The 113,179-nt window shown below is 65.3% G+C and carries 104 protein-coding genes, 1 tRNA gene, 2 other RNA genes and 1 pseudogene (2 of these 108 only partly in view); 47 read left to right on the top strand and 61 right to left on the bottom strand.

What is annotated here, in order from left to right:
- Positions 1-295 carry the final stretch of a TIGR02679 family protein gene (locus XARJCFBP2528_RS04425; protein WP_026064922.1) on the top strand. 1,004 nt of this gene lie to the left of the window's left edge, so 295 of the gene's 1,299 nt are visible here — the last part of the coding sequence; its start codon lies beyond the left edge, outside the window; the stop codon is at positions 293-295.
- Positions 296-611: 316 nt separating this feature from the next.
- On the opposite strand, the gene XARJCFBP2528_RS04420 is transcribed toward XARJCFBP2528_RS04425, so the two are convergent.
- Together XARJCFBP2528_RS04420 and XARJCFBP2528_RS04415 are read right to left on the bottom strand one after the other, a co-directional pair.
- The gene (locus XARJCFBP2528_RS04420; RefSeq protein ID WP_230673835.1) at positions 612-1,364 is read right to left on the bottom strand and encodes a hypothetical protein; all 753 of its coding nucleotides are present in this window, start codon (positions 1,362-1,364) and stop codon (positions 612-614) included.
- A gap of 261 nt (positions 1,365-1,625) precedes the next feature.
- Positions 1,626-2,713, bottom strand: a protein-coding gene (locus XARJCFBP2528_RS04415) for an IS3 family transposase (protein WP_232618404.1) whose coding sequence is annotated in 2 segments (ribosomal slippage) — positions 1,626-2,461 and positions 2,461-2,713 — 1,089 coding nt in all. Because the reading frame shifts where the segments join, the coding sequence is not laid out codon by codon here.
- A gap of 273 nt (positions 2,714-2,986) precedes the next feature.
- On the opposite strand from XARJCFBP2528_RS04415, the gene XARJCFBP2528_RS22045 reads away from it, so the two are divergent.
- Positions 2,987-3,349: a helix-turn-helix transcriptional regulator gene (locus tag XARJCFBP2528_RS22045; protein ID WP_016903535.1), complete on the top strand. Its 363-nt coding sequence runs from the start codon at positions 2,987-2,989 to the stop codon at positions 3,347-3,349.
- A gap of 25 nt (positions 3,350-3,374) precedes the next feature.
- On the opposite strand, the gene XARJCFBP2528_RS04400 is transcribed toward XARJCFBP2528_RS22045, so the two are convergent.
- From XARJCFBP2528_RS04400 to folD, 7 genes are all read right to left on the bottom strand, one after another.
- Positions 3,375-3,617: an autophagy-related protein 101 gene (locus tag XARJCFBP2528_RS04400; protein WP_016903536.1), complete on the bottom strand. Its 243-nt coding sequence runs from the start codon at positions 3,615-3,617 to the stop codon at positions 3,375-3,377.
- 36 nt (positions 3,618-3,653) lie between these two features.
- Entirely contained in the window at positions 3,654-4,598 is a 945-nt protein-coding gene (locus XARJCFBP2528_RS04395) for a nucleotidyl transferase AbiEii/AbiGii toxin family protein (protein ID WP_016903537.1), read from the bottom strand.
- Positions 4,582-5,403, bottom strand: a complete 822-nt coding sequence (locus tag XARJCFBP2528_RS04390) for a type IV toxin-antitoxin system AbiEi family antitoxin domain-containing protein (protein ID WP_026064585.1) — start codon at positions 5,401-5,403, stop codon at positions 4,582-4,584. Before XARJCFBP2528_RS04390 ends, XARJCFBP2528_RS04395 begins: the two co-directional genes overlap by 17 nt.
- 111 nt (positions 5,404-5,514) lie before the next feature.
- Entirely contained in the window at positions 5,515-6,678 is a 1,164-nt protein-coding gene (locus tag XARJCFBP2528_RS04385) for a tyrosine-type recombinase/integrase (RefSeq protein ID WP_016903539.1), read from the bottom strand.
- A 302-nt stretch (positions 6,679-6,980) separates the two neighbouring features.
- Complete coding sequence (gene guaA / locus XARJCFBP2528_RS04380) at positions 6,981-8,546, bottom strand: glutamine-hydrolyzing GMP synthase (protein ID WP_016903540.1); 1,566 nt, start codon at positions 8,544-8,546, stop codon at positions 6,981-6,983.
- A 99-nt stretch (positions 8,547-8,645) separates the two neighbouring features.
- The gene (gene guaB, locus XARJCFBP2528_RS04375; RefSeq protein ID WP_016903541.1) at positions 8,646-10,103 is read right to left on the bottom strand and encodes an IMP dehydrogenase; all 1,458 of its coding nucleotides are present in this window, start codon (positions 10,101-10,103) and stop codon (positions 8,646-8,648) included.
- A 90-nt stretch (positions 10,104-10,193) separates the two neighbouring features.
- Positions 10,194-11,078: a bifunctional methylenetetrahydrofolate dehydrogenase/methenyltetrahydrofolate cyclohydrolase FolD gene (gene folD / locus XARJCFBP2528_RS04370; protein WP_026064586.1), complete on the bottom strand. Its 885-nt coding sequence runs from the start codon at positions 11,076-11,078 to the stop codon at positions 10,194-10,196.
- 49 nt (positions 11,079-11,127) lie between these two features.
- Here folD and XARJCFBP2528_RS04365 point away from each other — a divergent pair, with 49 nt between their 5' ends.
- Positions 11,128-11,448, top strand: coding sequence for a DUF1244 domain-containing protein (locus XARJCFBP2528_RS04365; RefSeq protein WP_016903543.1), 321 nt, complete (start codon positions 11,128-11,130; stop codon positions 11,446-11,448).
- 127 nt (positions 11,449-11,575) lie between these two features.
- On the opposite strand, the pseudogene XARJCFBP2528_RS04360 reads toward XARJCFBP2528_RS04365, so the two are convergent.
- The 9 genes and pseudogenes from XARJCFBP2528_RS04360 to cmk all read right to left on the bottom strand — a co-directional run bounded on the left by XARJCFBP2528_RS04360 (position 11,576) and on the right by cmk (position 21,906).
- Positions 11,576-13,433 (bottom strand): annotated as a pseudogene (locus tag XARJCFBP2528_RS04360) (monovalent cation:proton antiporter-2 (CPA2) family protein).
- Positions 13,434-13,606: 173 nt separating this feature from the next.
- The gene (gene galU, locus XARJCFBP2528_RS04355; RefSeq protein WP_016903544.1) at positions 13,607-14,500 is read right to left on the bottom strand and encodes a UTP--glucose-1-phosphate uridylyltransferase GalU; all 894 of its coding nucleotides are present in this window, start codon (positions 14,498-14,500) and stop codon (positions 13,607-13,609) included.
- Positions 14,500-16,407, bottom strand: coding sequence for a polysaccharide biosynthesis protein (locus XARJCFBP2528_RS04350; RefSeq protein WP_016903545.1), 1,908 nt, complete (start codon positions 16,405-16,407; stop codon positions 14,500-14,502). The genes galU and XARJCFBP2528_RS04350 overlap by 1 nt, the downstream gene beginning before the upstream one ends.
- Positions 16,408-16,420: 13 nt before the next feature.
- Positions 16,421-17,398 (bottom strand): MraY family glycosyltransferase, encoded by a 978-nt coding sequence (locus XARJCFBP2528_RS04345; RefSeq protein WP_016903546.1) that lies wholly within the window; start codon positions 17,396-17,398, stop codon positions 16,421-16,423.
- Positions 17,398-18,576 carry a lipopolysaccharide assembly protein LapB gene (gene lapB / locus XARJCFBP2528_RS04340; RefSeq protein WP_016903547.1) on the bottom strand — a complete coding sequence of 393 codons (1,179 nt, stop codon included), beginning with the start codon at positions 18,574-18,576 and terminating at the stop codon, positions 17,398-17,400. The genes XARJCFBP2528_RS04345 and lapB overlap by 1 nt, the downstream gene beginning before the upstream one ends.
- 6 nt (positions 18,577-18,582) lie before the next feature.
- Positions 18,583-18,888: a lipopolysaccharide assembly protein LapA domain-containing protein gene (locus XARJCFBP2528_RS04335; RefSeq protein WP_016903548.1), complete on the bottom strand. Its 306-nt coding sequence runs from the start codon at positions 18,886-18,888 to the stop codon at positions 18,583-18,585.
- 65 nt (positions 18,889-18,953) lie between these two features.
- Positions 18,954-19,265 (bottom strand): integration host factor subunit beta, encoded by a 312-nt coding sequence (locus XARJCFBP2528_RS04330; RefSeq protein WP_016903549.1) that lies wholly within the window; start codon positions 19,263-19,265, stop codon positions 18,954-18,956.
- Between the two features lie 88 nt (positions 19,266-19,353).
- Entirely contained in the window at positions 19,354-21,039 is a 1,686-nt protein-coding gene (rpsA, locus tag XARJCFBP2528_RS04325; RefSeq protein ID WP_016903550.1) for a 30S ribosomal protein S1, read from the bottom strand.
- Positions 21,040-21,222: 183 nt separating this feature from the next.
- On the bottom strand, positions 21,223-21,906 hold the full coding sequence (gene cmk, locus XARJCFBP2528_RS04320; protein WP_016903551.1) for a (d)CMP kinase: 684 nt from the start codon (positions 21,904-21,906) through the stop codon (positions 21,223-21,225).
- Positions 21,907-22,078: 172 nt separating this feature from the next.
- Between cmk and ykgO the strand changes: the two genes are divergently transcribed.
- From ykgO to XARJCFBP2528_RS04290, 6 genes are all read left to right on the top strand, one after another.
- Complete coding sequence (gene ykgO, locus XARJCFBP2528_RS04315; RefSeq protein WP_005913193.1) at positions 22,079-22,204, top strand: type B 50S ribosomal protein L36; 126 nt, start codon at positions 22,079-22,081, stop codon at positions 22,202-22,204.
- 240 nt (positions 22,205-22,444) lie between these two features.
- The gene (locus XARJCFBP2528_RS04310) at positions 22,445-22,774 is read left to right on the top strand and encodes a hypothetical protein (RefSeq protein WP_016903552.1); all 330 of its coding nucleotides are present in this window, start codon (positions 22,445-22,447) and stop codon (positions 22,772-22,774) included.
- Between the two features lie 264 nt (positions 22,775-23,038).
- The gene (locus tag XARJCFBP2528_RS04305; protein ID WP_039515120.1) at positions 23,039-24,073 is read left to right on the top strand and encodes an agmatine deiminase family protein; all 1,035 of its coding nucleotides are present in this window, start codon (positions 23,039-23,041) and stop codon (positions 24,071-24,073) included.
- A gap of 80 nt (positions 24,074-24,153) precedes the next feature.
- Positions 24,154-25,038, top strand: coding sequence for a carbon-nitrogen hydrolase (locus XARJCFBP2528_RS04300; RefSeq protein WP_016904714.1), 885 nt, complete (start codon positions 24,154-24,156; stop codon positions 25,036-25,038).
- 4 nt (positions 25,039-25,042) lie between these two features.
- On the top strand, positions 25,043-25,570 hold the full coding sequence (locus XARJCFBP2528_RS04295) for a GNAT family N-acetyltransferase (RefSeq protein WP_026064864.1): 528 nt from the start codon (positions 25,043-25,045) through the stop codon (positions 25,568-25,570).
- Positions 25,563-26,795, top strand: coding sequence for a TraB/GumN family protein (locus XARJCFBP2528_RS04290; RefSeq protein ID WP_047124345.1), 1,233 nt, complete (start codon positions 25,563-25,565; stop codon positions 26,793-26,795). The genes XARJCFBP2528_RS04295 and XARJCFBP2528_RS04290 overlap by 8 nt, the downstream gene beginning before the upstream one ends.
- A 121-nt stretch (positions 26,796-26,916) precedes the next feature.
- Here the strand turns inward: XARJCFBP2528_RS04290 and XARJCFBP2528_RS04285 are convergent, their stop codons facing one another.
- From XARJCFBP2528_RS04285 to XARJCFBP2528_RS04240, 10 genes are all read right to left on the bottom strand, one after another.
- Positions 26,917-27,831 (bottom strand): endonuclease/exonuclease/phosphatase family protein, encoded by a 915-nt coding sequence (locus tag XARJCFBP2528_RS04285; RefSeq protein WP_016904717.1) that lies wholly within the window; start codon positions 27,829-27,831, stop codon positions 26,917-26,919.
- A 59-nt stretch (positions 27,832-27,890) separates the two neighbouring features.
- The gene (locus XARJCFBP2528_RS04280; RefSeq protein ID WP_047124476.1) at positions 27,891-31,028 is read right to left on the bottom strand and encodes a discoidin domain-containing protein; all 3,138 of its coding nucleotides are present in this window, start codon (positions 31,026-31,028) and stop codon (positions 27,891-27,893) included.
- 26 nt (positions 31,029-31,054) lie between these two features.
- On the bottom strand, positions 31,055-31,891 hold the full coding sequence (locus XARJCFBP2528_RS04275) for a carbohydrate ABC transporter permease (protein ID WP_016904891.1): 837 nt from the start codon (positions 31,889-31,891) through the stop codon (positions 31,055-31,057).
- The gene (locus tag XARJCFBP2528_RS04270) at positions 31,888-32,772 is read right to left on the bottom strand and encodes a carbohydrate ABC transporter permease (RefSeq protein WP_024940601.1); all 885 of its coding nucleotides are present in this window, start codon (positions 32,770-32,772) and stop codon (positions 31,888-31,890) included. Before XARJCFBP2528_RS04270 ends, XARJCFBP2528_RS04275 begins: the two co-directional genes overlap by 4 nt.
- Positions 32,769-34,127: a sugar ABC transporter substrate-binding protein gene (locus XARJCFBP2528_RS04265; protein ID WP_026064908.1), complete on the bottom strand. Its 1,359-nt coding sequence runs from the start codon at positions 34,125-34,127 to the stop codon at positions 32,769-32,771. The genes XARJCFBP2528_RS04270 and XARJCFBP2528_RS04265 overlap by 4 nt, the downstream gene beginning before the upstream one ends.
- A 3-nt stretch (positions 34,128-34,130) precedes the next feature.
- Entirely contained in the window at positions 34,131-35,750 is a 1,620-nt protein-coding gene (locus XARJCFBP2528_RS04260; RefSeq protein ID WP_039527041.1) for a glucoamylase family protein, read from the bottom strand.
- 101 nt (positions 35,751-35,851) lie between these two features.
- Positions 35,852-38,830 (bottom strand): TonB-dependent receptor, encoded by a 2,979-nt coding sequence (locus XARJCFBP2528_RS04255; RefSeq protein ID WP_026064828.1) that lies wholly within the window; start codon positions 38,828-38,830, stop codon positions 35,852-35,854.
- A gap of 121 nt (positions 38,831-38,951) precedes the next feature.
- Positions 38,952-39,974, bottom strand: coding sequence for a LacI family DNA-binding transcriptional regulator (locus XARJCFBP2528_RS04250; protein ID WP_016904539.1), 1,023 nt, complete (start codon positions 39,972-39,974; stop codon positions 38,952-38,954).
- Between the two features lie 330 nt (positions 39,975-40,304).
- The gene (locus tag XARJCFBP2528_RS04245; protein ID WP_016904540.1) at positions 40,305-40,574 is read right to left on the bottom strand and encodes a BolA family protein; all 270 of its coding nucleotides are present in this window, start codon (positions 40,572-40,574) and stop codon (positions 40,305-40,307) included.
- The gene (locus XARJCFBP2528_RS04240) at positions 40,571-40,870 is read right to left on the bottom strand and encodes a YciI family protein (RefSeq protein WP_016904541.1); all 300 of its coding nucleotides are present in this window, start codon (positions 40,868-40,870) and stop codon (positions 40,571-40,573) included. Before XARJCFBP2528_RS04240 ends, XARJCFBP2528_RS04245 begins: the two co-directional genes overlap by 4 nt.
- A gap of 350 nt (positions 40,871-41,220) precedes the next feature.
- Here XARJCFBP2528_RS04240 and XARJCFBP2528_RS04235 point away from each other — a divergent pair, with 350 nt between their 5' ends.
- From XARJCFBP2528_RS04235 to XARJCFBP2528_RS04225, 3 genes are read left to right on the top strand one after another with little or no spacing between them, the layout of a single operon-like run.
- On the top strand, positions 41,221-42,126 hold the full coding sequence (locus XARJCFBP2528_RS04235; protein ID WP_016904542.1) for a segregation and condensation protein A: 906 nt from the start codon (positions 41,221-41,223) through the stop codon (positions 42,124-42,126).
- On the top strand, positions 42,104-43,363 hold the full coding sequence (gene scpB / locus XARJCFBP2528_RS04230; RefSeq protein ID WP_386045748.1) for an SMC-Scp complex subunit ScpB: 1,260 nt from the start codon (positions 42,104-42,106) through the stop codon (positions 43,361-43,363). The genes XARJCFBP2528_RS04235 and scpB overlap by 23 nt, the downstream gene beginning before the upstream one ends.
- Positions 43,356-45,011: a pseudouridine synthase gene (locus tag XARJCFBP2528_RS04225; protein WP_026064829.1), complete on the top strand. Its 1,656-nt coding sequence runs from the start codon at positions 43,356-43,358 to the stop codon at positions 45,009-45,011. The genes scpB and XARJCFBP2528_RS04225 overlap by 8 nt, the downstream gene beginning before the upstream one ends.
- A 202-nt stretch (positions 45,012-45,213) precedes the next feature.
- On the opposite strand, the gene XARJCFBP2528_RS04220 is transcribed toward XARJCFBP2528_RS04225, so the two are convergent.
- A complete protein-coding gene (locus XARJCFBP2528_RS04220; RefSeq protein ID WP_016904973.1) occupies positions 45,214-45,651 on the bottom strand; it encodes a hypothetical protein in 438 nt (145 codons plus the stop codon).
- 165 nt (positions 45,652-45,816) lie between these two features.
- Between XARJCFBP2528_RS04220 and XARJCFBP2528_RS04215 the strand changes: the two genes are divergently transcribed.
- The gene (locus XARJCFBP2528_RS04215; protein WP_016904971.1) at positions 45,817-46,587 is read left to right on the top strand and encodes a glutaminyl-peptide cyclotransferase; all 771 of its coding nucleotides are present in this window, start codon (positions 45,817-45,819) and stop codon (positions 46,585-46,587) included.
- Positions 46,588-46,666: 79 nt separating this feature from the next.
- Here XARJCFBP2528_RS04215 and XARJCFBP2528_RS04210 read toward each other — a convergent pair whose 3' ends face one another.
- Both XARJCFBP2528_RS04210 and XARJCFBP2528_RS04205 read right to left on the bottom strand, forming a co-directional pair.
- On the bottom strand, positions 46,667-47,467 hold the full coding sequence (locus XARJCFBP2528_RS04210; protein ID WP_016904970.1) for an amidohydrolase: 801 nt from the start codon (positions 47,465-47,467) through the stop codon (positions 46,667-46,669).
- A 148-nt stretch (positions 47,468-47,615) separates the two neighbouring features.
- Positions 47,616-48,764 carry a pyridoxal phosphate-dependent aminotransferase gene (locus tag XARJCFBP2528_RS04205; protein ID WP_016904969.1) on the bottom strand — a complete coding sequence of 383 codons (1,149 nt, stop codon included), beginning with the start codon at positions 48,762-48,764 and terminating at the stop codon, positions 47,616-47,618.
- A gap of 198 nt (positions 48,765-48,962) precedes the next feature.
- Between XARJCFBP2528_RS04205 and ccmA the strand changes: the two genes are divergently transcribed.
- The 11 genes from ccmA to XARJCFBP2528_RS04150 all read left to right on the top strand — a co-directional run bounded on the left by ccmA (position 48,963) and on the right by XARJCFBP2528_RS04150 (position 58,076).
- Positions 48,963-49,607 (top strand): heme ABC exporter ATP-binding protein CcmA, encoded by a 645-nt coding sequence (gene ccmA / locus XARJCFBP2528_RS04200; protein ID WP_024939979.1) that lies wholly within the window; start codon positions 48,963-48,965, stop codon positions 49,605-49,607.
- Positions 49,604-50,299, top strand: coding sequence for a heme exporter protein CcmB (gene ccmB / locus XARJCFBP2528_RS04195; protein WP_016904031.1), 696 nt, complete (start codon positions 49,604-49,606; stop codon positions 50,297-50,299). Before ccmA ends, ccmB begins: the two co-directional genes overlap by 4 nt.
- 94 nt (positions 50,300-50,393) lie before the next feature.
- Entirely contained in the window at positions 50,394-51,146 is a 753-nt protein-coding gene (gene ccmC, locus XARJCFBP2528_RS04190; protein WP_016904032.1) for a heme ABC transporter permease CcmC, read from the top strand.
- Positions 51,143-51,313: a heme exporter protein CcmD gene (locus XARJCFBP2528_RS04185; protein ID WP_016904033.1), complete on the top strand. Its 171-nt coding sequence runs from the start codon at positions 51,143-51,145 to the stop codon at positions 51,311-51,313. Before ccmC ends, XARJCFBP2528_RS04185 begins: the two co-directional genes overlap by 4 nt.
- Positions 51,310-51,780, top strand: a complete 471-nt coding sequence (gene ccmE, locus XARJCFBP2528_RS04180) for a cytochrome c maturation protein CcmE (RefSeq protein WP_016904034.1) — start codon at positions 51,310-51,312, stop codon at positions 51,778-51,780. The genes XARJCFBP2528_RS04185 and ccmE overlap by 4 nt, the downstream gene beginning before the upstream one ends.
- Positions 51,781-51,939: 159 nt before the next feature.
- The gene (locus XARJCFBP2528_RS04175; protein WP_016904035.1) at positions 51,940-53,877 is read left to right on the top strand and encodes a heme lyase CcmF/NrfE family subunit; all 1,938 of its coding nucleotides are present in this window, start codon (positions 51,940-51,942) and stop codon (positions 53,875-53,877) included.
- A complete protein-coding gene (locus tag XARJCFBP2528_RS04170) occupies positions 53,870-54,472 on the top strand; it encodes a DsbE family thiol:disulfide interchange protein (protein ID WP_026064701.1) in 603 nt (200 codons plus the stop codon). The genes XARJCFBP2528_RS04175 and XARJCFBP2528_RS04170 overlap by 8 nt, the downstream gene beginning before the upstream one ends.
- Positions 54,469-54,903, top strand: a complete 435-nt coding sequence (locus XARJCFBP2528_RS04165) for a cytochrome c-type biogenesis protein (RefSeq protein ID WP_026064702.1) — start codon at positions 54,469-54,471, stop codon at positions 54,901-54,903. Before XARJCFBP2528_RS04170 ends, XARJCFBP2528_RS04165 begins: the two co-directional genes overlap by 4 nt.
- Positions 54,903-55,916 (top strand): tetratricopeptide repeat protein, encoded by a 1,014-nt coding sequence (locus XARJCFBP2528_RS04160; protein ID WP_047124344.1) that lies wholly within the window; start codon positions 54,903-54,905, stop codon positions 55,914-55,916. The genes XARJCFBP2528_RS04165 and XARJCFBP2528_RS04160 overlap by 1 nt, the downstream gene beginning before the upstream one ends.
- Positions 55,917-56,457: 541 nt before the next feature.
- Positions 56,458-57,660, top strand: coding sequence for a homoserine O-acetyltransferase MetX (gene metX / locus XARJCFBP2528_RS04155; RefSeq protein ID WP_016904039.1), 1,203 nt, complete (start codon positions 56,458-56,460; stop codon positions 57,658-57,660).
- A gap of 152 nt (positions 57,661-57,812) precedes the next feature.
- Positions 57,813-58,076 (top strand): DUF1294 domain-containing protein, encoded by a 264-nt coding sequence (locus tag XARJCFBP2528_RS04150; protein ID WP_230673829.1) that lies wholly within the window; start codon positions 57,813-57,815, stop codon positions 58,074-58,076.
- 57 nt (positions 58,077-58,133) lie between these two features.
- Here XARJCFBP2528_RS04150 and cydC read toward each other — a convergent pair whose 3' ends face one another.
- Together cydC and cydD are read right to left on the bottom strand one after the other, a co-directional pair.
- Positions 58,134-59,810: a thiol reductant ABC exporter subunit CydC gene (gene cydC / locus XARJCFBP2528_RS04145; protein WP_047124343.1), complete on the bottom strand. Its 1,677-nt coding sequence runs from the start codon at positions 59,808-59,810 to the stop codon at positions 58,134-58,136.
- Positions 59,807-61,552, bottom strand: coding sequence for a thiol reductant ABC exporter subunit CydD (gene cydD / locus XARJCFBP2528_RS04140; RefSeq protein WP_080959822.1), 1,746 nt, complete (start codon positions 61,550-61,552; stop codon positions 59,807-59,809). The genes cydC and cydD overlap by 4 nt, the downstream gene beginning before the upstream one ends.
- A 148-nt stretch (positions 61,553-61,700) precedes the next feature.
- Between cydD and XARJCFBP2528_RS04135 the strand changes: the two genes are divergently transcribed.
- From XARJCFBP2528_RS04135 to XARJCFBP2528_RS04115, 5 genes are all read left to right on the top strand, one after another.
- Positions 61,701-63,323 (top strand): cytochrome ubiquinol oxidase subunit I, encoded by a 1,623-nt coding sequence (locus XARJCFBP2528_RS04135; RefSeq protein ID WP_047124474.1) that lies wholly within the window; start codon positions 61,701-61,703, stop codon positions 63,321-63,323.
- Positions 63,324-63,338: 15 nt separating this feature from the next.
- Positions 63,339-64,490: a cytochrome d ubiquinol oxidase subunit II gene (gene cydB / locus XARJCFBP2528_RS04130; RefSeq protein ID WP_016903200.1), complete on the top strand. Its 1,152-nt coding sequence runs from the start codon at positions 63,339-63,341 to the stop codon at positions 64,488-64,490.
- Between the two features lie 86 nt (positions 64,491-64,576).
- Positions 64,577-64,687 (top strand): cytochrome bd-I oxidase subunit CydX, encoded by a 111-nt coding sequence (gene cydX, locus XARJCFBP2528_RS04125; protein ID WP_016903201.1) that lies wholly within the window; start codon positions 64,577-64,579, stop codon positions 64,685-64,687.
- A gap of 61 nt (positions 64,688-64,748) precedes the next feature.
- A tRNA-Pro gene (locus XARJCFBP2528_RS04120) sits at positions 64,749-64,825 on the top strand.
- 123 nt (positions 64,826-64,948) lie between these two features.
- The gene (locus XARJCFBP2528_RS04115) at positions 64,949-66,175 is read left to right on the top strand and encodes a CynX/NimT family MFS transporter (protein WP_047124341.1); all 1,227 of its coding nucleotides are present in this window, start codon (positions 64,949-64,951) and stop codon (positions 66,173-66,175) included.
- Here the strand turns inward: XARJCFBP2528_RS04115 and XARJCFBP2528_RS04110 are convergent.
- On the bottom strand, positions 66,156-68,069 hold the full coding sequence (locus XARJCFBP2528_RS04110; RefSeq protein ID WP_016903203.1) for a CocE/NonD family hydrolase: 1,914 nt from the start codon (positions 68,067-68,069) through the stop codon (positions 66,156-66,158). The two genes, XARJCFBP2528_RS04115 and XARJCFBP2528_RS04110, sit on opposite strands and share 20 nt — an antisense overlap.
- A 236-nt stretch (positions 68,070-68,305) precedes the next feature.
- Entirely contained in the window at positions 68,306-68,695 is a 390-nt protein-coding gene (locus XARJCFBP2528_RS23195) for a hypothetical protein (RefSeq protein WP_155410692.1), read from the bottom strand.
- A gap of 37 nt (positions 68,696-68,732) precedes the next feature.
- Here XARJCFBP2528_RS23195 and XARJCFBP2528_RS04105 point away from each other — a divergent pair, with 37 nt between their 5' ends.
- Positions 68,733-69,197 carry a hypothetical protein gene (locus XARJCFBP2528_RS04105; protein WP_155410691.1) on the top strand — a complete coding sequence of 155 codons (465 nt, stop codon included), beginning with the start codon at positions 68,733-68,735 and terminating at the stop codon, positions 69,195-69,197.
- Positions 69,198-69,302: 105 nt separating this feature from the next.
- Here XARJCFBP2528_RS04105 and XARJCFBP2528_RS04100 read toward each other — a convergent pair whose 3' ends face one another.
- The 12 genes from XARJCFBP2528_RS04100 to XARJCFBP2528_RS04045 form a co-directional block, all read right to left on the bottom strand.
- Positions 69,303-70,547, bottom strand: a complete 1,245-nt coding sequence (locus tag XARJCFBP2528_RS04100; protein WP_016903206.1) for a glutamate-5-semialdehyde dehydrogenase — start codon at positions 70,545-70,547, stop codon at positions 69,303-69,305.
- A gap of 160 nt (positions 70,548-70,707) precedes the next feature.
- Positions 70,708-71,862, bottom strand: coding sequence for a glutamate 5-kinase (proB, locus tag XARJCFBP2528_RS04095; protein ID WP_016903207.1), 1,155 nt, complete (start codon positions 71,860-71,862; stop codon positions 70,708-70,710).
- A 13-nt stretch (positions 71,863-71,875) separates the two neighbouring features.
- Positions 71,876-72,136 carry a YciI family protein gene (locus tag XARJCFBP2528_RS04090; protein ID WP_016903208.1) on the bottom strand — a complete coding sequence of 87 codons (261 nt, stop codon included), beginning with the start codon at positions 72,134-72,136 and terminating at the stop codon, positions 71,876-71,878.
- Positions 72,136-72,489 (bottom strand): cupin domain-containing protein, encoded by a 354-nt coding sequence (locus XARJCFBP2528_RS04085; protein WP_016903209.1) that lies wholly within the window; start codon positions 72,487-72,489, stop codon positions 72,136-72,138. Before XARJCFBP2528_RS04085 ends, XARJCFBP2528_RS04090 begins: the two co-directional genes overlap by 1 nt.
- Complete coding sequence (locus tag XARJCFBP2528_RS04080; protein ID WP_016903210.1) at positions 72,489-73,784, bottom strand: argininosuccinate lyase; 1,296 nt, start codon at positions 73,782-73,784, stop codon at positions 72,489-72,491. Before XARJCFBP2528_RS04080 ends, XARJCFBP2528_RS04085 begins: the two co-directional genes overlap by 1 nt.
- 127 nt (positions 73,785-73,911) lie before the next feature.
- Positions 73,912-74,862: an N-acetyl-gamma-glutamyl-phosphate reductase gene (gene argC, locus XARJCFBP2528_RS04075; protein WP_026064482.1), complete on the bottom strand. Its 951-nt coding sequence runs from the start codon at positions 74,860-74,862 to the stop codon at positions 73,912-73,914.
- A complete protein-coding gene (locus tag XARJCFBP2528_RS04070; protein WP_026064483.1) occupies positions 74,859-75,470 on the bottom strand; it encodes a GNAT family N-acetyltransferase in 612 nt (203 codons plus the stop codon). Before XARJCFBP2528_RS04070 ends, argC begins: the two co-directional genes overlap by 4 nt.
- Before the next feature lie 5 nt (positions 75,471-75,475).
- Positions 75,476-76,819 carry an acetylglutamate kinase gene (locus XARJCFBP2528_RS04065; protein WP_026064484.1) on the bottom strand — a complete coding sequence of 448 codons (1,344 nt, stop codon included), beginning with the start codon at positions 76,817-76,819 and terminating at the stop codon, positions 75,476-75,478.
- A gap of 48 nt (positions 76,820-76,867) precedes the next feature.
- Positions 76,868-77,968 carry an acetylornithine deacetylase gene (locus tag XARJCFBP2528_RS04060; RefSeq protein WP_016903214.1) on the bottom strand — a complete coding sequence of 367 codons (1,101 nt, stop codon included), beginning with the start codon at positions 77,966-77,968 and terminating at the stop codon, positions 76,868-76,870.
- Between the two features lie 325 nt (positions 77,969-78,293).
- Positions 78,294-79,535, bottom strand: a complete 1,242-nt coding sequence (locus XARJCFBP2528_RS04055; protein ID WP_196299007.1) for an argininosuccinate synthase — start codon at positions 79,533-79,535, stop codon at positions 78,294-78,296.
- Between the two features lie 52 nt (positions 79,536-79,587).
- Complete coding sequence (locus tag XARJCFBP2528_RS04050; RefSeq protein WP_016903216.1) at positions 79,588-80,619, bottom strand: N-acetylornithine carbamoyltransferase; 1,032 nt, start codon at positions 80,617-80,619, stop codon at positions 79,588-79,590.
- A gap of 312 nt (positions 80,620-80,931) precedes the next feature.
- Complete coding sequence (locus XARJCFBP2528_RS04045; protein WP_026064486.1) at positions 80,932-81,429, bottom strand: hypothetical protein; 498 nt, start codon at positions 81,427-81,429, stop codon at positions 80,932-80,934.
- Positions 81,430-81,615: 186 nt separating this feature from the next.
- Between XARJCFBP2528_RS04045 and cysS the strand changes: the two genes are divergently transcribed.
- The 3 genes from cysS to XARJCFBP2528_RS04030 all read left to right on the top strand — a co-directional run bounded on the left by cysS (position 81,616) and on the right by XARJCFBP2528_RS04030 (position 85,014).
- Positions 81,616-83,040 carry a cysteine--tRNA ligase gene (gene cysS, locus XARJCFBP2528_RS04040; protein ID WP_016903218.1) on the top strand — a complete coding sequence of 475 codons (1,425 nt, stop codon included), beginning with the start codon at positions 81,616-81,618 and terminating at the stop codon, positions 83,038-83,040.
- A gap of 289 nt (positions 83,041-83,329) precedes the next feature.
- Complete coding sequence (locus tag XARJCFBP2528_RS04035) at positions 83,330-83,767, top strand: SufE family protein (RefSeq protein WP_016903219.1); 438 nt, start codon at positions 83,330-83,332, stop codon at positions 83,765-83,767.
- Positions 83,764-85,014 (top strand): MFS transporter, encoded by a 1,251-nt coding sequence (locus XARJCFBP2528_RS04030; RefSeq protein WP_016903220.1) that lies wholly within the window; start codon positions 83,764-83,766, stop codon positions 85,012-85,014. Before XARJCFBP2528_RS04035 ends, XARJCFBP2528_RS04030 begins: the two co-directional genes overlap by 4 nt.
- Before the next feature lie 179 nt (positions 85,015-85,193).
- On the opposite strand, the gene dksA is transcribed toward XARJCFBP2528_RS04030, so the two are convergent.
- Positions 85,194-86,249 (bottom strand): RNA polymerase-binding protein DksA, encoded by a 1,056-nt coding sequence (gene dksA, locus XARJCFBP2528_RS22030; RefSeq protein ID WP_064506541.1) that lies wholly within the window; start codon positions 86,247-86,249, stop codon positions 85,194-85,196.
- A gap of 90 nt (positions 86,250-86,339) precedes the next feature.
- Between dksA and yidD the strand changes: the two genes are divergently transcribed.
- The 6 genes from yidD to eutC all read left to right on the top strand — a co-directional run bounded on the left by yidD (position 86,340) and on the right by eutC (position 92,631).
- A complete protein-coding gene (gene yidD / locus XARJCFBP2528_RS04015) occupies positions 86,340-86,633 on the top strand; it encodes a membrane protein insertion efficiency factor YidD (protein WP_039521874.1) in 294 nt (97 codons plus the stop codon).
- A complete protein-coding gene (locus XARJCFBP2528_RS04010) occupies positions 86,630-87,979 on the top strand; it encodes a dihydroorotase (RefSeq protein ID WP_047124340.1) in 1,350 nt (449 codons plus the stop codon). The genes yidD and XARJCFBP2528_RS04010 overlap by 4 nt, the downstream gene beginning before the upstream one ends.
- Positions 87,979-88,818: a M23 family metallopeptidase gene (locus XARJCFBP2528_RS04005; protein ID WP_016905050.1), complete on the top strand. Its 840-nt coding sequence runs from the start codon at positions 87,979-87,981 to the stop codon at positions 88,816-88,818. The genes XARJCFBP2528_RS04010 and XARJCFBP2528_RS04005 overlap by 1 nt, the downstream gene beginning before the upstream one ends.
- Before the next feature lie 209 nt (positions 88,819-89,027).
- Positions 89,028-90,392 (top strand): ethanolamine permease, encoded by a 1,365-nt coding sequence (gene eat / locus XARJCFBP2528_RS04000; RefSeq protein ID WP_047124339.1) that lies wholly within the window; start codon positions 89,028-89,030, stop codon positions 90,390-90,392.
- Positions 90,389-91,798 (top strand): ethanolamine ammonia-lyase subunit EutB, encoded by a 1,410-nt coding sequence (locus XARJCFBP2528_RS03995; protein WP_047124338.1) that lies wholly within the window; start codon positions 90,389-90,391, stop codon positions 91,796-91,798. Before eat ends, XARJCFBP2528_RS03995 begins: the two co-directional genes overlap by 4 nt.
- Complete coding sequence (eutC, locus tag XARJCFBP2528_RS03990) at positions 91,795-92,631, top strand: ethanolamine ammonia-lyase subunit EutC (RefSeq protein WP_016903770.1); 837 nt, start codon at positions 91,795-91,797, stop codon at positions 92,629-92,631. Before XARJCFBP2528_RS03995 ends, eutC begins: the two co-directional genes overlap by 4 nt.
- Positions 92,632-92,653: 22 nt before the next feature.
- Here the strand turns inward: eutC and XARJCFBP2528_RS03985 are convergent, their stop codons facing one another.
- Positions 92,654-92,944 carry a hypothetical protein gene (locus tag XARJCFBP2528_RS03985; RefSeq protein ID WP_016903771.1) on the bottom strand — a complete coding sequence of 97 codons (291 nt, stop codon included), beginning with the start codon at positions 92,942-92,944 and terminating at the stop codon, positions 92,654-92,656.
- Positions 92,945-93,120: 176 nt separating this feature from the next.
- Positions 93,121-93,609 carry a pyridoxamine 5'-phosphate oxidase family protein gene (locus XARJCFBP2528_RS03980; protein ID WP_016903772.1) on the bottom strand — a complete coding sequence of 163 codons (489 nt, stop codon included), beginning with the start codon at positions 93,607-93,609 and terminating at the stop codon, positions 93,121-93,123.
- Between the two features lie 434 nt (positions 93,610-94,043).
- On the opposite strand from XARJCFBP2528_RS03980, the gene XARJCFBP2528_RS03975 reads away from it, so the two are divergent.
- Both XARJCFBP2528_RS03975 and XARJCFBP2528_RS03970 read left to right on the top strand, forming a co-directional pair.
- Positions 94,044-95,069 (top strand): trypsin-like serine peptidase, encoded by a 1,026-nt coding sequence (locus XARJCFBP2528_RS03975; RefSeq protein ID WP_026064637.1) that lies wholly within the window; start codon positions 94,044-94,046, stop codon positions 95,067-95,069.
- 191 nt (positions 95,070-95,260) lie between these two features.
- A complete protein-coding gene (locus XARJCFBP2528_RS03970) occupies positions 95,261-96,394 on the top strand; it encodes a pectate lyase family protein (protein ID WP_016903775.1) in 1,134 nt (377 codons plus the stop codon).
- A gap of 200 nt (positions 96,395-96,594) precedes the next feature.
- On the opposite strand, the gene XARJCFBP2528_RS22025 is transcribed toward XARJCFBP2528_RS03970, so the two are convergent.
- A non-coding RNA gene (locus XARJCFBP2528_RS22025) (sX9 sRNA) lies at positions 96,595-96,670 on the bottom strand.
- Between the two features lie 606 nt (positions 96,671-97,276).
- Here XARJCFBP2528_RS22025 and XARJCFBP2528_RS03965 point away from each other — a divergent pair.
- A complete protein-coding gene (locus XARJCFBP2528_RS03965) occupies positions 97,277-98,947 on the top strand; it encodes a glycoside hydrolase family 28 protein (RefSeq protein WP_026064638.1) in 1,671 nt (556 codons plus the stop codon).
- Positions 98,948-100,150: 1,203 nt separating this feature from the next.
- Positions 100,151-100,226: non-coding RNA, sX9 sRNA (locus tag XARJCFBP2528_RS22010), on the top strand.
- 4 nt (positions 100,227-100,230) lie between these two features.
- Here XARJCFBP2528_RS22010 and XARJCFBP2528_RS03960 read toward each other — a convergent pair.
- The 6 genes from XARJCFBP2528_RS03960 to efp all read right to left on the bottom strand — a co-directional run bounded on the left by XARJCFBP2528_RS03960 (position 100,231) and on the right by efp (position 105,254).
- Entirely contained in the window at positions 100,231-100,920 is a 690-nt protein-coding gene (locus tag XARJCFBP2528_RS03960) for a squalene/phytoene synthase family protein (RefSeq protein ID WP_016903778.1), read from the bottom strand.
- 28 nt (positions 100,921-100,948) lie between these two features.
- Positions 100,949-101,614, bottom strand: a complete 666-nt coding sequence (locus XARJCFBP2528_RS03955) for a phosphoglycolate phosphatase (protein WP_026064639.1) — start codon at positions 101,612-101,614, stop codon at positions 100,949-100,951.
- 115 nt (positions 101,615-101,729) lie between these two features.
- Entirely contained in the window at positions 101,730-102,449 is a 720-nt protein-coding gene (gene ubiG / locus XARJCFBP2528_RS03950) for a bifunctional 2-polyprenyl-6-hydroxyphenol methylase/3-demethylubiquinol 3-O-methyltransferase UbiG (RefSeq protein ID WP_016903780.1), read from the bottom strand.
- Positions 102,450-102,478: 29 nt separating this feature from the next.
- Positions 102,479-103,816: a TRZ/ATZ family hydrolase gene (locus tag XARJCFBP2528_RS03945; protein ID WP_026064640.1), complete on the bottom strand. Its 1,338-nt coding sequence runs from the start codon at positions 103,814-103,816 to the stop codon at positions 102,479-102,481.
- Positions 103,817-103,834: 18 nt separating this feature from the next.
- Positions 103,835-104,635: a PA3715 family protein gene (locus XARJCFBP2528_RS03940; protein WP_459186510.1), complete on the bottom strand. Its 801-nt coding sequence runs from the start codon at positions 104,633-104,635 to the stop codon at positions 103,835-103,837.
- A gap of 52 nt (positions 104,636-104,687) precedes the next feature.
- Positions 104,688-105,254, bottom strand: a complete 567-nt coding sequence (gene efp, locus XARJCFBP2528_RS03935) for an elongation factor P (RefSeq protein WP_007962665.1) — start codon at positions 105,252-105,254, stop codon at positions 104,688-104,690.
- Between the two features lie 103 nt (positions 105,255-105,357).
- On the opposite strand from efp, the gene epmB reads away from it, so the two are divergent.
- Positions 105,358-106,386 (top strand): EF-P beta-lysylation protein EpmB, encoded by a 1,029-nt coding sequence (gene epmB / locus XARJCFBP2528_RS03930; RefSeq protein WP_026064641.1) that lies wholly within the window; start codon positions 105,358-105,360, stop codon positions 106,384-106,386.
- Positions 106,387-106,489: 103 nt separating this feature from the next.
- On the opposite strand, the gene XARJCFBP2528_RS03925 is transcribed toward epmB, so the two are convergent.
- Genes XARJCFBP2528_RS03925 through XARJCFBP2528_RS03915 form a run of 3 tightly spaced genes read right to left on the bottom strand, consistent with a single transcriptional unit; the run spans position 106,490 to position 110,352 of the window.
- Positions 106,490-108,607 (bottom strand): putative bifunctional diguanylate cyclase/phosphodiesterase, encoded by a 2,118-nt coding sequence (locus XARJCFBP2528_RS03925; protein ID WP_047124336.1) that lies wholly within the window; start codon positions 108,605-108,607, stop codon positions 106,490-106,492.
- On the bottom strand, positions 108,604-109,533 hold the full coding sequence (locus tag XARJCFBP2528_RS03920) for a phosphate/phosphite/phosphonate ABC transporter substrate-binding protein (protein WP_047124335.1): 930 nt from the start codon (positions 109,531-109,533) through the stop codon (positions 108,604-108,606). The genes XARJCFBP2528_RS03925 and XARJCFBP2528_RS03920 overlap by 4 nt, the downstream gene beginning before the upstream one ends.
- Positions 109,534-109,584: 51 nt before the next feature.
- A complete protein-coding gene (locus XARJCFBP2528_RS03915; RefSeq protein ID WP_016905057.1) occupies positions 109,585-110,352 on the bottom strand; it encodes an RNA methyltransferase in 768 nt (255 codons plus the stop codon).
- 116 nt (positions 110,353-110,468) lie between these two features.
- On the opposite strand from XARJCFBP2528_RS03915, the gene XARJCFBP2528_RS03910 reads away from it, so the two are divergent.
- On the top strand, positions 110,469-111,302 hold the full coding sequence (locus tag XARJCFBP2528_RS03910) for an inositol monophosphatase family protein (protein ID WP_016905058.1): 834 nt from the start codon (positions 110,469-110,471) through the stop codon (positions 111,300-111,302).
- A gap of 511 nt (positions 111,303-111,813) precedes the next feature.
- Here XARJCFBP2528_RS03910 and XARJCFBP2528_RS03905 read toward each other — a convergent pair.
- On the bottom strand, positions 111,814-112,425 hold the full coding sequence (locus XARJCFBP2528_RS03905) for a superoxide dismutase (RefSeq protein WP_016904847.1): 612 nt from the start codon (positions 112,423-112,425) through the stop codon (positions 111,814-111,816).
- Positions 112,426-112,682: 257 nt separating this feature from the next.
- Here XARJCFBP2528_RS03905 and XARJCFBP2528_RS03900 point away from each other — a divergent pair, with 257 nt between their 5' ends.
- Both XARJCFBP2528_RS03900 and XARJCFBP2528_RS03895 read left to right on the top strand, forming a co-directional pair.
- Positions 112,683-113,132, top strand: coding sequence for a guanyl-specific ribonuclease (locus XARJCFBP2528_RS03900; protein WP_016904848.1), 450 nt, complete (start codon positions 112,683-112,685; stop codon positions 113,130-113,132).
- Positions 113,129-113,179: the 5' end (the start) of a barstar family protein gene (locus tag XARJCFBP2528_RS03895; RefSeq protein WP_016904849.1), read on the top strand. 375 nt of this gene lie beyond the right edge of the window; 51 of the gene's 426 nt are visible here — the first part of the coding sequence; the start codon lies at positions 113,129-113,131; the stop codon falls past the right edge of the window. Before XARJCFBP2528_RS03900 ends, XARJCFBP2528_RS03895 begins: the two co-directional genes overlap by 4 nt.

The following is a 113,179-nucleotide window of genomic DNA, read 5'->3' as shown; positions in this document are numbered from 1 at the left end:
CGCCGGCGCAAAGCTGCTCTATCACGGAGACTTCGATTGGCCCGGCATCGGCATCGCGAACTTCGTGATCCGCACCTGGAATGCAAATCCTTGGCGAATGAGCACCCAAGATTACGAAGCTGCCGCTAGTTCCACCACACGCGTGAGGCATGAACTTGGTGCCATACCTGTCAACGCCGACTGGGATATTCATCTCGCAACCGCAATGCAGAACTGTGGCACTGCCATCGCAGAGGAAGCCGTAGCGACCATTCTGATTGAGGATCTACGCATACCGGGTCCGGCAGAAAACTGATTGACCTCCACCGGATTACTCCGATTCACCGATGATTTGCGCCAACCTGATGATCCACGCCATAGCGCGACGACTTACGCTGGGACCCTACCCGCCCACTCGATCATCAACAAGCCACGCAGACCCGCGTGGCTTAAGGGATTTTCAGTGATCGACAAGGGCCTCTACCGTCGCTCTTACCGTCAGAAACGCACACCTTTTGATGGCGCGGGAAATGGAGCGACTTGCGGGGCGACGACGTTGGCGACACCATCATCAATCAGCTCAAAGCATACCGCAAACCCTACGCTTGCCGCATCTACAACGAGCAAGCGATTCACTTACCTGGGTCGAAAAGAGTCTCGATTTCAGTGGCTACTTTCCCCAAGGCCGTGATGACGCCATCGATGACGAAATCGAGCGCTCGTCCATAGCCAGCGTTGACATTCGCTGTATCGAAACCAAGCTGCCGCAAGGTCGTCAGGCACTGTTCTACGGTTTCGTGCGCGTCGGCGATTCTGAGATCGTTGTTTAAGAACAAGGGAGCCATAGCTTCATTGTGATCTTTCCAACCTTCGGGTTCTCGATCTGAGGCAAAGGCATCGCTTGCCTCCTCATGAGTATTCAACCTTTCGTTAAGAAGCGCTTGCAGCAGCTTGATGCTCCCGACCTCCTTGACAGCCACTCTCGGACACCCAGCGCGCTCCAATAATGACTTGAGGTATCCGTTCGGAACACCCTGCCACAACTCGTGCAAGCTTTTGCAGCGTGCCAGGAACATCTGCTGCGTCATGTTCAATGGTGCAACCTGAGCCAACCGACCGAGAGCTGGATAGGCCAACCAACCATTGGCCGCTACCTCTGCACGATCAAAGCCAATCAGCTCTACCGGCGACTTGTTCAGTCCCACGATTGTGCCGAGTGCGGAAAGGCCGTCACCCAACCGTAGAAGCGCATCGAGCAGCCGCTGCACTTTGGCGACCACATGCTCTTCATCCAGATCCACATGCGCTAAGTCTGCCGGATCGACTGCAAATGATCTAGCGTGCACGATCTCGCGATCCGGCTTTGGCTTGTACAACTCACGCATCGGCACCTGAATTAGATTTCTTCCTACCCGCCTACATTCAGTAAAAGCCCACTGCCCTCTGTATGACGGACTACAGTACCACTGCTCCCAAACATAGGCCGGTGTCGAGTCGTAGAAAACGCTCTGTTCGTATTTCTGGAGAAACCGATCATCGAGATAGACCGGATCGTGTCCCACTAGGGCGTCCGCGCGCGCATGGGTCATTGGCTGAGCGTCGCCAGGCGGTAATCCCCCCGCTTTTAGCGGACTGCAGAAGTGGAGTTATGCAGCCATCGCCAGTTTCATCGCTGGCGTGATGCCGCCGAGCGCCATGTTGGGGCGCTCATGGTTGTAAGTCCATAGCCAGCGCGTGGCCTTGTCCTGCACTTGCTCGATGGTGTCGAACAAGGTTGTGGCCAGCCAGGCGTAGCGGACGGTGCGGTTGTAGCGTTCGACGTAGGCGTTCTGCTGCGGCTTGCCCGGCTGGATGTGCTCAATGCGAATGCCGTTGCGTTGCGCCCACGCCAGCAGTGCTGCGCTGATGTATTCGGGCCCGTTATCGCAGCGAATGACGCGCGGCGTGCCGCGCCACTCGATGACCTGCTCCAACGATCGGATCACCCGGGCCGATGGCAGCGACAGGTCCACCTCGATCGCCAGCCCCTCGCGATTGAAGTCATCCAGGACATTGAACAACCGGAAGCTGCGACCATCGGCCAACTGCTCGTGCATGAAGTCCATCGACCAGACCTTGTTGATCGATTCCGGTACCGCCAGCGGTTCGGGCTTCTGGCGTACCAGTCGCTTCTTCGGTTTGATCCGCAGGTTCAACTCCAACTCCCGGTAGATCCGGTACACCCGCTTGTGGTTCCAGCCAAAGGCCTTCACGTTGCGCAGGTACAGGAAGCAAAGGCCAAAGCCCCAATCGCGATACGTCGTCGTCAATCGCACCAGCCAGTCCGCGATCCGGGCGTTCTCGTCCCACGCCTTGGCCTGATACCGATAGCAGGTCTCGCTCACCTCGAAGGTCTGGCAGGCGTGCCGGATGTTCGTGCGTCCGACTTCGACCGCTGTTCGGGCCATCTCCCGACGTTGAGATGGCCTCACCATTTTTTTGCCATCGCCTCCTTCAGCAGGTCGGCACTGAGCTGGGCGTCGGCGTACATCTTCTTCAGGCGCCGGTTCTCGTCCTGCAGCTCCTTGAGCTGGGACATCAGCGACGCATCCATGCCGCCAAACTTGCTGCGCCACTTGTAAAACGTGGCCGAACTGATGCCGTGCTCGCGGCACAACTGCGGCACCGGCGTGCCAGCCTCGGACTGCTTGAGTACGGCGATGATCTGGCTGTCGGTGAAGCGGGATGTCTTCATGGAACCTCCTCGGAAAAGGATACGAGAAAATTCCACTTCTGGCGTCTGCTACTTCGCGGGGGGATTACCGGCCCGGATCAGCGATCCAGGCCGAAGGCATCAGGGATCAAAGCCGGATGGCCGCGACTCGCAGAGGCGCGGGGCGCAGCCTGCGAGCCCGACGGCGGAACGCCGGGATGCTCCTTTCCTACGCCCGGCCTTGCTTCAGCAGGTTGTCGCAATCGCCACCGATAGCCACCATGACGTTCATTGCGAACACATGGAATCTGGACGATGGCTGCCGACTCGGAACCAATCAGGACCTCTGCACAACACACAGCTTCCCTGGCCCATCCTGGGACTGAGCGGTACGCCGAGCTTCCGCAGTTCCCGCAGGGATCACCGCTCCCCTTTCGTCGCACGATCCGCCGCCGCGAACTGCATCAGATCGTGCCCTTGGCGGAAACCACCATCTACGAAATGGAGCAGCGCGGCGAGTTTCCCCGGCGCTTCCGGCTAACGCCGCGCTGCGTGGTCTGGGATCTGGAAGAAGTCGAAGCCTGGATAGAAAGCCGCAAGCAAGCCTCGCGATCAGCAGAGGCCGACACATCGGCCGGCCCGGACGTGAGGCTGCGTCGGCACCGCCCTGTTCGATGAAACCGCCATCTGGCGTCCACGGCGACTACCCGGCGTCCACCTTGACCAGTTCTGCCCCGGCCAGCACTTGTGCCATCTGAGCCGCAGCAAGCGTGACCGCCACATCTCGGTCCCGTGCCTCCCGGCTGAAGGCCAGCGCGATATGTCCAGGCCGCCCCCAGCCCACCGTGGCGTCGGCACAATCGCTGCCGGCCAGCCGGCGCAGGACCTCATCCTGCGAATCCAGCTCAGGATTCAGCGCATAGACCAATGTGAAATCGTGAGCCATCGCGATCACCCCATCGCCTTTGTATTACCCGCTGCGTCAGCGCGCCTTGATGCGCGCCAGCACGTCCGCCAACTGACCACGATCCGCCGCGCGTTTGGCGGCCGTGCGCTGTGCCAGGTTGTGCAGCTTGCGCCGCACCCCGGGCAGATCGGCCGCATGGCCAAGGCCGATCAACCCGAAATCCGGCTGCTCATCCTCGACCGATTGCAGAAAGGCGCTCGACGGCTCGTCCAGCCAATGCGCCACGCGCGACAACAGACGTTTGCGGCTCTCCAGCAAGGCCGCCGCTTCAATGGGCTCAGACGTCATGCCCTTGAAGTGAGCCTCGAAGGTGGCCTCGAAATCCGCAGGTACGCGAGGTGTCAGCATCTCCCACGCCGGCTTGGGGCTGCATGTCAGGTACACGAGAAAGGTCCGCCAGAGACCAGCATCCGCTCGTTCATCCTCCAGCAGCAGGCCCACGTCGAACAGATCACGCGGATGCTGCCGCGACAGTGCCGCTGCCAGCTTTCCGGCATACAGGTCGGCGAAATCCAGTACCTGCACTTCGGCGAAGCCGAACGCCTCCTCCACCTTCGGGCGCACGACCATGGCCCGCCCCGGATGCACCGTCCCGCGCATCACCGGCGTCGTCTCGATCTGCACGCGCGCGCGGCCGCGACTGGCCACCAGCCGGGTGACCGCCCCGCCTTCGCCCGCTGAAGCTTGCACCTGCAATTGCAAAGGCCGAGCGCGCATCGCGTCGGCCAGTCGTCCGAGTGCTTCGGCGATCAGCTTCGCATCCTCGGCGTAGTCGTGCACCGGCAGCCAGGCCAGGTCGATGTCCACCGACAGACGCGGCAGGTCATGCTCGAACAGGTTGATGGCGGTGCCGCCCTTGAGCGCGAAGCGCGGCTCCTGGGCCAGCACCGGCAGGATCTCGACCAGCAGCCGCACCCGGTCGGTGTAGCGCCGGTCCCACCGATCAAGCCAGGTGCTCATCGAGGTCTCCCGGCAAGGTGATCTGGTAGGTCGGATGCAGGCGCCCGCCGGGCACCAGCGCACGCTTGCCCCGGCCCAGATCGACGCCATCCAGCGGCACATGCGCCAGCCACGCATGCCGATGGCGATCGGCCAGTGCCAGGAACAGCCGCTTGGCCTTGATGCTGCGGCAGTGGCGCAGCAGCAGAGCGACGCGCTGTGGTCGCAGTGTGGTCATGGCCTGCATCAGCGCATCGGCCTCGTAGACTCCTGCCGCCTCCGATACGCCATCGCACAGCTCCAGCATGGCCCGCTCGGGCGTCGCGCACACCAGGGCATCGACACCAGGCGCAGCGGAATGCCAGGCCAAGCCCGCCTCGGACAGCGCCTTCTCGGAGACTTCCGCCGTGACGGGCACGGCCGACAGGTCGAACGGCCCCCTGCCCTGGTACTCGAAGCGCTGCTCCATGGACAGTTTGTCGACCCAGCCCGGCGGAGGCGCCGGCCCGTAAAGCGTGATCGTCCCGGCATCGCCCAAACGCAAGTAGTGCTCGTGCCCTTGCAAGGCCAGTGCGAAACGCCCTCCGACATGTAGCGGCACGCCCTCCCCGACCTGCAAGCTGCGGACCACCCCATCCCATTGCAGCCGCCCGCCGGCGCGCATGTACACGCCACGCGCCGGCGACACCAGCCAGCCGCTGCCCACATAGCGCGCAACCAGGCTGTTGGAGTAGTCATGCGCGCGCAGCCAGCGGCTGGACACAAGGCGCGTATCGCCCAGTTCGGCCAGCAATCGGTTCAGTTTTCCCGAATTTTGAGCATCCATAGTGCTCAAAATATCATATTTATAAACCGCCACAAGGACGATAAGTTTGGCGAAGGAAGGAAAAGATCATCCAGAGTGATCTTTTCAGGATAAATACAAACCTCTGGCAACCTACCAGAAGTGATCCCAGTCAAGGTCCCCGGCGTACTCGGCCTTGTTGTAGACCGAGCGCGAAGACCTGCTGCCCTCCTCGTGCGCCAGGCACTTCTCGATCCAGTCCCCGTTGAAACCCACCTCGTTGAGCAGCGTGGACGCGGTGCGTCGCAGGTCGTGCACCGTGAATGGCCCCAGCGGCAACCCGGCTTCCTTCGCGCGCGACCCAATGAGCTGCGTCACCCGGTTGAGCGTTGCATGCGACATGCACCGATCGGGGTCGTAGCGCGACGGCAGCACGAATCGCGAGCCCGCCGCGCAGGTGTGCAAAGCCACGAAAATGTCCATTGCCTGCCGCGACAGATAGACCACGTGCGGCTTGCGCCCTTTCATTCGTACTTTCGGGATCGTCCAGGTGGCGTTCTCGAAATCCACCTCGTTCCAGGTCGCCTCGACCAGTTCGCTCTTGCGCACCATCGTCAGCAGGATCAGGCGCAAGGCCAACCGGATGGTCGGATAAGACGCGATGGTCTCCAGTTGGTGGAAGGCCAGCCGGATCTCGGCTGGCGAGAGCGCCCGGTCCTTGGGAACGAAGGTCGCGATCGACGCCGCCTTTACGTCGTCGGCCGGGTTGGCGAGCCGCTCGCCATGCAGGATGGCGAAGGCATAGACCTGCTTCACGATGTCGCGGACATGGATGGCCGTGGCCGGCGCGCCGCGCGCCTTCACCTTGTTGCACAGCGCCCGGAGGTCGTCGGGGGTGACTTCCTTCAGCTTGCGATTCTCAAAGACCGGCAGGATGTCGCGGTCGATGATGTGCTTGCGCATCGCCCGCGTGCTGTCAGCCATGCGGGCATCGGCCAACCAGCGTGCCGTCATCTCGCCGAAGGTCCTGGCGGCCGTCAGTCGCCGCTTGGCCCGCTGCTTCTCCAGCGCCGGGGAAAGGCCCTGATCGACCGAGCGCTTGGCGTCCAGCAGCCGCTCGCGCGCCATGGCCAGCGACATGCCGGCCGGCCCGTACCGTCCGAGCGTGAGTGTCTCGCGGCGCCCGTTGAGACGGTAGTCGTAGCGGAAGGTGATGGTACCGGCGGTAGATACCGCCACGTACATGCCATCGCGGTCAAAAACCTTATAAATCTTGGACTTAGGCTTGAGATTGCGCAGTGCTGTGTCTGTGAGCATTGAGGGGGTTCCTCCTGTTCGTGACGGCTTTTACCGTCAGGGACCTGGAGACCCGTTGATGCTCGGAAAGCCGCATGAAACAAGCTTTCCTCAGGAGTTTTTTACCGTCAAAGACCGGTTCGGTCTCAATAGTAAACAGGAAGGTCTGGATCCGACCTCCGGGGGCTTACCGTCAGTTCTGTCGCCGACCCGTTCTGCTGGCCGGCGATAGCCACCGATAGAGAACTCAACTTATACATTTAAAATCAACAAGTTAAGTCACTTCTACCGATACCTGGCGATAGCCTCCGAAAGACGCTCCGTCACTCCCACTCAATGGTCGCCGGCGGCTTGCCGGAGATGTCGTAGACCACGCGCGAGACGCCGCGCAGTTCGTTGATGATGCGGTTGCTCACCGTGCCGAGGAAATCGTACGGCAGGTGCGCCCAGTGCGCGGTCATGAAGTCGATGGTCTCCACTGCGCGCAGTGCGATCACCCATTCGTAGGCGCGTGCATCGCCGACCACGCCGACCGACTTGACCGGCAGGAACACCGCAAACGCCTGGCTGGTGGTGTCGTACAGATCGGCCTTGCGCAGTTCATCGATGAAGATCGCATCGGCCTTGGCCAGCAATTCGGCGTATTCGCGCTTCACTTCGCCCAGGATGCGCACGCCCAGGCCCGGGCCCGGGAACGGATGGCGGTACACCATCGTGCGCGGCAGGCCGAGTTCGACACCGAGGCGGCGCACTTCGTCCTTGAACAATTCGCGCAACGGCTCGACCAGGCCCAGTTTCATGTGCTCGGGCAGGCCACCGACGTTGTGGTGACTCTTGATCACGTGGGCCTTGCCGGTCTTGCTGCCGGCCGACTCGATCACGTCCGGATAGATCGTGCCCTGCGCCAGCCACTTGGCATTGGCCAGCTTGTTGGATTCCTCGTCGAAGATATCCACGAACAGGTTGCCGATGATCTTGCGCTTGGCTTCCGGGTCGCTGACGCCTTCGAGCTTGGCGAAATAGCGGTCGGCCGCATTGACGCGGATCACCTTCACGCCCATGTGCTCGGCGAACATCGCCATCACCTGGTCGCCTTCCTGCCAGCGCAGCAGGCCGGTATCGACGAACACGCAGGTCAGCTTGTCGCCGATCGCCTTGTGCAACAGCGCGGCGACCACCGACGAATCGACGCCGCCGGACAGGCCCAGGATCACTTCGTCATCGCCCACCTGCTCGCGCACGCGCGCGATCTGGTCGTCGATGATGTTGGCCGCCGTCCACAGCGTCTGGCAGCCGCAGACATCGACCACGAAGCGGCGCAGCAAGGTCTGGCCCTGCAGCGTGTGGGTGACCTCGGGATGAAACTGCACGCCGTACCAGCGCTTGTCCTCGTTGGACATCGCCGCCACCGGAATGCGGTCGGTCACCGCGGTGACGGTGAAGCCCGGCGGCACCTGCGACACGTGGTCGCCGTGGCTCATCCACACATTGAGACGCGATGCGCCGGCATGATCGGTCAGCCCTGCGAACAAGGCATCGGCGGCCACCACATCGACTTCGGCATGACCGAATTCGCGCTGGTCCGCCGCCTCGGTCGCACCACCCAGCTGCGCAGCCAGCGTCTGCATGCCGTAGCAGATGCCGAACACCGGCAAGCCGCTGTCGAACACTTCCTGCGGCGCGACCGGCGCACCCGGCAAGGTGGTCGACTCCGGACCACCGGACAGGATGATGCCCTTGGCGCCGAAACCGGCGATCTCGGCCGGGTCATGATCCCAGGCCCAGATCTCGCAATACACCCCGATCTCGCGGATACGCCGCGCAATCAGCTGGGTGTACTGCGCGCCGAAATCGAGGATGAGGATCTTGTCGCTGTGGATGTTGGTCATTGGCGCCGGGAATCGGGAACGGGGAATCGGGAATGGGCAAAGCGGCGCAGACGCTGGTTCATCGATTCCGACTCCCGATTCCCCATTCACGCAGAGGCATCAGCCCATGCGGTAATTCGGCGGTTCCTTGGTGATCTGCACGTCGTGGACATGGCTCTCGCGCTGACCGGCACCGGTGATGGTGACGAACTTCGGCTTGGTGCGCATTTCCTCGATGGTCGCGCAGCCCACATAGCCCATCGTGGCGCGCAGGCCGCCGATCAGCTGATGGACGATGCCACCGACCGGGCCGCGATACGGCACGCGCCCTTCGATGCCTTCCGGCACCAGCTTGTCGGCATCGCTGGAATCCTGGAAATAGCGGTCCTTGGACCCCTTCTCCATCGCGCCCAGGCTGCCCATGCCGCGGTAGCTCTTGTAGCTGCGGCCCTGGAACAGCTCGACCTCGCCCGGGGCTTCCTCGGTGCCGGCGAACAGGCCGCCGACCATCACCGTGGAGGCGCCGGCGACCAGCGCCTTGCCGATGTCGCCCGAGTAGCGGATGCCGCCATCGGCGATCAGCGGAATGCGGTCCTGCAGCGCCTCGGCGACCATGTCCACCGCGGTGATCTGCGGCACGCCGACACCGGCGACCACGCGCGTGGTGCAGATCGACCCGGGGCCCACGCCGACCTTGACCGCATCGGCGCCGGCGTCCATCAATGCCAGCGCGGCATCGCCGGTGACGATGTTGCCGCCGATCACCTGCAGCTGCGGATACGCCTTCTTGACCCAGGCCACGCGATCGATCACGCCCTGCGAATGGCCGTGCGCGGTATCGACGATGACCACGTCCACGCCGGCCGCAGCCAGCAGTTCGATGCGCTGCTCGGTGTCGCCGCCCACGCCGACCGCCGCGCCGACCAGCAGGCGCGTGGACCCGTCCTTGGCCGCGTTGGGGTTGTCGGTCTTCTTCTGGATGTCCTTGACCGTGATCAGGCCGCGCAGCTCGAAGCTGTCGTTGACCACCAGGATCTTTTCGATGCGGTTGCGATGCAGCAGCTCCAGCACTTCCTCGTCACTGGCGCCTTCGCGCACGGTGATCAGGCGATCCTTCTTGGTCATGATATGGCGGACCGGATCGTCGAGCTTCTTCTCGAAGCGCATGTCGCGGCTGGTGACGATGCCGACCAGTTCGCTGCCATCCACCACCGGCACGCCGGAGATGTTGCGCGCGCGGGTCAGCTTGAGCACCTCGCCGATGGTCGTGTCCGGGCTCACCGTGAACGGCTCGGTGATCACGCCGGATTCGAATTTCTTGACCCGGGCGACTTCGCCGGCCTGCTGCGCAGGGGTCAGATTCTTGTGGATGATGCCGATGCCGCCCAGCTGGGCCATGGCCACCGCCAGGCGGTGCTCGGTCACTGTGTCCATCGCGGCCGAGAGAATCGGCAGCTTCAGGCGCAGATCGCGGGTCAGCCGGGTTTCCAGGCTGACGTCCTTGGGCAGGACGATCGAATGAGCGGGGACGAGGGAAACGTCGTCGTAGGTGAGAGCTTCAGCCTGGATGCGGAGCATCGGCGGACCCGAGTTTGGGGAAGCGCGGCATTTTACCCTGAAAGCCTTCACGAAGACACAACGCGACTGCAATGCAGCGTTACGCGCGCCTCAGCCGGCCGCGTCGGCCGCTTCCAGGGTGTTCTGCATCAGCGTGGCGACCGTCATCGGCCCGACTCCACCCGGCACCGGCGTGATCCAGGCCGCACGTTGCACCGCTGCGTCGAAACCGACATCGCCGACCAGGCGGCCGTCGTCCAGCCGATTGATGCCGACATCGATCACCACTGCGCCCGGCTTGATCCATTCGCCCGGAATCAGGCCCGGGCGACCGACCGCCACCACCAGGATGTCGGCATTGCGCACGCTGGCTTCCAGCACCTCGGGCGGGGTGAACTTGTGGCAGCTGGTGACCGTGCAACCGGCGATCAGCAGCTCCAGGCCCATCGGCCGGCCGACGTGATTGCTCACGCCCACGATGGTCGCGTTGCGGCCGCGCACCGGCTGATCGGTGTGGCCCAGCAAGGTCACGATGCCGCGCGGCGTGCACGGACGCAGGCCGAACTCGCGCAGCGCCAGGTGCCCGACATTCTGCGGATGGAAGCCGTCGACGTCCTTGCGCGGATCGATGCGCTGGATCAGGCGATTGGCATCGTGGATGCCCGGCAGCGGCAGCTGGATCAGGATGCCGTGGATCTTGGGATCGGCATTGAGCTGGTCGATCAGCCGCGCCAACTCCGCCTCGCTGGTGCCCTGCGGCAAGTCGTAATCGAAGGCCTCGATGCCGACCTTTTCCGCCGCACGCCGCTTGTTGCGCACATACACCGACGAGGCCGGGTCGCCACCCACCAGCACCACCGCCAGCCCGGGGCGCGTCTTGCCGGCAGCCAGGCGCGCATCCACGCGCAGCTTCAGCCCGTCGAGCAATTCCTCGGCGATGCGGCGACCATCGAGAAGGCGGGCCGGAGCAGAGGCAGCTGGCGCGGAAACGGTCATGGGGCGTCAGGTGTAGAGTCGAAGGCCGTCTATTGTCCCCGATTCCGTCATGACCGACACCACCTCGACACCCGATTCCATCACCACGTCCATCGAAGCGGCCGCATTTCGCCGTCTGTTGCAGCATCTCAACCAGCAGCGCCCGGATGTGCAGAACATCGATCTGATGATCCTGGCCGGCTTCTGCCGCAACTGCCTGGGCGACTGGTACCGCGAAGCCGCCGAAGCGCACGGCCAGCCGATGAGCAAGGAGCAGGCGCGCGAAGCGGTGTACGGCATGCCGTTTGCCGACTGGAAACAGCAGCACCAGAAAGACGCCACGCCCGAGCAACTGGAAGCCTTCGCGGCCGCTCAACGCCGGCACGGCTGAGCCGGCCGACTTGTCAGCTCAGGCCGGCAGCTTGGTGCCGGCCGTTCTATCACCCCAGGTTTTTTCTCGACCAGCCGAGGCAATCCCAGCGCCGAACCCGCTTCGGTGCTCGCCAGCCGCACACGACTCAGTCGCGGGTCACGGCTTCGGGCTGAGTGGCCTGCGGCACCGCATCGGGATTGAGCGTGCGGCTCTCCCGCCGCGGCGGGGTGAACGGCGTGGGCTTGGGCACGGTGGGCGTGAGATTGCCGTACATCAGCCCTGCCACCGCACCGGCACGCGTATTGCCGGCCGCAATCTCCAGTTCGAACCGCTCGGCATCGCGCCGCCGGATCTCGCGCGCGATGGTGACAGCCTCGTCCTCGTCCACGCCCAGCTCGACCAGGGCCGCCTGCCCGAACGCCACCGCCGACTCGAAGGTCTCGCGAATCTGGTAGTCCACCCCGGCAGCGACCAACTGCAATGAGTGCTCACGGTCGAACGAACGCACCAGCAACCTGGCGTGCGGGAACTCGCGCGTTGCCAGCTCGACGATGCGATTTGGCCGCCTCGCGGTTGTCGATGCACACCGCGATCGCGCGGGCGCTGTGCGCACCGGAGGCATGCAGCACATCGAGCCGGGTGCCGTCGCCGTAGTAGATCTTGAAACCGAACTGTTCTGCGCTCTGGATCATCTCGATGTCGTTATCGATGATGGTCACATCCACATCGCGCGCCAGCAGTGACTGGCTGGCAACCTGCCCGAAGCGCCCGAACCCGATGATCAGCACGCTGCCGGTCTGGCCACTGACGGCTTCCACGCCTTCCAGCGTCGGCTGGGCGGCCGGCGTCAGCCGTCGCTGCAACAGCACGAACAGCGGCGTCAGCGCCATCGACAACACCACGATCGCCGTCAGGCTGGCGTTGACCTGCGCGTCGATGACGCCGGAGGCCGATGCCGCCGCGAACAGCACGAAGGCGAACTCGCCGCCCTGCGCCATCAGCACGCCACGATCCATCGCCTGGCGATGGTCGCTGCGCATCAGCCGCGCCACGGCGTAGATGCACGCGCCCTTGCCGAGCATCAGGGCCAGCAGACCGGCTACGATCAGCCGCCAGTCGGCCGCAACCACATGCAGGTCCAGGCTCATGCCGACGCCCAGGAAGAACAGCCCCAGCAGGATGCCGCGGAACGGCTCGATATCCGCCTCGATCTGATGCCGGAAGGTGGATTCGGACAGCAGCACACCGGCCAGAAACGCGCCCATCGCCATCGACAGCCCGCCGACCTGCATCAGCAGCGCCGCGCCCAGCACCACCAGCAAGGCCGCCGCCGTCATCACCTCGCGCGCCTTAGACGCGGCCAGGATGCGGAACAAGGGATTGAGCAGCCAGCGCCCCGCCACCACCAGGCCAACGATGCAGGCCAGACCGATGCCGATGTCCTGCCAGCGCTGCGTGGCCGCCTGCGGGTCGCCGCTGGCGCCCATCCAGGCCACGATCGCCAGCAGCGGCACGATCAACAGGTCCTCGAACAACAGGATCGCCACGATCTTCTGGCCCGGCGGCAAGGCGACATCGCCCCGCTCTGCCAGCAACTGCATCACCACCGCCGTGGAGGTCAGCACGAAGCCGGATGCGGCCACGAATGCCACCGGCGGCGCGAAGCCGAGCAACAGGCCGATGCCGGTCAGCACCAGCGCGCACACTGCGATCTGCAGCGTCCCCAGGCCGAAGATCTCCTTGCGCAGGCTCCACAGGTGGGACGACCGCATTTCCAGCCCGATCACGAACAGGAACATCACCACGCCCAACTCAGCCACGTGCAGGATCGCCTGCGGGTCATCGAACAGGCCCAGGCCGAACGGACCGATCGCCAGACCCGCGGCCAGGTAACCCAGCACCGAGCCCAGGCCCAGACGTCGAAACACCGGGATGGCGACCACGGCAGCGCCCAGCAGGGCCACCACGTTGATCAGTTCGCTGGATTCGGCAGGCTGGCTCATGCCGAGGATTCTAGCGGCAGGCGCGCACCACTGGCCGGCACCAGAGTGCGCAGTTGGCAAAGCGGCCTGCCGTGTCGATCACCCCAACAGCACGGCGTTCTCGACCAGCGAGGCCGCAAACGACGAACGACGCCGGATGGCGTCGTTCGTAGATGCAGGTGATGGCCGGGCAATCAGCCGCGCGCGTCGGCCTCGGCCAATGCGGTGCGCAGGATTTCCTTGGCCGGCCCGCCATGCTTCTCGTGCTCGAGCGCGAAATGCACGGTGGCCTCGATCAGGCCGATATGCGCGCCGCAATCGAAGCGACGGCCTTCGAAGCGATAGGCGTCGACGGTTTCCTGCTGCAGCAGTCCGGCAATCGCATCGGTCAGCTGGATTTCGCCACCGGCACCGGCACCGGTCTCTTCGAGCAGCTCGAAGATCTTCGGGTTGAGCACATACCGGCCGACCACCGCCAGATTGCTCGGTGCCACTTCCGGCTTGGGCTTTTCGACGATGGCGTTGATGCGCCCCTTGCGACCATCGAACGCATCGGTGGCCACGATGCCGTAGCTGGCGGTCTTGTCGTGCGGCACATCCTCCACGGCGATGACGCTGCCACCCGAGGCTTCGGCCACATCGGCCATCTGGGTCAGCGCACCGGCACCCCGGTTCCAGATCAGGTCGTCCGGCAGCAACACCGCGAACGGCTCGTCGCCGACCACGGCCTTGGCACACAGCACGGCGTGACCCAGACCGAGCGCTTCGGCCTGCGTCACGAAAATGGCGCGCACGCCTTCCGGCAAGGCATGCCGCACCAGCTCCAGCTGTTCGAGCTTGCCGGCGCGCTCGAGCTTTTGCTCCAGTTCGTAGGCCTTGTCGAAGTAGTCGGCGATCGAGTGCTTGTAGCGATTGGTCACGAAGATCAGCGTGTCGCAACCGGCCTGGATGGCCTCGTCGACGGCGTACTGGATCAAAGGTTTGTCGATGATTGGCAGCATTTCCTTCGGCACCGTCTTGGTTGCCGGAAGAAAGCGGGTCCCAAGACCTGCGACGGGGAATACGGCCTTGCGAATACGCTTGCTCATTAAAGTCTTCTGACCTCACGTGCGGGGAATGGAACGACCGTATCAGATCGCGCGTCGACTTTCCGTCGAGCAGCCGCAAAATCCGGCATCAGACTGCCGAGCACAGTCTCCATCGCCTTGATGTCATAGCGGTTAACCGCCTCACGCAAGCGCGTCACCAGCTGCAACACCTGCTCGTGCGAGAACTCGCGCACACCGGCTTCCAGAATCTTTGGATGCGCGGTGGGGCGATAGTCTTCGTCGGAATAGAACAGGGTTTCGTGCAGCTTCTCGCCCGGACGCAGGCCGGTATAGAGGATCGCCACATCCTTGCCGGGCTGCTTGCCGGCAAGACGGATCATCTGCTCGGCGAGCAGGCGGATCGGCACCGGCTCGCCCATGTCCAGCGTATAGATCGCGCCATGCGAGGCGGAGGCCGCGGCCTGCACCACCAACTGGCAGGCTTCCGGAATGGTCATGAAGTAACGCGTCACATCCGGATGCGTCACCGTGACCGGGCCGCCCTGGCGGATCTGCTCACGGAACAACGGCACCACACTGCCGGCCGAATCCAGCACGTTGCCGAAACGCACGGTGATGAAGCGCGTTGGCGCATCGCGTGCGTCCAGGCTCTGGCAGATCATCTCCGCATAGCGCTTGCTCGCGCCCAGCACGTTGACCGGCTCGACCGCCTTGTCGGTGGAGATGAAGACAAAGGTCTCGATACGTGCACGCTGGCAGGCGCGCGCCACGTTTTCGGTGGCCAGCACGTTGTTGCGTACCGCCTCGCGCAACTGCTCTTCCAGCAGCGGCACCTGCTTGTAGGCGGCGGCATGAAAGACGGCATCCGGCAGCGCGGTGTTCAAGGCATGCGCGACCACCGCCGGGTCGCCGCAATCGCCCAGCACGCGCACCACCTCGATATCGGGGAACAACCGACGCAGGTCCGAATCGACGGTCAGCAACGCCAGCTCATCGATCTCCAGCAGCACGATGCGGCGCGCGCCGTGACGGGCGCACTGGCGGCAGACTTCCGAGCCGATCGAACCACCCGCACCAGTCACCATCACCGTCTTGTTGGTCAACCAGTCGCGAATCAGGCGCCAATCCGGGGTAACCGGCTTGCGGTTGAGCAGGTCCTCGATCGCGACTTCCTTCAACTCGCCAGGCAACGAGCGCCCTTCCAGCACGTTGATCAGCTTGGGCACCATGCGGAACGGCAGCCCAGTACTTTCGCAGATGGCCACCACGCGCTGCATGCCCGAGGCATCCAGCGACGGGATCGCGATGACCAGCAGTTTGGCCGCCGTCTCCTTGGCGATGGCTGCAGCCTGGTCCAGATTACCCAGCACATTCAGGCCCTGGATCTTGGCGCCATGCAGATTGTTGGCATCGTCCAGATAGCCGACCGGCACGAATGCGCCGGTGCGGCGCAGATCACGGACCAGACCCTCGGCGGCGCGACCTGCGCCAAGGATCAACACGCGCTGCGCGGCATCGCCGGAATGCGCAATCTGGTAATCCTTCCAGGCCCGATACAGCAGCCGCGGCGTACCCAGCAGCGCCGACAGAGCGAACGGATAGACGACCAGCACCGACAACGGCACCCCATCCAGGCGGTCATAGGACAGCGCCAGCACGATCGCGACCAAGCCGAGAAAACTCGACTTGAAGATGTTCCATAGGTCCGGCACCGAGGCGAACCGCCACAGCCCGCGATACAGGCCCATCTTCCAGAACACAAGGCCCTGCGCGACCAGGACCACGGCAGTGCGCCAATCCCACAACGGCAGATCGGGAGCCTCGCGCAGCATGGAGTAGCGGCCGGCGTGCAGCAGCTGCCAGCACACCCACACCATCAACAGGTCATGCAGCACCACCGCTGCTTGCGGCAGGGCTTTGGTCAAACGGTTACGCCAGGAAATCATAAAAGTCCATTACTCAGGAATTGCGCAGTCCATCGCGCAGAAAAAACCAGATTGCGGTGGAACCCAGGCCCCATACCAGGGCTCCGGACACTTGCAGCCAAGTTGCATCATGACGAACCAACACATACAAGCAGACGGCAGCGACGCTGAAAGCGAAATAAATACCGGTTACCGGAACGTGCGTCTCAAGCCTGCGTGCCAGCCGCTGATAGAGGTGTTGGGCATGCGGCTCCCACCACCTTTGCCCGGCGAGCATGCGAGACAGCAGCGTGAAGCCGGCGTCTACAAGAAATGCAGTCAGTGGCAACCAGCTGATCCACCAGCTCACCTGCCCGCTGGCCACTGTCAGCGCCAGCAATGCAGCCAGCACATATCCCAAGGCACCACTGCCGCCGTCACCCAGAAAGATCCGCGCACGCGGAAAGTTGAACGGCAGAAATCCCAGGCAGGCTGCGGCGACGGCAAGACCGGGCCCGGCCCAGGCGCCAGGCACGACGGCAGCAAATGCCAGCGCGGCCAGGGCCGCCTGGCTGCTGGCCAAGCCGTTGATGCCGTCCATGAAGTTCCAGACATTGATCAACACCACCGACGCCATGGCGGTGAGCACACCATCCCAGAGATTGCCGGTGTGATGGCTGACCAGCCAGCCCAGCATGACCGATGCCAACAGATGGATCGCAAAACGCAGCCTGGCCGAGAGCGGACGATGGTCGTCCCACCAACCCACTCCGGCCACCAGCACTAGCCCGGCCGCGAACCAAGCCAGTATCGGGCCTGCTGCCGGCCAGAACACCCCAGCCGCCACGCACCCGGACAGCAGCGCCACCACGATTGCCATGCCACCGCCACGCGGGGTGGCGACCACATGGCTGCGGCGTTCGCCCGGATGGTCGAGCAGCCGCCGATGCAGCGCGTAGCGCCGCAACAACCAGGTTCCCAGTGCCGCGACCGTCAGGTGCGACAGACACCACCACAGCCAGGCCTGCGGCATCAGACCACCGCGTAGTTCAACAGCGGCTTGACCGTGCCCCATTCCTTGCAACTCGGGCATTGCCAGTGGTGCGTCTTCGCGCCGAAGCCGCAGCGGGTGCAGCGGTAACTCGGGTTGCGCACCAGCAACTGGTCGGTGATGTGCTTGAGATCCTGCAAGGTGCCGACCGGGTCGCTGCCTTCGGCCAGGGTCAGGTCGATCAACGCCGATTCGCCGCGGACCGATGGCCGATCCTTGAGCTGACGGCCCAGATAGGCCAGCGCCGGCGCCACGCCATCCTGCGCTTCCATCAACTGGGTCAATGCCAGCACCGGGGCGATGCCGCGATAGTGCTCGGTCATCTCGGACAGGAAATTACGTGCGCCGGCGATATCGCCGACCCGGCGATAGGCCGCCATCAATGCGGGAATGATCTCCGGCAGGTATTCCGGATCATGCCGCGCAGCACGTTCGAACGCGCGTACGGCCGCTTCGTCGTGTCCGCGCTCGGCTTCGATGCGTCCTTCCAGAATGCCGGCGCGCACCGAGGTGCCATCGGCCTGGTAGGCGCGCGCGATCGCCTGCAATGCTTCGTCGGGCTTGCTCAGGCCACGATAGCGGTCGGCCAGCTCGCACTCGAATTGCGAGATCAGCTTGCCCATCGGCTCGCCGGTGACTTCTTCGTAACGGGTGGCGTTGTCGATCGCCTTTTCCCAATCGCGCTCGGCCTGATAGATGCCGATCAGGTGACGCAGCGCCTGCGGCGCACGCTGGTCCAGTTGCGCCAGTTCGGTGAATACGGTCTCGGCGCGATCCAGCAGACCGGACTTCATATAGTCCTCGCCCAGCGCCAGCAGGGCCTGCACGCGCTGCTGATCGGTCAGGTCGGCGCGTTGCACCAGGCCCTGATGCAGCCGGATCGCGCGGTCGACCTCACCGCGACGGCGGAACAAATGCCCCAACGCGACCTGGGTCTCGAAGGTTTCCTTGTCCAGTTCGGCGATGTGCAGAAACAGCTCGATCGCCTTGTCCGGCTGCTCGTTGAGCAGATAGTTCAGACCGCGAAAGTAGGTGCTGGACAGGCGACTGACCTGGGTATCGCCGTGGCGTTGACCACCCCGGCGGCCAACGACCCAGCCCCCCAGCGCTGCTAACGGCACGAACAGGAAGAACCAGATCCACTCGGTCAGAAAGTCCATACGCGCTTACAGTCCATCAAAGGGGCGCGGCTCGACTGCCGCAGGCGTGATCGGCCTGGCGTCGGTGCGACTGACTGCAACCGCCTTGTTGGCCTGGCGCAGTTTGGAATAGAGGGGAATGACCACACTGACCAGCACCATGCCGGCACCGATCAACACACCGACCAGCAGCGCAACAATGATCGCGATTCCGGAGGTCGTGTGCACACTGGAAAAAAGGAAGTCGAGCGTGACGTCCTGGGAATTGACCGCACCGATGATCAGACCGACCAGCAGGAAGGCCAACATCACCAGCAAGCGAAACACCTTCATGGCCAGACTCCGTCAAAAGAGGCTTAGCTTAACCGAGCCGACATAAACGCAGCGGCAGAATGACCTCAGTCAGCCGCATCCAGCAGATCGACCGGGACCACGGAGCTGACACGCTCGCGCAATTCCTTGCCAGGCTTGAAATGCGGAACATGCTTGCCCGGCAACGCGACCGACTCGCCGGTCTTCGGATTACGGCCAAGACGTGGCGGGCGGTAATGCAGCGAGAAGCTGCCAAACCCGCGGATTTCGATCCGATCACCATCGGAGAGCGCCTGCCCCATCATTTCCAGCAGCGATTTGACTGCCAGATCCACGTCGTCCGCCTTCAGATGCGCTTGACGTCGCGCCAGGATTTCAATCAATTCGGACTTGGTCATGGGAAGACTTGCTTTTTTCGACTGACACATCGGAATCGGCCCGGGCAAGCCCGGGCCGATCCATCACGCTCTTGCGAGCGCTACGCGCTTACTCGGACTTGTTGCTGTTCAACTGTGCACGCAGCAGCGCGCCCAGCTGGGTCATGCCACCGGATGCGGCCGAAGACTGGTATTCCTCCAGCGTTTCGCGCATTTCGGCATCGTCCTTGGCCTTGATCGACAGCTGCAGGGTGCGGCCCTTGCGGTCCATGCCCACGAACTTGGCTTCGATCTTGTCGCCGACCTTCAGGTGCTGGGTCGCGTCGTCCACACGCTCGTTGGCGATGTCGCGTGCAGCGACGTAGCCTTCGATGCCATCGGCCAGGTCGATCGTGGCGCCCTTGGCATCCACTTCACGCACCACGCCTTCGACCTTCGAACCCTTCGGGTTGGACGCCATGTACTGGCCGAACGGATCCTGCTCCAGCTGCTTGACGCCCAGGCTGATGCGCTCACGTTCCGGATCGACTGCCAGCACAACGGCTTCCAGCGTGTCGCCCTTCTTGTAGTTGCGCACGACATCTTCGCCGGTGGTGTTCCAGCTGATGTCGGACAGGTGGACCAGGCCGTCGATGCCGCCGTCCAGACCGATGAAGATGCCGAAGTCGGTGATCGACTTGATCTGGCCGGACACCTTGTCGTTCTTCTTGTGGGTGGCAGCAAAGGTTTCCCACGGATTGGCGGCAACCTGCTTCATGCCCAGCGAGATGCGGCGACGCTCCTCGTCGACATCCAGCACCATCACTTCGACTTCGTCACCCACCTGCACAACCTTGGACGGGTTGACGTTCTTGTTGGTCCAATCCATCTCGGAGACGTGCACCAGACCTTCGACGCCCGGCTCGATCTCGACGAATGCGCCGTAATCGGTGACGTTGGAGACCTTGCCGAACACGCGGCTGTTGGCCGGGTAACGACGTGCGATGTTGTCCCACGGATCTTCGCCCAGCTGCTTCAGGCCGAGGCTGACGCGGTTACGCTCGCGATCGAACTTCAGCACGCGCACGTCCAGCTCGTCGCCGACGTTGACGACTTCGGACGGATGGCGCACGCGCTTCCAGGCCATGTCGGTGATGTGCAGCAGGCCGTCGATACCGCCCAGGTCCACGAACGCGCCGTAATCGGTCAGGTTCTTGACGACACCCTTCAGGATCGCGCCTTCCTGCAGCTTGTCCATCAGCTGCTCGCGCTCTTCCGAGTGCTCGCTCTCGACCACGGCACGACGCGAGACCACCACGTTGTTGCGCTTGCGGTCCAGCTTGATCAGCTTGAACTCGAGTTCCTTGCCTTCCAGGTAGGCCGGGTCGCGCACCGGGCGCACATCCACCAGCGAACCAGGCAGGAACGCGCGGACATCCTTGATGTCCACGGTGAAACCACCCTTGACCTTGCCGCTGATGCGGCCGGTGATGGTTTCGTTCTTTTCCAACGCCTCTTCCAGCTCGTCCCACACCATTGCGCGCTTGGCCTTCTCGCGCGACAGCACGGTCTCACCGAAGCCGTTCTCGATGGAATCGAGGGCAACCTTGACCTGGTCGCCTACGCCGACATCGATCTCGCCAGCGTCATTACGGAACTGCTCGATCGGCACGATGCCTTCGGACTTCAGGCCAGCGTTGATCACCACCACGTCGCCGCGCACTTCCACGACGGTACCGGTGACGATCGAGCCCGGCTTCAGCTTCGCCAGATTGGCTTGACTGGCTTCGAACAGTTCAGCAAAAGATTCTGTCATTTGAATTTTACTCAGTTGAACACACGGGCGTTGATCGTCGGATGCGACAGATGCCAAGCGCCCAGCCTGTTGGTCGACTCCGGACAGCGAGTCGGTTAAGTAGTAATAGAACCGCCACACGGGATGTGCGACGGAGCCTTGGAACGCCTTACGGTCGGCGGGACATGCCCGCTTGCGGAACGCTTACGACGACGTGCGAGCGGCTAACAACCCGACCACACGCTGGACGACATCCTCGATCCCCATTCCGCTGGTATCGATCAGCACGGCGTCTTCGGCCGGCCGCAATGGCGCCACCACCCGCTGCGCATCACGGGCATCTCGAGCCATGATCTCGCGCAGCAGGTCGTCAAAGATAACCGAAACACCCTTTTCCATCAACTGTTTATGGCGACGGCCCGCACGTTCTTCGGCACTGGCGGTCAGAAACACCTTGAAGGCGGCATCGGGGAAGATCACCGTGCCCATGTCGCGCCCGTCCGCGACCAGGCCGGGCACCTGCCTGAATGCGCGTTGGCGCTCCTTCAGTGCGCTGCGCACCTCGGGAATGGCCGCAATCGCCGAGGCCAGCGCGCCGGTGGTCTCCAGGCGCAGCTCGCCGGTGGCGTCCACGCCGTTGACCAGCACCCGTAGCCCTGCCTCGCCGGCGTCGTCGAACTCCACCCTGGTGTCGAAGGTGCAGCGCACCAGCGCGGCCGGGTCGGAGACATCCAGATCTGCCCAGCTCGCTGCCACGCCCACCGCGCGATACAGTGCGCCCGAATCGAGGTAATGCCAGCCCAGCCGGGCGGCCACGATCCGGCTCACGGTGCCCTTGCCGGCGCCGGAGGGACCATCGATGGTGAGGACGGGCGAAAGGTCGGTCATTCAGGTTTCCGGAAGGTCATCAGGCGGTAGTGTAGCGCCGCTCGCGGGGATTGCGATGCAACCACTTGAAAGCACGACGAAAAGCCGGTTAGAATTTCCGGCTTAATTCCGGGTGCACCCTCGATAGCGGGCACTCTTCCATCGAATCCAACCGTTTACGCCGAGGTGTGCCATGAAAGTCCTGTCCTCCCTGAAGTCTGCGAAGACCCGTCACCGCGACTGCAAGGTGGTCCGCCGCCGCGGCAAGGTCTTCGTGATCTGCAAGTCGAACCCGCGTTTCAAGGCGCGTCAGCGCTAAGCTTTCGCCGCGCGTGCAAGACCCCAGAAAGCCGCCTCCGGGCGGTTTTTTCTTGGCCGATGCTTCACGCCGACGATTGCCTGATGCAGGCTGGAATGCGCGGCCGCCCGGCCGGCTCCGCGTAACGGTTGCGCTGGCAGACATCCGGCGCGGCGTTGGGTAACACCGATCTGCAAGCACGCCGGTCCTGGTTTTTGCTGTAATCACCATCCGAATCTTGTCCACTGGGGAGTAGATGACATGCGCAACCGTTTGTTTGTCCTGCCGCTGATCGCGCTGATGGGGATCAGTGCCGTTGCGTCGGCCGATACGCTGCTGATCGACCGTGCGCAGCAGAAGCCTGCCGCTGCCCTGCCCCTGCGCGGCGACAGCATGAGCCAGGTCGAAGGCCGTTATGGCGCGCCGCAGGAAAAGCTGGCGCCGCGCGGTGGCCAGAAGCGCCAGTGGCCGACGATCCACCGCTGGGTGTATCCGGCCTTCACCGTGTACTTCGAAAAGAGCCGGGTGATCGACGTGGTGGCCAACCAGGCCGATGCCAACGAGATCGGGCCCAAACCGCCGATCAAGTGATCGCGGGTTGTTCGGGCTGGATCGGAGGGTGACTGCAACAGTGGTTTGATCCAATGGTGTGCGGGAAGCGATCGCTGCGAGTCGGTAAGGCGAGTCCTTCGCAAGTGGCGGTTCGACGCGAATCCCTCGCAAGAGCCGACTTGAGGCGAGTCCATCGCAAGAGCCGACTTAAGGCGAGTCCCTCGCAAGAGCCCGCACATCCATGTGCGGGGATTGAATTAACAGCCTGGCTTCGGTTGGGCATTGATAGGTGTTTGTTAGGTTATGACCGATAGCGTTCGCTTTCCTGCCGAGTGGGAATCTCAGTCCGCCGTGTTGATTGCGTGGCCGCATGCGGGCACCGATTGGGCCGAGCGTCTTGCCGAGGTGGAAGAGACCTATATCGCGCTGGTCACGGCGATTTCCCGTTTCGAGCCGGTGATCGTGTGCGTGGCCGATGACGACCTGCAGATCTACGCGGAAGCGCGGCTGCGCTCGGCACGGGTGGACATGACGCAGGTGCGCTTCGTGGTTGCGGCCTACAACGACACCTGGCTGCGCGATTCGGGCCCGATCACGCTGCGCCAGGACGGCGGTTTCCGCTTGATGGATTTCCGCTTCACCGGCTGGGGCGGCAAGTTCGAGGCCAGCCTGGACGATCAGCTGGTCACCTCGCTGGATGCGGCGCAGGTGTTCGTGCCCTCGCAGGTGCAGACGGTGGACTTTGCGCTGGAAGGCGGTGCGATCGAGACCGATGGTGCGGGCACCTTGCTGACCACCTGGAAGTGCCTGCATGAGCGGCATCCGCAGCGCACGCGCGATTCGCTGAGTGCCGATCTTGCCGCGTGGCTGGCGCAGGACCGCGTGCTGTGGCTGGATCACGGCTATCTGGAAGGCGACGACACCGATGCGCATATCGATACGCTGGCGCGCTTCGCCGGCCCGGATGCGATCGTCTACCAGGGCTGCGATGTGGCCAGCGATTCGCATTACACCGAACTGCAGGAGATGGGCGCCGAACTGGCTGCGTTGCGCAAGGCCGATGGGCAGCCGTATCGGCTGTTCGTGTTGCCGTGGGCAGAGCCGATCCTGGACCAGGGTCGGCGTCTGGCCGCCTCGTACGCCAATTTCCTGATCGTCAACGGTGCGGTGCTGATGCCGGCTTACGGCGACAAGGCCGATGCGCGCGCGCAGGCGGTGCTGGCCGAGGCGTTTCCGCAGCATGTCATCGTGCCGGTGCCATGCCGCCCATTGATCTGGCAGAACGGCAGCCTGCATTGTCTGACCATGCAACTGCCCGCCGGTCTGCGGGCTGCCTGAGTCACTCCTGTTCCGGCCGGCAGGCCGGTGTTACACCATCGCGCGCTACCTTAGTGCGCCACTTCGCTGGACGAATCGCCATGACCCGTCATCTCCTTCCCGTCGCGCTGATCCAGGAGCGCAACCACGGCGACGCCGCGGCCAATCTGGCCATCATCGAATCGCGCGTGGCCGAAGCCGCCGCACAGGGCGCCAAGCTGGTGCTGCTGCAGGAACTGCACAACGGTGCGTATTTCTGCCAGCACGAGTCGGTGGACGAATTCGACCTGGCCGAGCCGATCCCCGGCCCCAGCACCGAGCGGCTAGGGGCGCTGGCCAAGCAACACGGCGTGGTGCTGGTGGCCTCGTTGTTCGAGCGCCGCGCAGCCGGGCTGTATCACAACACCGCGGTCGTGTTCGAAAAGGACGGCCGCCTGCTCGGCAAGTACCGCAAGATGCATATCCCGGACGACCCGGGCTTCTATGAAAAGTTCTATTTCACCCCGGGCGATCTGGGCTTTGCACCGATCGACACCTCGGTCGGCCGGTTGGGCGTGCTGGTGTGCTGGGACCAGTGGTACCCCGAAGCGGCGCGCCTGATGGCGCTGGCCGGTGCGGAACTGTTGCTCTACCCCACCGCAATCGGCTGGGATCCGGATGACCAGCAACCGGAGCAGGAGCGCCAGCGCGATGCCTGGGTACTCAGCCATCGCGGCCATGCGGTCGCCAACGGGGTGCCGGTGCTGTCGTGCAACCGCGTCGGCCATGAGCCCTCGCCGTTGGGCGCGTCGGGCATCCAGTTCTGGGGCAACAGCCATGTGCTGGGGCCGCAGGGCGAGTTCATCGCCGAAGCCGGACAGGACCCGACGGTGCTGGTCTGCGACGTCGACCTGCAGCGCAGCGAACACGTGCGCCGCATCTGGCCGTTCCTGCGCGATCGCCGCATCGATGCGTATGGCGATCTGCTCAAGCGCTACATCGACTGACCGCATGCCAGTGGAGTTGCGCGAAGTCTGCGACGCGGACATCCCGGCCATCACCGCGATCTATGCGGAGCAGATTGCCGGGGTCAACAGCTACGAATACAGCGCACCATCGCACGAGGAGATGGGTGCACGGGTGCGCGCGAGCGTGGATGCCGGCTACCCCTATCTTGTTGCCGAGCGCGATGGTGCGGTGGTCGGCTATGCCTACGTCGGCGCCTATCGCGCACGCGCCGGCTACCGCTGGACCGTCGAGAATTCGATCTATCTCACCAGCGGCGCGCAGGGCCACGGCATCGGCAAGGCCTTGCTCGGCGAGCTGATCGCACGCTGCCAACAGCGCGGCTATCGACAGATGATTGCGGTGATCGGCGATGCCCGCAACCTGGCATCGCGACGGCTGCATGAACGTTTTGGTTTTCGCACGGTCGGAGTGTTCACCGGTATCGGCCGCAAGCATGGTCGCTGGCTGGACGGCGTGCAGATGCAACGCGCGCTCGGCTCCAGTGACACCGCCCCTCCTTCTGATGAATGACCCCATGACTGAGCAAACCACCCACGTTCTGGACGATGCGTTGTCCGGCCAGCCGCATCGCATCGTCGAACGCGATGGCGTGCGCTATACGTTGCTAGGTACCGCGCACGTGTCACTGGCCAGCGTGGCCGCAGTGCAGCGGGCGATCGGCAGCGGCCGCTACGACGCGGTGGCGGTGGAGCTGGATGCGCAGCGCCTGCAGGCGCTCAGCGATCCGGATGCCCTCGCCCGTCTGGACCTGGTACAGGTGATTCGTAAGGGCCGGGTGGCCTTGTTCGCGGCGAACCTCGCCCTGGCCGCCTACCAGCGCCGCCTGGCCAAGCAGCTCGGCATCGAGCCGGGCGCAGAGTTGAAGGAAGCGGTGAATCTGGCGCGCGCGCAAGGCCTGCCCGTGCACCTGATCGATCGCGAAGTCGGCCTGACCTTCAAGCGCGCGTCCGGGCGGCTGGGATTCTTCGGCAAGATGAAACTGGCCGGCGGCCTTCTCGGCGGTCTGTTCGCGGCTGACGAGGTGGGCGAAGAAGAAATCGAAAAGCTCAAACAAGGCGACATGCTGGAGGCGAGCTTCGGCGATTTTGCCAGCGAAAGCCCGGAGCTTTACGAGACCGTGATTGCCGAGCGCGACCAGTACATGGCCACGCGCCTGCGCGAGGAAGCCACTACGGATCAGCGCGAGATACTGGCGGTGGTCGGTGCAGGGCATCTGGCCGGTCTTGCGCGCCACCTCGAACAGGACACCGCCGCACCCGGCCCATTGCGCGAGTCGCTGGAATACGTGCAGCAGCGCAAGCGCATTCCGTGGATCACATTGGGCATCCTGGCGATCATCATCACCGGCATCGGCATCGGGTTCTGGCGCGGCGGTCTGAGCATGGGCGCGGACCTGTTGTTGCAGTGGGCGATGTATACCGGCGGACTGGCGGCGTTGGGTTGCCTGTTGGCCGGCAGCCATCCCTTGAGCATCCTCACCGCGGCGGTCGTGGCGCCTTTCAAGCCGTTCCGCCTGAGCGTGCCGACCGGTGCGTTTGCGGCCCTGGTCGAAGTGCATATGCGCAAGCCGGCCTACGGCGATTTCCTGTCGCTACGCGACGACGCGCAGACCTTGCGCGGCTGGTACCGCAATCGCGTCTCACGCGTGGTGCTGACCTTCCTGCTGACCAACGTGGGCAGCATGGCGGGCGTGTGGCTGGCCGGTGTGCAGATCTTCAATCGCCTGCATGGGTGAGCGTGGCGGCGCTGCAATCTGGTGCTTCTCGTAGGAGCGCACCCGGGCGCGATGGGGCATTACCGGTACCGCCCCATCGCGCCCGGGTGCGCTCCTACGGCATTCGATCGCTTGCGCGCGGCTACGGCGCGGACTGCGCCTGTGGCGCGAGCTGCAGGCGCACCCAGACGCCGTAGTGGTCCGAGGCCCAGCGACCTTCGGCATACGGCGTGTCGAACAGGATGCGCGCTTCGCGGGCCAGCAGGCGGTTCTGCTGAAAGAACACGTGGTCGATCCGCGCCGGCGTGTCGAAGACATGCAGGTTCAAGGTGCTGACGCTGGCGTCGCCGTTGCGGTGCACGCTGCCGTAGCTGTCGCCGTAGCCCTTGCGTAGCGCTTCCAGATCCAGGGCATCGGCGGCGGTGTTGAAGTCGCCGGCAATCACGACCGGTGCCTGATTGCTGTTGGAGGAAATGAAGTCCAGCAAGTCGGCGACCTGACGCGTACGTGTGGCCGTGCCGCGTGCATCGGCACGCTCGTTGAGGTGGGTGACGTAGACATTGATCGGTTGGCCATCGATATCGACCTGCAGATGCGCGGCAACGCGGTAATCGTCCAGCGGCTGCAGCAGGCGCTGATGCCGGGCCAGCACCCTGCGCCGGCTCAGCAACGCGTTGCCGTAGCGCTTGGGCGCGCCGACCGGATCGACCGATGCGAAGGTGTAGTCGTAACCCAGCTTGCGCGCGAGCCAGGCGGCCTGGTTCTCCACGCTGTCGCGGCGTTCGATCACTTCCTGCAGCGCGATCACGTCCGGCGCCAGCTGCTTGAGCTGTTTGGCGATATAAGCGCGACGCGCCGGCCAGTCTTCGCGGTCGTGGTGCAGGTTGAGCGTGACCAGGGTCATCTCGCGCTGCGTCGGGCCCGGCGGCTGCACTGGCTGGGATGCGCGTTCTGCACGATCGGTCTGGTTGACCTGTGCGGGTTGCGCGACCTGCAGGGCGTGGCTGGCCTGCGTGGCGTGTACAGCGCCGACGCACAGCAGCAGCGCCACCCACACGACCGGCCGACGAGCACCACGCCGCGCCAGCGCTGCCCTGCTCGGTCGAGCTGCGCCATTCATTGCGTAGCGCGCTCGGCCCGCCGCACCGCGCTGGGCACATCGATCTGCACAGTGGCCGGCAGCTGTTGAATCCGCAGTTCGCCGTTGTGCCATTGCGCCGATTCGCCGTTGATGCTGGCCTTGCCGGGCGTGCCCTGGTACGGCCACGGCAACACCACCCCGCCCGGCGGCAGGATCAGGCCCGGCTGCAGTTGCAGCACCAGCTGCTTGTCGGTGCGCTGCAAGGTGTAATTGAGGCGCCCATAGGGCGTACGCAGTTCGGCGATGCCGATGCCTTTGCCCTCGAACCAGCGCGTCGGGGTGCCGGCAGCGATGACCAGGCTGGCGTCGGATTCGCGTCCGTAGGCGAACATGTCCAGCACCGAGCGCACGAAATCCGAGGCGACCCAGGCGTGCGGCAGGTCGCCGACGAAGAACGGCGTGCGCGGCGTGCGCGAGACCACTTCGGCCCATTGGTTCCAGGGTTGCGGCGCACGGTCCTTGAAGAAGAACGCGGTGGCGTCCCAGGCGCGGTCACGCCAGCCCAGGCGCACGAATGTGGCCACGTTGCGCCATTCGTAGGGCGTGTAGTCCTTCCATGCGCGCTTGCCGTCGCGGCGCTCGGAAAACTCCTTCCAGTAGCGTTCGAAGGTATTGGTCAGCAGGTCCTGCGGCAGGCGTTGCTGCTCGCCACCCGGCGCCAGCGCGATGGTGGTGGAGGTCGCATCGAAGTCGCCGAGCTCGGCCGAGCCGGGCAGGAAATCGAGACCGTGCTGGCGCACCGCCGCACCCAGCGAGGCGACCAGGTCGCCACTGAATTCGTCGCGTGCAGTGCTGAAGCGGGCGACCTCGTCGGGCTTGTCGAGCGCGCCGGCCAGCATCGCCGCATCCTTGTAGCCGCGCAGCGCCCAGAAGTTGTCCCAGTACGAATGCACCGGCTTGGCCGAATAACCTTCGTGGCTGATCGACACCGGCATCATTCCGTAGAAGGCCGGGTTGCGCATGAAGTTGTCTTCGGTGCGCTCGCTGGCGCGCAGCTTTTCCATGTAGTCGTAGGCGCCGGTCACGTGCGGCCACATCTTTTCCAGGAACGCCTTGTCGCCGGTGTAGCGGTAGTACTCGGCGATGTTGAAGATCAGCTCGCCATGGCTGTCGTTCTCGGGCACCGGGTCGCTGCCGCGGTCGTCCACGCAGCACGGCACCATGCCGTCGGCGAACTGATACGGGGCGAACCAGTCGACGTACTCGCGCACCACGTCTTCGCGCCCGAGCCGCAGCAGGCCTTCGGAAATCATCGCGCCGTCGCGGATCCAGCTGCGCGAATACGAGCGTGTGCCGGGCTGCAACCGCGGGCCGATGCGCGAGATCAGCATGTGCGCCAGCGCCGTGCGCAAGGTGTCGACCACTGGCTTGCCTTCGGCCGGCACGCTGATGCGCACGCGATCAAGCTTGCTGCGCCACTGCTGGGCCACCTGCTGCTGCGCCTTGTCGGCATCGAAGTCGGCCGGCAGTTGCGCGGTGCCGGTCTGCGGAATCACCAGCGCCACCTCGCGCCGTTGGCCAGGCTCGAGCTTCCAGCGATACAGCAGCACGCCCGAGGCCAGGCCGGTGTCGTCCTTGACCTGGGTGATCGCCGGCGGGGTGGCGGCAGTGAGATGGCTGACGTCCATGCCGCTGTCGAAAGCGCTGGCAAAACCGGCATCCGGACGCTGCGCGGCGAATACCCGCGGCTTGCCGTTGACGCTGACCTGCGCACCCTCCACCGCCAGTTGTTCGATCCGGCTGACGCCGCCCAGGGTGTTGAGGAACTGCGCCGGCGGGTTGACCTGGAACGGCCGCACTGCCAACGCCAGGGTGAACTCGCGCGCCTCCTTGCCGGTGTTGTGCAGCTGATAGCGTGCGACCAGTTGCGCCTGCTCCGGGGTGCCCTGCACGAACGCGGTCACGCGCAGGTTCATCAGGTCGTGATGCCAGTCGACGCTGGGAATCGGCAGGTAATCGTCCTGCAGGCTCTGTTCGCTGCTGACGTCGGACCAGTGCAGCAGCTTGCCGCCGGTGACCACGAACGGCTCGATGCTGAAGCCGCCCTTGCCCACTTCCACCGCGCCGTCCTCGCCGATCAGGCCCTGCTCGGTGCCGCCGTCCAGACCCAGGATGGTCCAGTACGGCTGCTCGCCGGAAAAACCGCGCGGATAGCTGCCGCGCGGCATCTGCGCGGCCAGCGACTTGATGAAGTCATTCGGGGTCGCCGCAAATGCCAGCGGCTGCAGCTGCACTTCCTTGATGCCGTAGCGCCAGTTGGGGCCGTCCTTGAGATCGAAGCGCAGGTAACGCGCCTCGGTGTCCGGCAGCGCCAGCCAATCGGTGCCGCCGGCACCGGCCGTGACGGTGCGCAGGTCGCGCCAGCCGCGCCCGTCGCTGGACGCGCGCACCACGTATTGCGAGGCCTGCAGGCCGGGGACCCACTGCACCACCGCGCCGCCGAATTCGCGCACCTTGCCCAGGTCCAGCGTGACGGTCTGTTGCTTGACCGCGCCGCTGAGCCAGAAGGTCTCCGGCTTGCCGTCGGCCAGGCGTTGTTCCAGTGCGGGCGCGGTATCGGTGATCGCCTCGGCCTTCAGCGGCGAGGTGTCTTCCGGCGGCAGCGGCGTGAGCGTCAGGCGGTCGAAGCACACCGTGCCCTTGCCGCCGACCTTGTTGTAGATGGTGAACTCGACATCAGCGCTGCTGCGCAGCTGCTTGTCCGCACCCGGGCCCCAGGCCTTTTCGATGTTGCGCTTGCGATAGCCGACGGTGGTCCAGTTCTTCGGGAAGTTGAAGCCGGGCCGGTTGACCCACCACACGTTGTCGCCGCTGGCATCGATCAGCTTGACCTGCAGGTCGTTGGACGGCGAGTCGCCGCGCAGCGCAAAGCCGATGCGGTAATTGTCCGGATAGTCGATCGGCAGGTTGCGGCGGATGCCGACATAGCCGGACACGCCGTTGAAGTTGTAGTCCAGGCACAGCGCATGCCCGCCGGCGCTGGTGGCCACCGGCCGCAGCGAGCCGCTGACCTGGTTGGACACCACCAGGCGCCAGGCGCCGATGTCGTTAAAGCCGTCGAGCACGCGTTCCTGCGCCTGCGCCGTGACCGCAGAGGTGGCAACAGCGGTCATGGCAAACAATCGCAGGAACATTGGCTTCACCCCTTCACACTCCCCAGCAGAAGACCTTGGATGTAGTAGCGCTGCAGCGCGACGAACAATAGCAGCACCGGAATCACCGTCACCACTGCGCCGGCCATCATCAGCTCCACGTCCATGATGTGCTCGCGCGACAGTGCGGCCAGCGCCACCGGCAAGGTGTACTGCTCCTGGTCGGTCAGCACGATCAGCGGCCACATGAAATCGTTCCACGAGCCCATGAAGGTGAAGATGGTCAAGGTGACCAGCACCGGCTTGAGCATTGGCAGCACGATCTGGAAGAAGATCCGCATCTCGCTGGCGCCGTCGATGCGCGCGGCCTCGATCAGTTCATCGGGAATGCTGCGCGCGTACTGGCGCACCAGGAAGATGCCGAACACCGTCGCCAGCGCCGGCACCACCACCCCGCCGATGTTGTTGACCAGATGCAGCTGCTTCATCAACAGGAACAGCGGCAGCATCGCCACCTGCGCCGGGATCACCAGCGCCGCCATCAGGATCTTGAAGATGCGCTCGCGGCCGACGAACTGCAGCTTGGCGAACGCATAGCCGGCCATGGTGTTGATCAGCAGCGAGCCGAGCGTGATCAGCCCGGACACCATCAGGCTGTTGGCGAAGTTGCGCGCCATGCCGGTGCGCGCGAACAGCTCGTGATAGTTGGCGGTAGTGAACGCCGAGGGCAGCATCGGCGGCGGGAAGCGGCTGGCCTCGCCGGTGGGCATGAACGACACCGACAGCATCCACAACAGCGGCGCCAGGCTGACCAGCGCCAGCAGCAGCAGGCCACCGTTGATCAGCACGCCATTCCAGCGCGATTGGCCGACATCACGACTCATATCAAATCCCTCTTGCGGCCAAAGCGCAGCATCACGGTGGTCACCGCCAGGATGATCAGGAACAACAGGAACGCCACCGCCGACGCGCGGCCGAGGTTCCACCACTTGAAGCCTTCCTCGAACATGAAATACAGCACGCTCACGGTACTTTGCAGTGGGTCGCCGCGGGTCATCACGTAGGGCTCGGCGAACAGCTGGAAATAGCCGGAGATGGTGATCACCCCGACCACCATCAGCACCGGGCCGAGCATCGGCAGGGTGATATGCAGGAACTGCTTCCAGCGCGAGGCGCCATCGATGCGCGCGGCCTCATACAGGTCCTGCGGGATCGCCTGCAGCCCGGCCAGGAAGATCACCATGTTGTAGCCGAAGTTCTTCCACACCGCGAACAGCATGATGGTCGGCATCGCCCAGCGCGGGTCGCCCAGCCAGTCGATCGGGGCGATGCCCAGATGGCTCAGACCGAAGTTCACCAGGCCGTACTTGATGTGGAACAGATAGCGCCAGATCACCGCCACCGCCACCAGCGTGGTCACCACCGGGGCGAACAAGGCGGTGCGGAACAACGCCTTGAAGCGCGAGGCCTTGGCATTGAGCAGCAAGGCGGCGCCCAGCGACACCCCGATCGACATCGGCACGCCCAGCAGCACGAAATACGTGGTGTTCCACAACGACTTCCAGAACAGCGGCGTCTGCAGCAGGTCGATGTAGTTGCCCAGGCCGACGAAGCGCAGATGGCCGCTGTCGGCCAGTGCGTACAGATCGAAGTCGGTGACGCTGAGCACCAGCGCGGCAAACACCGGCACGCCGAAGAACATGCCCAGCACCAGGATCGACGGCGCGGCGAACACCCAGCCGGCGACGGAATTACGCTTCATCATCGTGCCGCTCCCTCGCCCGCTGCCGGTGCTGGCGCTGCGGCAGGTGTCGCCGCAGGCGTTGCCGTTTCACCCGCCGGACCGACATGCCCGCCCTCCTGTTCGAAGATCCAGCGGCGCTTGGCCAGAATCTCGTCCACGCGTTTATCCAGTTCCTGCACGGCGGCCTCATGTGATTGGCCGCCACGCACCACGCGCTCGGTCACCAGGCGCATTTCCTGCACGATGCGCTCCCACTCCAGCACCTTGGGCGTGGCCTTGACCCGCTCCAGCTGGTCGCCGAAGGCATGCGCCAGTTCGTCATTGGCCAGCGAGGGCAACTTCCAGGTACTGCGACGCGGCGGCAGGTCGCCGATGATGGCGTGGAAGCGCGCCTGCACCTGCGGCTGCGACAGGTATTCGATCAGCTTCCAGCTGGCGTCCTTGTGCTGCGACGATTTGAAGATCACCAGGCTGGAACCGCCGGCAATGCCCGCGCCCAGACCGTTGGGCCCCGGCAGCGGCGCGGTACCCCACTTGCCTTCCATGCCCGGCGGCTGGCGCAGCTTGAACTCGCGCACATTCCAGGGACCGGACAGATAGAACGCGTAATAGCCGTTGAAGAACTCGTACCAGACGTTGGAGACCTGGGTCTCGGAGACCTTCGGCGCCCAGCCTTTCTGATACATGGTGTCGTAGAAGCCCAGCGCCTTGCGGAAGCCTTCGCCGCGGAAGTTGCCGTAGTTATCGTGGTCGCGCAGCAGGCGGTCGTCCTGCTGCAGCGCGAACGACAGCTGCTGCTCGAATTCGTTGAGCGGCATCAGAATGGCGTAGCGGTCCGGGCCGACCTTACGCTTGATCGCCGCCATCACCTGTTCCATCTCGGCCCAGGTCTTGGGCATTTCGCTATAGCCGGCCTCGCGTAGCAGGTCCTTGCGATAGAACAGCAGCCGGGTGTCCACATACCACGGCACGCCATACAGGGTGCCGTCGACCAGGTTGGTGTCCCACACGCCGGGGAAATAATCCTGCGGGTCGACGATCCTGGAACGCGCCACATACGGCTGCATCGGTTCCAGCGTGTCCAGCAAGGCGAACTCCGGCAGCCAGGTGTTGCCGAGCTGGCACACGTCCGGCAAGCCATCGGCGGCAAAGGCGGTCAGCAGTTTTTCGTGCGCCGCCGTCATCGGGATGTTCTGCACATCCACATGGATGTCGGGGTTCTGCTTCTCGAACTCGGTCACCAGCTCGGCGACCACTTCGGCCTCCTTGCCCATGGCCCAGAAGCGCACGGTGGTCTTGCCGGGGTCGGAGCGTTCGCATCCCGCCACACCCACACACAGTGCGGCGGAGATTATCAACAGTTTCAAAAGGCGCACGGATTACTCGGGTTTTTGGCGTTGCGAGGGGTCTTGCTGGGCCTGGGCGGCGGCGGCACGCGACTCGGCCATGCCCAGCGCGCGGGCGGCGGCCTTTTGCTCGTCCTTCTGCGGCGCCGGCTGCGGCTCGCCTTCGGGGGTGAGCCAGCCGCCGGTAAAGCCGGCGCGTTCCAGACCGGCCCGGATGTAGGGGTTCTTCTTCATCACGGTCCAGACAAATTCGTTCTGGTAGTTGGCGATCATCGCCAGGATCGGGCCCTGGTCGATGGCGATGTAGTCGCTGGCCACCCAGCCACGGTCCGGCACCATGCGCCCGGTCTTGAGCGGGATGTCGTAGTTGAAGCTGGGATTGAACGAGTCCAGAAAGCCGTAGCTGGAATACAGGAAGTCGCCATAGCGCTTGTGCATTTCCTCGGTGGCCGGGATCACCACTTCCGGGGCGAACACGATCGAGGAGATCGCCGCAGACGGCACGATGGTGCCGTCGTCGAAGTTCTCGCGCAGGCCGGCGCCGCGCGAGGAATAGTGGCGGAACTGGCGCTGCTCGCCACGGTATTCCTGGCTGGTGTTCTGCGGGCCGTCGCCGGCGGTCAGGCCCCAGACGTTCTCGCCGTAGTCCTTCCACTTCATCGGGTTGTCGATGGCGTAGTCGCGCTGGGCCAGGGTGGCGCGGCGGCTGTTGAGGAAATAGTCGATGCCGCGTTCGCGCATGTACTGGTCCTGGATATCGCGGAAATCGATCCAGACATGACTGTACTGGTGACCGAACAGCGGGCCGAAGGACAGGTATTCCTGGCCCTGGTAGACGCCCCAGTCGTTGTTGTAGGTGCGGGTCCAGCTGGTCCAGGCATCCACGTCCACGCCATGCGTCGGCGAGCCGAGCGCGAGGATGTACAGCATCATCGCCTCGTTGTAGCCCATCCAGTCGTGGTCGATGAAGCCGCTCTCGGGGAACCAGCCCATCGAGATCAGCGGCGCGCGCTGCTGCAGCCAGCGCCAGTCCACGCGCTTGTACAGCGCATCGGCGATCTGCCGGATCTCCTTTTCGCGCGGGTCGTCGCCGTCGTAATACGACTGGGTGAACAACACGCCCATCATCAGCAGCGCGGTGTCCACGCTCGACAGCTCGACCCAGCTGTCGTAACGGTTGCCCTGCTGCATGTCCAGAAAGTGGTAGTAGAAGCCCTTGTACCCGGCCCTACCGGTCCGCTGCGGCCCCATCGGCGCATCGCGGAAGAATTTGAGTGTGGTCAGGGTGCGGTCGATCGCCTGATTGCGACTGACCCAGCCGTTTTCGATGCCGATCGGGTACGCGGTCAGCGCGAACCCCACCGAGGCGATGCTGGCGAACGGGCGCGACGGAAAGCGGTCCGGCGACAGCCCATTGAGTTCGTTGGTGGTGTCCCAGAAAAACTGGAAGGTGCGGCGCTCGATGTCCGAGAACAGCGGCGGCAGCGCGGGTTTGACCGGCTTGGGTGGCAGCTGCGCTTCCACCAGGATGACTTTCACCGGCGCCTTCTTTTCGGCCACTTTGGGTTCCTCGGCCTGCTTGCAGGACGCCAGCACCAGCGCGCCCAGCAATAGTGGAATCGTCAACCAATACGAAGTCCTGCCCCTGTTCATCCGCCCCCCACTTGTGTAATCGATTACATCTCGCACGCCAACCTACCCTATCCAAGCGCCGAGTTCGACCGCCCCGGCAGCTGCCGGGGCGGTCGAGTACCTCACCAGTTCAGGCCGAAGGCCAGCCGGAAGGTACGCATCGGCGACGCCAGCACACCGGTCGGGGTGCCGTAAGCCGTGTTCAAGTCTCCGAGTGTCCCGGTCTCGCCGTTAAAGTTGGCGTAGTTCACCCAATTGAACACGTTGAGGATATCCGCACGCACGTTGAATTTGACACCCGCGCCGGTATCCCACTCTTTATTGGCGGCGATGCTGAACTCCTTGTAGCCCAACGTGCCGTCCGGCTTGAACTGCACGATGTAGCACTGGTCGTTGCCGGCCAGGCAGTTCTGCCCGTAACGCGCGGTCTGGCTGGCCAGCGACAGCTTGCCGGACAACTTGATCTCGTACGGCAGCTCGTAGATGCCGGTGACCACCAGGCGATTCTTCGGAATGCCGCCGGCCTCGCGCCAGCCGTAGTCTTCGACGCGTTCGCGGTCCAGTGCGTAATGCTCGCCGAACTGGCGGTTCTCCTTGGCATCGGAATAGGTGTAGGCCACCGTCAGGCCCCAGCCGGACTCCTCGTCGAACGGCTTTTCGACCTGCAGGGCGAGCTGGTTGTTGCGGGTTTCCACGCCGTTGGTCCCCAGCACGATGGCGCTGTAGCCATCCGGGCCGTCGGTCGGCGAGCCGGAAGTTGTGCCCGGCTGGAAGAACGACCCGTCCGGCAGACGGTTGCCGCGCACGAACGCGAAGCCGTCATGGCTTTCGATGCGGCTCAGGGTCACGTCGGTGAACCAGTCCTGGCCCCACAGCGGCACCATGTTGCGCATGCCGATGCTGAATTGGTCCGAGTACGGGGTCTTGATGTTGTTGTCGATCAGGTAGACCTCGCGACCGCCGCCGCCGGTGCTGCTAGCTGTCAGCGTGTTCAGGCCTTCCTGGGTGTTGTAGGCCGGATTCCATGCAGTGCATGGGTCGCCCAGGCAGGCCGGGTTATTGGCGCTGGTGAAGTAGTAGCTGTAGGAGTTGAATGAGTTGTTGAGCTGCTCGAGCGCCAGGTAATCGAAGATGTTGCGGTCGTAGGCACGGCCGGCACCGCCATAGATCACGTGAGCCTGATCGCCGAACAGGTCATAGGAGGCACCCAGGCGCGGCTGCCAGGCGTTCTTGAACGCCTTGCGGTTGTTGCCGGTGCTAATGAAGTTGTTGATGTCGTAGTTGGCGTTCTGCAGGTTGGGCCAGTTCTGCAGCGCACCGGCGACGTCGGACGGGGTCACGAAGTCCAGGAATGCCGGGGTTTCTTCGTAGTCGTAGCGCACGCCCAGGTTCAGGGTCCAGTGCTCGTTGACCTCCCAGTCGTCCTGCAGGTAGATGCCGTACTGCTTGTTCTCGGACACCACCGAACCGCCACCTTCGACCAGCGGCGCACCGAAGCGCACCCGGTACGGCGTTTGTACATCGCTGAGGATGTTGTAGTAGTACTGCGGGTTGGCCGGGTTGAACTGGGTGGAATCCAGATCGATGCTCTTGAACTTCACGCCCATCTTGACGGTGTGCGCGCCGTGCCATTCCAGGCTGTTCAGGGTCAAATCGTCCTGGAAGGTCCAGCCTTTCTGGCCCTTGCGCTGGAAGCTGCTGCCGGCGCCGGCGGCAAGTACGTCGGTCTCGTTACCGCGGTTGGGCGTATAGCTGAGGATGTAGCCGTTGCCGTTGTTGATCGGCGCCTGGTTCCAGAACGCGCTTTCGTAGCTGAGGTTGGCTTCGTTGAGGAAGTTGGCACCGCTGTACTGCCAACGCAGGTTGGCGCGCTTTTCTTCCTGGCCGTTGATGCTGCCGTGCTCCAGGGTCGAGGTGCCGCCGACGTCGTTGAGCTCGTCTTCCTTGCGGTACTTGCCGCTCAGCTCGAACAGGCTGTTGTCGCCGATGGTCCAGTCGATCTTGGCGAAGTACAGGTCTTCCTTGAACGGCGTGCTGTAGGTGGCGACCAGCGACTGCAACTGCGTGGGCAGCTGATCGACGCGGTCCGAATAGATCGAACCGGGGATCACCACGTTCGGGGTGGTGTATTCCTTGGCTTCATAGGCGACGAAGAAATGTGCCTTGTCCTTGAGGATCGGGCCGCTGAAGGTGGCGCCGTACTGGGTTTCCTCGAAGTCGTCACGCACGCCGGCACGCTTTTCCAGCGGGCTTTCTTCGCGCCAGCTGTCGTTGCTGGTATCCCAGAAGAAGCTGCCGTGGAAATCGTTGGTACCGGACTTGGACGAGGCCACGATGGCCGCGCCGCTGACCTGGTCGAACTCGGCCTTGTAGTTGGAGGTGATGACCTTGTACTCGCCGATCGCCGACTGCGGGAACGGATTGCCGCGGCTGGAATCCTGGCCGCTGACGCCGCCGGTCAGCACGTAGTTCTTCTGGCTCACGCCGTCGATGTAGACGTTGGTGCCTTCGGCCGAAGTAGCGCCCGAGCGCACCTTAGTGGTGCCGTTGGCCTCGCGGGTGAACTGCACGTTCGGCACGGTGTCGGCCAGTTCCAGGAAGTTGCGCGTGGCACGCGGCAGGTTCTGGATCTGCACGTTGGAAATATAGGTGGCGTTCTCGGAGGTACGGGTTTCCACCAGTACCGGCGGGGCCTTGACCTGCACCGCGTCCAGCGTGGTGGCGTTACCACCGTCAGCCGTGGCCGGTTCGCCGCCGACGCCCAGGTTCAGGGTTGCGGTCTGGCCGACCTGCACGGTGACGTTCTGCGAGGTGGTCTGGCCGTTGGCGGTGACGTCCAGGCGGTACGAACCCGGCGGCAGGCCGCCGAGCGAGTAGCCGCCGTTGCTGACCTGCACGGTGCGGGTCAGGCCGGTGGCGAGATTGGTCGCGGTGACCTGGGCCTGGCTGGCAGGTGCCGAGTCGACGGTGACCTGGCCGCGGATGGTCGCCGCAGCACTCTGCGCAAAGGCCGGTGCGGCACCAAGCAACAGGCAACTGGCCAGGGCGCAGCTAAGCAGCTTGCGCGCCGGACTGGCGGAATGGGGGTAGTGGTGGCGCATTGGTCCCTCCAGGGATCGGTACAGATTGTTGTTGTGGCGTTGCGACTTGCAGGAACGACCGCTGCGGCGGGCAGCGGGAGCGGACAGAACGTCCGCGAAAAGGGTCAGCGGGCAGGAAACCTCAGGGGCCGGGCTCGCCGGCACCGCAGGAGGCGCGGATCACCAGCTCGGGCGTGAGCAGTTGGCGGATGCCGTCGTCGCGGCCGGGCTGGTCCACCAGCCGCATCAACCGGGACATCGCCTGCTCGCCCAGGCGCGCGATGCTGACCCGCATCGTGGTCAGCGCCGGGTGGACGAAACGGGCCAGTGGAATATCGTCGAAACCGGCCAGTGCCACATCGCCGGGCACCGAGACATCGGCCTGGGCAAACGCGTACAGGCAGCCCAGCGCGGTCATGTCGTTGGCGGCGAACACCGCGTCGGGCAGCGCGCCGCCGGCCAGCATCGCCTTGCCGGCGCGGTGGCCGGAGGCCTCGTCGAAGTCACCGGGGAATTCGATGCCCTGCGCGGTATCGCCGTAGGCGGCGATGGCATCGCGGAAGCCGCGCAGGCGTTCGCGCGCATCGAAGTTGAGCGCCGGCCCGCCGATGAAGGCGATGCGTCGATGTCCGGCCGACAACAGATGTTCGGTCATCGCCATCGCGCCGGCATGGTCGTCGATGCTCAGCACCGGATAGGCATCGCCGGGAACGTGCGCGTTGATCAATACCGTGGGCAGCGCCTGCGGCAGGTTGTCGGTGAGGAACCCGGGCTGCTCGGCATACGGCGACAACACCAGCAGACCATCCACGCGCCCGCGCATGGACTGCAGTGCCCTGCCCTGCGCTTCCGGGTCGCCGTGGTAACTGGACACCAGCAGATGCTGGCCGGCGGCACGCGCCGCACCATCGATCCCGCGGATCAGCTCGGAAAAGAATTCGCCATACAAATCGGGCAGCACCACGCCCAGGGTCTGGGTGCGTCGGCTGCTGAGGCTGCGGGCTGCCGCATGCGGGCTGTAGCGCAGCCGGGCGGCCACGTCCTGCACCAGCTGGCGCACCGGTCCGGCGACGTTGTCATGTCCATTGAGCGCACGCGACACCGTTGCAACGGAGACCTGTGCTTCCCTGGCGACATCTTTGATGGTGACCGCACCCTTGGCCATTCGTGTCGCCCTCCGCGACCGAGTTCCCAAAACTGGCGCGGACTGTAAGCGTTTTCATACAAGGGCGTAAACCCCTGTCTTCACGCCCGTGAAAACGCTTACAGATCAAGCATCTGCAAGTGATGAATACGTGAAGCAATGTGTTGCGACGCAACAAATACCCCCCATATGTCCACATCTGCAGGCCGACGGCGATCACGGTTGGGGCAGTTTGGTCCGCTGCACAGGGAGCGGTCGCTCCCGTAGGAGCGCACCCGGGCGCGACGGGTGCTATCGGTAAGGCCTGTCGCGCCCAGGTGCGCTCCTACGACGGCTGGTTGAGTGGCCTGGTTATCCCGCCTCGCCGGGCGCGATCGCCTCGATCGACAACGCGTGGATATCGGTCTGCATCATCTCGCCGACCGCGGCGTAGACCGCGCGGTGCCGTGCCAGCGGCGGCTTGCCGGCAAAGGCGGCGCTGACCACGCGCACATTGAAATGCCCACGCCCGTCGCGCGCGCCGGCATGCCCGGCGTGGCGATGGCTGTCGTCCACCACTTCCAGTTCGGTCGGCGCCAGCGCCGCCTGCAGCGCGGTACGGATCCGCTCGACCCGGCTCATGGCAGCACCCGGCGGAACGGACGCACCTCGGTGCGCACGTAGACGCCCGCCTCGACATACGGATCGGCATCGGCCCAGGCGCGGGCGTCGTCCAGCGCGTCGAATTCGGCGATGACCACGCTGCCACTGAAACCGGCCGGGCCCGGATCCTCGGCATCGATCGCCGGGCATGGGCCGGCCACCAGCAGGCGACCTGCCGCCGCCAGCGCCTGCAAACGGGCCAGATGCGCCGGTCGCGCCTGCTGCCGGGCCGCCAGTGCGTCGGCCCGGTCATACCCTTCGATTACGTACCACATAGGCCACCTCGCCCAAGACGTGAAGAACAGCCCCGGGATTCTAGCCGCCTCAGCGCTGGACACCGCCCCCGCGCACGCATTACCCTTGCCACCACTGCACACGCAATCGGACGCAGCGGCCCGTCGGCCCAGGCCCCACGCCTCCTCGACGACCGATTCGCTGCCCACCGCCGACCCGCGTAGACGACCTCCTCGCTGTTCCGTCGCCGCATGCCACGCGGCGCACGTTGTATGTGGATTTGTAGGATCGTGCCGGCACGGGCACGACATTGATCGCAATAACTCAAGGCAAAGCCCTGCAGGCGCGGCTCAGACCGCGGCCGGCGACCGTAAGACCCGATGTCGACCTGATGAATTCCGAACTCGCGCACGACGCGAATCCGCCAGCCACGAGCGCGCCGCCACAGCAGCAGGAAATGCCGCTGGCGGTGGTGCATGGGCAACCGGTGCTGCAGATCCCGCAGGATCTGTATATTCCGCCGGACGCGCTGGAAGTCATCCTGGATGCCTTCGAAGGTCCGCTGGACCTGCTGCTGTATCTGATCCGCCGCCAGAATCTGGACATCCTGGATATCCCCGTCGCCGAGATCACCCGGCAGTACGTGGATTACATCAACGTGATGCAGGAGCTGCGCTTCGAACTGGCGGCCGAATATCTGGTGATGGCCGCGATCCTGGCCGAGATCAAGTCGCGCATGCTGTTGCCGCGCCCGCCCAGCGAGGAAGGCGAAGAAAACGATCCGCGCGCCGAACTGGTGCGCCGGCTGCAGGAATACGAACGCTTCAAGCAGGCTGCCGAGGATCTGGACACCCTGCCGCGCATGGGCCGCGACAGCGCGCCGGTGCAGGCGCATCTGCCGGAGCGCGCCGCGGTCAAGCTGCCGCCGCCGGTGGAACTGAAAGAAATGCTGATGGCGCTGTACGACGTGCTCAAACGCGCCGAACTGTTCACCGGCCATGCGATCAAGCGCGAGGCGCTGAGCGTGCGCCAGCGCATGGGCGATGTGCTGAGCCGCCTGGACGATGGCAGGTTCTATCGCTTCGAATCACTGTTCACGACCGAAGAAGGCAAGCTCGGCGTACTGGTCACCTTCCTGGCGCTGCTCGAACTGGCCAAGGAGCAATTGCTGGACATCGTGCAGGAGGCGCCGCTGGCGCCGATCTACGTGAAGTCGCTGGCCTTGGGCAATACCAATGCGCCGCTGCAATTCTCCAGCGAATTCGACGACAGCGATGCCGCCAACGAACCTCTCTGAAGCCGATCACCGAATGGATCAAGCGTTGATCACCCGCATTATCGAAGCCGCCCTGCTGGCGAGCAGCCAGCCGCTGACGCTGGCGCAGCTGCAGGGCGTGTTTCCGGAAGAAGAACCGGCGCCGCCTGGCAGCGTCGAGCGCGCGCTGGAACTGCTGCGCGACGGCTGCGCCGAGCGCGGCGTGGAGCTGGTCGAGGTGGCCTCGGGCTTCCGCTTCCAGGTCAAGGCGGACGTGCATGGCTGGGTCGCCCGGCTGTGGACCGAGCGCCGCACCAAGTACACCCGCGCCACGCTGGAAACCCTGGCGCTGATCGCCTACCGCCAGCCGATCACCCGCGGCGAGATCGAGCAGGTGCGCGGCGTGGCGGTCAGCAGCAACATCATCCAGGCGCTGGAAGAACGCGAGTGGATCCGCGTGGTCGGCCACCGCGACGTGCCCGGCAAACCGGCCCTGTTCGGCACCACCAAGGGCTTTCTGGATTACTTCGGGCTCAAGCGATTGGACGAGCTGCCGCCATTGTCTGAGTTGAAGGACATTGCCGAGCTGGAACCGCAGCTGCCGCTGGACCGCGACGGCCCACTGGATGGCGCGGTCCCGGCGTCGGCGGCGATGGGTGCCAAGCATGCTGAAGCGGGTCCGGATACAGATCCAGACCCGGATATGGCGGATGCAGACGGCGCCGGCGCCGATGCGGCGATTGCCGCCCGGACTGACGCGGCAGCGGATGTTGGCGCTGACGTGGACGCCGACCCGGGCGATGCCGCGCAGGAACAGCGCGATGCCGAGGATGTGCTGCCGGCATCGGACAGCACCACCGATGCAACCAGCGACAGCGACGACACAATGCACGTCGATGCCGATACCGAGCTGGCCGTTGATGCCGATGGCGATGCCGATATTGATGTAGACGACAACGACCAGACCGCCAGCCCAGGCACTGCAGTCGACGACGAAATCGAACACCACGCCGACGCGGTCGATGACCACGCCAGCGCCGATGAATCAAGTAACGACACACCGCAACACCCCGAGCATGCCTCGGCGCAGGACCCGAATACGTTGAACCCAGATGACGCCCGTGAGGGCGACCCCGACACCGCGCCGGGAACGCGCGCGGATGCAGTGAACGAAGACGAAGACAACGCCGTCGCGACGACGACCGTGGCTGTTGACGAAGCCGATTCCGAACCAGAGGCCGACCCAGAACGCGTCGGCCGGAGCCAGACACATGAGTGACACCCCCCGCAAGCTGTCGTTGAACAAGCTTTCCCTCAAGCGCGACAGCGCGCCCGAAGCGCCCAAGCTGGAAGAGCGCCTGCACAAGGTGCTGGCCCAGGCCGGCCTGGGGTCGCGCCGCGCGCTGGAACAGCGCATTGCCGATGGCCTGATCAAGGTCAATGGCGCCGTCGCGCAGACCGGCATGTCGGTGCGCAGCGGCGACAAGATCGAGCTGGATGGCCGCAGTTTCGTGGCCAGCGCGCTGACCGAGCCCTCGCGCGTGCTGATCTACAACAAGCCCGAAGGCGAAGTGACCACGCGCGAAGACCCCGAAGGCCGCCCGACCGTGTTCGAGTCGCTGCCGGCATTGAAAGGCTCGCGCTGGATCGCCATCGGCCGCCTGGACATCAACACCACCGGCCTGCTGCTGCTGACCACCGACGGTGAGCTGGCCAACGCGATGATGCATCCCTCCTACGAGGTCGAGCGCGAATACGTGGTGCGCGTACGCGCCCCGGAAGGCGAGGACAAGGTCTCCGACGCCATCATCGAGCGCCTGTCGCGCGGCGTGCTGCTGGAAGACGGCGGCGCCAAGTTCGACGAGATCGAACGCATCGGCGGCACCGATTCGCACGACTGGTTCCGCGTGGTGGTCAAGGAAGGCCGCAACCGCGAAGTGCGTCGTCTGTGGGAGTCGCAGGGTTGCCAGGTCAGTCGCCTCAAGCGCAGCCGCTACGGCAAGATCTCGCTGCCGCGCGAACTGCTGCGTGGGCAGTCGATCGAAGTGGCACAGGACAAGGTCGACAGCCTGCGCGCCGAACTCAAGCTGGAAGAAGGCGCGCCGTCGGCGCTGACGCTGCAGCCGGTGATCGGCCAGCGCCGCGCCGCCAAGTCCACCGTGCACGTCTCGCGCGATGGCCGTAGCAATGCCTACGTCAACGGCCAGACCTCCGGCGCTGACGAAGGCCGCGAACTGCGTCGCTTCGACAACCTGCGCGAAGATCGCGGCGGCCGTGGCCGTGGCAAGCCGGGCGGTTTCCGCGGCGGCCTCACCGTCAGCGGCGAAGCGGCGGCCAAGCAGTCGCAGCAGCGCCCGTTCAAGCAACGCGCCCCCGGCAAGGGCGACCGCGCCCTGCCGGACGGCAACCCGGCCGCGTTCCGCAGTTGGTACGTGCCCGATGGCGTGAGCACCGGGCCGAGTGGTCACCGCAATGCCGGCCCCAGCGGCCCCGGCACCGGCCAGGCACGCCCGTACGCGAAGAAGGGTCCGGGCGGCGCACGTCCAGGTGGCGGCGCGGGCAATGCACGTCCCGGCGCAGGCGGCGCAGGCGGCGCGGGACGTGGCGGCGCCGGTGGCGGACAGGGCCAGTCGCAGGGCCAAGGCCAGGGTCAGCGCAAGCACCCGTACGGTCATCCGGGCAATGCGCCGAGCTTTCCGTCCGATCACGCCAACCCGGGTTTCAGCCCGTATGGCGCAGCACGTCCGGCAGCCGGTCGCCCGACCGGCGCACGCGCGGGCGGGCCCGGTGGCAACCGTGGTCCGGGCGGCAATCGCGGTCCCGGTGGTCCGGGCGGCGCGCCGCGTGGACCCGGCGGCCCGGGTGGTCGTCCCCCGGGTGGCGGCAATCGTCGCCCGCCAGGCGGCGGTGGTAATCGCGGTCGCTAAGCTGCGGCACGCGCAATAAAAAACGGCCCTGCAAAGGGCCGTTTTTTATTGGTGTTTCCGTTCGCGCCCGGCATCGCAGTTGCTGGAAACAGCAGTAACACCGAGTTCGTACAGCAACAGCGCAGGGCCCACTGTTTGGGGGCGCTGCGCGTCCACGCAGGTGTCGACCATTGGCGACGCCTGCGCTGCACCGCGCAGCGTCTTACTTGCGACGCTCGATGACGAAGTTGCCCACGGCCACGCCCAGATCGACGCCCTCGCCGGTGCCGGCCAGGGCCAGCGAAATGTCGCCCTTGGTGACCACCTGTGCCGTGCTGGACTTGACCACGCCGGCATGCGCTTCGGCCGCCGCGTAGGTGCCGAACAGATCATTTAGGCTGTAGGCGCCGGAGAAGGTGCCGCGGCCGCCGACGATCTTGGACTTGCCGACGGTCAGGCCGCCGCCCTTGCTGGAGATCTTGACCGGGATCACCGCGCCGTTGTCGCACTTGATGGTGCCGGTGCCGCTGGCGGTCTTGTAGAACACCGACCAGCCCGACAGGTTGAACGACAGCTGGCAGTCGATGTTGCCGGCGGCCTGCGCCTGCGGTGCAAGCGTTGCGGCGCCCAGCAGCGCGAAGAGGGAAAGGGACTTGATCATGCGGGCATTCCGGTTGGTGAACGTGGCGCCGAGCCTAGCAGCGCCGATGTGGCAGCCGCGACAACATGCCGGCACCGCGCAGGCGACCGTTCAGCGAATCATTATTTCGCCGGCCGGCGGCCTGCGCCGCCACAGTCTGCGACGGCGGCATGGGATGATTGCGGCATGCCACGCACCGCCTACAGCCTGCTCTTCGCCGCCCTGCTGCTGCCCACCCTCGCCCACTGCAGCGAGACCATCCCGACCCAGGGCTATACCGTCGTGCGCACCTATCCGCACGACACCGCCGCCTTTACCGAAGGCCTGTTCTATCTCGACGGCTACCTGTACGAGAGCACCGGCGAACTGGGCCAGTCCAGCGTGCGCAAGGTCGAGCTGGAGACCGGCCGCGTCCTGCAGCAGGCCTCGACACCGGCGCCGTTTTTCGGCGAAGGCATCGTGGCCTGGCACGACCGCCTGATCCAGCTGACCTGGCGCAATCAGCGCGGCTTTGTCTACGACCTGGCCACGCTGACGCCGCGCACGCAGTTCAGTTATTCCGGCGAGGGCTGGGCGCTGACCCGCGACGACAGCAGCCTGTACATGAGCGATGGCACTGCCCGCATTCGACGGCTGGATCCGCAGACGCTGCAGCAGGTCGGCAGCATCAAGGTCACTGCCCGCGGCAAGGCGCTGGACAATCTCAACGAACTGGAATGGGTCAACGGCGAGCTGTTGGCGAACGTCTGGCTGACCACCCGCATCGCACGTATCGACCCGGCCAGCGGCAAGGTGATCGCCTGGATCGACTTGAAGGCGCTGGTGCCGGACGCCGACACCCTGAGCGACCCTAGCAACGATGTACTCAACGGCATCGCCTATGACGCCAAGCACGATCGCCTGTTCGTCACCGGCAAGCGGTGGCCGAAGATCTACGAGATCAAGTTGGGTGAGTAGCGGGGATTAGGGATTTGGGATTCGCAACAGCGGGCAAACGGATAGCTGTGCCTTGCCTGCTTGCACCAATCCCCAATCCCTAATCCCTAATCACAAATTCATCCGCATCCAGCATCGCCGGGAAGCGTGCGCGGTGTTCGGCCAGGGCGGCAGCGCTGAGGGTGGTGGTGACCACTTGCGGCTGCTCGCGGATTTCCACCTGCGGCTGGCCGAGGAAATCGATCACGGCGCTGTCGCCGGCGTAGTGCAGCTGATTGCCGTCGACGCCGACGCGGTTGACCGCTGCCACAAAGCACAGGTTCTCGATCGCGCGTGCGCGCAGCAGCGTCTTCCATGCATAGGCACGCGCGGACGGCCAGTTGGCGACAAACAGTTGCAGATCGAAATCCAGCTGGCCCGGCCGCTCGACATCGAAACGATTGCGGCAGAACACCGGAAAGCGCAGGTCGTAGCAGACCTGCGGATTGATCCGCCAGCCCTTCCACTCCACCGTCAGGCGATCGCGCCCGGCCGCGTAGCGCAGGTGCTCGTTGCCGAAGCGGAACAGATGGCGCTTGTCGTAATACTGCAGCGCCCCGTCCGGCGTGGCCCACAGCAGCCGGTTGAACACACCTTCGGGCGTGCGCAATTGCACGCTACCGGTGACGGCCGCATCCAGCCGCGCGGCCTGCGCACGCACCCAGGCCACAGTTGGCCCGTCCATGTCCTCGGCCTTGTCGATGGCGTCGTTGGAGAACCCGCTGGTAAAGGTCTCCGGCAGGATCACCAGATCGGTCTGCCCGGCCAACGGCTCCAGCAACGCACCGTAATAGTCGCGATTGCCGGCGGGGTCATGCCAGCGGGTGTCGCCTTGGATCAGGGAGATGCGCAGGTCGGGCATTGGAGGCTCGGGAATGGGGAATGGGGAATGGGGAATCGGACAGCGGTTTGGTGAGCGCGTTATGTCATCGGGCCAAGTGCAGATTCAGATCGAAAAGCGACCAACCGCTTTTACGATTCCCGAATCCCGATTCCCGATTCCCAGCTCTTCAGAGCTGCTGCAACCGCGCGATCGCCGCATCCAGGGTCGCATCGTTCTTGGCGAAGCACAGCCGCGCCAGTCGTTGCCCTTGCGGCGCGGTCTCGTAGAACGGCGACAGCGGAATCGCGGCCACGCCCTTTTCCACCGTCAGCCACTTCACGAACTCGGTGTCGGGCAGGTCGCTGATCGCCGAATAGTCGACCAGCTGGAAATAGCCGCCGGGCACCGGCAACGGCGTCAGGCGCGTGGTCAGCAACTGTTCGCGGAAACGGTCGCGCTTGGCCTGGTAGAACGCGCCGAGGTGTTCGTCGTGTTCGGGTTCGTCGCGGATCATTGCGGCGAATGCGTGCTGGGCCGGGCCGAAGCTGGTGAAGGTGTTGTACTGGTGCACCTTGCGGAACTCGGCGCTCAGTGCCGGCGGCGCGATGGCGTAGCCGATCTTCCAGCCGGTGCAGTGATAGGTCTTGCCGAAGCTGGAAATCACGAACGCGCGCTCGCGCAGTTCCGGCCAGCGCAACACCGATTCGTGGCGGCGGCCGTCGAACACGATGTGTTCGTACACCTCGTCCGAGAGCAGGAAGATGTCGCTGCCGCGCAGCAGCTCGGTCAAGCGCTGCATGTCATCGGCAGACAGCATCGCGCCGGACGGATTGTGCGGCGAGTTGATCATCAGCAGGCGCGTCTTCGGCGTGATCGCTGCGCGCAGCGCCGGCCAATCGATGGCGAAGGTCTGCGGGTCCAGCGCCACGTGCACGGCGCGCGCGCCGGCCAGGTCGATCGCCGGCTCGTAGCAGTCGTAGGCCGGGTCCAGCACGATGACCTCCTCGCCTGCGCGCACCACCGCGTGGATGGCGTTGAAGATCGCCTCGGTGGCACCGCTGGTGACGGTGATCTCGCTGTCGGCATCGACCTGCGCGCCGTAACAGCGCTGCGCCTTGCCGGCGATGGCCTGGCGCAAGGCCGCAACGCCGGTCATCGGCGGGTACTGGTTGTGGCCGGCCGCCATGGCCTTGGTCAGCTCATCGACCAGCCGCTGCGGCACCGCGAAATCGGGAAAACCCTGGCCCAGATTCACCGCACTGTGTTCGGCCGCCAGCTGCGACATGACGGTGAAGATGGTGGTGCCCACCTTGGGCAGCTTGGTCGTGAGGGGCATCGGGCCTGTCCGGGCAACAAACGGGGGGACCGCGAGTGTACGCAAAGCCGCCAGGCGGTTGCGCCCGGCCGGTGCAAAACAGCGTTCCCGGACACATCACGCCGCCGAACGCGCCCCCGGCAGCGCGCCATCGTCGCTACAATGCGCGCCCTGCCTCGCCCACCCCATGCCGTCCTGCGACGGGAGCCCGCTGCGCCGATGATCGAACCGCTGCACACTGCGCCACCGCTGCTGGCGGCGCGCGCGCTGGCTTTCAGCCGCAACGAGGAGCCGGTGTTCGGCCCGCTGGATTTCCATGTCGATGCCGGCGAGGCGCTGCTGGTGCAAGGCGACAACGGCGCCGGCAAGACAACGCTGCTGCGGGTGCTGGCCGGGCTGCTGCATGTGGAGCGCGGGCAGATCCAGATCGACGGCAAGACCGCGCGGCGCGGCGACCGCAGCCGCTTCATGGCCTATCTGGGCCATTTGCCGGGGCTGAAGGCCGATCTCAGCACGCTGGAGAACCTGCATTTCCTGTGCGGCCTGCATGGCCGCCGCGCCAAGCAGATGCCCGGCAGCGCGCTGGCCATCGTCGGCCTGGCCGGCTACGAGGATGCGCTGGTGCGGCAGCTGTCGGCCGGCCAGCGCAAGCGCCTGGCGCTGGCGCGGCTGTGGTTGTCGCCGGCCCCGCTGTGGCTGCTGGACGAGCCCTACGCCAACCTGGACCTGGACGGCATCACCCTGGTCAACCGGATGATCTCCGCGCACCTGCGCGGCGGTGGCGCGGCGCTGGTCACCACCCACGGCGCCTACGCGGCGCCGCCGGTGCGCACGCGCATGCTCACGCTGGAGGCGGCGGCATGAGCCTGCATTCGCCACAACCCTCGCTGTGGCAGGCCGCGCGCGCGCTGCTCAGCCGCGACCTGCAGCTGCTGTGGCGCCGTCGCAGCGATGCCTTGCAGCCGGCGCTGTTCGCCTTGCTGATGGTGGTGCTGTTCGCGCTGGGCCTGGGCGGTCGCCCGGACCTGCTGGCGCAGGCCGCACCGGCGGTGCTGTGGCTGTCGGTGCTGCTGGCCGGCCTGTTGTCGCTGGATGCGCTGTTCCGCAGCGATGTGGAAGACGGCTCGATGGAGCAATGGCTGCTGGCGCCGGTGCCGTTGGCGTGGCTGATCGCGGTGCGCGTGCTGCTGCACTGGGCGACCAGCGCGCTGCCATTGATCGCGGTGACGCCGCTGCTGGGCGAATTGCTGCACCTGCCACATGACCAACTACCGGTGCTGCTGGCATCGTTGGCGCTGGGCACACCGCTTCTGAGTCTGCTTGGTGCCGTGGTTGCGGCACTGACGGTGACGATGAAACGCTCTGGTATTCTCGTGGCGTTGCTGGCGTTGCCGTTGTACGTGCCGGTGCTGGTGTTCGGTGCCGGCAGTGTCGCGGCCAGCGGACAAGGACAGGATGCGGTGGGTGCGTTGTTGTTGCTGGGCGCCGGATTGGTGATCGGCGTGATGCTGGCACCGCTGGCTGCGGCTGCCGCGATCCGGATTTCCTTGAGTTGAGCCCTGCGGTCGATGCGCTGTCGACAAGACGCTCCACTCATTGCGTTGTTGCTGTTTCGAGAGCCAATGCCATTCCAAAGGCTGCTGCCATCGCATGAACGTCGTTGCCCGCTGGTTCCACCAACTCGCCTCGCCTCCGATCTTCGACCGTTTCACTGCGCGCTGGGCGCCGTGGTGCTACGCCCTGGCCGCGGTGTTGCTGGGCGTGGGCATCTGGCAGGCCTTGTTTGCGGTACCGGCCGACTACCAGCAGGGCGATAGCTTCCGCATTCTGTATATCCATGTGCCGAGCGCGTGGATGAGTCTGTTCGTGTTCGGGCTGATGGCGGTGTATGCGGCGATCGCGCTGATCTGGCGCATCAAGATCTGCGAAATCCTGGCGATGGCCTGCGCGCCGATCGGCGCGGCGTTCACCGTGATCACCCTGTTGACCGGCAGCATCTGGGGCAAGCCGATGTGGGGCGCCTGGTGGGATTGGGACCCGCGCCTGACCACCGAGCTGATCCTGCTGTTCCTGTATCTGGGCGTGATCGGCCTGTATCAGGCCATCGACGATCGCCGTCAGGCCGCACGCGCGGCGGCCTTGCTGGCGATCGTCGGCGTGGCGCTGCTGCCGGTGATCCGCTATTCGGTGGTGTGGTGGAACTCGCTGCATCAGGGCCAGAGCATCCGCCTGCTCGGCCCGTCCAGCATCGATGCCAGCATGCTGCTGCCGCTGTGGCTGATGGTGGTCGGCACCAAGTTCTGGTTCGCCGGTTCGCTGCTGACGCGTGCGCGCGCCGACAACCTGCGCCGCGAGGCCGGCAAGGCCTGGATCGTGCGCGATGCGCCGGAGGGCGCGGCATGAGCTACCTGTCCTACGTCATCGCCGCCTACGCGGTGTTCGTGCTGGTGTTGCTGTGGGATCTGATCGCCGGCCGCTGGCAGGTGCGCCGCGCCGTGAGGATGGCGCAGGCGCGGCGTCTGCGCGAGCGCAAGCGCGCGGTGCCCACCGATGCGGAGCTGATCCGGTGAACCCGCAACGGCGCCGCCGGATCTGGCTGGTGATCGCGCTGGTGCTGGCCGGCGGACTGGCGACCACGCTGGTGGCGATGGCCCTGCAGCGCAACGTGGCCTATCTGTACACACCGTCGGAAGTGCTGCGCGGCGACGCCGGCGAACACACGCGCTTCCGGCTCGGCGGCATGGTGGAAAAAGGCTCGTTCCAACGCGCATCCGGTTCGCTGGAAGCGCAGTTCCGCGTCACCGATGGCGATGCACGGTTGCCGGTGCGCTACGGCCGCATCCTGCCGGACCTGTTTCGCGAAGGACAGGCGGTGGTGGCGACCGGGCGCATGCAAAACGGCGTCTTCGTCGCCGAAGATGTGCTGGCGAAACACGACGAGACCTACATGCCGAAGGAAGTGGCCGACAAGATGGGCAGCGCGCACCGCAAGCACGCCGTGCCGGCGGCCGCAGACCAGGCCGGAGCGCTGCGTTGATGGCGCGCGTCAGGACGTTGGCATTCCTGCACGGTGGTGGTTCGGACAGTGGTTGCCTTGCTGTGCACCGGCAGGCGCGCGTGGACGCTGCATAGATGACGCTTCTGCCCTGCGCCCGCAAGCCTCGCACCACTGCATGCCTACCGATGCGCCGACCCGATGCTGCCTGAGCTCGGAACGTTCCTGCTGATCCTGGCGTTGCTGGTGGCCTTGATGCAGGCCGCGCTGCCGCTGGCTGGTGCGCAGCGTGGGCGCAGCAGCTGGATGGCGGTCGCGCGGCCGGCCGCGTTGCTGCAGCTGGGCCTGATCGCAGCGGCCTTCGCACTGCTGACGCATGCCTTCCTGGTGCAGGATTTTTCGGTGCGCTATGTCGCCGAGAATTCCAACAGCCTGCTGCCGGTGATGTACCGCTATTCGGCGGTGTGGGGCGCGCACGAAGGCTCGTTGCTGCTGTGGACCTTGGTGCTGGCGCTGTGGACCGGTGCGGTGGCGCTGTGGTCGCGGCAGTTGCCCATGCAGGTGGTGGCGCGCGTGCTCGGGGTGATGGCGCTGGTCAGCATCGGCTTCCTGGCCTTTCTGCTGTTCACCTCCAACCCGTTTGCGCGCTTGTTGCCGGTGCCGCTGGAAGGCGCCGATCTGAATCCGCTGTTGCAGGACCCGGGGCTGATCATCCATCCGCCGATGCTGTATTGCGGCTATGTCGGCTTTGCGGTGCCGTTCGCCTTCGCCATCGCTGCGTTGCTGGAAGGCCGCATGGATGCGCGCTGGCTGCGCTGGACGCGGCCATGGACCAATGTGGCCTGGGCCATGCTCACCGTCGGCATCGCGCTCGGCAGCTGGTGGGCGTATTACGAGCTGGGCTGGGGCGGCTGGTGGTTCTGGGACCCGGTGGAAAATGCCAGTTTCATGCCGTGGCTGGTGGGCACCGCCTTGCTGCATTCGCAGGCGGTCACCGAAAAGCGCGGCAGCTTCGCCAGCTGGACCTTGCTGCTGGCGATCGCCGCCTTTTCGCTGTCGTTGCTGGGCACCTTCCTGGTGCGCTCGGGCGTGCTGACCAGCGTGCATGCGTTTGCGGCCGACCCGTCGCGCGGCCTGTTCATCCTGGTGTTCCTGCTGGCGGTGGTCGGTGGTTCGCTGCTGCTGTACGCGTTGCGTGCACCGCGCCTGTCGCTGGTCGATGATCCGCGCCGCGCGTTCGCCGGCAGCTCGCGCGAAACCTTGCTGCTGTTGAACAACCTGCTGCTCGCCTGCGCCTGCGCGATGGTCTTGCTGGGCACGCTGTATCCGCTGCTGGCCGACGCCTTGGGCATGGGCAAGCTGTCGGTGGGGCCGCCCTACTTCGGCACCTTGTTCCTGGTGCTGATGGCGCCGCTGGTGGCGCTGTTGCCGTTCGGCCCGCTGACCCGCTGGCAGCGCGAGCAGGCCTCGCGTCCGCTGGCGATGCTCGCACAATGGGCAGGCCTGGCGGTTGCCGCAGGCGTGCTGGCCTGGTTCGCCGCGCCGCAGGGTCAGTGGAAGGCGGCACTCGGCGTGGCCGGCGCGGCCTGGGTGCTGCTGGGCACGCTGCGCTTCCTGTGGACGCGGCGCGCAGCCAAGGGCCGCAAGCTCACCGCCGAAATGCTGGGCATGCTGCTGGCGCATCTGGGCGTGGCGGTGTTCCTGGCCGGTGCGTTGCTGGTGGAATCACTGAGCCTGCAGCGCGAGGTCGCACTGGCGCCCGGGCAGCAGATGCAGATCGGCCGCTACGCGCTGCACTTCGATAATGTCGAAGAGCTGCGCGGGCCCAATTACGTCTCCGACCGTGCCAATCTGCAGGTGTTCAAGGACGATGCGCCGGTCGGCCTGATGCATGCGGAAAAACGCCGCTACGCCAGCGGCGGGCAGATCTTGACCGAAGCGGCGATCCGTCCCGGCCCGTTCGGCGACCTGTATGTCGCGCTTGGCGAACCCCTGGGCAACCAGGCCTGGGCGGTCCGCGTCCACCTCAAACCGTTCGTCCGCTGGATCTGGCTGGGGGCGCTGCTGATGGCGCTTGGCGGCCTGGTCACCGCGGCCGACCGGCGTTTTTTTTGTTCTCCGGAGATCCAAGATGGTTGAGTCACGTTCACCCCGCCTGCCTACTGCGGTTCTGGTAGGTGCCATCGTGCTGCTGCTCGCACTGGCAGCGCTGCTGGTCTATGCGGTGGTGCGCTCCGGTCAGGACGATCGCGATGCCCTGCCCTCTGCGCTGATCGGCAAGCCGGCGCCGGAGTTCGCACTGCCGCTGCTGCACGACCCCAGCATCGTGGTGCATGCGCGCGAACTGCGCGGCGCGCCGTACATCATCAACGTGTGGGGTAGCTGGTGCCCGGCCTGCCGCGAGGAGCACCCGGTGCTGAGCCGCTTTGCGCTGACCAAGCGCGTGCGCGTGATCGGCTACAACTGGAAGGACGAGCGCAACGATGCGCTGCGCTGGCTCGAACAGCTGGGCAACCCGTATCTGCTGGTAGTCGCCGACAAAGACGGCCGTACCGCGATCGACTTCGGCATCGCTGCGGCGCCGGAGACCTTTCTGGTCGACGGGCGCGGCGTGGTGCGCTGGAAGTACAGCGGCATGCTCACCCAATCCATCATCGACACGCAGCTGATTCCGGTGCTGAGCAAGATCGAGCGCTCGCCCAGTGCCGCACCGGACCTGCACGCCACGCAATGATGCGCGCCTGGCTGCTGACGCTGCTGATGTTGCCCTGGCTGGCCCTGGCCCAGCCGGTCGGCGACCCGGCGCCGCTGCGCTACGCCTCGGCCGAGGAAGAGGCGCGCTTCCATGCGCTCACCGCCGAGCTGCGCTGCGTGCAGTGCCAGAACCAGTCGCTGGCCGACTCCAATGCGCAGATCGCCCAGGACCTGCGCCGCGAAGTGCTGGCGCTGATGCACGCAGGCCGCAGCGATGCGCAGATCCGCCAGTTCCTGGTCGCACGCTATGGCGAGTTCGTGCTGTACCGCCCGCGCGTGGAATCGCGCACCTGGCTGCTGTGGTTCGGCCCGCTGCTGGTGCTGTTGCTGGGCGCTGGCGCCATTGTGTTGCTGGTGCGCCGACGCAGCGTGGCTGCGCCCGCCCTGCCCGCCGATGAGCAGGAGTGGTGATGGCCGGCTTCGTCATTGCGGTGGTGGTGCTGGCCCTGCTCGTCTTTGGTGTGGCGCTGCGGCCGCTGTGGCGCGAGGCGCGCGGGCTGACCGCCAGCATCGCGGTGTTGCTGCTGGCGGCGAGCGCGGCGCTGTACTGGCTGGTCGGCACACCGAGCGCAATTCAGGCGCCGGCCGAGCGGCCGGCCACGCCACGCTCGCTGGATGAAGCTATCGTGCAACTGCGCGCCGCACTGGCGCGCAATCCCGATCAGACCGAAGGCTGGGTGTTGCTGGGGCGCTCGCTGTCCAGCCAACAGAAATTCGCCGAAGCGCGCGATGCGTTTGCGCGCGCGGTCGTGCTGCGTCCGGAAGAGCCGGATGTGCTGGTGGCTGCCGCACAGTCGCGCATGCTCGCCGACGACAGCGGGCGCCCGGATCCGCAGGCCATGCGGCTGCTGGAACAAGCGCTGGCGGTGCAACCGAACCATCAACGCGCACGCTGGTTCCTGGGCGTGGTGCAGCGCCAGGCCGGTCAGCCGGCCAAGGCCAGCGAGACCTGGGAGCCGTTGCTGCGCGTGGTGGATGCCTCTACCCGTCCCGGCCTGCTGGAACAGATCAACGCCGCGCGCCAGGAAGCCAGGCTGGCGCCGATCCAGACGCCGGCTACGCCTGCCGCCGATGCAGCCAGCGGCAAACGCATCCAGGTGCGCGTGACGCTGGATGCCGAGTTCGCCAAACGCACCGGGTTGCCGGGCGACACCAGCGTCTTCGTGATTGCGCGCGCCGCCGACACGCCGATGCCGGTGGCGGTGGAAAAACACGCGCTAAGCGAGCTGCCGTTGACCATCACCCTGGACGACGGCGACAGCCCGATGCCGACGCGCACGCTGTCGTCGCTGGACACCGTGCAGGTGCTGGCACGGCTGTCGCGCAGCGGCAACGCGATGCGCCAGGCCGACGATGTCGAGAGCGTGCCGGTGATGGTGGAACTGCCCACTGCCGCGCCGGTGGAGCTGGTGATCGGTCGCTGATTGGCCGCCACGTGTCGACGCGACGCAATCAACGATGACACCGCACCGGAGTGAGTCGGCTGCGGTGTTGAAAACCCTGCACACCCAATATCTCCACTGGTCCTTGCCCGCCCATCTTCGCGGGCTCTTACGCGGCATGGATGCCGCGTAAGAGCCTACAAGGACGTACTTGCGGCGTGTCCTGCGATGGTGGGCGGGCAAGGGCCCTGCAGCAAACTCGCAACGTCGAGGGCAAGGATACCGCACCAGACGGTGTGCTGATTGTTTTGCTGAAAACCACGCACACCGACCATCTCCACCAGTCCTTGCGCGCCCATCTTCGCGGGACCTTACGCGGCATGAATGCCGCACCAGAGCCTACAGGGACGTACTTGCGGCGTGTCCTGCGATGGTGGGCGGCAAGGGCCCTGCAACCAAGCCGCAGATCCGCCGCTCTGCAGAGTGGCATCACACAGAGCAACGACTCAAACCGATTCCCGATTCCCAATTCCCGAATCCCATCCTGCACCCCGGCACCTGCCATGGCAGATAGAATTGCCGCATGACTGAATTCATTCCCCCCGGCACGCTGTTCCACGCGCTGACCTCGCCGTTTCCGATGAAGCGCGGTGGTGTGCTGATGCAGGCGCGTGTCGCCTACGAAACCTGGGGCACGCTGGCAGCCGATCTCAGCAATGCGGTGTTGATCGTCACTGGTCTGTCGCCGAATGCGCATGCCGCGGCAAATCAGGCCAATCCCGAGCCGGGCTGGTGGGAAGCGATGCTCGGGCCGGGCAAGCCAATCGATACCGAACGCTGGTTCGTGGTCTGCGTCAATTCCTTGGGCAGCTGCAAGGGCTCGACCGGCCCGGCGTCGATCGACCCTGCCACCGGCACGCGGTATCGCCTGGGTTTCCCGGAACTGTCGATCGAAGATGTGGCCGATGCCGCAGCCGACGTGGTGCGCGCGTTGGGCATCGAGCAACTGGCCTGCCTGATCGGCAACTCGATGGGCGGCATGACCGCACTGGCGTTGTTGCTGCGCCACCCCGGCATCGCGCGCAGCCATATCAATATCTCCGGCAGTGCGCAGGCGCTGCCGTTCTCGATCGCGATCCGCTCGCTGCAGCGCGAAGCCATCCGCCTGGATCCGCACTGGAACGGCGGCCACTACGACGACACGCATTACCCGGAATCGGGCATGCGCATGGCGCGCAAACTCGGCGTGATCACCTACCGCTCGGCACTGGAATGGGACGGCCGTTTCGGCCGCGTGCGGCTGGATTCCGAACAGGCCGCCGACGATCCGTTCGGCCTGGAATTCCAGGTCGAAAGTTATCTGGAAGGCCATGCGCGCCGCTTCGTGCGCTTCTTCGATCCCAACTGCTACCTGTATCTGAGCCGCTCGATGGATTGGTTCGATCTGGCCGAGTATGTCGACAACAGCCCGGCCATCGACGCGCGGGTCGATGGCACGCAGGCCGACAACGCTGCTGTCGCCGCCAAGCCGGATACAGGCATCTCGACCGACGCCACGGTGCTGGCCGGACTGGCGCAGATCCGCATCGCGCGGGCGCTGGCGATCGGTGCCAACACCGACATCCTGTTCCCGGTGCAGCAGCAGGAACAGATCGCCGAAGGCCTGCGCGCCGGCGGTGCCGATGCACACTTCATCGGGCTGGATTCGCCACAAGGCCACGATGCCTTCCTGGTCGATTTCGCACGCTTCGGGCCGGCGGTACGCAACTTCCTGGACGCTTGCTGATTTCCAGACCTGCGCAACGGCGGCGTGGTCCGTCACGGCAGCAGAGCCTGCCGCGCAAGACGCTGGCGCTGCTGTTTGTAATCGGCATGGCAACGATGGTGGTTGCAGGTCGCCTGCCGGCGCTGCTGGCGCTGTGGTACGCGGCTGCAAGCATGCTGGCGATGCTGGTCTACCGGCTCGACAAGAGCGCGGCCCAACGCGGCCGGCAACGCACACCGGAAGCCACCCTGCACCTCATCGCACTGCTCGGCGGGTGGCCGGGCGCGTTGCTGGCGCAGGCGCTGTTCCGGCATAAATCCAGCAAGGCAGCCTTCCAGCCGCGGTTCTGGATCACTGTCGTAGCGAACGTCGCCGCCTTGTATTGGGCATGCCGCCAACCTGCGCTGATGGCAGCACTCCACGCATTGCTGGGGTGAGCGGCGCCTGCGTGATACATGCGCACAACCGGTCAGTGCGAACCGGCAACAGCATCCTCAGGCCAACGGCTCCAGCGCACCGGCCCGCAGGCGATAGCGTCGCTGCACCACGCCATCGGGCACGCTGTCGTGGGTGATCATCACCAGGCTGCGTTCGCCCAGCGCGGCCGATAGATCCAGCAGCAGGGCGTGCGCGGTATCCACATCCAAGCCGTCGGTGGGTTCATCCAGCAGCAGGATCGGCGCCTCGCGCAGCAAGGCGCGCGCCAGCGCCAGCCGGCGCGCCTGGCCGGCCGAGAGCGTGGCGCCGTTTTCGCCGACCCAGGTGTCCAGGCCGTTCTGCGCGGTGGCCCAGGCGCGCAGACGCACCTGGTCCAGCGCGTTCCACATGGCCGCATCGCCTGCGCCGGCATCGCCGATGCGCAGGTTGTCGCGCACCGTGCCGGCAAACACCGGGGCATTCTGCGGCAGCCAGGCGATGCGTTGATGCCATTGCGCCTGCGCGAAGTGGCGCAGGTCGATATCGGCGTAGGTCACCTGCCCGGCCTGCGGGTCCCACAGCCGCAACAGCACTGCGGACAAGCTGCTCTTGCCGCTGCCGCTGTCGCCGCTGATGGCGATGCGCTCGCCAGGCGCCAGGCTCAGATCAAGCGCCTGCAGCAGCGCACGTCCACTGCCCGGCCACGCAAAACTGACCTGTTGCAGGCGCAGCGTGCCGCTGCGTGGCGCATCCACTGGCTGCGACGGATCGACGACCGACGGCGCCTGTTCGACGATGGACTGCAGGCGCCTGGCCGCAACGCGCGCGCTCTGCAGCGCCTGCAAGGCGAGCCCGGCGCCGGCCCAGACCTCCAGCAGCGCCATGGTCAGGAACACCAGCCCGGCCGCCATTTCCGCAGCGATCAATCCGCGTTCTGCCGCGCTCAACCCAAGCCACAACATGCCGGCCAGACCGATACCGCCGCAGACCGCATGCAGCAGATTGCCGCCGATCAGGCGACGGCGTTGCAGGCGATCGCCATCGACCACCGCCGCCGCCGTTGCATCGACCTGATGCAGCCAGGCACCTTGCGCATCCACCGCAGCGAGATCGGCCGCACCTTCCAGCCCCTCGAACGCCTGCGTGCGCAAGGCGGTGCGTTGCCGGGCGCGCAGCTGTTCGCGCTGCGCACCGCCGCGCGCCACCTGCCACGGCACCACGCCGCCGATGACCACGCCAACCACCACCAGCAACACGCCGGCCGGCGGATAGATCAGCGCCGCTGCCACCACGCCGGCCACCCAGATGCCGAGCAATGCGCTCAACGGCGCCAACGCGCGCACGCTCACGCCATCGACCTCGCCGATGTCGGACATCAACCGCGCCAGCAGATCGCCGGTGCGCGTGGCCGACAGGCGGCCCGGCGCCAGCGGCAACGCGCGGCGGAAGAACCACACGCGCAGATCGCGGGCGATGCGCAGCGTGGCGTCGTGGCCGATCAATTTTTCGCCATAACGCGAGACGATACGCGCGAAGGTCAGCGCGCGAATGCCGGCCGAGGGCGAAAAGAAATTGAAGCCGGTGCCCATGCCCGCGACACCGGCCAAGGCGGCGGCGGTCAGGAAACTGCCCGACACGCCGAGCAGGCCCACGCCTGCCAGCATGGTCACCAGCACCAGCACCGCCGACAGCAGCAGGCGCCAGGCATGCCGGCCGAACACATCGCGCAGACGGTCGGGCTGTGTGCCGTTCATGGCAGCTCCGTTACGACGGTGGCGCCGCGCAGATCGATCACCGTATCGGCCCATCGCATCACCGCAGCGCTGTGCGTGGCCAGCACCACCGCGCGGCCGCGTGCGAACCCACCCAAGGTGCGCAGCAACGCCGCTTCGGTGTCCGGATCGAGAAAGGCGGTGGGTTCGTCCAGCAGCAACAGGTCCGGCTCGCGCAGCAACAGCCGCGCCAGGGCCACCCGCCGCGCTTCACCACCGGACAGCCCGAAGCCGCGTTCGCCGATCTGCGTGTCCAGGCCCGCAGGCAGCTGCGCAGCGAAGCGCATCACCTGTGCGGCGTCGGCCACCGCATGCAGTCGCGCGGCGCCGGCCTGCGGATCGGCCAGGCGCAGGTTGTCGGCGATGCTGCCGTGAAACAGATACGGCCGCTGCGTGGCATAGCCGATGCGGGCCCCCGGACGCAGCAGCACGCTGCCGGCCTCCGGCGCAAGCCAGCCGGCCAGGCCCTCCAGCAAGGTGCTCTTGCCGCTGCCGCTGGCACCGATCACCGCCACGCGCTGCCCGGGCTGCAGGGTCAGCGAAAAATCCGCGACCACCGTGTGTGGCGCGCCCGGCGGCCGTAGCGCAAGAGCGCGCGCCTGCAGCAGCGGGCCGTGCGCCTGGGCCGGTTCCAGTGCGCGCAAGAGGGGCGCGGTCACCGGTAGCGTTGCCGATGGCGGCTCGAATCCTTCCAGCAGGCGCTCGGCTTCGGCCACCGCCGCCAGGGCATTGGCACGGTCGTGGTAGTGCGCGGCCAGCCGCCGCAACGGCGCAAAGAATTCCGGCGCCAGCAGCAGGCAGAACATGCCCACGCCCAGGGTCGGCAAGCCGTGCAGGTCCAGCATGCCCAGATAGGTCAGGCCGAAATACAGCGCCACGATCGCTACGCTCACCGAGGCGAAGAATTCCAGCACCGTGGACGACAGGAAGGCGATGCGCAGTACCTTGAGCGAGCGTTCGCGCACGCCTTCGGCTGCGGCGGCAATGCCGCTCAACTCGGCTTCGCCGCGGCCATACACGCGCAGCAGGCCCAGGCCCTTGAGGCGATCGGCAAAGTGCCCGCCCATGCGTGCCAGTTCGCTCAGCTGGTCGCGCCCGGCGGCTTCGGCACCCCAGCCCACCAGCATCATGAAGAACGGAATCAGCGGTGCGGTCAGCAGCAACACCAGGCCCACCACCCAGTCGACCGAAAACACCGCGATCAGGATCAACGGCGGCACCAGCGTCATTTCGGTGCGTGCGAGCTGGTAGCCGACGAAGTAGCCCTCCAGCGCATCGGTGTGCGCCAGGCTCAATTCGCCCAGTTCGCCGCTGCGTTGCCGGCGCAGCCATACCGGCCCGTGCTGCACCAGACGGCGCGCGATGCGGGCACGCAGTTCGCGCTTGGCCACATCGGCCACCTCGCCGGTCAGCGACTGCGCCCAGGCGTTGAGCACCGCGCGCCCTACCAGCGCAGCTACCAGCCCCGCCCCCACGTCGCGCAATTGCGCCAGCGCCAGATGCTGCACCAGCACCGCCTGCAGCAACCACGCGATCGCCGCCGCCTGCGCCAGCAGCAGCACGCCGGCCGCCGCCACCGCCACGCCGGCCAGGCGCCGCGCACGCGTGGCCGGGGTCGCCAGGGCATCCAGCCATTGGCCGCGTTGACGGCGCTGGGCTGGCGTTTCGCTGGCTCGCACGCTGGGCTGGCTCACATCGCTCTCAAGGAAGACATCGTGTTGCAAGCGATTGTAAGTCGCCACTTCCCGCTACGGGCTGCGCATTGTGCCGCACCCGCCCCCCTCGGCATTGATCTGGATCAACGCGCGGGTCGCGGCATGCGCAGATGATCGGCTGCATTCCTTCATCGACACCCAACCAGGCCCATCCGCCATGATCGACTCGACAGTTGTTGAACTGTCGCGGCTGCAGTTCGCAGTCACCGCGATGTACCACTTCATCTTTCCGCCGCTGACCATGGGCCTGTCGTTCCTGCTCGGCATCATGGAGAGCGTCTATGTGATGACCGGCAAGGACATCTGGCGGCGCATGACCATGTTCTGGGGCGTGCTGTTCGGCATCAACTTCGCCATGGGTGTGGGCACCGGCATCGTGATGGAGTTCGAGTTCGGCATGAACTGGTCCTACTACAGCCATTACGTCGGCGACATCTTCGGTGCGCCGCTGGCGATCGAAGGGCTGATGGCGTTCTTTCTGGAAGCGACCTTCCTGGGCCTGTTCTTCCTCGGCTGGAACCGGCTGAGCAAGGTGCAGCATCTGGCCACCACCTGGCTGGTGGCGCTGGGCAGCAACTTCTCGGCACTGTGGATCCTGATCGCCAACGGCTGGATGCAGAATCCGACCGGCGCGGTGTTCAACCCGGACACCATGCGCATGGAAGTGGTCGATTTCATGGCGGTGCTGTTCAACCCGGTGGCGCAGGCCAAGTTCGTGCATACCGTCAGCGCCGGCTACGTGCTCGGTGCGGTGTTCGTGATGGCGATCAGCGCGCTCTATCTGCTGCGCGGCAAGCATGTGGACATGGCGCGGCGCTCGTTCGCGGTGGCTGCCGCGTTCGGCCTGTTGTCCTCGCTGTCGGTGGTGGTGCTCGGCGATGAGAGCGGCTATGCCGCCAACGAGCATCAGAAAATGAAACTGGCGGCGATCGAGGCGATGTGGGAAACCGAAGCCGCGCCGGCCGACTTCACCGCATTCGGCATTCCCAACCAGCAGACCCATCGCAACGACTACGCGGTCAAGATCCCGTACCTGATGGGCTTGATCGCCACACGTTCGCTGGACCAGCCGATCCCCGGCATCCTGGAACTGGTCGGCCGTGCCGAGCATCGCATCCGCGGCGGCCAGATCGCCTACGGCGCGCTGCAACGCATCCGCGCCAACAAGGACGATGCCGAAGCGCGCAAGGTCTTCGATGCGCATTGGCAGGATCTGGGCCACGGCCTGCTGCTCAAGCGCTATCGCGACGATATCGGCAATGCCACGCCGCAGCAGATCGCCCAGGCCGCGATGGACACCGTGCCGCGGGTGCTGCCGCTGTTCTGGACCTTCCGCATCATGGCCGCCATCGGCATCTACCTGATTGCGTTCTTCGCCATCGCGTTCTGGTTCGCCTGCAAGCACAACTTCCAGGACAAACGCTGGTTCCTGACGGTGGCACTATGGACCTTGCCGCTGCCGTGGATCGCGATCGAGTGCGGCTGGTTCGTGGCCGAATACGGCCGCCAGCCGTGGGCGGTGGAAGGCGTCCTGCCGACCTTCTATGCCGCATCGGGACTGGACCTGTACGAGATCGTGTTGACCCTGGTCGGCTTCACCGCGCTGTACACCACGCTGCTGGTGATCGCGATCAAGCTGTCGCTGAAGACGATCCGCAAGGGCCCGGATGCGCTGTTCCAGCCGACGCACCGCACCCCGGCACCGCACAACGACTCGCCCCACGCGTCCTCACCCAACGCCCCACTGAGCACCGGCGCGCTGGCCGGCGGCGCACCGTAAGCCAGGAGAGACACCATGGATTTCATCTTGCTCGACTACACCACACTGCGCGTGATCTGGTGGCTGTTGCTTGGCGTATTGCTGTCCGGTTACGCGGTGATGGGCGGCTTCGACCTGGGCGTCAGCACCTTGCTGCCGCTGGTTGCCCGCAACGATGCCGAACGGCGGCTGGTGATCAACACCATCGGCCCGGTCTGGGAAGGCAACCAGGTGTGGCTGATCCTGGGCGGCGGCGCGATCTTCGCCGCATTCCCGCCGCTGTATGCGGTGAGTTTTTCCGGCTTCTACCTGGCGATGTTCCTGATTCTGTTCGCACTGATCCTGCGCCCGGTCGGCTTCAAGTTCCGCGGCAAGCTGGTCGACCAGCGCTGGCGCAACAACTGGGACTGGGCGTTGTTCGTCGGCGGCTGCATTCCGGCGCTGATCATGGGCGTGGCGGTCGGCAACGTGCTGCTCGGTGTGCCGTTCCACTTCGACGACAGCATGCGCATCTTCTACACCGGCAACCTGTTCGGACTGCTGACACCGTTCGCGCTGCTCGCCGGCCTGCTCAGCGTGGCCATGCTGATGGCGCACGGCGCAGCGATGCTGGTGCTCAAGACCGACGGACCGGTGGCCGCGCGCGCCGCGCGTTTCGGCAGCATCGCCGCGCTCGGCGCGGTGGCGTTGTTTGCGGCCGCCGGTGCGTGGGTGGCGCTGGGTCTGCCGGGGTATGCAGTGACCTCGGTGCTGGCCACCGATGCGCCGACCAATCCACTGGCCAAGACCGCCGCACTCACCGCGGCCGGCGGCTGGCTGCACAACTACAGCAGCATGCCGGCCACCTTGATCGCACCGCTGGTCGGCCTGATCGGGCTTGCGATGAGTGCGCTGCTCTTGCGCGTACGTCGCGGCGGCCTGGCATTCATCGCGTCGGGTTGCGCCATCGTCGGCATCGTCTTCACCGTCGGCTTTGCGTTGTTCCCGTTCCTGCTGCCCTCGTCCACCGCACCGAGCGCAAGCCTGACGCTGTGGGATGCCTCCAGCAGCCGCCTGACGCTGTGGATCATGCTGCTGGCGACCACGCTGTTCATGCCGATCGTGCTGGTCTATACGAGCTGGGTCTATCGCGTGCTCAAGGGCAAGGTCACCGCCGACGAACTGTCGGCCAATCCAAACGCCTACTGAGCAAGCCCCGCTGCGCTGCTGCGCGCATGGCGCCCGCGGCGGGCCTTCAACGTCTCACGTATTTCAACGACTCAAGGAGAATGACAATGTGGTATTTCGCCTGGATCCTCGGCACCGGTCTGGCCGCACTGGCTGCGGTGCTCAACGGCATGTGGTTCGAAGCACGCGAGCCCGAGCGTGGCCAGCCGCATCGGTAAAAAATATTTTCGATAGATGCTTGCCGATCTGGCATTCCCTATGTAACATACGCGGCTCCTTCGGGGTGTAGCTCAGTCTGGTAGAGCGCTACGTTCGGGACGTAGAGGTCGCAGGTTCGAATCCTGTCTCCCCGACCAGTTTCAAAACACAAAACCGGCCTCGTGCCGGTTTTGTGTTTTCAGGCGCTGGCGCATGCAGGTGCGCAGTGCGGATGGTCTGTCATGTCTGTTGTCATTGCCGCTGCCTCCCCGTCCGCCCGGTTGCGTGGTCGCGGCCTGGTGCTGGCTGCCATTTTGTTGTCCGCCTTCAATCTGCGCACCGCGGTGACCTCGTTGACGCCGCTGCTGGAACGCATTGCCGACGAGTACGCATTCGGCGCGCCCACCATGGGCGCGCTCGGCATGTTGCCGACCGCGGCATTCGCATTGACCGGGGTTGCCACGCCGGCGTTGCTGCGCCGCTTCGGCCTGCTGCGCACGGCACTGCTGTCGATGGCATTGGCCACCCTCGGCCTGGTGTTGCGCCCGCTGTTGCCCCAGACCACCGGACTGTTCATCGGATCGCTGGTGGCGCTGGCCGGCATGGGCATGGGCAACGTGGTGCTGCCGCCGCTGGTGAAGCGCTATTTCGGCGATCGCGTCGGCGGCGTCAGCACGCTCTACATCACCGTGCTGCAGGTCGGCACCCTGCTGCCGGCACTGCTGGCGGTACCGGTGGCCGATGCGCTGGGCTGGCGCAGCTCGATGGTGGTGTGGGTGTTGCCGGCGCTGCTGGCACTGGTGGCCTGGGCCATGGTGCACACCAACCACCGCCGTCTCCGCGCGACCGGACCGGCACCGGTCACGCCCACGCCCGAAGCCGAGGGCCGCGTGGCACGCACCGCCCTGGGCTGGAGCATGGCGATGACCTTCGGCATGACCTCGCTGGTCACCTATTCGATGTTCACCTGGTTGCCGACCCTGCTGCGCGAAGCCGGCGCCTCGCCCGCGTTCGGCGGCACCATGGTGGCGTTGTTCGCCGCACTGGGCATGGTCGGTGCCTTGACCATGCCGGCGCTGGCAGTGCGCATGCGCAACCCGTTTCCGATCGTGCTGCTGTGCGCGGCCTGCCATCTGGTCGCGTTCGCCGGGCTGTGGTGGGCGCCATTGGCCGCGCCGATCCTGTGGGTGACCCTGCTCGGCCTGGGGCCGAGCACGTTTCCGCTGGCATTGGTGCTGGTCAACCAGCGTAGCCGCACCGCGGCCGGCTCGGCCGCCCTGTCCGGGTTTTCGCAGGGCATGGGCTATGCGATGAGCTGCCTGGGACCGTTCCTGTTCGGCTGGCTGCACGCCCACCACGGCGGCTGGACCTCGCCATTCGCCTTCCTGGTGATCTGCATCCTGCTGCAACTGGCGGCAGCCTGGGTGGCCTGCCGCCCGCAGTTGCTGGAAGACGTCTGGGCGCCGCCGCCACGCGGCGCCCGCGCGGTCAACGTACCGGCAGACTGATGTAGCTGGGCTGCTCGGGGCTCACATAGATGCGCTGGGTGGCCTTTCGATAATCGCCGGGCTTGGCGAAGAAGATGTTGTCCACGTAGGTCTGCGGGTTGCGGTCGTACAGCGGAAACAGGCTGGACTGCACCTGCACCATCACCCGGTGGCCCGGCTGGAAGGTGTGGTTGGCGGTCGGCAGGCCGAACTGGAGCGCCAGCGGCTGATTGGACGCCAGCGGCTTGGGCGTGCTGAAACTCTCGCGATAGCGGCCGCGGAAGATCGCCAGCGACACCGGCAGCTGGTAGCCGCCCATCTTGGGACTGGACGCCATCTCGTCGGGATACACGTCGATCAGTTTCACCACCCAGTCGCTGTCGCTGCCGCTGGTGGAGGCCTGCAGATGCACTTCCGGTGCGCCGGCGATTTGCAGGGGTTCGGTCAGCGGTTCGGTGACGAAGGTCAGCACATCCGGGCGGCCGTCGACGAAGCGCTGGTCCTGCACCAGCCAGGTGGTCCACATGCTGCGATCGCCGAAGTCCACCGGGCGCGGCACGAACGGCACCGGCTTGGCCGGGTCGGCCACGTATTCCTCGAAGCCCGGCTGCCCCGCCGCCGGCCGCTGGAACGACAGCTTGCCGCCGGCCTGCAGGTACAGCGGTTTGCTGGCCGCGGCACAACCCTTGGCGCAGCTGCGCGGCCAGGCCTGCAGACGGTCCCAGTGATTCTCTCCGGTGTTGTAGATGAACACCGGCGGCGTGCTCGCCTTGGGCGCGCCATCGACCAGGTATTGGTCGAAGAACGGGCGCAGCACGTCGTGACGGAACTGGCGCGCGGTATCGCCGTCGAAATTCAATGCGCCCAGCGCGCTGCCGTCGTAGTTGACCTGGCTGTGCCGCCACGGGCCCATCACCAGGTAGTTGAGCGTATTGCCCTTGTCGCGCGGCTCCATCGCCGCGTAGCTATGAATCGCGCCCCACATGTCCTCCTGGTCCCACAGCCCCTGCAGCCACATGGTCGGCACCTTGAGCGGGGTGCGCGCCATCACCTTGTCCAGCGCCTGCTCCTGCCAGAACGTGTCGTAGGCGGCGTGTTCGGTGAGCTTGTGCCACCACGGCAGCTGCTCCAGGCCGGCGGCCTTGGCGAAATCCCCCGCCGAGCCGGCACGCAGCAGGTTGCTGTAGTCGTCATGGCCCTGGCGCGCGATGCCGATGCCCTTGCCGCGCTGGGTGAGCTGGCCGGTGAAATAGTCGAAGTTGACCTGGCGGAACGCACCATAGTTGAACCAGTCGTCGCCCATCCAGCCGTCGATCATCGGGCTTTCCGGCACTGCGACCTTGAGCGCCGGATGCGGGTTGGTCAACGCCATCACCACGGTGAAACCTTCGTAGGACGAGCCGATCATGCCGACCCTGCCGTTGGACTCCTTCACGTTCTTCACCAGCCAGTCGATGGTGTCCCAGGCATCGGTGGCATGGTCCACCTCGCTGGGATTGAGCGCACCGCGCAGCGGCCGGGTCATCACGTAATCGCCTTCCGAGCCGTACTTGCCGCGCACGTCCTGGATCACGCGGATGTAGCCGCCTTCCACGAACACGTCATCACCCTGTGCGAGCAGGTCCTTCATATGCGGCGAGGCCATGCGCTCGGTGCGCCCACTGGCGTTGTACGGGGTGCGCGTCAGCACCATCGGTGCGTTGCGTGCGCCCTTGGGCAGCACGATCACCGTATGCAGCTTGACCCCGTCGCGCATCGGGATCATCACCTCGCGCTTGATGTAGTCGTTGGCGGCATCGCTGGCCACGAACGGCTTGCCGGTGATGTCCGGCGTCATCGGCGAGGTTTGCGCCAGCGCGCCGCCGGTGGCGGCGGCAATGGCGGTGGCGAGCAGGCAGGCGGCAAAACGGCGCATCGACGACTCCGGAACGTGCGGGGGCAGTCCTCGACTGTAGGCAGGACGCGGCCTGCCGGGGGAGTGTCAAAGGTCGTGGTTGGCGGGATGGGAACACGCGGGCCAACCGCAAGGCGCGGCCCCGGCATCTGAACCAACGGAGTCCATGTATCGCTCAGCTGGCAGCCGCGAAGGCCTGGCGAGAACAATGACCAGCGCATCACTGCCGCCAAGTCGCGCGCGATCACACCCAACGATCAGCAGCGAATTATTTTCCATTGCTCGCGCATCGCGTGCTGGAGGCGATGCTGATATCCACGATTCGCACGCAAGTCGATCGCTTCGCGCTTCCATTTTTCGAAAGGGATGTTCCCGCACATGATGGAGCGGCCTTTAACAATCAGGTGCTCATCCATGGGTATTTGCGGTTCCGTCGATCGTGTCCAGTCGGGAAGATTCACATATACCGAAAGTTCTCCGGCCCAGCAGCCGCCAGCGGGCAGCACTCCACAGCGTGTCAACAGCCCCGACCACGAAGATGGCGTGCTGGCAGGACTGAGCAGCGCGAGCCATCGCAGGAGTGCGAGCAGATCGTCTTCAAGACAGCGCTCCCTCTCGCCGAGCCTTAGGGCTGTCAGCGAGGTCATGCAGTCCGTCAGGGCCGAGTACTACAAAGCGCCCCGCTTGAAGTCGAGCAACAAAAAGAGAAACGCTGGCTTTGAGGACGCCGTTCGAATCCACAATGCGACTGCAGAGATCGCCCGGATGCGACAGCAGGTGGATAACCTGGAAGAGGATGTGGTGTCGGCGGCCATGGAGGGGAACGCGCACAACTGTGGTGAGCTGGCTACCCTGGCCGTCCACTATTTGCAGCAAGATCACAACCAGATCGCACGCCTTGCTTTCTTCAATGGAACAGCGCACACCGCCGCGATCGTCGGCCCAGTGCCGCGCGCAGGCACCTTGCCTTCGGACATGACAGATTGGGACGCGGACATCTATGTCTGCGACCCCTGGTGCAATATCGCCTGCAGGGCAAACGACTATCCCGCCGAATTCAAAGAAAAATGGAAAAGTGGGACCGCGCGGGGAAACAGGTGTGGCTGTCAGGAACTGGCTTCGTTTCCCCAACAAGCGATGAATGGATGAGCACGGTGCTTGGAGGAGAAAAGCGGGCCACGTGATCGAGTCGATGTCGGCCAGTGGCGCTGCAATGCACAGCGCCACAGGACTGAGCCGGCAACGCATGCCACTTCAATGGCGTACCTGGCCTTCGCCACGCACCACGAAGCGCTCCACGGTGAGCGCTTCCAGGCCCATCGGGCCGTAGGAATGCAGGCGCGTGGTGGAGATGCCGATCTCCGCACCCAGGCCGAGCTCGCCGCCGTCGGAGAAACGCGAGGACGCGTTGACCATCACCACGGCCGAGCGCAGCGACTGCACGAACTGCTCGGCATTGGCGGCGTCCCGCGTGGCGATCACCTCGGTGTGGTCCGAGCCGTACTGGCGGATATGCGCCAGCGCGGTGTCCAGATCCGGCACCACGCGGATGGCAAGGATCAGGTCGAGAAATTCGGCGGCGTAATCGTCGTCGCTGGCGGCGCCGATATCCGGCAACAGTGCGCGCGTTGCCGCATCGCCACGCAGCTCCACGTTACGGTCGCGCAGGGCCTGCGCGGCCGCCGGCAGGAAACGCGCGGCGATGTCGGCATGCACCAGCAAGGTCTCCAGCGCATTGCAGGCCGATGGCCGGCTGGCCTTGCCATCGACCAGCAAGCGCACGGCCAGATCCACGTCCGCCGACGCATCCACGAACAGATGGCACACGCCCTTGTAATGCTTGATCACCGGCACGCGCGCATGCTCGGCGACGAAGCGGATCAGTCCTTCGCCACCACGCGGAATCGCCAGATCGACGATATCGCTGAGTTGCAGCAGCTCCAGCATGGTCTCGCGGCGTAGATCCTCGACCAGCGTCAGCGCCGCTTCCGGCACGCCGGCCTCGTGCAAGGCGCGCTGCAGGGCGCGCGCAATCGCGGTATTGGAGTGGATCGCTTCCGAACCGCCCCGCAGGATCACGCCGTTGCCGGCCTTGATGCACAACGCTGCCGCATCGGCAGTCACATTCGGGCGTGCTTCGTAGATCATCGCGATCACCCCCAGCGGCACGCGCACCTTCTGCACGACGATGCCATTGGGGCGAACATCCTCGCGCGTGACCTGACCGACCGGATCGGGCAATTGCGCGACCTCGCGCAAGGCTGCGGCGATGCCGGCCAGGCGCCTGTCGTCCAGTGCCAGCCGGTCGAGCATGGCCGTGCCGGTGCCCTTGGCGCGGGCGGCTTCAAGATCGCGCGCGTTGGCGGTAAGGATCGATGCGGCATCGGCTTCCAGCGCGGCAGCCATCGCCTCCAACAAGGCCTGCTTGGCCTGCGCGGACAGTTGCGACAGTACTTGCGCCGCATCACGGCATTGCAGGGCGAGGGATTTGATGGTCATTGGAGGGCCGGGATCGGGGAGTCGGGATTGGGGATTGGCAAAAGCGGACGACACCGTTTTATCACCACAAGGGAATCAGTCGTAGGGACACGGAGGCGAGGTTCGAGAAACGCAGCGCACATGCGTTTGCCAATCCCCAATCCCGATTCCCCAATCCCCGCTACAAAAGCACCAGATCATCGCGATGCACCACGTTCTCGCCATAGCTATACCCGAGCACGCTATCGATCTCGCGCGAGTGGCGGCGGGCGATGCGGCGGATATCCACGGCCGAATACTGGCTGACGCCACGTGCCAGGCAGCGCTCGCCGGCGTCGTCGCGCAGGCGGATCTCCACCATGTCGCCACGCCGGAAGTCGCCGTGCGCACCGGCCACCCCGCCCGGCAGCAGCGAGGCGCCCTTGTCGGTCAGCGCGGCGGCGGCACCGGCATCGATCAGGATTGCGCCCGCCTCCACCGGTGCGTGACGCAGCCAGTACTTGCGGGCGGCAATGCGCGTGCGCGCGGCATGGATACGCGTACCGTGCAGGCGATCCTGCGCCAGGGCACGCACCACATCGCCATTGCGGCCGTTGAACAGATAGGTTTCGATGCCGGCCGCGCCGGCCTTTGCGGCGGCTTCCAGCTTGGTGCGCATGCCGCCGGTGCCCACGCTGCTGCCGCTGCCGCCGGCCATCGCCAGCACCTCGGCGGTGAGTTCGGCCACCTCGTCGAGCGGCCGCGCCAGCGGATTGCTGCGCGGGTCGGCGCTGTACAACCCGTCGATATCGGTGGCGATGAACAAGGCATCGGCATCAACCAGGGCGGCGACGATCGCTGCCAGGTTGTCGTTGTCGCCCAGCTTGAGCTCGTCCACCGACACGGTGTCGTTTTCGTTGATCACCGGCAACGCGCCCAGCCGCAACAACTCGCCCAGGGTGGCGCGTGCGTTGAGATAGCGGCGGCGGTTACGCAGGTCGTCGTGGGTGAGCAACACCTGCGCCACCGGGCGCTCGAAGAAGCGCTGCCAGAGCGCGATCAACTGTGCCTGCCCCAGCGCAGCCAGCGCCTGGCGCGCGGCGATCGGCGCACCGGCCTCGGCAGCCTTCGGCAGGATCGCGCGGCCGGCCGCCACCGCACCCGACGACACGATCACCAGCTCGCGCCCGGCCATCAGGTTGGCCGAGACAAACTGCGCCAGCCCCAGCGCAAAACGCGGCGACAGGCCACCGCCATCGGCGGCGAGCAGGCTGCTGCCGACCTTGAGCACTGCGCGTCGCCACGGCGGCAGCGCCTGCTCGGTAAATGACGCAGCAGTGGCGATGGGCGTGCTCATGGCGACAACCTGCTCAGTGCGTGTTCCACTCATGGACGGTCAGCGTGGAGGCATCGCGCAGCGCCAATGGATCGCGCGCGACGATCTGCTGCGCGTCCTCCAGGCTGGCGACGTTGATCAACACGTACGCGCCACCGCTGCCATCGCTGAAGCCGCCGGTCAGTTCCAGCTGCCCGGCCGCCCGCAGCGTGTCGAGAAATACACGATGCGGCTGCACCACATCGGCCGGAAAATCCGGCTTGCGCATCGCCACTACCAGATAGCGCGTTGCCATCAGCCGGCCTCCTTGTCGGGTGTTGCCTCGCTACGGCCGAACGGCGCGGAAATCACCAGAAAGCGCGCTTCCATCTCGGACAGGTTGTGCATCTGATGGGTGGAACCGGGCGGCACATGCAGGCCCTGCCCGACCCCGAGCACATGCTGCTCGCCATCCAGCTGCAGCATCACCTCGCCGGCCAGCACATAGAAGAAATGTCGCGCGCGGCTATGCCGGTGACGCAGCTCGGCCGCGCCGGGCGGCATGTGCTCTTCGAGCACGCTCAGGTTGGGGTCGCGCAACAGGTGCCAGCCATCGCTGGCTTCGCCCCAGGGGTAGTGCTCGGCGGTGTCGGTGCTGATCACGGCCATCAGACCAGCGCCTGCCAGCGGGCACGCAGGACGTCCAGCTGCAGATCTGCGGCGGCGCCTGGCGAGACGCGCGCGGCCAGGCTGCCTTCCGGCGTGCGCCCCTGCCCTGCGGTGTCGGCCGATTCCGCGGCCGCCTTGTAGGCCTCGCGGAACGGCACGCCGGCAACCGCCGCTTCCACTGCCACGTCGGTGGCATACATGCCCGAATCGATCGCCGCACGCAGCTTGTCCGGGCGCCATTCCAGATTGGCCAGCAGGGCCGGCAGCAGTTCCAGCGCCGCCAGGCCACGCCCGAAGCCGTGCACGATGGCGCCCTTGCTGCTCTGCAGGTCGCGGTGATAGCCCGATGGCAGCGACAGCAGCTGTTCGATCTCGGTCCGCGCCGCGGCCACGCTGGCATGGGTGGCGCGCATCAGTTCGATCACGTCGGGGTTGCGCTTGTTTGGCATGATCGAGCTGCCGGTGGTGTATTGCGCCGGCAACGCGACGAAGGCGAACTCGCCGCTGGTGAACAACGACAGATCCCAGGCGATCCGGCGCAGGTCCAGCGTTGCGCTGCCAAGCGCCTCGAGCGCGGCCAGTTCGTACTTGCCACGCGAGAGCTGGGCATAGATCGGCGACACCTGCAGGCGTGCAAAGCCCAGCTCGGCAGTGGTATGCGCACGGTCCAGCGGCAGGTTGACGCCGTAGCCGGCGGCGGTACCGAGCGGATTGCTGTCCACCAGGCGCAAGGTATCGGCCGCACGCACCGCGTCGTCGATAAAGGCCTCTGCCCAGCCCGCCCACCACATGCCGGCCGAAGACACCACCGCACGCTGGATATGCGTATAGCCCGGCACCGGCAACGCGGCTTCTGCCTGCGCGCGGTCCAGCGCCACCTTGGCGATTTCCGCGCCGAGCTCGGCCACGCGTTGCAGCTTGTCCTTCAACCACATGCGGGTGGCGACCAGGATCTGGTCGTTACGGCTGCGCCCGGTGTGGATCTTGCGGCCGGCATCGCCCAGCCGCTCGGTCAGGCGCGCCTCGATCGCCGAATGGCAATCCTCGTAGCGCTCGTCCAGCACGAACGCGCCACTGCGGAAATCGGCCGCCAGCAGGTCGAGCTGTTCGCTCAGTCCGCCCAGCTCCTGCAGCGACAGGATGCCGATGTGCTGCAGTCCCTGCGCATGGGCCTTGCTGGCAGCGATGTCGTACAGGAAGAACTCGCGGTCCAGGATGACGTCGTCGCCGGCCAGGAAGCTCTGGATCTTGGCGTCCACCGCCACGCCGGGTTTTTGCCACAACAGATTGGTCATCGGAAAGCGTCTCGAAATAAGTCGTCCAGTTAAATCCCCGCACATGGAGGTGCGGGCTTCTGCGAGGGACTCGCACCTTTGAATCCCCGCACAAGGATGTGCGGATTCCTGCGAGGGACTCGCATCATCAGCCAATCGCAGTCAATTCGTCCCAGCCCAATGCCAGGTTGAGGTTCTGCATCGCCTGCGTCGCCGCGCCCTTGAGCAGGTTGTCCAGCGTTGCCACCACCACCACGCGCTTGTTGCCCGGCGCCAGCGTCACGCCGCCGATCTGCACGCCATGCCTGCCGGCGATGCGGCTGACCCACGGCGCTTCATCGACGATCTCGATCAACGGCTCGTCGGCGTAACGCTGCGTGTAGCGCGCCTGGATCTGCTCGCGCGTCAGCGGTTGCTGCAGCCACAGGTTGACGGTCATGGTGATGCCACGGAAATGCGGCGCCACATGCGGCATGAACTCCACCGGCACCCCGAGCTGCGCAGAGACTTCGCGCTCGTGCATGTGATTGGTCAGCGCATACGGCATCAGGTTATCGGCCAGCAACTCGGGGTTGTTCTTGTCCGACGGCGTGGTGCCCGCGCCGGAATACCCGGACACACCGAAACACTGCGGCGGGCCGGCCAGTTGGTCGAGCAAGGGCGCGATCGTCAGCTGCATCGCGGTGGCATAGCAGCCCGGATTGCTGATGCGTCGCTGCCCGGCGTAGCTGCCGCGCGTCAGCTCCGGCAACCCGTAATACCAGGCCGGATCGAAGCGGTAATCGGCCGACAGATCGATCAGCAGCGTCTGCGGCCTGGTCGAATCGATCGCCGCGACGAAGGGCTCGGCCTTGCCGTTGGGCAATGCCAGGATCACCACGTCGGCGGCCTTGGCGGCCACCGCATCGGCATCCAGGCTCTCGTAGCGCAGCTCGCCGCGATACGCCGCGTTGTGCTCGGCCACCGGTTGCCCGGCCAGCTCGCGCGAGGACACGAACAGCAGCTGCAGATGCGGGTGTGCCACTACCAGCTTGATCAATTCCGATCCGGTATGCCCGCGGGCACCGACGATGCCGATGGTCGTTGTTTGAACAGTCATGCGTTTGCTTCCAGGCGGAACTGCAGGTGGCGTTTGACCCCGGCCCATTCCGTATCGATGATGGAGAACACCACGGTGTCGCGCGGCGTGCCGTCAGGGTGACGGGTGTGATTGCGCAGCACGCCGTCCTGCTTTGCACCAAGCCGCGCAATCGCTGCGCGCGAGGCGTGATTGAACCAACTGGTCTCGAACACCACGCTCAGGCAGCCCAGCGTCTCGAAGGCGTGCTGCAGCAGCATCCGCTTGGTGTCGGTATTGACGCCGCTGCGCTGCACGCGCGGCGCGTACCAGGTGTAGCCGATCGACAGCTTGGGCACTGTCGCATCCAGCCCGTAATAGCGTGTGCAGCCGACGACCTCGCCGGCCGCATCGCGTACCACGTAAGGCAGCACCCGCCCGTCGGCTTGCGCATCCAAAGCCGCGTCCACGTAGTCGTCCACCTGCGCCGGTGCCGGCACGCCGGTGTACCACAGCCGCGACAAGGCCCCATCGCCCAGCGCAGCGCGCAGACCATCGGCATGCGCAGCCTGCAACGGTTCCAGTGTTGCGTGTTGCCCGCGTAGCGTGGGCAGCTCGCGCCAAAGCGATGGCAATGCGACGGGCGCCATCGTACTCAGCCCAGCAGCGTCGGCTGGCGCGTCGCGCAATGCGCCACGCAGTGCTGGATCTGCTCGAAGTTCTCCAGCCCGTACCAGAACACCTTCCACTTCTCCTGCTTGATGCAGCCGTCGGACTCGGCGTAGTAGAAAATGTTGACCTGGTTGTTGTGACGCGAGCGCCAGAACAGTTGCGGGGTTTCCTCGCGCATCACGTTCCACACCGCACGGCCCAGGCCTTCGCCCTGGGCGTCGTCGAGCACGGCGAACTTGTCCAGGTAGATCAGCGCGCTTGCACCCAGCATGCCTTCGTCGGTGAGAATCACCGCGGCGCGGTAGTTCTCGCTGACATAGGCGCGCAGCAACTTGGTGTTGCTGAAGTACTCGGGCACCAGCGTGCGGCCGAAGCTGGATTCGATCAGGGTCCTGAGCCGCGGCAGGTCCAGTTCGTCCCAAGAGGTCGCACGCAGCACGCGCTCGCCGCGCCGCACCAGCGTGCCCGAGCCCTTGTGGGTGAACAGTTCCTTGGCCAGATCGGCCGGCCGGGTGATCGACACCGACGACTCCAGCGGCAGGCGATCGAGCAGATCCTTGATCTGTTCGATCTTCACCCGCATGCCGCCGTTGATCCACGGCTGCTGCATCAGATGGTCGAACTCGGTGGACAGGTTGATCGAGTCGATCACCTTGCCATCGGCATCCAGCAGACCGCCGGTGCCGGTGAGGAAGATGATCTTGTACGGCTGCAGCTCCTGCACCAGTTCGTTGGCGGCAAAATCCGCATTGACGTTGAGGATCTGCCCGCTCGGCGTCTCGCCCAGGCTGGTGATCACCGGGATCGAGCCGGCCTGCAGGCTGGCTTCGATCGGCGCCAGGTTGACCGCCTTGACCTCACCGACCAGGCCGTAGGTGTCGCGGTCCAGATACTGCGCTTCGAACACGCCGCCGGTGATCGAGGTCGCACGCGCGCCGTTCTGCTGCAGCGCCTCGACCAGCTTGAGGTTGGAGGCCTGAAACACCTTGCGCACGATTGCCAGCGCTTCCGGCGAGGTCACCCGCAGGCCGTTGACGGTGCGCTTCTCGATGCCGGCCGCCGACAGTTCGGCATCCAGCTGCGGACCGGCGCCATGCAGCACGATCGGGGTCAGCCCCACTTCCTGCAGGAACGACAGCGACGAGGTCAGCGCGTCCAGGTCGTCGCGCAGCACCGCGCCGCCCACCTTGACCACCGCAAAGCGTTTGGCATCCAGCTGCGAAAAACGCTTGAGGTACTGGCTGATTTCCTTGGCGCTGGCCATGCTCGAAAGCAGGCGCACGATGGTCTGGCGGGTCTGTTTGTGGGGCTGTACGGAGAGGGACATTGCCGTGATCGAAGAGAGGAGTGGCCGCGCCAGGCGCGGAACGCGGCTTCAGTTTGAGCCGTTGATGATGCGATGTACCGACTCGGCGTAGCGCTGCAGCTGCGCAAGCGTCACGAACTCGTCGGCGGTGTGCGCCTGGGCGATGTCGCCGGGGCCATAGACCAGGGCGGTGTAACCGCCAGCCGAAAACAGCGAGGCCTCGGTCCAGAAATCCACTGCATTGCCGATCGGCAGGTCCAGCGCATCGGCCACATCGCGGGCGGCCAGGCGGCGTTCTTCGGCACGCGCGATGTCGCCGGACGGCAGGCTCGGCCCACGGAAGGTTTCTTCGAAATGCGCTGCGGCCGGATCGGCAAATCCGGCAAACGTCGCCAGCAAACCGTCCACGTCCATCGACGGCAGCGGACGAAAGCCGAAACGCAGCTCGGCCGCCGGCGCGATCATGTTGGCCTTGATGCCGCCCTCGACCCGACCGATGTTGAAGCGCAGGCCGGTCAGGCCGCCGAAGCGCGCATGCGCCAGCGACTCGACATGGTCCAGCGCCCTGCCGCCCCAGCGCATCGCCTGGTGCAGCGCACTGGCGGAAGGATCCTGCTTGCCCGAGGCATGCCCGGCACGCCCGGCAAACCGCATCAGCACCGAGCTGATGCCGCGATGCGCCAGCACTGCCTCGCTCATGGTCGGCTCGGCGACCAGCACCGCCTCATACGGCACACCGCGCGCCAGGAACGCGGCGATGCAGCGCGGGTCGTTGGCTTCCTCGTCGGAGGAAAACAGGAAGGCCGCATCGCCCTGCCCGGCATTGGCCGCCGCCACCAGCGCCGCTGCCGCACCCTTGATGTCGCAGACGCCCAGGCCGATCACGCGATCGTCGGTACGCCGCATCACGTGCGGATCGGCGCTCCAGTGCGGCGAATCCGGCACCGTGTCCAGATGCACGTTGAACAGGTAGCTGGGCATACCGCGCACCGCATACAGGCTGACCGCACCGGCACCGTGGTCGATCACCTCGACCTGGAAACCGGGCAGCTGCGCGCGCAGATAATCGAAGATGCCGCCCTCGGCAGCGATCGCCCGCGGCGGATTGCGGGTGTCGAATGACACCAGCTGTTCCAGGTGTTCGAGGGTGGAGGCAAGTAGATCGGTCATGTCGGTTTGATCAATGGTCCGAAGTGGCGGCTAACAGAAGTCACAAATGCACGGTGGTGCGAGGCTGCGCGAACAACGTCTACAGCGCATCCAGGCCACCCTTCTCCCTTCGGAAGAAGGTGCCCCGAAGGCGCGGATGAGGATACGGGCGAAGCCGAGTGCACCGCACCCTGCGGGAGCTTCGCTCGTACCCTCACCTCAACCCCCGCTCCGCGCCCCGGCCCGCGCTTGCGGCGCGGGCGCTCCAAGGCACGCGCGCCAGCGGCGCGTCAGCCGTGCCTTCTCGCCCCGGGGGAGAGGTGCTTCGCATACGTGCCCTGAAACTTCAGCGATTCACCTGGGCATACAGCGTCGAGCTCATCCCGAACAGCTTGATGAAGCCTTCCGCTTCTTCCACGCCCCAGTCGGCCGACTGCGCATAGGTCGCACCCTTGGTGTTGAGCAGGTGCGGCGAACGCACCCCCACCGCATCGACGCGGCCACCGCGGGTTTCCAGCGTGACCTCGCCGTTGACCTTGGCCTGCGACGACTTCAGGAACGCCTCGATGTCGGTCTTGAGCGGGTCGTGATAGAAGCCTTCGTACACCAGCTCCACCCACTTGCGCGCCACATCCGGCTTGAAGCGGTTCTGCTGCTTGGTCAGCACCGCATCTTCCAGCGCGCGGTGCGCGGTCAGCAGCGAGATTAGACCCGGCGCTTCGAACACGATGCGGCCCTTCAACCCGATCACGGTATCGCCGGTGTAGACGCCACGGCCCACGCCGTAGGGCGCGAACAGCTTGTTGAGCTGGGCCAGGATCTGCTCGCCCGGCAGCGCCTTGCCGTTGAGTTCAACGGCCTCGCCTTCGACGAACTTCAGGGTGACGGTCAGCGCTTCGACCGGCCACTCGCTGCGCGGCGCGCACCAGCCGCGCGCACCCTCACCCGGCGCTTCCCAACGGTCGATCTCGCCGCCGGACATGGTCAGCCCGAGCAGGTTCTCGTTGATGGTGTAGGCCTGCTGCTTGGCGCGCACGCCGAAGCCGCGCTCTTCCAGATACTTCTGCTCGTAGGCGCGGGTCTGGGTATGCTCCTTCTGGATCTCGCGGATCGGCGCCACGATCTGGTAATCGCCCAGTGCCTTCACTGCCAGGTCGAAACGCACCTGGTCGTTGCCCATGCCGGTGCAGCCGTGCGCGATGCTGCGCGTGCCCAGTTCCTCGGCGCGCTTGAGCGCGGCGTCGACGATCAGGTAACGGTCGGACACCAGCAACGGATACTGGCCCTGGTAGCCCTCACCCGCCCACACGAACGGCTTGACGAAGCCCTGCCAGATGGCCGGACCGCCATCGACGGTGACATGGCTGGCGGCACCGAGTTCGGCCGCGCGCTTTTCGATGAAATCACGCTCCTCGGCATCCACCCCGCCGGTATCGGCAAACACGGTGTGCACCGCATAGCCCTGCGCCTGCAGATACGGAATGCAGAAGCTGGTATCCAGGCCACCGGAGAACGCCAGGACGATGTCCTTCTTGCTGCCGGAAATCGGGAGTTGGGAATCGGGAATGGTGGAAGCAGTGCTCATCATTGTTTCCTTGGTACGTAAAAGTGGGGATCAACGTTCTTGCTGTTGCGATTCTCTATTCCCGATTACCGATTCCCGCTTGCGAAGCGAGCGCCGCCATGATCGCCTTCTGCACATGCAGGCGATTCTCGGCTTCATCGATGGCGATGCAGTTGGGCGAATCCATCACCGCGTCGGTGGCCTTGACGTTGCGACGCAGCGGCAGGCAATGCGAGAACACGCCGTTGTTGGTCAGCGCCATCTTGCGTTCGTCGACGATGAAGTGCTGGTACTGGTCGCGGATCGGCTTTTCCGGCTCCCAGTTGCCGAAAAACGGCAACGCGCCCCAGCTCTTGGCATACACCACGTCGGCACCGGCGTAGGCACTGTCGATGTCGTGGCTGACCTGCAGCGAGCCGCCGCTTTCGGCCACGTTCTGCGCCGCCCAGTCCATGTAGCGCGGGTCCAGGATGTAGTCCGGCGTCGGGCACAGCAGGGTCACGTCCATGCCCATGCGGGTGGCGATCGTCAGCGCGGAATTGGCCACCGCGGTGTTCAACGGCTTGGGGTGATAGGTCCAGGTGAGCACATACTTCTTGCCGCGCAGATCCTGGGTGCCGAAGTGTTCCTGCAACGCCATCGCGTGCGCCAGCTCCTGGCACGGGTGGGTGATGGTCTCCATGTTGATCACCGGTACCGGCGAATACTTGGCGAAGCTCCTGAGCACCTGGTCCTCGCGGTCCTTGGACCAGTCGACGAACTTCGGGAACGCGCGCACGCCGATCAGGTCGACATAACGGCCCAGCACCCGCGCCACTTCGGCGATGTGCTCCTCGGTGTCGCCATCCATCACCGTGCCCAGATCGAACTCGATCGGCCAGGCGTCCTTGCCCGGCTGCAGCACGACCGCATGCCCGCCCAGCTGGAACGCACCCAGCTCGAAGCTGGTGCGGGTGCGCATGGACGGGTTGAAGAACACCAGCGCGATCGACTTGCCCTTCAGCTCGCTTCCCAGCTTGTTGCGTTTGAACAACGCGGCCTGGGTCAACAGCGCGTCCAGTTCGGCGCGGCTCCAGTCCTGGGTGTTCAAGAAGTGCTTCAGTGACATCGATCGATCCTTGTGCTGCGTGCTTCTGCTGCGTGGTCCGCCAGGAGCGGCGGGGTGCGCGACATGCGCGTTTCTTGCGGTTGAAACTTTTGTGACGTCAAAACGAAAAAACCCAGCCTGCGGGCTGGGTTTTCAACGGCGGAACAGCAAAACGCTCCGGTCACCCAGCGAAAATGTGGGATTCCGGTCGGCGGGCACGCGAGGTCATGCCGGAGGCCATCCGGGCGGCGCTGGTGTCGTGCTGAAAGGCGTTTGCGTACATAGGGCGCGAATCCTCGCATGCATGCGGGTACGGCGCAACCGCCGCGCGGCTCAGCGCGGCGGCGCGACGATGGCGTCGGGGATGTAGGGGGTGACCGAGACGCGGATGCGCAGCCGGTTGCCCGGGTCTTCCGGCAGTCGCGAACGGTACTTGGTGCCCTTGTAGACGTAGTCCACATCGAAGGCGATCGGCCGCCGGAACTCGCGCGGCACTTCCACCACCCGGCAGTTGCGCCGCGTGCTGGTCGGCGGCACCGCCATCGGCACGGACGCCGGCTCGGGGCGACGGGAGAACATCTCCTTGACCGAATCCACCATCCGGTTGATGCGGCCCTCGTCCTCGGCCGGTGCCACGACCACCGGTGCGACCTGCTCGGCCTCGCACTGTTCTTCCATGCGGGTGGCACGCAGGGTCTGATAGACCGGCTCGACATTGAGTACCTGCGCGTAATCCAGCTTCACGTTCTCGATCACCACCACCCGGTTCTTGGGATCGGTTTCTGCTGCGTGCGCTGACGATGCCTGCCAGGCGAACACACTTAGCAGCAGGAAGAACGGGGAAGGTCGCATCAGTACCAGGAGGGCGCAGCCAGGCAATACGTAAGTGTATGGAGCTTGCGATCCCTTGGGCTGAACGCAGCCCATCCGGTCACCGGTGCTGCTGCGCGCGTGCGGTTGGTTCGCCACACCGCCGCGACCGGCTAGAATCGCCCGGTTATCCTTTTTCAGATGCCGATGAGCCTGCGCCTGCACAACAACCTGACGCGGCGGGTCGAGCCGTTCGCACCGCTCGATCCGTCCAGCCCCACCCTGTATGTGTGCGGCCCCACCGTCTACAACTACGCGCATATCGGCAACGCCCGCGGCCCGGTCGTGTTCGATGTGCTGGCCGCCCTGCTGCGCCGGCGCTATGGCGCGCTGCGCTACGCGCGCAACATCACCGACGTGGACGACAAGATCAACGCCGCCGCGCAGGCGCAGGGCGTGCCGATCTCGACCATCACCGACCGCTTCGCCGCGATCTACCGCCAGGACATGGCCGCGCTCGGCGTGCAGCCGCCGGACATCGAACCGGAAGCGACCGCGCATATCCCGCAGATCGTGGCGATGATCGAGCAGCTGATCGCCAACGGGCATGCCTATGCCGCCGAAGGCCATGTGCTGTTCGCGGTGGCCAGCTTTGCGCACTACGGCAAGCTCTCGCGCCGCGATCCGGACGAGATGCTGGCCGGCGCGCGCGTGGACGTGGCGCCGTACAAGCGCGATCCCGGCGACTTCGTGCTGTGGAAGCCCTCCAGCGACGAGCTGCCCGGCTGGGACTCGCCCTGGGGCCGCGGCCGTCCGGGCTGGCATATCGAATGCTCGGCGATGGCTGCCGCGCACCTGGGCCCGACCATCGACATCCATGCCGGCGGCGTGGACCTGCAGTTCCCGCATCACGAGAACGAGATCGCGCAGAGCGAATGCGCGCATGGCGGGGCGACCTTTGCGCGGTTCTGGCTGCACAACGGCATGCTCAACTTCAGCGGCGCCAAGATGAGCAAGTCGCTGGGCAACATCGAGACCGTGCACGACCTGATCGCCCGGCACCCGCCCGAGGCGCTGCGCTACGCGCTGCTGAGCGCGCACTACCGGCAGCCGCTGGACTGGTCCGATGGCCTGATCGAACAGGCCAAGAACACGCTGGACCGGCTGTACGGCACCTTGCGCGACCTGGCCGCGGCCGAACACCCTGCGGGGATCGCCCCCGCGCAGCCGGCCACGATTCCCGACGAGGTGGAAGCCGCGCTCGACGACGACCTCAACACTCCGCTTGCGCTGTCGGTCATCGCCAGCATTGCCTCCGAGGCCCGCGCGCTGCGCACCCAACTCGCACAGGGCAGCGACGCATCGGTAGGCACCGCCGCGCTGTCCGGCCTGAAGTCGCGGCTGCTCGGCGCAGGCCTGGCGCTGGGATTGCTGCAGCAGGATCCGGCCGCCTGGTTCTCGCGCGGCACCGACGCCGGCGACGATGCACGCATCACGGCGCTGGTCGAAGAACGCAATGCCGCCAAGAAAGCCAGGGACTTCGCCCGCGCCGACGCCATCCGCACGCAGCTGGCCGACGAAGGCATCGTGCTGGAAGACACTCCGCAAGGCGTGCGCTGGAAGCGCGCATGACGCTCCTCCCTTCTCCCTTCGGGGGAAGGTGCCCCGCAGGGGCGGATCAGGGTGCGAGCGCAGCCACATGCACCTTCCTTGCGGTAAGGGCGAAGCCACCCGCATCGAATTCCAGCGAGGCTTCGCCCGTACCCTCCCCGCTCCGCGCCCCGGCCCGCGCTGGCGGCGCGGGCGCTCCAAGGCACGCGCGCCAATGGCGCGCAAACCGCGCCTTCTCGCCCCGGCGGGTGAGGGGCGCCATTGCGGTGTCGCCGGGCAGCGCTACCACCGACCGAATCTGGATTTTTTGATGACCACCACCCCCTTCCCGCTTGAACCCACCGCCGTCGACGCACAGGCCGCCATTGCCGAGGAGTTCTCCTTCTTCGGCGACTGGTCCGAGCGCTACCAGTACCTGATCGACCTGGGCCGCAAGCTGCCCAGCTTCCCCGAACAGTGGAAGACCGAAGAACACCGCCTGCATGGCTGCCAGTCGATGGTGTGGATCGTGCCGGAGGGCAATGCCGAGCGGCTGGACTTCCACGCCGTCAGCGACTCGGCGATCGTCTCCGGGCTGATCTATTTGGCCTTGCGCGTTTACTCCGGGCGTAGCGCGCAGGAGATCCTGGCCACCGAGCCGGACTACATCGCCGGCATCGGGCTGGCCAAGCATCTGTCGCCGACCCGCAGCAACGGCGTGGCCGCAATGCTGGCCTTCATCCGCGACACCGCCCGCGCCCAGCAGTGAGCACGCCGACGCCCTCGCCCGCCGCCTCGCTGCGTACGCTGCTGGCCCACCCCGGCTTCGGCCTGGTGCTGCTGTATCGCGTGGCAGCGATGCTGTCGTACCAGATCGTCGCGGTCACGGTCGGCTGGCATATCTACGAGATCACCCGTAATCCGCTCTCGCTCGGGCTGATCGGCCTGGCGGAGATCCTGCCGTTCTTCTGCATCGCGCCGTTTGCCGGCTATCTGGTCGATCATCTGCCGCGCCGACGCCTCGGCATGGTCGCGGTGCTGGGCCTGGTCGCCACCGCGTTGCTGCTGTTGGCCATCACCCATGGCTGGCTGCCGGTGCAGGGCGTGTGGCCGATCTACGCGGCCATCGCGCTGACCGGTGCAGCGCGCTCGTTCCTGTCGCCGGTCTATAACGCGCTGTTCGCGCGTGCGCTGCCGCGCGAGGCGTTCGCCCGCGGCGCCAGCATCGGCAGCGTCAGCTTCCAGGCCGGCATGGTGATCGGCCCGGCGCTAGGCGGCGTGCTGGTCGGATGGGGCGGCAAGGGCCTGGCCTACGGCGTGGCCGCCGGCGTGGCGCTGGTGGCGATCCTGGCGCTGGCGCTGCTGCGTGTCAGCGAGCCGGTCAATGCAGGCCCGCGTGCGCCGATCTTCCGCAGCATCGCCGAAGGCGCGCAGTTCGTGCTGTCCAACCAGATCATGCTGGGCGCGATGGCGCTGGACATGTTCTCGGTGTTGCTGGGCGGCGCAGTGTCGATGCTGCCGGCCTTCATCCACGACATCCTGCATTACGGCCCGGAAGGCCTGGGCATCCTGCGCGGCGCCCCGGCGCTGGGCTCGATCGTGGTCGGGGTGTGGCTGGCGCGGCACCCGCTGCAGCGCGATGCAGGGCGCATCCTGATGCTGTCGGTGGCCGGCTTCGGGCTGTGCACGATCGCCTTCGGCCTGTCGCGGCACTTCTGGCTGTCGGCGGCGATCCTGCTGGTCTACGGCATGTGCGACGGGGTGTCGGTGGTGGTGCGCCAGACCATCCTGCAACTGGCCACGCCCGATGCGATGCGCGGCCGGGTGTCGTCAATCAACGGCATCTTCATTGGCTCGTCCAACGAGCTGGGTGCGTTCTACGACGGCGTGATGGCACGCCTGGTCGGCCTGGTGCCGGCGGTGGTGATCGGCGGCTGCGTGACCCTGGGCGTGGTCGCCACCACCGCGTGGAAGGCGCCCAAGCTGCGCAAGCTGGATCTGCGCGACCTGCAGTGAGGTCTGCAGTGGTGCCGCAGGTCTGATCAACATCACCCAATCGACATGCCTGGCCGCACGACACGCGCCAGGCGTGTCGATGACTGCAACGCCCGTTGCGCCTGCGCGATGCGCATAAAAAACCCCGCACATGGCGGGGTCTTTCAGTCGACGGACAAGGCTTGGACCTTGCCGAACGATCAGTCGCCCTGCTGCTTCTGCAGATGCTCCCAACGCTCCTGGGCGTCGATGGTGCGCTCGGCGGTCAGACGCGCTTCCAGGCGGTCGATGCCGATCTCTTCGCCGGTGTCCACGCAGTAGCCGTAGTCGCCGTCTTCCAGACGCTTGAGCGTGCTGTCGATCTTGCCGATCAGCTTGCGATGACGGTCGCGGGTGCGCAGCTCCAGCGAGTTCTCGGTTTCGCGCGTGGCACGCTCGGCTTCGTCGCCGATGTCGCGCACTTCTTCGCGCAGGTTTTCGATGGTCTGCTTGGACTCTTCAACCAGGTCGTTGCGCCAGCTCTGCAGACGCTGACGGAAGTACTCCTGCTGCAGCTTGCTCATGTACTCCTCATCGGCTGCAGGCTTGTAGCCCTGCGGCAGGATCGGACGACCGGTGGCTTCATCGGTCTTGTACTCGACCACCTTGTACTTGGTCTTGGGGGTCGGGCTGGCCGGCTTGGAGGTCACGGCCACGGCCACCTTGCCGACCGGACGGGTCGCGGCGGGCTTGGCGGGGGCTTCGGTTTTGGTTGGCGTTTTTGCTGAAGATTTCGAAACGGGCACGGGATTCTTAAGTGGCGGGGTCGCAGGCTTTGCCGGCTTCGCAGGGACGGCCTTGGAGGCCGGTGCGGGCGCGGGCTTTTCAGCCTTGACCGGGACTGACTTGGCCGCAGTCGACTTGGTAGCCGGCTTCGGTACGGACTTGGGCGCCACCGGCTTGGCGGCCGGTTTGGCGGCCGGTTTGGCGGCAGCCGGAGCTGCCTTGTTCGCCGCCGGCTTGGCAGCACTCTTGGCGACAGGAGACTTTACAGGTTTGGCGGCCGCGGGTTTGGACGCTGCGGTCTTGGCGACCGGCGCCGGCTTGGCCGCGGTCTTGCTCGCAGCTGCCTTCTTGGCAACCGGTTGCTTGACAGCCGGTGTCGCCTGCTTGGCGGCCGGTTTTGCAGCGGCGGGCGCCGCTGCCTTCTTCGCAACGGGTTTGGCGGACTTCTTGGCGGCCTCTACGGCCTTTTTTGCAGGTTTTTTAGCAGCCACGAAACGCTCATCCTTGGTTCCCCCGGGGCCCGGGAAAGCGGGCCTTTATAGCTTACCCCACGGACCCCCGGCAACCACGTATTAATCCAAGTGGCATATCATTGGCAAGTGATCTCACGCCTGCTCATCGCGCTGCTGCGCTTCTACAAGCGGTTCATCAGCCCCCTGCTGGGGCCGCGCTGCCGTTTTGCGCCCAGTTGCTCGGAATACGCGATGACCGCGATCGGCCGCTTCGGCCCGCTGCGCGGTTGCTGGCTGGCCGCACGCCGGCTCGGCCGCTGCCATCCCTTTCATCCGGGCGGGTTCGATCCCGTCCCCGACGCGCCCGCGTCCGGGTCCTCGCCCGTTTCCCCTTCCTGCAGTTGTAAAGGACCTCATCCATGAGCCGAACCCTCATCGTCAACGCCCGCCTGGTCAATGAAGGCAAGGAATTCGACGCCGATCTGCTGATCGAAGCCGGCCGCATCGCCAAGATCGCCAGCAAGATCGCCCCAGCCGCAGGCGACACCGTGGTGGACGCGGCCGGACGCTGGGTGCTGCCGGGCATGATCGACGACCAGGTGCACTTCCGCGAGCCCGGCCTGACCCACAAGGGCGATATCGCGACCGAATCCGGCGCCGCGGTGGCCGGTGGCCTGACCAGCTTCATGGACATGCCCAACACCAATCCGCCGACCCTGGACGCGGCCGCACTGCAGGCCAAGTACGACGCGGCGGCCGGGCGCGCCTGGGCCAACTACGGCTTCTACATGGGCGCCAGCAACGACAATCTGGCCGCGATCCAGACGCTGGACCCGAAGACCGCCCCGGGCATCAAGGTGTTCATGGGCGCCTCCACCGGCAACATGCTGGTCGACAACCCCGAGACGCTGGACGCGATCTTCCGCGACGCGCCGACGCCGATCATCACCCACTGCGAAGACACCCCCACCATCGACGCGACGCTGGCGCAGTACAAAGAGAAGTACGGCGACGCGTTGACCCCGGAGATGCATCCGGACATCCGCTCGCGCGAGGCCTGCCTGAAGTCCTCGCTGCTGGCGGTGTCGCTGGCGCGCAAGCACAACACCCGCCTGCACGTACTGCATATCTCCACCGCCGACGAGCTGGCGCTGTTCGAGGCCGGCCCGCTGGTCGATGCCGACGGCAAGCTGCGCAAGCGCATCACCGCCGAGACCTGCATCCACTTCCTGCGCTTCGACCGCAGCGATTACGCGCGGCTGGGCAACCTGATCAAGTGCAACCCCGCGATCAAGGACGCCGACGACCGCCTGGCGTTGATCCAGGCGCTGGCCGAGGACGTCATCGACGTGCTCGCCACCGACCACGCGCCGCATACCTGGGAAGAAAAGCAGAAGCCCTACGCACAGGCGCCCTCCGGCCTGCCGCTGGTGCAGTACGCGTTGGTGGCCGCGCTGGAGCTGGTGCACGAGGGCAAGCTGCCGATCACCCGCATCGTGCAGAAGTTCGCGCATGCGCCGGCACAGTTGTTCGATGTGGAAGAACGCGGCTTCCTGCGCGAAGGCTATTTCGCCGACCTGGTGATGATCGACAACACCCCGTTCACCGTGAAGCGCGAGCAGGTGCTGTCCAAGTGCGGCTGGTCGCCGTTCGAAGGCACCACGTTCCGTTCGCGTATCGCCGCGACCTGGGTCAACGGCCAGCAGGTGTGGGATGGCGAACAATTGATTGGCAGTGCCGCCGGTCAACGCCTGACCTTCGACCGCTGATGCGCGCAGCCCTGATTGGCGCCTGGCTTGCGCTGGCGCCGCTCTCGCTCGCTGCCGGCAGCGTCGCTGCGCAGTCCGCCGACGCCATGGAGGTGGTATTTCCGCAAAGCGCTTCGCAGGGCGCGCTGGTGATCGGCAAGGTGCCGGCGGGCAGCCAGGTGCAGTACGCCGGCCGCAGCTTGCGGGTCAGTGGCTATGGCAGCGTGGTGTTCGGCATCGGCCGCGACGCCAGCGGACCGTTGCAGGTGCAAATCACCCGCCCCGATGGCAGCAAACAGACCGCCAGCATTGCGGTGACGCCGCGCGACTGGCCGGTGGAGCGCGTCAACGGCGTGCCGCCCAAGACGGTCAATCCGCCTGCGGCGATCGCCGAGCGGATCAAGCGCGAGCAGGCGCAGGTCACCGCCGCGCGCGACCGCGACGATGCCCGCACCGATTTCGCCCAGGCCTTCATCTGGCCGGTGCAGGGCCGCATTAGCGGGCGCTTCGGCAATGCGCGCGTCTACAACGGCCAGCCCGGTGCCGGCCACTCGGGCATGGACATCGCCGTGCCCACCGGCACGCCGGTCAAGGCACCGGCTGCCGGCGTGGTGACCTTTGCCGCGCCGGACCTGTATCTGACCGGCGGCACCGTGTTGCTGGACCATGGCTTCGGGGTGAGTTCGAATTTTCTGCACCTGTCGCGCATCGACGTGAAGGTGGGCGACCGGGTGGAGCAAGGCCAGGTGATTGCGGCGGTGGGTGCCACCGGGCGCGCGACCGGGCCGCATCTGCATTGGGGGATGAACTGGTTCGATGTACGCATCGATCCGCTGCTGGTGCTTGAGCGCAGCAAATAGCTAGCGCACGCGGTGTGCCGGCAGGGCCGGCGCGCGGCGGCATGGTGTCTGCGACCCACCCGTTGCGCTTGTGTTCGCCGCAGGGCTTTGGGGTATAACCGGGACGACCGTCGATCGTCACCGGGCATCGGTGGACGATCGGTCACTGGCCGTCGGTCCGGTACCTAGCCGCCGGACCTGCGCCATCTCCCCTCCCCCGACCGCAGGAGATGTGCGACATGCGCAACGAGCAACTCAAACCCACCCTGGGCACCTGGCAACTGTGGGGGATCGCCGTGGGCCTGGTGATTTCCGGCGAATATTTCGGCTGGAGCTACGGCTGGGGCACCGCCGGCACGCTGGGTTTTCTGGTGACCACGCTGTTGGTCGCGGTGATGTACACCTGCTTCATCTTCAGCTTTACCGAGCTGACCACCGCGATCCCCAATGCGGGTGGGCCGTTCGCCTATAGCCTGCGCGCGTTCGGGACCTACGGCGGCATGCTGGCGGGCCTGGCCACGCTGATCGAATTCGTGTTCGCGCCGCCGGCCATCGCGATGGCGATCGGTGCCTATCTCAATGTGCAATTCCCGACCCTGGACCCGCGCATCGCCGCGATCGGCGCGTATGCGATCTTCATGGGCTTGAACATCGTCGGCGTGGCGATCGCCGCCACCTTCGAGCTGATCGTGACCTTGCTGGCGGTGATCGAGCTGCTGATGTTCATGGGCGTGGTGGCGCCGGGCTTCAGCGTTGCGCGTTTTGCCGCCAATGGCTGGGCCGGTCACGATGTGTTCGGCCCGGCCGCCATTTCCGGCATCTTTGCCGCGATTCCGTTTGCGATCTGGTTTTTTCTGGCGATCGAGGGCGCGGCGATGGCGGCCGAAGAGGCCAAGGATCCCAAGCGCACGATTCCGCGCGCCTACATCGCCGGCATCCTCACCCTGGTGGTGCTGGCGCTGGGCGTGATGGTGTTTGCGGGCGGGGTCGGCGACTGGCGTCAGCTCTCCAACATCAACGACCCGTTGCCGCAGGCGATGAAGGCGGTGGTCGGCAACAGCTCGACCTGGCTGCATATGTTGGTGTGGATCGGCCTGTTCGGCCTGGTGGCCAGCTTCCACGGCATCATCCTGGGCTATTCGCGGCAGTTCTTCGCGTTGGCGCGTGCCGGGTTCCTGCCGCACGGGCTGGCCAGGCTGTCGCGCTTTCGCACGCCGCATCGCGCGATTCTTGCCGGCGGCGCGATCGGCATCGCGGCGATCTGCAGCGACAGCGTGGTCAAGATCCAGGGCATGTCGCTGACCGCGGCGATGATCACCATGTCGGTATTCGGCGCGATCGTGATGTATGTGATGAGCATGCTCAGCCTGTTCAAGCTGCGCCGCGCCGAACCCGGGCTGGAGCGCAGCTTTCGCGCGCCGGGCTATCCGGTGGTGCCGGCAATCGCGCTGCTGCTGGCGCTGGTGTGTCTGGTGGCGATGGTCTGGTTCAACCCGATCGTGGCGCTGATCTTCGTGGGCCTGCTGCTGTTCGGTGCGCTATGTTGCGTGTTGAGCTTGCGCAGCCAGGCCACGCCTGCGGCCAGTGCCAGATGAGCGGTTTCGCATTTACCGCCGGCGGCGAGCGCTTCCAGTTTGCCGATCTCAAGACCTTGCTGGCCAAGGCCACGCCGCCGCGCTCGGGCGACCAACTGGCCGGGCTCGCCGCCGACTCCGGGCTGCAGCGAGTGGCCGCGCAGATGGCGCTGGCGGACCTGCCGCTGCGTCACTTCCTCGATGAAGCGGTGGTGCCGTACGAATCGGACGAGGTCACCCGCCTGATCGTCGACCAGCACGATGCGGCCGCATTTGCCGCGGTGGCGCATCTCACCGTCGGTGGCTTTCGCGATTGGCTATTGAGTGCGCAGGCCGACGAAGCGGCACTGGCCGCACTGGCACCCGGGCTGACGCCGGAGATGGTGGCAGCGGTCTCGAAGTTGATGCGCGTGCAGGACCTGGTCCTGGTCGCGCAGAAGACCCGCGTGGTCACGCGCTTTCGCAATACGCTGGGCCTGCGCGGGCGGCTGTCCACACGCCTGCAGCCCAACCACCCCACCGACGATGCCACCGGCATCGCCGCCAGCGTGCTCGACGGCCTGTTGTACGGCAACGGCGATGCGGTGATCGGCATCAATCCTGCCAGCGACAGCCTGGCCGCCACCACCGCGTTGCTGCGCATGCTCGATGCGGTGATCAGCGGTTACCAGATCCCGACCCAATCCTGCGTGCTGGCGCATATCACCACCACCATCGAGGCGATCAACCGCGGCGTGCCGGTGGACCTGGTGTTCCAGTCCATCGCCGGCACCGAGGCGGCCAATGCCAGCTTCGGCATCAATCTGGCGCTGTTGCAGGAAGGCCATGACGCCGGGGTGGCGTTGCGGCGCGGCAGCGTCGGCGACAACGTGATGTATTTCGAGACCGGCCAGGGCAGCGCGTTGTCGGCCAACGCGCATCATGGCGTCGATCAGCAGACCTGCGAGGTGCGCGCCTATGCGGTGGCACGGCAGTTCAAGCCGCTGCTGGTGAACACCGTGGTCGGCTTCATCGGCCCGGAGTATCTCTACGACGGCAAGCAGATCATCCGTGCCGGGCTGGAGGATCACTTCTGCGGCAAGCTGCTCGGCGTGCCGATGGGCTGCGACATCTGCTACACCAATCATGCCGAAGCCGATCAGGACGACATGGACGTGCTGCTGACCCTGCTCGGCACCGCCGGCATCAACTTCATCATGGGCATCCCCGGCTCTGACGATGTCATGCTCAACTACCAGACCACCTCGTTCCACGATGCGCTGTATGCGCGCCAGGCGCTCGGCCTGCGCGCCGCGCCCGAGTTCGAACACTGGCTGGAACAGCAAGGCATCCTGCGGCTGCGCGATGGCCGCTTCGAACTCGGCAGCGAACTTCCCGCACCGTTCCGGCGTGCGCTGGAGCAGCTACACACCGGCGGCGCGCAATGAGCGATCCGCCCCCCCCACTACGCGATGCCTGGGCACACCTGCGCCGGCTCACACCGGCGCGCATCGCGCTGGGACGCGTCGGCACCAGCCTGCCGACCGCCGCGCACCTGGATTTCCAGCTGGCGCATGCGCAGGCGCGCGATGCGGTGCATCTGGCGTTCGATCCACAGCCACTGCAAACAGCGCTGAAACAGCGTGGGCGCGACAGCATTCTGCTGCACAGCGCGGCGGTGGACCGGCACACCTATCTGCAACGTCCGGATCTGGGCCGGCGCCTGGGCGAGGATGCGGCCGCGCATCTGCGTGGCCTGACTGCGGTCCATGGCGGCGGGCACGATGTCGCGGTGGTGGTCGCCGACGGACTCTCCGCATTGGCCGTGCATCGGCATGCGGCGCAGATGCTGGAGCATATCGACGCCCTGGCCGCGCACGAAGGCTGGTCTTTGGCGCCGGTGGCATTGATCGCGCAAGGCCGCGTCGCCATCGGCGACGAGGTCGGCGAACTGCTCAAGGCGCGTCTGGTGATCGTGTTGATCGGCGAGCGGCCAGGGCTGAGCTCGCCCGACAGCCTGGGCCTGTATCTGACCTACACCCCGCGCGTCGCCCTCACCGACGCCGCGCGCAATTGCATCTCCAATATCCGCGCCGAAGGACTGAGTTACGCCGAAGCCACGCACAAGCTTGCGTACCTGCTGCGCGAATCGTTCCGGCGCAAGCTATCCGGCGTGCAACTCAAGGACGAGGCCGAGCAACCGGCGCTGCCGTCGGCGGGCGCGTCCGATGCCGCGCCGCGGACATTCTTACTTCCCGCTGGGATGCGGCCGGACTTTTGAACCTAGTTCGTAGTAAGCCGACTTAGGTAAGCGCGCCATCGTGCGGATCGCTGGCCGCATAGGTGCTGGTCGGCAACTCGTTGTCGTGTGGATGGCGCAGGGCATTACGTACGTCTTCCGGCAGTTGCTCGACATCCAGCATCACCTTGCCGGAATGCACATCACGCACCACCGATGCAGGCAGCACGAAGTCGCCCCCGTTTTCGATATTGATGACCAGCTCGGCGCCATCCTTGCGCACCTCGCGGACGGCACCGACGCCGACTTCGCCATCGCGCAGAAACACCATCTGGCCGATTTCGATCTGTTGCATCTTGTTTCTCCTTTGGCAGGCAGCGCGTGAACGCGCAGTGCCAAGACCGTTCTTGTATGCAATCCAGGCTGACAGCGCCGGTCCAGTCTCAAACTGGATCGGCGCTTACGCAAGCGACAGCACTGTAATGAGAACGCCTGCACCATCGCGAAGATCGTGCAGGCGTGCAGCAGGCCTCAGCGCAGCGGAACGTCCGCCACCTTGTCCTGGTAATCCTTTTTCGGGTCAACGCCGAATAACACCTTGATACCGGCCAGCAGACTGGAACCGTTGAGCCAGATCTGCGCGTGATCGGTATCCAGCCGCAGCAGCGCAAGCTTGGGATCGTCCTTGCCGCCTTCATACCAGGCAGCCACATGCGGGTTCCACAAGCGCTCGACCACGGCCGGATCGGTGTCTTCGCGCAACGAGCCGCTGATGCTGGCGAACAGATCATGCCCTTTGCTGCTGAAGGCGCCGATGACGCGACGGCCCTGCCCCAGCATCGCGATCAGCGCATTGTCCTTTGAGGCAAAGAACCAGATAGGGCCACCGCTGTCGCCTTCGATCTGCGCGGTCATCGGGCGCGCATGACCGTCTTCGACGCCGTCCAGGCCCAGCATCACGGTGCGATCGGATTTCAAGGCTTTCCAGAATTTTTCCTGCAACTCTTTGGGATCTGCCATCTCGATATCTCACATGCGCGTGTCTACGCGGGTGACCAGTCTGGTAGTCTCTCTGCCCACAGCATGTGACGATGCGCACCTTCGTCTACACATGGCGACAACGCGATTCGGCTTGGGCACCAACATCACCAACATCGTTACCGGCGCGCGCCTGGGAAGACGATGGGGAATGAACAACCTTCGCACACGCACCATTGCATTCGCAACAAAACAAATCAAATGAGCGGCCCAGGGTTAGGATAGAACCCATGCTGCTGATGCAGCGCATTTGCGCTTGAGGAAAACAAGCAGTAGCGCTGATGGTAGCGGCGAGGGAAATCTGCCATAACCATGGGCATAGCTGCGATTTATTTGTAAATTATTTATAGATTCTAAATTACATTAATCCGCTTGGTTCGCTCAACTCCAAGCAAAACATATAGGTTAAAATCATTATGGCGTATTTGCCGAAAAACACATCACTGCGCGCTTCCTGCGCGATTCTCACCATCCTAGCGGTTACCGACGTGTCTGCAAGCACCAAGTCGGTCAACCTCTCCGCCGGCGCCATCCTGCAGCACGTTGTTCCGACTGCTCAGCGAGATGCGAGTACTTCCCACTGGACATTCGCACGGATGCAAGCTGCTGTGTCCGCATCGTTCGTGGATGCCAACCCGGTCGACGGCGACCCGCCAGAGTTGCAGAATTCGGCATTGGCCAGCGGTGAAAACCGGAGCGCAGGGTTGAAGGTGGTGACAGGATCGGTGCCGACGCCGAAGACGGATCCGTCAGTGCCGGTTCCAGGATTCTCCCAAGCAGCTCATCTCGGCGTTGTCTTCTTTCGGGCGAACGGCATAGACCAGCGCTGCACTGGCAACGCGGTCGTCTCCGATTCCGGAAACGTCGTAGCCACCTCCGGGCGATGCGTCTCTGCCCTACCAGGTAAGTTTGTGTCGGACTTGGTGTTCGTGCCAGGCTACAACGGCACCGCCCCCTACGGTGTTTGGCCTGCGACGACCATCACGGCCGATAATCGCTGGGTTGCAGATCGAGCCGTCGACTACGATACGGCCTTCTTCCAGGTGCAGGCCCCCACGACAATGAAGCCCTCCGGCGCCACCTTGTCGAATACTGTCGGAGCATCTGGTGTTCGCTTCGTCGGTCAGGAAGACGATAACGAATATCGGGCAACAGGCTACAACACCGACCCTGGTGCCAATGCGAACACGCCTGTCAGCGTGACCAGCACAGCAGAGCCGAACCCATGGATGAACAAGGACTATGCCATCGAGGGCCTGGAGTGGGAAGCACGCTCCGGCGTCAGCGGCTCACCTTTGGTTTCGACGGAGGAGGATCCCGTGCAGGACGTCGAAGTCGGCATGATCTCATTTGCCTATAAGCAGTTCACCCACGCTTCGTTCGGTCCTCAGTGGACGTCAGCAATCCGTAACCTGTATCAGACGGCAGCAGCCATCAACTAGGCATGCAAATTGCTGCAACGTAATTTCTTAATTGATAGATAACCGTTCGTTATTTCTGGAATACCTGCACGCTGTTCGAGTTAGCTGCTCGAGTTAATCGAGCAGCGTGCAGTCTGTAGCCAAACTTGGCTATGTAGTCATGAGGAATAGCAACGCACATCAACGCTTCGCTTTCCAGTAAAGGTCCGCATTTGCATTTCTCTATTATCTCGCTGTTTCTTGCTTTTTTTATCGCACAGGTTGGCATCGCCAAGGCTGAAACCGGTGGCTTTTCTTCAGCGTCTGTATCTGGCGAGACTGCGATTACAGTGACAACGCTTGCAGAGCTGCAAGCGGCAGTCAATGCCAAAAACCATCATATCATCATCCGTGGAAAGATCTACGGCGGCCCAAAATTGACCACCCTGAATTTCTCCAGCACAGCTTGGAACAACATAACAATCGAGGGTGCTGCAGGCGGTGGCGCGGCCTTGCAGAATATCCAATTGAAATTTAGCGGCGAGAATCTGCCCGCCGGGACAAACATTCAAAACGTGGTTATCAGAAACATCTCATTCTCTGGCAATGTCGGCGACTTGCAAGCCTTGCCTGACCAAGTCGAAGGAACTTCCAACAACATTGGCATCAACTACGTGGGCGTATCATTGCGGCGTATATCCAATGCTTGGATCGACCACTGCGATTTCTACGACATGAGCGATGATCTTTTATCAGTCGGCAGGTCATCTGATTACATCACACTGTCGTACAATCACTTCTACTTCAGCAACAGCTGGGTCAACATGAATCCGGATCCGGTATGGAACTGGGTCGATAAAAATTATCATGACCTCGCAAATGAGCGCTTGGCAATCCTTGTTGGTCACAACAGGAATGACTCATATGTATATGGTGGCAATAAGCTGCACGTGACGATGCACCACAACTGGTTTGGCCCCAATCTTGTCGGGCGCCCCCTACTCCGCGGCTGGGTCCATGCCTACAATAACTACTTTGACAATAGCACCTTGCCCAATGGTATGCGCACCGCTGCCGATGGTCGCCGCTATGAAAAGCAGCAGTACAACGCTTTGCAGGTAGATAGCGGCAGCATTGTTTTTTCCGAATCAAACTATTTTTACAAAACCAATAATAGCAACCAGATTCGACTGGAATCAAGCGGGGACATGTACAATTTCTACGAGAAAAAAAACTTGTATGACGCAGTAACTGGCAATTCGGCGATCGGCTCAACCTTCAATAATGCGCCGGTGAAATACAGCTACAAGTCTGATGATGCGGCAAGAGTCCCCAGCATCGTTCTATCCACCGCGGGGCCGCACTAAACACGATTTCTCGAGCATTCACTGCGTAACAGAAAGAGGGGCCGCAGGAATCTTTGAAAAAATTCTATATTGACAGCTAGTTAGCTCACTACGGCTGTCTTTATACGAATCCCTGCCGCCTCTCATCAATATCCGTTTTGTCCCCGGCCCTGTCACGCCCGACAATCAAACCCATGTCGGGCGTGCCCGGGACTAAGAACGGCTAACAAAATGTAGCGAGCGCTCGTCAGGTGGGTGCGGAAGGCGCGCTCAGAACCGCAGTGTACGAGTGGACATGCCAATTCCGAGCACCGGCCGCGCCCGCCTGACGGCCGCGCAGTAGTTTTGTTAGCCGCTCTTAGGCGTAAGCGGCCTGTCCGCTTACGTCAACGTCACCTCGTCCGACGAGAAAGTGAAGGTGCGCGAGTCCAGCCTGGGCAGCCGCATCGGCAAGACCGCAGCGTGGAACGCATCTACCGCCCGCCGCACGTATTGCAGCAGCAACTGCACCCATTCGCCGAACCGTTTCTATGGGCACGGCAATCCCGGCGCCGGCAGCGCCATTGATTCACTGCATCACTCGGCAATGAATGCCTGTTGGCAACCGCGTGATACGGTCAGCCAATAGGGGTTTTTGTTTTACGGCAGCCCGAACCGGCGACAGCCCATGCTCTCTCTTCGGCGATGCGGCGCTGGATTCGCCCATCCGAACACGCTCCTTGGCGTAACGCGCCATCCTTAAGCACCGACTGCCACCGACCAACATCAGCGGCGCCGAGACGACATGCGAATCGGCAACTGTTGATCGCGACTGCAGTCACGCAAACGCAACACAGCAGCGCAGCTATCTTCTGCAGACATGGTTCACCACCCCCGCGCTTTACGCCACTGGAGTCGTCCACCATGCAATACCCGTCCGCTTTTCCGGCTGTCGCGCCCTTGACGCTCGCCCTGCTCGGCCTATCCACCTTCCAGGCCGGTGCGGCGCGTCCGCATGAACAGGACCTGCCCGATACCGCGCACAGCATCTCCACCAGTTGGGGCGTGATCCAGCAGCCCACGCTACCGACGCAGGTCTGCGCAACGCTCAAGGCCGCGCTGACGCCGGTTGCCGGTTCGCTGGACGCGCTCGATGCAGATCCCGCGCAGTCCAAGCGCGACACCGCGCGTCTGCAGGCGGCCATCGACGATTGCCCGGCCGGCAGCGCGGTGCGCCTGGTGCCCGGCGATACCGGCGAGTCCGGCTTCTTGAGTGGCCCGCTGACGATCAAGAGCAAGGTCGCGCTGTGGATCGACCGCGGCGTCACCTTGTTTGGTTCGCGCAATCCGCAGGATTACGACAACGGGCTGGGCACCTGCGGCACCGCGACCAGCGACAAGGCCAAATCCTGCAATCCGCTGATCCACGTCGCCGATACCGCCAACAGCGGGATCGTGGGTGCCGGCAAGATCGACGGCCGCGGCGGCAGCACGCTCACCGCCGGCCCCAATGCCGGCGCCGCCAGCTGGTGGGATCTGGCCTATCTCAATGTCAGCAAAGGACTGAGCCAGCACGTACCGCGGCTGCTGCAGATCGACGACAGCAGCGACTTCACCCTGTACGACATCACCCTGGAAAACTCGCCCAACTTCCATGTCACCACCGACAACGTGGTTGGTCTGACCGCATGGGGCATCAAGATTCTTGCGCCCAGCCTGGTTTATTCGCGCCCAGGTTATCGCTGCCCGGCCGGCACCACGCCCGACGTCACTGCGCACGCCAGCTGCTTCACGCCCGAAACGGCCAAGAACACCGATGGTTTTGATCCGGGCCAGTCGAAGAAGGTGTTGCTGGCGTACTCCTACATCGGCACCGGCGATGACGGCGTGGCGATCAAGGCGCATGCCAGCAACAAGCGCAGCATCGCCTCGGAAAACATGCTGTTCGCATACAACCAGTTCTACTACACGCATGGTTTTTCGCTGGGCAGCGAAACCGATGCGGGCATGCGCCACATCGCCGTGCGTGGCTTGAGCATCGACGGCTTCGACGCGAATGATGTCGCGAGAGACCCGTATTCAGCCAACGGCTTGCGCATCAAATCCGATGGCACACGCGGCGGCCAGGTCTACGACATCAGCTTCGAAAACGTCTGCATGCGCGGGGTTGCCCGGCCGCTGGTGTTCGACGCCAACTATGCCAACGCGGCGGTGCGCAGCAAACTGCCGAGTTTCAACGGCATTGCGCTGACCAATGTGCACTCGCTGGGTTCCAAGGCGTTCGGCGGCGGCGAGCTGAGCTTCTACGGGTATCGCGATGCGACCACGACCTTGCCCATCACCCTGTCGCTGGACAACGTGGTGCTGGAAGGCGGGCCGATCTCGTTCGCGCAACCGCATTTCGGTGGGCCGGCCAGCAATCCGGGCGCAACCCACTTCAGCTTCAAGGGCGGCCCGGTGAGCTTCTTCGATCAGCTATCCGAATCGGTGCCCAACGATGTGCGACTGCAAGGCAAGCCCGGGCCGGGCACGCCACTGCAGTGCAATGACGCGTTCATTGCCTACCACTCGGTATTGCCGGATTCGCCGATCTGATCTTGCGCTTGAGTGGCAGCGATGCTGCGATCAGACGATCCAAGCATGCATCAAAACTCGGCTGATCGAGGGCGCGGCGCCCCCACCGCTTGCGGGACACGCCGTGAACCCATCCCTGGGGCTCGGTGGCGGCCTCCATGCCGCCACACGGTCCCGCAAGCGGTAAGGACACCGCGCCAGGGAGTTGGTCGGTGGCCGCATAAAAAAAGCCGCTAGTAGCGGTGTCCGTTAGACCTCGAGTAGGCACGTCATGCTCGGACAACGCGCAACGCACTGCTCTTAAGCTTTGCACACCGACCATCTGGACTGGCCCTTGCCTGTCTACCGTCGTGGGACCTTACGCGGCATGGATGCCGCGTGAGGGCCTACATGGACGTACTTGCGGCGTGTCCCGCGACGGTGGGCGGGAAAGGGCCCTGCAGCCAAGCAGCAGATATACCGCTCTACCGCTGATCTATCGCACCTTACAAGCCCCAATACACAACGCAGCAAGCAATCGAGACTAGAGCGATGGCGTCGTTTAGGCGCGATCAGCAGCTTGAATCAAAAGCTCGTTGGGTCGAGGGGGCGATGCCCTCACCACTTCCGGGACACGCCGTGAATCCATCCATGGAGGATCCTTGGCGGCATCCATGCCGCCAAGGATCCCGGAACCGGTAAGGACATCGCGCCTGAAGAGTTAGCTATGCGCTGATGCAACCGCAAAACCGAGACGACCTATCCGAGGTGACTTAACGCAGCGGCTTGGTCACTTGCATACATGGGTGCATGGCTATTTAGCGATAGAGGCAAACCCAACCAACTTGCTGCCCGCCTTCGACGGAACGTGTTGTTCGAAAATCAGACCACGTCGGCCAGATCGCACAAGGTTCATGCAACCACCGCTGCATCTGACCCGCCGGCCGCCGGTCCTGCTCTTGCCATGCACACCGACGCTCTCGACTGGTCCTTGTCCACTCACCGTCGCGGGACCTTATGCGGCATGGATGCCGCAGAAGAGCCTACACGGACGTACTTGCGGCGTGTCCCGCGACGGTGGGCGGGCAAGGGCCTCGCAGCCAAGCCGCAGATCGACCGCTCCACCGCTAATCTACCGCGCTTTACAAGCCCTGATACACAATGCATCGAGCAATCGAGACCTGGAACCGCCAACAAAACTACCGCGCTAGCTTCAGGCATGCGCAGCCGACGCCTGGAACCGGCATGCACCACCCGTACACTCCGCTCACCGCGCGCCACCCGCACTCACCTGACGACCGCTCGCTACGTCTTGTTAGCCGCTTTTAGTCCGCGCCGCTGGCAGCACGCCAGCTATGCCACAACTGCTGCACGGGCGGTGGATAGGCTGCCTTGCCGGCAAGCTCGCGCTGCAAGCGCAAGCGGGCCAGCCGCGACCATACCCGGTGCGGGCGCGCCAACGCCGGTTTGCGCGGCCAGGCGCGCAGCAATTGCGTGCGCCATGCGGCGAGCGTCATGTCGCCGGGTGCGGCGCTGTCGCCAACCACACGCTGGCGTGCATCCAGCCATTGCAGCGCCACTGCGGTGGCATCGCCAGGCTGGGTACGCGCAAACAGCGCGGCTTCCACGCCGACCACGGCCTCGGCGAAGGCACGCAATCTCGCCAACGCCTGCTGCAAGGATTGCGGCTGCGCACGGGCGTCCTGCATGGCCGGCAAGGTGTCGGCCAGCTGCGCCCATGGCGCAGGCACCGGCTCCAGCACGCGCCCGAGCGGATGGCGCGAACGCTGCTGCGACCAGTCGCGTAGCTCCTGCTGCCACCATGCCAGCTTGGCGTCGGCCGGCAACGGGTCGCCGGCGATGTTCATGATGTCTTCCCATTCCTGCAGCAGCGCAAACCAGGCCGCCGTGAGGCGTCGCTGCGGCTCGGGAATGAAGGGCTCGGCAACCGACCATTCCGGCCAGCGCGTGCGCCACTTGTCGAGAAAACTGTCGAGAGCGCTGGATTGGCTCATGGCGGGTCCAGAAAAAAACGAAAGAAGATCAGATCTGCGGCCACGCCACGGCATCCCACAGTGTCTGCGGCTGCGCGACGAGGACGTCGGCCTGCCAGCGCGACGGCTCGTCGTCGTGCAGGCGATAGCCCCACAACACCGCCACCGAGGGCATCGCCGCCGCGCGCGCGGCCAGGATGTCGCGCTCGTCGTCGCCGACGTAGACGCAGTGCGCTGGCGCAACGCCGATGCGCTCGGCCGCGGTCAGCAAGGGCAGCGGATGCGGCTTGCGCTCGGCAAGCGTATCGCCGCCGATCAACACCGCGCAGCGTTGCTCCCACCCCAATTGCGGCAGGATCAGCCGGGCCAGATATTCGGGCTTGTTGGTGACCACGCCCCAGATGCAACCGGCGCGCTCCAGCCGCAGCAGCAGTTCTTCGACACCATCGAACAGCTGCGACTGCGTACCGATCAAGGCCTCGTAACGACGCAGAAATTCCGGCACCAAGGCATCGCGCTCGGCCACATCGAGTTCGGCAAACGCCACCGCCAGCATCGCGCGCGCGCCCTTGGACACCACCGGACGCAACTGCGCCAACGCCATCGGCGCACGCCCGCGCGCATCCAGCATCGCGTTGACAGTCGCCAGCATGTCCGGCGCACTATCGAGCAAAGTACCATCCAGGTCGAACAACACCGCACGCGGAAACTTCATTGCCGCCCCGCTACTCTGCGCTTGCCTGCGGTCATCGGTAAATTGCGATTCGGCCGACATCAAACACGCACGTGCCGTTGCGAATCCCGAATCTCCAATGTCCAATCCCCGCTCGTCACGGCTTCACCGCATAAGCCAGGTAATTGACCTCGGTCCGCGACGACAGGCGCGCACGATTGCGCCACGGCTCGTACACCATGCCGCTGACGTCTTCCAGCTGCAGTGCGGCACTGCGCAACCACGCCGCAAGCTCTGCCGGCTTGATGAAATCCTTGTAGTGATGCGTGCCCCTGGGCAGCAACCGCGCGATGTACTCGGCGCCGACCACCGCCAGCGCAAACGCGGCCGGGGTGCGGTTGAGCGTGGACAAAAACAGCTTGCCGCCCGGCTTGAGCAGGCTGGCGCAGGCGCGGATGATCGCGGTCGGGTCCGGCACGTGCTCGAGCATTTCCATGCAGGTCACCGCATCGAAGCTGCCCGGCTGTTCGGCGGCCAGGTCTTCCACCGACTGCACGCGGTAATCCACCTGCACGCCCGATTCCAGACTGTGCAGGCGCGCCACCTTGACCAGCTCCGGCGCCAGATCGATCGCCGTGACCTGTGCGCCCAGACGCGCCATCGACTCGCTGAGCAGACCGCCGCCGCAGCCGACATCGAGTACACGCGCGCCGGCCAGGCCCAGCCGTGCGGACACATAGTCCAGACGCACCGGATTGAGCGCATGCAGCGGCTTCTGCGGGCCGTCGGCATCCCACCAGCGGTTGGCCAGCGCCGCGAACTTGTCCAGCTCGCTCTGATGGAAGTTGCTGGAATTGGATTGGGGATTCGGATTCATGCGGAGCTCCGTGATGGGGTGACGCGCGCTCAGGCGCGGACGGTGCGGATGCGCTCGCGCCACTGCCGTGCATTGGCGACCAGGGCAGCGGTGTCCATGTCGATGAGCTCGCGCTGCACCAGCTTGGGCTTGCCGGCGATCCACACATCGGTGACCTGATGACGGCCGGCGGCGTAGATCAGTTGCGACAGCACATGATGCAGCGGCTGGGTCTCCAGTGCGGACAGATCCACGCAGACCAGATCGGCCTGCTTGCCGATTTCGATCGAGCCGATCCTGTCGCCGAAGCCCAACGCGCGCGCGCCGCCCAGTGTGGCCGCACGCAGCGTGGTGGCCGCGTCCAGTGCGGTGGCATCGTTGGCCACTGCCTTGGCCAGGATCGCCGCCGTGCGGTTCTCGCTGAACATGTCCAGGTCGTTGTTGCTGGCGCAGCCGTCGGTGCCGATCGCCAGGTTCACGCCGGCACGTTGCAGCGCGCAGGCCGGGCAAAAACCCGAAGCGAGCTTGAGGTTGGACTCCGGGCAATGCACCACGCTGACGCCGCGCTCGGCGCACAGGTGGATTTCCGCCTCGGTGAGCTGGGTCATGTGCACGGCGATCAGGCGGTCGTTGACCAGCCCCAGGCGATCCAGCCGCGCCAGCGGGCGCTGCCCGTACTGGGCAACCGAATCGGCCACTTCCTGCGCGGTTTCGTGCGTGTGCAGATGCACCGGCAGATCCAGCTGGTCGGCCAGCATGCGCACGCGCTCGAAGTTGGCGTCGTTGACCGTGTACGGCGCGTGCGGCGCGAAGGCGGTGCTGATCAGCGGATCGTCGCGCCACTGGTCGTGCAGTTCGCCGGCCCGTGCGAAGTATTCGTCGTCCGACGATGCCCAGGCGGTGGGGAAATCGATGATCACCGCGCCGACCAGCGCACGGAAACCGTGCTGCTTGTACACGGCCGCCTGCACATCGGCGAAGAAGTAGTTTTCGTTGACGCAGGTGGTGCCGCCACGCAGCATTTCGGCGATCGCCAGCGTGGTGCCGTCGGCGACGAACTCTGGCCCGATCACCGCCGCTTCCACCGGCCAGATGTGCTGCTGCAGCCACACCATCAGCGGCAGATCGTCGGCAACGCCACGCAGCAGCGTCATCGGGTTATGTGTATGCGCATTGACCAGGCCCGGGATCAGGGCGGCCTCCGGGCGCGACACGGTCTGCGTCGGCGCAAACCGCAGGCGCGCCTCGGCGGTCGGCAGGATCGCCACGATGACGCCGTTGTGCACCGCTACCGCGTGATCATCGAGCACCACCGCATGCGGCTCGATCGGCACGACGTAGCCGGCTTCGATCAACAGGTCGCAGCCTTCGGGAGGGGCATTGGTCATGAGCGGATCCATAAAAGGTTAATTGTCGAACGGCCAGCTGGGATCGCCACCGGCCACAGGCACATAGCGCTGGCCGTCGTAGCGCAGCACCTGGCGCACGCGACGGGTGCGTTCGGTATCGGTGTCGCTGCCAGCGGCGCTCTCCACGGTAGCCACGTTGGCTGTCAGCACGATGTCCGCGTAGCCGGCGTGTACCTGCGGCGCCATGCTCACGCTCAGATTGGCCACTTCGGTGATCACATCGCCCTTGCCCAGACTGCACGGCTCGCCTTTCACACGTTGCCACGCATAGAGATCGCGTTGCAGCACCGGGCGCAGACTGCGCCCCTCGCGCACCAGCAGGGTCAATGCCTGATTGCTGTAAAAATCCGGGCAGCTGGGCCCGCGCGCGGCGCTGTGCACCACCACGCCGATCGCACGCACGCCCTTGGCCAGGTCGTAGCGCGCGGTGTCCAGGCGCAGGCTGTCGGCAGCCAGTTCAAAGGCGGCGTCCTCGCCCATTGCCTGCGCGTAGAACGCCAGCACCTTGCCGCTGGCGGCATCGAGCATGGCCACGCGCAACTCGAGGTCGCGCTCGCCAGGCACGCTCTCCGCATCGCCGGCAAATGCGATTGCCGCCAGCCGGATCGCCGCATCGTTCGGCCACGGCTTGCAGCTCTGGGCCACCAAACGGTCGACCGGCACCGTGGCGGCAGCGCCGCCCACGACGCCGGACGTTGCAATGGCCGCAACGGCGGCCACGTCAGCGGCATCGCAGGTTGCGGCAGCCGATTGCGCAAACGCCGGGCACGCGAGCAGCGCACCCCACAGCCCCAACACGACACTGGCACCGCGTCCCGCTCGATCAGGCCAGTGTCCCGGACGCATCGTCTTACTTGACGCGCGCCGAGTATTCGCCCGAGCGGGTGTCAACCTTGATGATTTCGTCCTGGTTGACGAACAGCGGCACGCGCACCACCGCGCCGGTTTCCAGCGTCGCCGGCTTGCCGCCGCCGCCGGAGGTATCGCCGCGCACGCCCGGGTCGGTCTCGGTGATCTTCAGCTCGACGAAGTTCGGCGGCTGCACCCAGATCGGCGTGCCGTTCCACAGCGTCACGATGCAGTCTTCCTCGCCCTTGAGCCACTTGTCGGCGCCACCCATGCCGGCCTTGTCGGTCTGCACCTGCTCGAAGGTTTCCGGGTCCATGAAGTGCCAGTACTCGCCATCGCTGTACAGGTAGCGCATGTCGGTATCGACCACGTCGGCCACTTCCACGTCGTCGGTCGCCTTCATGGTCATTTCGACCACGCGGCCGGACTTGATGAAGCGGTACTTCATGCGGGTGAAGGCCTGGCCCTTGCCCGGCTTGACGTATTCGGTCTCGGTGATGACCGCCGGCTCGTTGTTGACCAGGATCTTCATGCCGTTCTTGACGTCGTTCATGCCAACAGTGGCCATGGTGCAGCTCCTCGATAAGACCACGACCTGCCACAGGCCGTGGCAGGTCGGATTAGAATGGGGCGCCCGCCGCAACCGGCGGGCATTGGTTTTGTGACCGCACATGATACCCGCAGCCCCCCTCGCCTTGCAGCCATCTCCGCCGCCCACCCTGCAACCGCCGCGCTGGCAGCAGCAGTGGCGCGACGCCGTGCGCGACCCGCGCGCGCTGCTGGCGTTGCTGGGCCTGGAGGCGCAGGCGGCCGGGATCAGCGATGCCGCCGCCGCCCAGTTCCCGCTGCGGGTGCCGCAGGCATTCGTGGCGCGCATGCGCCATGGCGACCTGCACGACCCGCTGCTGCGCCAGGTGCTGCCGCTGGACGATGAAATGCGGCCGGTGCCCGGCTTCGGCCTGGATGCGGTCGGCGATGGCGCCGCCAAGACCGCCGACGGGGTGATCCAGAAGTACCGCGGCCGCGCGCTGCTGATCGCCACCGGCAGCTGCGCGGTGCACTGCCGCTACTGCTTCCGCCGCCACTTCCCATATGCCGAGGAAACCGCCGCGCGCGACGGATGGCGCGACGCGGTCGCCACGATCGCGGCCGACCCCGGCATCGACGAAGTGCTGCTGTCCGGCGGCGACCCGCTGTCGCTGGCCACCGGCAAGCTGGCCGAACTCACCGACGCGCTGGCTGCCATCGGCCACATCAAGCGCCTGCGCATCCACAGCCGGCTGCCGATCGTGCTGCCCGAGCGCGTCGACGCGCCGCTGCTGGCCTGGCTGCGCAGCCTGCCGTGGCCGGTGGCCTTCGTGGTGCATGCCAACCACGCCAACGAATTCGATACCGCCGTGGACGATGCCATGCGCGCCCTGCGCGAAGCCGGCGCACAGTTGCTCAACCAGGCCGTGCTGCTGCGCGGCGTCAACGACAGCGTGGACGCGCTGGCGGCCCTGAGCGAACGCAGCTTCGCCGCCGGCGTGCTGCCGTATTACCTGCACCAGCTCGACCGGGTGGCCGGCGTGGCGCATTTCGAAGTGGACGATGCGCGCGCGCGCGCCCTGCACACCGAACTGGCCACGCGCCTGTCCGGCTACCTGGTGCCGCGCCTGGTGCGCGAAATCCCCGGCGACACGGGCAAACGGCCGCTGTAACCACCCAGCTCTCAAACACATCGGATCGATCGTAGGAGCGCACCCGGGCGCGACGGGCGTTACCGGTCATGCTTCGTCGCGCCCGGGTGCGCTCCTACGCTGCTCAGCCTGCGGCGATCAGCTTGACCATGTCAGCCGGGCTCAGTGGGCGGCTGAACCAGTAGCCCTGGCCCAGGTCGCAGCCACGCTCGCGCAGCAGGTTGAACTGCGCTTCCTGCTCGATCCCCTCGGCCACCACCGTGATGCCCAGCGAATGTGCCATGCCGATGATGGCCGTGGTCAGCGCCAGATCGTCCGGGTCGCACTGCAGGTCGGCGATGAAACTCTTGTCGATCTTGACCCCGTCCACCGGCACCTGGCGCAGATGGCTCAAGCCGGAGAAACCGGTGCCGAAGTCGTCCAGCCACACCTTCACACCGGTACGGTGCAATTGATCGAGCAGGCTGGCGGCCATCATTTCGTCGCCGATCACCGCCGTTTCGGTCAGCTCCAGGTGCAAGCGCGCGGCCGGCAGGCCGGACTCGGCCAGGCACTCGGCCACGGTGTCGATCAGGTCGCCACTGCGCAGCTGACGGGGCGAGACGTTGACCGAGATGAACAAGCCCTCGCCCACCACCGGCCATTGCGCCGCTTCCAGACACGCCGCGCGCAGCACCTTGGGGCCGATCACCTCGATCAGGCCGCTTTGCTCTGCGATATCGATAAAGGTGGACGGCGCAATCGTGCCCAGCGCCGGGTGCTGCCAGCGCAACAGCACTTCCACCCCCACCAGCACACGGTCGCTGGTGCGATAGATCGGCTGATAGACCAGCCGCAGCTCGTCGCGATCCCAGGCCCCGCGCAGCTCGTGCTCCATGTGCACACGGCGCTCCACTGCATGATCGGCGGCGCGGCTGTAGAAGCGGTGGCAGTTCTTGCCCGCCACCTTGGCCTGGTACATCGCGATGTCGCCGTTCTTCAGCAACACAGTGGCGTTGCTGGCGTCGTCCGGGAACAGCGTGATGCCGATCGAGGTACCCAGGAACACCTCCCGGCCCTGCACATTCAAGGGGCGGCTCAATTCGTGCACCAGCCGGTCTGCGAGCTGGGCGGCAAGCAGGCTGACATCGCCATTTTGCAGCAGGATCACGAACTCATCGCCACCGAAGCGCGCCAGGATCGCGTCGTCGCCGCCCAACGCACCGACCGCGCGACTGATGCGACTGGCGAACTGCAGCAGCGCCTCGTCGCCGGCTTCGTGGCCCAACGTGTCGTTGACGCGCTTGAAGTCGTCGATGTCGGCGAACAGCAGCGCCAGCTTGCTGCCGGTGCTGCGGGCGGTGTTGAGCAGATGGTCCAGGCCTTCGCGGAAACCCAGCCGGTTGGTCAGGCCGGTCAGCGCATCGGTGTAGGCCATGTGGCGCACCTCGCGATCGTGCCGGGCGATGCTCTCGCTCATGCGGCCGAAGGCGGAAATCAACTCGCCGATCTCGTCGTTGCGCGGATGCGGCGGCAATTGCACCGCGTAGTCGCCACGCTCGATCTGGCGCGCGGCCGCAGCCAGCAACCGCACCGGCGCCACCAGGGTACGTTGCACATAGATGGCCAACAGCACCCCCAGCGCCACCAGCGCGGCCAGCAGCACCAGCAACCAGCCCAGATCGCGCTTGCCGATCGCGTTGAGGTTCTGCACCAGGGTCAGGTTGGCGCCGGATTCGATCCTGCGCACCCGCTCGCGCGACATCCCCACCCGCACCCCGCCGATGCGCTGGTCGCCGATCTTGATCGGCACCGTCACGTCCAGCACTTCGGGCGAGGATTGCAATAGCATGGCGCGCGTCGTCTTCGCCCTGGCCGCGAGCGGATCGGTCATGGCCTGGCCATAACGCTGCAGATTGTGCGAGCCATCGTGTACCAGCCGGCCGCGTCGATCGAACACCAGCACGTAGCTCACCACCTGCTGCCGCGAGGCATTGCGCACCAGCGCCCCCACCGCGCCCAGATCGGAGTAGTACAGCGGATTGGCCAGACCGCTCGCCAGTTCGGTGGCCAGGGTCTCTCCACGCGTGCGCAGGCTGCGATCGAACAGCTCGTGCAGAATCTGCGCGCTGAGCCCGCGCACTTCGCGTTGCATCGCGCTCTGGCGCTGCAGCAGCGACGCCAGGATCGCACCGACCAGCAGCAGCGTCAGCGCCATCACCAGCAGAAAGCGTGCCTGCAACCCGAAGCGCACCTGAGTCATTCCACTTGATCCCTGACACGTTGCAGCCCGGCGCTCAGTCCATCCAGGCGCCGGCGATTGACATCATCCAGCGGGTGAAAGGCGGTGGTGCCGAAGAAGCGCTTCAAGGCCGGCCCGGCCTTGGGGTCGGAGGCCGCCTGCAGCAGCACCACGCGCAGCCGCCGCTCTACGGCCGGATCCATGCCGGTACGCACCATCTCCACCGCGCGCGGCACCGGCGCACTGTGATGGACGATGCGGAAGTCGCGCTTGAACACCTGTGGCAGGTGGCGCTCGTCGTCCCAGTCAGCGTTGCTGAAAGCGCCCGCATCGATCAGGTGCTGATGCACGAAGGCGGAGATATTCAATTTCGAGCCGACCATCAGGTAACCCACCGAGCCCGGCACCTGGCTGTCATCCGGCGACAGCAGCACATCGCAGGCGATGCCGTTGCGCACCAGCTCCAGCATCGGCAGCAGATAGCCGCTGGTGGAGGAGGCGTTCTGCAACGCCAGGGTGTGGCCGCGCAACTGCTTGAGCGACTGGATCGGGCTGTCGCGGCGGACGAAGAACACCGTATGAAACTCGCGCAGGCCGGCGCGCTCGGTCATCACCAGCGGGTGCGCACTGCCGCGCTGTTCCAGCAGCATTGCCGCACCGGTGGTTTCACTGACCCAGTCGACGCGGCCACGCCGCAGGTAACTGGACATCTGCCGTGCATCCGGCGCCATCAGGATTTCGCCACGGCGGATGCCGACCTCGTGCATGCGCGGCACCACGTAGTCCAGCAGGGGCTTGAGTTGGGCGTAATGCGTGGCGGGATCGTCGCTGATCCGTCCAAGCACCAATACCGGGGAAGGCGCCGCTATCGCCGTCGCGGCAAAGCCTGCCCCGGCCAACAGCCCGCAGGCAATCAGACACCATCGTAGACCGCGCAAAACGGACACTCCCCTAGAGCCGCCGACAGCCTAGCCGAATCTTTCGAGATGTGACAGACGTCAGTTTCCGTTGCGCTTTGCCAGCATGGCCATGCGCTGCGCATCGGACAGAATGCCGCGCAGCAAACGCACTTCCTGCTCGCTCATGTCCGCGCGCAACAGCAGCCGCCGCAGCTTGCGCATCGCCGACTCCGGCGCGCGCCCCTTGTGGAAGTCGATCTCGTCCAGGGTCTGGCCCAACTGGCCGAACATGCCTTCCAGTTGGGCATGGCTGGCCGGGCCCTCGCGCAGCGCGCCGGCCGCCGCGGCGGGCGCAGCCTCCGCTTCGCCGGCCGCCAGCTGCGCCAGCCGCACCTCGTACGCCACGACTTGTACCGCCGCCGCCAGGTTGAGCGAGCTGAACGCCGGGTCGGAGGGGATATGCAGCGCCGCATGGCAGAGCTGCAGCTCGTCGTTGGTCAGGCCGGTACGCTCGCGGCCGAACACGATCGCCACTTCGGCCGGTTCGCCGGCCTTGGCCCAGGCACGGCGCGCGCCCTCGTCCGGCGGCAGCTCTTCCAGCGCGACCCGGCGCGCACGCGCGGTGCAGCCGATCACCAGGGTGCAATCGGCCACCGCCTCGGCCAGGGTGGCGAAGATCGGCGCCTCGCCGAGCACGTCCTCGGCACCGGCCGAACGCCGATAGGCGTCTTCGTCGAGCGCACGCTCCGGCGCCACCAGCACTAGGCGCGACACCCCCATCGTCTTCATCGCGCGCGCGGCGGCGCCGATGTTGCCTGGATGCTGGGTGCCGACAAGAACAAAACGGATGCGCTGGCTGACGGACATGAACGGAGATTGGGGAGCGATTCGGTCGTAGATGGTAAACTGCGCGGCCGGCTTTGGTGCCGGACCGCTCTTTTACCTTCGCCATTTTCGATTCTGCCTTCACGGGAGCTTTAACCATGCAGAAACCCGCCGTCACCGTCATGGTCAAAGCCGCCCGCCTCGCCGGCAATGTGCTGTTGCGCGGTATCAACAAGCTCGATGCGCTCAACGTGGTGCAGAAAGGCCGCATGGACTACGCCAGCGAAGTCGATGCCGATGCCGAGAAGGTCATCATCAAGGAACTCAAGCGCGGCTACCCCGAGTACGCCGTGTTCGGCGAAGAAGGCGGCGTGCAAGGTGGCAAGAGTGGCCGCTACACCTGGGTCATCGACCCGCTGGACGGCACCAGCAACTATCTGCGCGGCTTCCCGCATTACTGCGTGTCGATCGCGCTGGTGGAAAACGGCGAACCCACCGATGCGGTGATCTTCGACCCGCTGCGCAACGAGCTGTTCACCGCCAGCCGCGGCGCCGGCGCGGTGCTCAACGACCGCCGCATCCGCATCGCCGAACGCAAGGACCTGGAAGGCGCGATGGTCCATACCGGCTTCCCGCCGCGCGAGCGCGCACGTATCAGTGCGCAGCTGAAGTGCGTCGATGCGTTGCTGGTACAGGCAGAGGATGTGCGTCGTACCGGTTCTGCCGCGCTGGACCTGGCCTATGTGGCCTGTGGCCGCGCCGATGCGTATTTCGAGGCCGGCGTCAAAGCCTGGGACATCGCAGCCGGCGTGCTGCTGGTGCGCGAAGCCGGTGGCCGCGTCTGCGACTACAAGGGCGCCACCCCGCCGCGCATGGACAACATGGGCCCGGAAACGCAGCAGATCGTGGCCGGCAACATCAAGATCAGCGACGCGCTGCAGAAGGTCATCGTCAACACCGGCTACGCCCGCGAGTTCGACGCCAAGTTCTGATCGCTGCCCGACCCCAAGTTCTGGTCGACGCCCGCACAACGTAGGAGCGCGCCCGAGCGCGACGGGCCTTCCCGGCAAAGCCCTCGCGACCAGGGTCGCTCCTACAACAGCGCCGTAAACGCACAAGGTCGGGATCGCTCCCGGCCTCGTGCGTTCCAGCTCGATGCAGAGCCCATCGGCGCCGCACAACGTAGGAGCGCGCCCGAGCGCGACGGGCCTTCCCCAGCAAAGCCCTCGCGACCAGGGTCGCTGCTACAACAGCGCGCAGCAAAACGCATAAGGCCGGGATCACTCCCGGCCTTGTGCGTTCCAGCTCGATGCAAAGCCCATCGGCGCCGTACACCGTAGGAGCGCGCCCGAGCGCGACGGGCCTTCCCGGCAAAGCCCCTCGCGACCAGGGTCGCTCCTACAACAGCGCGCAGCAAACGAATAAGGCCGGGATCACTCCCGGCCTTGTTCGTTGGGTGCCGCTGTCACAGCGCTACGTGGAACCTGGCGCTGATGCAGGACTTCAGGCGATCGCAGCGTGGTAGCGGCGCTCGACTTCTTCCCAGTTCACTGCGTTGTAGAACGCGCCGATGTATTCCGGGCGACGGTTCTGGTACTTCAGGTAGTACGCGTGTTCCCACACGTCCAGACCCAGGATCGGGGTGTTGCCTTCGAACAGCGGGCTGTCCTGGTTGGCGGTGCTTTCCACCACCAGCTTCTTGTCCGGGGTCACGCTCAACCAGGCCCAGCCCGAGCCGAAACGGCTGACGGCGGCCTTGGTGAAGGCTTCCTTGAACTTCTCGAAACCACCGATGTCCTTGTCGATCGCCTTGGCGACCTCGCCCTTGGGCTCACCGCCGCCATTGGGCGACAGCACGGTCCAGAACAGCGAATGGTTGGCGTGGCCACCACCGTTGTTGCGCACCGGGCCCTGCAGGTTTTCCGGCAGGCTCTTCAGCTTGGACACCAGCTCTTCCACCGGCAGGTCGGCGTACTCGGTCCCTTCCAGCGCCGCGTTGACGTTGTTGATGTAGGTCTGGTGATGCTTGGTGTGATGGATTTCCATCGTCTGCGCATCGATGTTGGGTTCCAGCGCGTCGTAGGCGTAGGGCAACTGCGGGAGGGTGTAGGCCATGCGTGTCTCCTGGACTTGCCGCCCGGCGAAGACCGGGCGTTGCGGGGTAGATGGTAAGGACGGCGGCGGCGCTTACCAAGGGTATTGGCAGGGAAACTTCATCCCATCGCATGCCGCGTCGTGTTCGCTGCACACCTTGCACCATGCCCTGGTTACTTGGGCGTGAACCGTCCCACCAGCCGGCGCGTTCAAAGTCGACACAGTCGCGCAACGGCATACTTGCCCTGCCGTCCCAACACCCTGTTTCCGGAACCGTCATGCGCAAGCCCGCTTTGCTGATCGTCGCCATCGTGCTGCTCGTCGCCGGGTTATGGGGCATGCGCGCGATGCAGACACCCAAGCCGCACTTCGCGCCGCAGCTCAGCGCGCCGATCGCCGCAGCAGCACCGGTTGAACGCTCACCGCAGCAGCAAGCGTTGCCCGGGTTCCTGCCGACCGAGGCCATGGCCACGATCGTGCTGATCCAGCGCGGCGGGCCATTCCCGCATCCGCAGGACGGCAGCGTGTTCGGCAATCGTGAGCAGCGCCTGCCCGAGCGTCCGCGCGGCTACTACCACGAATACACCGTGGAAACCCCAGGCAGTCCCGATCGCGGTGCGCGCCGCATCGTCACCGGCGGTACGCCGCCGCAGGCGTGGTATTACAGCGACGATCATTACCAGAGTTTCAGATCGTTCCAGGGCCCGGCCCCGGAGCAGGCGCCATGAGCGCGGGCGACTTCGCACTGGACCTGTCCGACCCACAGCAATCGGGC

Origin of the sequence: Xanthomonas arboricola pv. juglandis (genome assembly GCF_001013475.1) — a bacterium.
Classification (GTDB): domain Bacteria; phylum Pseudomonadota; class Gammaproteobacteria; order Xanthomonadales; family Xanthomonadaceae; genus Xanthomonas; species Xanthomonas arboricola.
This window is presented reverse-complemented; position numbering and strand designations above follow the sequence as displayed.

Coding starts and splice junctions, on each gene's coding strand:
- XARJCFBP2528_RS04420 (WP_230673835.1), bottom strand. CDS start 1,364: ATGCGTGAGTTGTACAAGCCAAAGCCGGATCGCGAGATCGTGCACGCT.
- XARJCFBP2528_RS22045 (WP_016903535.1), top strand. CDS start 2,987: ATGGCTGCCGACTCGGAACCAATCAGGACCTCTGCACAACACACAGCT.
- XARJCFBP2528_RS04400 (WP_016903536.1), bottom strand. CDS start 3,617: ATGGCTCACGATTTCACATTGGTCTATGCGCTGAATCCTGAGCTGGAT.
- XARJCFBP2528_RS04395 (WP_016903537.1), bottom strand. CDS start 4,598: ATGAGCACCTGGCTTGATCGGTGGGACCGGCGCTACACCGACCGGGTG.
- XARJCFBP2528_RS04390 (WP_026064585.1), bottom strand. CDS start 5,403: ATGGATGCTCAAAATTCGGGAAAACTGAACCGATTGCTGGCCGAACTG.
- XARJCFBP2528_RS04385 (WP_016903539.1), bottom strand. CDS start 6,678: ATGCTCACAGACACAGCACTGCGCAATCTCAAGCCTAAGTCCAAGATT.
- guaA (WP_016903540.1), bottom strand. CDS start 8,546: ATGACCAACATCCACAGCGACAAGATCCTCATCCTCGATTTCGGCGCG.
- guaB (WP_016903541.1), bottom strand. CDS start 10,103: ATGCTCCGCATCCAGGCTGAAGCTCTCACCTACGACGACGTTTCCCTC.
- folD (WP_026064586.1), bottom strand. CDS start 11,078: ATGACCGTTTCCGCGCCAGCTGCCTCTGCTCCGGCCCGCCTTCTCGAT.
- XARJCFBP2528_RS04365 (WP_016903543.1), top strand. CDS start 11,128: ATGACCGACACCACCTCGACACCCGATTCCATCACCACGTCCATCGAA.
- galU (WP_016903544.1), bottom strand. CDS start 14,500: ATGAGCAAGCGTATTCGCAAGGCCGTATTCCCCGTCGCAGGTCTTGGG.
- XARJCFBP2528_RS04350 (WP_016903545.1), bottom strand. CDS start 16,407: ATGATTTCCTGGCGTAACCGTTTGACCAAAGCCCTGCCGCAAGCAGCG.
- XARJCFBP2528_RS04345 (WP_016903546.1), bottom strand. CDS start 17,398: ATGCCGCAGGCCTGGCTGTGGTGGTGTCTGTCGCACCTGACGGTCGCG.
- lapB (WP_016903547.1), bottom strand. CDS start 18,576: ATGGACTTTCTGACCGAGTGGATCTGGTTCTTCCTGTTCGTGCCGTTA.
- XARJCFBP2528_RS04335 (WP_016903548.1), bottom strand. CDS start 18,888: ATGAAGGTGTTTCGCTTGCTGGTGATGTTGGCCTTCCTGCTGGTCGGT.
- XARJCFBP2528_RS04330 (WP_016903549.1), bottom strand. CDS start 19,265: ATGACCAAGTCCGAATTGATTGAAATCCTGGCGCGACGTCAAGCGCAT.
- rpsA (WP_016903550.1), bottom strand. CDS start 21,039: ATGACAGAATCTTTTGCTGAACTGTTCGAAGCCAGTCAAGCCAATCTG.
- cmk (WP_016903551.1), bottom strand. CDS start 21,906: ATGACCGACCTTTCGCCCGTCCTCACCATCGATGGTCCCTCCGGCGCC.
- ykgO (WP_005913193.1), top strand. CDS start 22,079: ATGAAAGTCCTGTCCTCCCTGAAGTCTGCGAAGACCCGTCACCGCGAC.
- XARJCFBP2528_RS04310 (WP_016903552.1), top strand. CDS start 22,445: ATGCGCAACCGTTTGTTTGTCCTGCCGCTGATCGCGCTGATGGGGATC.
- XARJCFBP2528_RS04305 (WP_039515120.1), top strand. CDS start 23,039: ATGACCGATAGCGTTCGCTTTCCTGCCGAGTGGGAATCTCAGTCCGCC.
- XARJCFBP2528_RS04300 (WP_016904714.1), top strand. CDS start 24,154: ATGACCCGTCATCTCCTTCCCGTCGCGCTGATCCAGGAGCGCAACCAC.
- XARJCFBP2528_RS04295 (WP_026064864.1), top strand. CDS start 25,043: ATGCCAGTGGAGTTGCGCGAAGTCTGCGACGCGGACATCCCGGCCATC.
- XARJCFBP2528_RS04290 (WP_047124345.1), top strand. CDS start 25,563: ATGAATGACCCCATGACTGAGCAAACCACCCACGTTCTGGACGATGCG.
- XARJCFBP2528_RS04280 (WP_047124476.1), bottom strand. CDS start 31,028: ATGACCGCTGTTGCCACCTCTGCGGTCACGGCGCAGGCGCAGGAACGC.
- XARJCFBP2528_RS04275 (WP_016904891.1), bottom strand. CDS start 31,891: ATGAGTCGTGATGTCGGCCAATCGCGCTGGAATGGCGTGCTGATCAAC.
- XARJCFBP2528_RS04270 (WP_024940601.1), bottom strand. CDS start 32,772: ATGATGAAGCGTAATTCCGTCGCCGGCTGGGTGTTCGCCGCGCCGTCG.
- XARJCFBP2528_RS04260 (WP_039527041.1), bottom strand. CDS start 35,750: ATGAACAGGGGCAGGACTTCGTATTGGTTGACGATTCCACTATTGCTG.
- XARJCFBP2528_RS04255 (WP_026064828.1), bottom strand. CDS start 38,830: ATGCGCCACCACTACCCCCATTCCGCCAGTCCGGCGCGCAAGCTGCTT.
- XARJCFBP2528_RS04250 (WP_016904539.1), bottom strand. CDS start 39,974: ATGGCCAAGGGTGCGGTCACCATCAAAGATGTCGCCAGGGAAGCACAG.
- XARJCFBP2528_RS04245 (WP_016904540.1), bottom strand. CDS start 40,574: ATGAGCCGGGTCGAGCGGATCCGTACCGCGCTGCAGGCGGCGCTGGCG.
- XARJCFBP2528_RS04240 (WP_016904541.1), bottom strand. CDS start 40,870: ATGTGGTACGTAATCGAAGGGTATGACCGGGCCGACGCACTGGCGGCC.
- XARJCFBP2528_RS04235 (WP_016904542.1), top strand. CDS start 41,221: ATGAATTCCGAACTCGCGCACGACGCGAATCCGCCAGCCACGAGCGCG.
- scpB (WP_386045748.1), top strand. CDS start 42,104: ATGCCGCCAACGAACCTCTCTGAAGCCGATCACCGAATGGATCAAGCG.
- XARJCFBP2528_RS04225 (WP_026064829.1), top strand. CDS start 43,356: ATGAGTGACACCCCCCGCAAGCTGTCGTTGAACAAGCTTTCCCTCAAG.
- XARJCFBP2528_RS04220 (WP_016904973.1), bottom strand. CDS start 45,651: ATGATCAAGTCCCTTTCCCTCTTCGCGCTGCTGGGCGCCGCAACGCTT.
- XARJCFBP2528_RS04215 (WP_016904971.1), top strand. CDS start 45,817: ATGCCACGCACCGCCTACAGCCTGCTCTTCGCCGCCCTGCTGCTGCCC.
- XARJCFBP2528_RS04210 (WP_016904970.1), bottom strand. CDS start 47,467: ATGCCCGACCTGCGCATCTCCCTGATCCAAGGCGACACCCGCTGGCAT.
- XARJCFBP2528_RS04205 (WP_016904969.1), bottom strand. CDS start 48,764: ATGCCCCTCACGACCAAGCTGCCCAAGGTGGGCACCACCATCTTCACC.
- ccmA (WP_024939979.1), top strand. CDS start 48,963: ATGATCGAACCGCTGCACACTGCGCCACCGCTGCTGGCGGCGCGCGCG.
- ccmB (WP_016904031.1), top strand. CDS start 49,604: ATGAGCCTGCATTCGCCACAACCCTCGCTGTGGCAGGCCGCGCGCGCG.
- ccmC (WP_016904032.1), top strand. CDS start 50,394: ATGAACGTCGTTGCCCGCTGGTTCCACCAACTCGCCTCGCCTCCGATC.
- XARJCFBP2528_RS04185 (WP_016904033.1), top strand. CDS start 51,143: ATGAGCTACCTGTCCTACGTCATCGCCGCCTACGCGGTGTTCGTGCTG.
- XARJCFBP2528_RS04175 (WP_016904035.1), top strand. CDS start 51,940: ATGCTGCCTGAGCTCGGAACGTTCCTGCTGATCCTGGCGTTGCTGGTG.
- XARJCFBP2528_RS04170 (WP_026064701.1), top strand. CDS start 53,870: ATGGTTGAGTCACGTTCACCCCGCCTGCCTACTGCGGTTCTGGTAGGT.
- XARJCFBP2528_RS04165 (WP_026064702.1), top strand. CDS start 54,469: ATGATGCGCGCCTGGCTGCTGACGCTGCTGATGTTGCCCTGGCTGGCC.
- XARJCFBP2528_RS04160 (WP_047124344.1), top strand. CDS start 54,903: ATGGCCGGCTTCGTCATTGCGGTGGTGGTGCTGGCCCTGCTCGTCTTT.
- metX (WP_016904039.1), top strand. CDS start 56,458: ATGACTGAATTCATTCCCCCCGGCACGCTGTTCCACGCGCTGACCTCG.
- XARJCFBP2528_RS04150 (WP_230673829.1), top strand. CDS start 57,813: ATGCTGGCGATGCTGGTCTACCGGCTCGACAAGAGCGCGGCCCAACGC.
- cydC (WP_047124343.1), bottom strand. CDS start 59,810: ATGAACGGCACACAGCCCGACCGTCTGCGCGATGTGTTCGGCCGGCAT.
- XARJCFBP2528_RS04135 (WP_047124474.1), top strand. CDS start 61,701: ATGATCGACTCGACAGTTGTTGAACTGTCGCGGCTGCAGTTCGCAGTC.
- cydB (WP_016903200.1), top strand. CDS start 63,339: ATGGATTTCATCTTGCTCGACTACACCACACTGCGCGTGATCTGGTGG.
- cydX (WP_016903201.1), top strand. CDS start 64,577: ATGTGGTATTTCGCCTGGATCCTCGGCACCGGTCTGGCCGCACTGGCT.
- XARJCFBP2528_RS04110 (WP_016903203.1), bottom strand. CDS start 68,069: ATGCGCCGTTTTGCCGCCTGCCTGCTCGCCACCGCCATTGCCGCCGCC.
- XARJCFBP2528_RS23195 (WP_155410692.1), bottom strand. CDS start 68,695: ATGACCTCGCTGACAGCCCTAAGGCTCGGCGAGAGGGAGCGCTGTCTT.
- XARJCFBP2528_RS04100 (WP_016903206.1), bottom strand. CDS start 70,547: ATGACCATCAAATCCCTCGCCCTGCAATGCCGTGATGCGGCGCAAGTA.
- proB (WP_016903207.1), bottom strand. CDS start 71,862: ATGAGCACGCCCATCGCCACTGCTGCGTCATTTACCGAGCAGGCGCTG.
- XARJCFBP2528_RS04090 (WP_016903208.1), bottom strand. CDS start 72,136: ATGGCAACGCGCTATCTGGTAGTGGCGATGCGCAAGCCGGATTTTCCG.
- XARJCFBP2528_RS04085 (WP_016903209.1), bottom strand. CDS start 72,489: ATGGCCGTGATCAGCACCGACACCGCCGAGCACTACCCCTGGGGCGAA.
- XARJCFBP2528_RS04080 (WP_016903210.1), bottom strand. CDS start 73,784: ATGACCAATCTGTTGTGGCAAAAACCCGGCGTGGCGGTGGACGCCAAG.
- argC (WP_026064482.1), bottom strand. CDS start 74,862: ATGACTGTTCAAACAACGACCATCGGCATCGTCGGTGCCCGCGGGCAT.
- XARJCFBP2528_RS04070 (WP_026064483.1), bottom strand. CDS start 75,470: ATGGCGCCCGTCGCATTGCCATCGCTTTGGCGCGAGCTGCCCACGCTA.
- XARJCFBP2528_RS04065 (WP_026064484.1), bottom strand. CDS start 76,819: ATGTCCCTCTCCGTACAGCCCCACAAACAGACCCGCCAGACCATCGTG.
- XARJCFBP2528_RS04060 (WP_016903214.1), bottom strand. CDS start 77,968: ATGACCGATCTACTTGCCTCCACCCTCGAACACCTGGAACAGCTGGTG.
- XARJCFBP2528_RS04055 (WP_196299007.1), bottom strand. CDS start 79,535: ATGATGAGCACTGCTTCCACCATTCCCGATTCCCAACTCCCGATTTCC.
- XARJCFBP2528_RS04050 (WP_016903216.1), bottom strand. CDS start 80,619: ATGTCACTGAAGCACTTCTTGAACACCCAGGACTGGAGCCGCGCCGAA.
- cysS (WP_016903218.1), top strand. CDS start 81,616: ATGAGCCTGCGCCTGCACAACAACCTGACGCGGCGGGTCGAGCCGTTC.
- XARJCFBP2528_RS04035 (WP_016903219.1), top strand. CDS start 83,330: ATGACCACCACCCCCTTCCCGCTTGAACCCACCGCCGTCGACGCACAG.
- XARJCFBP2528_RS04010 (WP_047124340.1), top strand. CDS start 86,630: ATGAGCCGAACCCTCATCGTCAACGCCCGCCTGGTCAATGAAGGCAAG.
- XARJCFBP2528_RS04005 (WP_016905050.1), top strand. CDS start 87,979: ATGCGCGCAGCCCTGATTGGCGCCTGGCTTGCGCTGGCGCCGCTCTCG.
- eat (WP_047124339.1), top strand. CDS start 89,028: ATGTGCGACATGCGCAACGAGCAACTCAAACCCACCCTGGGCACCTGG.
- XARJCFBP2528_RS03995 (WP_047124338.1), top strand. CDS start 90,389: ATGAGCGGTTTCGCATTTACCGCCGGCGGCGAGCGCTTCCAGTTTGCC.
- eutC (WP_016903770.1), top strand. CDS start 91,795: ATGAGCGATCCGCCCCCCCCACTACGCGATGCCTGGGCACACCTGCGC.
- XARJCFBP2528_RS03985 (WP_016903771.1), bottom strand. CDS start 92,944: ATGCAACAGATCGAAATCGGCCAGATGGTGTTTCTGCGCGATGGCGAA.
- XARJCFBP2528_RS03980 (WP_016903772.1), bottom strand. CDS start 93,609: ATGGCAGATCCCAAAGAGTTGCAGGAAAAATTCTGGAAAGCCTTGAAA.
- XARJCFBP2528_RS03975 (WP_026064637.1), top strand. CDS start 94,044: ATGGCGTATTTGCCGAAAAACACATCACTGCGCGCTTCCTGCGCGATT.
- XARJCFBP2528_RS03965 (WP_026064638.1), top strand. CDS start 97,277: ATGCAATACCCGTCCGCTTTTCCGGCTGTCGCGCCCTTGACGCTCGCC.
- XARJCFBP2528_RS03960 (WP_016903778.1), bottom strand. CDS start 100,920: ATGAGCCAATCCAGCGCTCTCGACAGTTTTCTCGACAAGTGGCGCACG.
- XARJCFBP2528_RS03955 (WP_026064639.1), bottom strand. CDS start 101,614: ATGAAGTTTCCGCGTGCGGTGTTGTTCGACCTGGATGGTACTTTGCTC.
- ubiG (WP_016903780.1), bottom strand. CDS start 102,449: ATGAATCCGAATCCCCAATCCAATTCCAGCAACTTCCATCAGAGCGAG.
- XARJCFBP2528_RS03945 (WP_026064640.1), bottom strand. CDS start 103,816: ATGACCAATGCCCCTCCCGAAGGCTGCGACCTGTTGATCGAAGCCGGC.
- efp (WP_007962665.1), bottom strand. CDS start 105,254: ATGGCCACTGTTGGCATGAACGACGTCAAGAACGGCATGAAGATCCTG.
- epmB (WP_026064641.1), top strand. CDS start 105,358: ATGATACCCGCAGCCCCCCTCGCCTTGCAGCCATCTCCGCCGCCCACC.
- XARJCFBP2528_RS03925 (WP_047124336.1), bottom strand. CDS start 108,607: ATGACTCAGGTGCGCTTCGGGTTGCAGGCACGCTTTCTGCTGGTGATG.
- XARJCFBP2528_RS03915 (WP_016905057.1), bottom strand. CDS start 110,352: ATGTCCGTCAGCCAGCGCATCCGTTTTGTTCTTGTCGGCACCCAGCAT.
- XARJCFBP2528_RS03910 (WP_016905058.1), top strand. CDS start 110,469: ATGCAGAAACCCGCCGTCACCGTCATGGTCAAAGCCGCCCGCCTCGCC.
- XARJCFBP2528_RS03905 (WP_016904847.1), bottom strand. CDS start 112,425: ATGGCCTACACCCTCCCGCAGTTGCCCTACGCCTACGACGCGCTGGAA.
- XARJCFBP2528_RS03900 (WP_016904848.1), top strand. CDS start 112,683: ATGCGCAAGCCCGCTTTGCTGATCGTCGCCATCGTGCTGCTCGTCGCC.